The organism is Hymenobacter sp. (assembly GCF_031398885.1).
Taxonomy (GTDB): Bacteria; Bacteroidota; Bacteroidia; order Cytophagales; family Hymenobacteraceae; genus Hymenobacter.
Genome location: NZ_JANNOD010000020.1, coordinates 1 through 113,020 on the forward strand (window position 1 = coordinate 1; position 113,020 = coordinate 113,020).

Below are 113,020 nucleotides of genomic sequence, written 5' to 3' on the forward strand. Positions count from 1 at the left end.
CCTCGGCGACCTGTCGCTTGCCCCGTGGACGTTGCCGCACGAGATGGCCCGGTTGGTGTTGGCCGACAACGAAGCGGGCGAGATGCTTCGGCTGCGCTCAGCATGACGTGCTTTTATCATCGCACTTGCTTTTTCGGACAGTCTCTTAGGGGACCATTTGGAAAATAATGTACGCAAGTACGAACGTCATGTTCACTGCTCACTGCTCACTGCTCATTAAGCCAAAGGCGTCACACTTCGCTCTCCTGAATGAGCTGACGCCGGTAGCGGACCAGGATGGTTGATTTGAGAATGAAGCCGAGGTAGCGGCCGTCTTCCTCGCACACGGGCAGGGCCCAGGCACCGGTGCGGTCGAGCAGGCTCAGGGTGTGCTCCAGGTCGTCGTTGGGGCCGATGATGCCGCGGGCAGGTTTCATCAGCTCGCGCACGTGGGTGGTGGCGTAGTGGGCGTCGTCGAACAGCGCGTCGCGCACCGAGTCGAGGCTGACCACGCCCAGCAGCCGGCCCCCGGCGGCCACCACCGGAAACAAGTCGCGCGAGCTGTGCCGAAAAATCTCAACCAGCTCCCCGAGGGTGGTGCTGGGGCGCACGGCAATGAAGTCGGTTTCGAGCAGCTTGCGCGGGTCGAGCTGGGCCAGCAGGCCGCGGTCGCGGTTGGCGTACACGTCCACGCCCTTCAGCGTGAGCTTGCGGGTGTAGATGGAGTAGGGCTCGAAGTACTTGGTGATGAGGTAGGAAGAGCTGCACACCACCATCAGCGGCACGAACAAGGCGTAGCCCCCCGTGATTTCGGCGATGAGGAAGATGGCGGTGAGCGGCGCGTGAATGACGCCGGCCAGCGTGCCGGCCATGCCCAGCACCACAAAATGCACCTCGGGAATGTGGATGAGCCCGCTCAGGTTGATGATGCGGGCGAAGAAGAAGCCCGCCAGCGCCCCGCCAAACAGCGACGAGCCGAACATGCCGCCGTTGCCGCCGGCGCCCACCGTAATGCTGGTGGCCACCACTTTCAGCATGAGGCTGAACAGCACCAGCACCAGCAGCAGCCAGGGGTTGTCGTCCTGGTACACCGAGAAAATGCTGCCGTCGGTGATGTGCTCCGGGTGGCCGGTGAGCAGCAGCTGCACGGTGTTGTAGCCTTCGCCGTAGAGGGTCGGAAACAGGAAAATCAGCCCGCCCAGGAGCGTGCCGCCCACCAGCACCTTGCGCCAGTCGAGCCCCGGCCAACGCTCGAAGAACTTCTCGAACCAGTGGTAGGTCCGAATCATGTAGACCGAGAAAACGGCCGTGAACAAACCCAGCAGCACGTAAAACGGCACCGCGTTGACCGGCCAGCTGGTGGTGATGAGCACGAACGGCTGGCCGGCGTACAGGGCCTTGGAAATCACCGTGGCCGTGGCCGACGAAATGAGCAGCGGAATAAAGTACTGCGCGGGCAGCTCCAGCAAAATGGTTTCGACGGCGAACAGCACCCCCGCGATGGGCGAGTTGAAGATGGCCGCCACGCCCGCCGCCGCCCCGCAGCCCGTGAGCAGGCGCCGCCGCCGCCGCCGGTCGAGGTGCAGCACCCGGCCGGAGTTGGACCCGATGGCCGCCCCCGTGACCGAAATGGGCGCCTCGGTACCGGCCGAGCCGCCAAAAGTAACCGTGAGAAAAGCGGTAATCAGCTGCGAATAGAGCTTGGAGCGGGGCACCACGCTGCCCTCGCGGGCCGTGTTGTAGATGATGGGGCCAATGCCGCGGTTCAGTTGCCCGCCCAGAAAGTACTTGGTGACCAGCACCGTGAGCGTGATGCCGATGATGGGGTAGAGCGAGAGGGCAAACACCCGGCTGGGCTCCGAAATGCCGCCCTGCAACAGTTCCTGCCCGCGCTGCACCGACGTTTTGAGCAGGACTGCCGCCAAACCGGCCGCGGCCCCTACCAGCACGCTCAGCAGCAGCATGTACATCCGCTCGCTGACGTGGCGCGCCCGCCACATGAGCAGCGGGCGCAACAATCGGTGAACGGCGTGGTGGGGCATGGGCGCGAGCGGGGAAGTAACGCGTTTTTAGCAACGCAAAAAATGGGCCGGCAGATGCCGCCCGGCGGCGAAAGCTCGCCAGGCCCGTCAACTTACCCGTTGAACTCGCCCGGCGCGGTCGCCCGGTTGCCTATTGCTCCATGATGTCCTCGTTCCAGAGCGCGGGCTCGGCCGCGATGAACTCGGCCATCATATCGACGCACTCCTGCAGGTCGAGGTCGACCACTGCCACGCCGTGGCTTTCGAGGAAAGCCCGCGACTCGCCGAAGGTGCGCGACTCGCCCACGACGACCTTCGGGATTTTGAACTGCACGATGGTGCCGGCGCACATGTAGCACGGCATCAGGGTGGTGTAGATGACCGTGTCGCGGTAGGTGCGCTGGCGGCCGGCGTTGGTGAGGCAGTCCATTTCGCCGTGCTTGATGGCGGAGTCTTCCTGCACGCGCTTGTTGTGGCCCCGGCCCACAATCCGGCCGCCGCGGACGAGCACCGAGCCAATGGGAATGCCCCCCTGCGAGCGGCCCAGCCGGGCTTCGTCGATGGCGGCCTGCATGAATTCGTCCATAATTAGTTATCAGTTGTTGGTTGTCAGTTGTCAGATTTGTATCGGAGGTTTCTGCTCAATGTTCTTGTGAACTAACAACTGCCAACTAACAACTAACAACTGCATTCTACCGCGCGCAAATGCCCCGGTACGGGCAGTGCTCACACTTTTTGAAGTCGTCGGTTTTGCGGATGGGCTCGGCGGGGTCCAGAATGCGCAGCACAATTTTACGCACCAGCTCCTCCGAAACCTGCACGAAGTCCTGGCCTTCGCTGGTCAGAAAGCTCAGGTCCGCCGCCAGCAGGCCCTTGTCCAGGTTGCGCATCGAGACGATGGCCGTGTTTTCGGTGTCGCGTTGCTCGGTGCTGGCCAGCATGAGGCGGTAGAGCCAGAGCTGGCGGACCTTGTCGGCGCTGGAGGTGGCTTCGTAGAGCAGGCGCTCGGTGGCTTCGGCGGGGCTGAAGCGGTTGCGGTGGCCGGTCAGGTTGAGGTCGTTGGCTTCGACGAGGCCGGTTTTGTAGTCCACCACGCGCAGGCGGCCGTCGGGCAGCTGGTCCACGCGGTCGGCTTTGCCGAACAGGCGCACGGCCAGCTGCCCGGAGCCGGGCACGTCCACAAAAACCGTGGCCGCCAGGTCCTTTTCCAGGCTGAACAGGCGCAGGGGCAAGCCTTCGCTGGCCTCCAACCCTTCGAGGTAACGGACGATGAGGCGCGCCGCCACCAGGCCGTACACGTGGTTGAGGCCTTCGTCGGGGCGGGCGTGCTTCTCGGTTTCTTCCTGGCGCAGGGCCCTGCGCACTTCCTCCGGCGCCCGCGCCACCAGGGCCGGGATGTCGGCAGCGGTGATGGGGCGGGCGTCCTGCTCAAAGGGCCGCATCAGATTTTCCAACGCCTCGTGCACCACCAGGCCGAAGCTGCTGGCTTCCAGGGTTTCCTCCACGGCCTCGTTCTCGTAGAAGCGGGCCACTTTGGAGAAGTAGAAGCGGAGCGAGCAGGCCAGAAAGTCGTTGAGGCGCGAGGGCGAGATGTTGCGCTCCAGCACCCCGCGCAGGGCGGCCAGCATTTCCTCGTCTTTCTCCAGCACGAGGTCGCCAAGCTCGCCGCTGGCTTCGAATGAGGAATTAGGAATGAGGAATGAGGAATCAGCAGGCAACCCCAATTCCTCATTCCTCATTCCTAATTCTTCATTAAGGGAGGCGACGCCGACCGTCAGGTCTTCCAGCGTGAGCTGCGGGTTTTGGGGCAGCAAGTCGTTTTGCAATTGCAGCAGGAACCGGCTGCGCTCGCCGCTGCGGAGGCCCTCGGCGCCGGGCAGCACGTGCACCAGGTCCACGCGGGCCGCCCGTTGCAGCAGCCGCCAGAAGTTGTAGGCCGTGATGGCCTCGGCGTCGGCGTAAGTGGGCAGCTTGAACTCCTGCAGCACGTCGTAGGGAAACAGCGACTGCTGCTTCTTGGGCGCCGGCAGCACGCCCTCGTTGCAGCTCAGGATGATGACGTGGTCGAAGTCCAGGGCGCGGGTTTCGAGCAGGCCCATCACCTGCACGTCGGCCAGGGGCTCGCCCGAAAACGGCAGGCGGGTGCGGCCCATCTGCTCGTACAAAAACCGGCGGAACGAGCGCACCGACAGGCGCTGTTCGCGGCAGTCGAAGGCCGAGTCGAGCTGCTTTATCAGGGTGTAAAACAAGTAAAGGTACTCGGCCTCGATGCCCGACTGCTTGTCGGAGTACACCTGCTTGAGCAGGTCAATCAGCGTGTAGCAGGCGGCGATGATGTCGTCGCAGTTGTCCCAGGTCTTGAACAGGGCCTCGATGAGCGGGTGGTGGGCGCCGAGCCTGAGCAGCTCGGTGGCGGGCAGCAACACGGCGTTGAGGCGGATGATTTCGCGGCACATCTGGTCCAGAATGCCGTGGTACTGGGGCTGGTCGGCCTGCTGGTCGAGCCCCTGCTGGTAGCGGCGCAGAAAGGGGTGGCCCAGCAGCTTGCTCACGGCCAGGTGGTGGTAGCGCGGCACGCCGTAGCCCGTTTCGGCGCTGCCCTCGCGGATGCCGGTGAGGTGGACTTCGAACAGCAAGTCGACCAGGTTGAACAGCGGCGTGGCCTGGAAGCTCAGGCCCATGGTCACGTTGTAGTCGGGCACCTCGTCGGGCGGCAGGCCGTGGAGCACGGGCAGGAGCAGGGTTTCGTCGGGCAGCACAATGGCCACGGTGGCGTCGGGGTACTGGCGGCGGGCCTCGGCCAGGAGCTGGCCGGCCAGCTTGCCCTGCATGCTGGGGTTGGCCACGCCCAGGTAGCGCACGTGGCGGGGCTGGCCGCGCAGCCACTCCACGCCGCCGCCGAAGGCCTCGAGCGGCAACTGCCACCGCTCGAAGTAGCGGCGCAGGTGCTGGCCGGCGCGGTTGGGCGAGCCTTCTTCGAGGTAGAACGGGTCGGCGTCGAAGCGCACTTCGGCCCGGCCGGCGCCCAGCAGCAGGCGGATGAGCTTTTCTTCGGACCGCGACAAGTTGCCCAGGCCCACGAACACGTGGCGGGCGGGCTCCGGCGCGGCGGGGTCGGTCAGTTGCTTTTCGAGCCGCTCCACGGCGCGGCGGTAGGCCAGGCCGGGGTAGGCGAGGTGGTTGGCCAGCATGCGGCGCTGCAGCTCGCGGTACACCCGTTCGAGCTGGTCCCAGAAGCTGAACGAGTGGGCGGCAACCTGGCTCTGGGCGGGCAGCGCTTCCAGGTCCCAGCGCTCCAGGGCCTTGGCCTGGCTCAGGTACTCAAACACCTTGCGGGTGGGGGCCAGGTTCTGGTCGAGGTTGGAAAAGTCGCTCAGCAGCAGCCCGGCCCAGCCCACGAACCGGTCGAAGTCGAGGCTGAGGTCAATGTTTTTGAGGATGTCGTAGAGCAGCAGCTGCAGGGCAATGGGCTCTTCGACCTGCACGCCGGCCAGCTCCACCATGTAGTCTTCCATGGCCGCCACGCGCGGGGCCCAGAGCGGGGCGCCCGGCGGCAGGGCCAGGGCCAGCTCGTTCTTCAAGTACACCACCGCCCGGCGCGTGGGCACCACCACCACCAGGTCCGACAGCTCGTCGAGGGGCCCGGAGCCGTAGCGGTCCAGCAGCTCGCGGGCGGTGGCGGCCAGGAAGGAAACGGGCGCCGCAAGCGGCGCCCCGGCGGCGGCGGCAGGGTAAGGGGCAGGGTGGGCGGGCATCCGGGCAAAGATACCGGCCGGGGTGCGCTTGGGGCGCTACTGCAAATGTTCCTGCCAGGGCTTGGGTTCGATGTTGGCCACGAAATCGAGTAGCAGCGCCAGCACTTCGGGGCGGGTGGGGGGGCGCGGAACGAGCAGGCCCGGGGCGTCGGGGGGCACGGAGCGCAGCAGCTTGCGCAGGTCCTGGGCCTGGGCCACCCGGAAGCCCATGGTCCAGGTGGCGAAGCTGCGCTGGCGGCAAGGTCCCTCGCTGAACACCCGGCAGTCGTAGTGGCGCGGGTCGGTCTGGATGCGGCGGTACAGCCCGCGCACTTCGTCCCGCTCGCCTTCCAACACCTGCAAAAACCGGCCGTCGGGCGTGTAGAGCAAAATGCCGGTGATGCCGTGCGCCTGGTTGTAAGCCCGTGACTGGTGAAGCAGCGCGGTGAGTTCCGGCGTCGCGAAGGGCACCAGGGAGTGGCTCTGGTAAATGAGTTGATGCAGGCCCATCGCAGTAACGAAAACGTGAAACGGCCAGAGTACCCCGGCGCCGTGCCCGGCGGGCCCCGGTTTGAGGGAGCATTTACAACAGTAATGTAGCTAATAATTAACGTATGAAAATATTCAATGCCTCGGCGGTGCTCCTCGTGCCCGCCCGCCATCATGCCGCGCAAAGGGGCCGGCCGGCACCAACGGCCCGCAGGGAAGCAAGCGCCCCGGGTGGAAAACCTCGTTCGGCGTTTTCTGCGTCCTTTGTCCGTCCATTTCGGCTCACTCATATGCGCACCCGCCTACTGCTTTCCCTCGCCGCCGGCCTCCTGGCAGCCGCGGCCCAGGCCCAAACCGTGCCCGCCCCGGCCGCCGTGCCCGCCCCGCCCCCGGAGCCGCGCTGGCGCAAGTCCGGCAAAACCGGCCTCGGCCTCAACGAGTCCCTGCTCAGCAGCAACTGGCGCGGCGGGGGCGTCAACACCATCGGCTTCAACGCCCTGGCCAACCTGAAGGCCAACCGGAAAAACGGGGGAAATTCCTTCGACAACGAGGCCGACTTTCTCTTTGCCTTCTCCGAAACCAAGGGCCTGGGCTACCGCAAAGGCCAGGACCGCCTCTACCTCGACACCAAGTACGGCCGCGACATCAGCTCCGACTGGAACACGTTCGTGTCGCTGAACCTGCTCACGCAATTTGCGCCCGGCTACCAGTACGACGAGGACGCGGCCGGCAACGACCGGGCCCGGGCCGTGTCGGACTTCTTCGCTCCCGGCTTCGTCACCGCCGCCTACGGCTTCGAGTACCACCCCAACCCCACGTTTCGGGTGCGCCTGGCGCCCTTTGCCCCGCGCCTGACGGTGGTGAACCGGGCCGACCGGTTCGGGGAAGTCCTCGGCGACACGCCCTACGGCGTGCGGCCCGGCCGCAGCACCCGCTGGGAAGTGCTGGCCGCCCAAGTCCTGGCCGAGTACGACAAGAACCTCGGCCCCGGCGTCAGCCTCAAGGCCCGCTACCTGCTCTTTGCCAACTACCGCAACGTCACCGGCAAAGAAGTTGACCACCGCCTCGACGTCGGCCTCACCGCCAAAGTGGGCAAATACGTGAACGTGGCCCTCAACGGCATTGCCCTCTACGACTTCGACCAGGACGCCGGCGTGCAGTACTCCCAGGGCCTGACCATCGGGGTGGCCTACGCCTTCCAGAACTTCGTGGACGAGAAGAAGTGACACTGTCCGGCCCACTGGGTTGGGCTGTTCATAGCTCGCCCCGGTCCCAGGCGGCTATTTCGGCCGCCAGGTTTCGCCGGGCCGCCGCGTCCAGCTCGGCCCGCCCGTCGGGGGTTTGAAACAGGACCGGGGCGGCCAGCAGCTTGGCCAGTACCTGGCGCCGGCCGGGGCGGTAGAGCAGGGCCGGCACCCGGCGGTATTCACGGCGTACCTGCCGGGCGTAGGCCCAGTAGTCGGCTTCCGAGGCGCCGAGAATGCTCAGGTCGGCGTCCAGAAACGCCAGCAGGTCGGCATCGTCGGGCGGCTGGGGCCGGGTGTGGTCGGCGGTGCGCTCGATGAGGAAGGCCACCCGCTGCTGCCGGGCCGGCGCCAGGCTGGTTTCGCGCAGAAACGCCAGGGCCTGGGCGGCGCTCCGGGCTTCGTTGTCGGTGCGCAGGGCGTGGTACACCGCGTCGTGGAACCAGACGGCTAACTGCACCACCGGGGCATCGCGCAGGGGCACGGCGTCCAGGCGGCTCAGCAGGTTCTCGATGTGCCGCAGGGTGTGGTAGTGCCGCCCCGGCCCGTCGTAGGCCGCGGCCAGCTCCTGAAAAACGGCCTCGCGGCGCCCGGCATCGGCCAGCAGCGGGGCGGTGAGGGCGTGCCAGCGGGCCGCCAGGGTAGGGTGCGAGTCGGGCATGGCGCCAAGGTACGGCGGCCCGGCGGCCGAGGTCGGCGGGGGGACACTCTGCCCGCGGGGTTCCCTGGTCGTGCCGGCCGGCGCGGCACCCGTATCCTCGTCAAGTGCAATGGTTGCAGTAAAAATTGATGTTTCTGAGGCTACTGACGTTGTTTCTGGGTGTACTGGCGGTGTTTCTGAGTGTACTGGCGGTGGTGTTGCGCCCACTGGTGCTGTTTCTGAATGTACCGGCGCGGTGGCGGGAGCTACTGGCGCGGGGGCGGATTCTACGGGCGTGGGGGCGGGGGCCACCGGCGGCCGGGCGGGGGCGCCGGGCCCGCTCCCGGCCCGGCCGGCGGCTTGTGGATGCGGGATTAATTGTGGAGCTTGCCGCCCGCCCGGGTTCCCGGGCGGGGCCGCCGGACCGTCCGGGGCGCGCTAACCACCCCCTACCATGAAGCAAGTGCAAGCAACCGCCAACTACCCCATGTCGCAGGGCGACCTGCTGCTCACCTGCCACACCAAGGCCGGGTTCATGGCCCGCGACGCGGCCGCCTTCGCCACGCGCGGCGTGGGGCCGGCCCGCCTCGCAGCCTTCGAGGCCCAGACCGCCGCGGCCGCCAAGCTGCCCAGCGACGAGCAGCTCGACAACCAGAAGCAAACCCTCACTGCGGCCGCCGCCACCCAGCGCGGCGTGGTGGAAAGCGGCATGGCCACGGTGATGAGCCAGGTCGCCATCGTGCACGACGAGCGCAGCCCCGCCTACAAGGCCTTTGGCAGCGGCGGCCTCTACAACGACAGCGAAGGCGACTTCTACGTGAACATGGGCCACCTGCTGGACTGGGCCACGGCCCACGTGGCCGACTACGCGGTGCAGGGCCTCACCCCCGCCCAGCTCACCGCCCTGGCCGCCGAAAACGAGCGGTACCTCGCCGCCCTCCGGGCCCAGCGCCTGGCCGAGTCCGGCCGCAGCGCCGGCACCCAAACCCGCCAAATCGCCCTCAACGCGCTGTACGACGAGCTGAGCGCCCTCTGCGGCATCGGCCAGGGGCTGTTCAAGCAAACCGACGTGAGCAAGTACAACGACTACGTGATTGACCCCGCCCCGCGCTCGGCTGGCCCGGCAGCCCCGCCGGTGGGGTAGGGAGCGCCGGGGCCCGCAACTTTAGCAGCGAGAGAAGCGCCGGGACCTGGGGTTCCGGCGCTTTTTTTGTTGTGGTGCCATGCCGGGAGTGGGAAATGCAGACCATCGTTTCGGGGAGATGGACTAACGGTTTGGGGCTTGTCGATGTGGCGGAATTAGAAGCCCTACTCTGTCGACCAAGCACAAATGGTTATTAGAATTACTGAAATTTAATTTACCACTCAACCAGCCATTACGCCAAGCCGCTGTTAGCGGGTCGTTGTTCTTTTCAGCAATCATTTTCTTCATTTTATTTGTAATGTCCGAGTTGAATAAGCCCATTTAAGTTATCATACTCGACCCAAGTTTCCTTTATTTTTTCTTCTATTACACGAAAGAAGCAATTGAAATCCGAAGTCAGTTTTTTACCAGTTGGTGGAAAATTTATGAGTTGACCTAATTGTGTCCCAGAAAAATTTATTCTCGCAGCAACCAAATCGCCTTCTTCAATTGCAAAAATTATTATCTCTTGTAAGTCAGGAAATACTTCTAACTCTGCCTTGTGAAAATTAACTAATCCAATACTTGTTTTTACTTCTTTTGGTTCGGATGAGCTGTGTCTAATAAAATCCTCGTGAACTAATGATATAACCTTGTCCCAATTTTTTTGATTTGTAGCATTGATAAACTCGGCTACTATTTCTTTGTTGCTTTTCATTTGAGCTGTAAATAGAAAATTTGATTTTTGAAAACTCCAATTTTCATTGCTTTCAGTGGTCAAAAACTTAAGGAGTTAAATTTTTTGTGTGTGGTTGCTTCCTAAGTTAGTAGTGTCTATTTACAATGCCCGCCAACATCTGTATTACCGCTACGGCAAGGTATGACAGTAGCGTATACTCGGCTGGCGCGCGTCTGCGACGCGCTGCCGACTGGAGTGGCGTTTGCAACGCCTCCGGCGGGTGTCGTTCGCCAGCCGCATCAAAGACGCGAAACCAGTGGGCAGCGCCTCGCAGACGCCTGCCAGCCGGGGAAGCGGGAGAGATGCTTCGACCAGCTCAGCATGACCGGTATTTTTGCAAGGAGGGCATTCATGAATAGGTTCTTAGGGGAGTAGCCGGACCTACCGCAGCGCGTAAATCCGCTCAATTATCTCCACCACTTTCAGCCCTTCCAGCGCGTTGGTTGTGGCGAAGCTGCGGCGCTGCACGGTGTCCACCACGTTTTCGATGACCTGCACGTGGTTGGCGGCCGAACCCTGGAAGGGGCCGTAGTCGTTGGCGGGGTTGGTGGGGGGCAGCGTGGGCAGGGCGTAGTTTTCGAGGTGGCAGTACTCCACCTTGTCCAGGTACTGGCCGGCAATGCGCAGGCTGCCGCGCTCGGCCACCACAGTGAGGGAGCTTTCGAGGTTGCGGTCCCACACGGCGGTGCTGTAGCTGAGCGTGCCGCTGCCGCCGCGCAGCAGGTCGAAGGTCACCAGGCCGCTGTCCTCGAACTCGGTGAGGCCGGCGTGGGCGAAGTCGCGGAACCGGGCCGAAAGGTTGGTGACGTCGCCGAACACCCAGTACAGCAAATCCACGAAGTGGCTGAACTGGGTGAAGAGCGTGCCGCCGTCCAGGGTCTGGGTGCCCTTCCAGCCGCCGGGCCGGTAGTAGCGGGCGTCGCGGTTCCAGAAGCAGCTCAGCTGCACCAGGTACACCTGCCCCAGCCGGCCTTCGTCGACCACCTGCTTGAGCCAGGCGGCGGGGGGCGAGTAGCGGTTCTGCATCACCCCGAACACCAGCCGGCCGGTTTGCAAGGCCGTGTGCACGATGGTCTCGGCGTCGGCCTTGGTCAGGGCCAGGGGTTTTTCAACCACCACGTGCAGGCCGTGGCGCAGGCCCGCCACCGCTTGCGGGGCGTGCAGGCCGTTGGGCGTGGCCACGGTGAGCACGTCGGCGGCAGGGCCGTGGGCCAGGTAGTCTTCGAGGGAAAGAAAAAACGGCACGCCGGGGAACTCGGCAGTGAGGCCGGCCTGCAGGTCGGCGCGCACGTCAAGCAGGGCCACCAGCACGGCACCGGGGTGGCGCGCCACCAAAGCGGCGTGGCGGCGGCCGATGTGGCCCACGCCGCAGATGGCAAAACGGACGGGAGGGTGTTGCATGGGGTGTTGATTTCAGAAAAGATTTCGCACGGAGCCAGGGGAGGTGAAAGGAGTTGCACGGACCGACTCTTTCCTTCGTGCAACTCCTTTTACTTCCCCTGGCTCCGTGCGAAAAATAATTTCAGCCATTAGAATAGAACTGCCCCAACAACCCCGCAACGTAATCCCCTTGCTCCGCCGTCAGCAGCGGGTGCACGGGTAGCGAGAGCACCGACCGGCACAGCCGCTCGGCCACCGGGAACTGGCCCGCTCGGTACCCCAGGTAGGCATAAGCCGGCTGCGCGTGCACGGGCAGCGGGTAGTACACCATCGTGGGCACGCCGCAGCGTTGAAGGAAGTGTTGCAGGTCGTCGCGGCGGCCAGGTTCCTCCAGCGTGAGGGTGTACTGGTGGAAGACGTGGCTGCTGCGCGGGTCGCGGGCCGGCCGGCGCAGGCCGGGCATTCCGGCCAGGGCGGCGTCGTAGCGGGCGGCCACGGCCTGGCGGGCGGCGGTAGCGCCTGGCAGTTGCCGCAGCTTCACCCGCAGCAGGGCGGCCTGCAGGGTGTCGAGGCGGGAGTTGAGGCCGATGTGCTGGTGGTGGTACTTGCGGCTCTGGCCGTGGTTGGCGAGCTGGCGGAGCAGGGCGGCGCGGGCCGGGTCGCGCGTGAGCAGGGCGCCGCCGTCGCCCAGCGCACCCAGGTTTTTCGACGGGAAAAACGAAGTGGTGCCCACTTCGCCCACCGCCCCGGCAAAAGCCGTTTCCCCGCTGGCAAACCGAAACGTCGCCCCGATGGCTTGGGCGTTGTCCTCAATCAACGCCGCACCGTGCCGACCGGCAATGCTCCGCAGTGCCTCCAAATCGGCGCACTGCCCGAACAAATGCACGGCCACGATAGCGCCCGTGCGCGGCGTGAGGGCCGCCGCCACGGCCGCCGGGTCCAGATTGAAAGTGTCGGGGCGCACATCCGCCAGCACGGGGCGCAGGCCCAGCAGCGCGGCCGCTTCCAGGGTGGCCACGTAGGTAAAGGCCGGGACGATGACTTCGGCCCCCGGCGGCAGTTGCAGGCTCAGCAGGGCCAGCGTGAGGGCGTCGGTGCCGTTGGCACAGGGCACCACGTGGGCGCCGCCCAGGTACTCGCCCAGCGCCGCCGCGAACTCCGCCACCGCCGGCCCCTGAATGAACGCCGCCGCGGCCATGACCTCCCGCAGCGCTTCGTCCAGTGCCGGCTGCAGGGCGGCGTGCTCGGCCGCCAAATCAAGCAGAAGAATGGGTGCGGGCGGGGCGGGCAGAATCAAAGCAAACGACGAATGGAAGCGGCCAAAGATACTGGGCAAACTCAGGCCAGCTCCCGCAACAGCCAATGCAGCCTGAGCAGGTCGAACAACCGCAGGCGCGGCGCGGGCCCCAGCAGCTGGCGGCGCAGGGCCGGGGCCGCCGCCCCCAGGGCCACGCGGGCCGCCGGGGCCAGCCCCAGCCGGCGCAAGCGCCCGGCCGTTTGCAGCAAGCGCGAGCCATCGGCGCGCGCCGTTGCGCGGTACATCCGGGCCAGGTTGCGCACGGCCTGCGCGCTCTTGCGCAGGAAAACATGGGCGGGTTCCAGACCGGCGTGCAGCACCGGGTTGTCCAGGTGCCGAATTGGCATCCGGGCCGCGGCCAGCGCTTCGCCGAAGCGGGTGTCCTCGTGGCCGTAGCCGGTCAGGGCCTCGTCCAGCGGAAAGCGGCGGAAAACGTCGGCGCGCAGCAGCGCATTATTGATGGTAAGCTGGTGGTACGGCGCCGCTTGGCGCGCGGCGGCGGGGCGGGCTTCGCGGGCCCGGCCGTACTGCCAGCGCAGGCGCAAAGCGGGGTCCGCAGGCGGGGCAGCTTCGTAGCAGGTGCCGCCGATGAGCACGGCGGCTAGGTGGCGGGCCGCGGCGTAGCGGGCCAGGAATCGGGGGTCGGGCAGCAGGCTGTCGTTGTCCAGCAGCAGCAGCCACTCGTGTTGCGCGGCGGTTGCCAGCTGGTTGCGGATGGCAGCGCGGCCCACATTGCGCGCCAGCTCGTGGTAGCGTACGCCGGGCCGGGCCGCCAGCGGCCGGTTCAGCACCCGGAATTCTTCGCGCGAACCGTCGTCGAATAACAGTATTTCGAGTGGCCCGTCCCAATTGGGCTGCTGCGCAATTAGCGCGTCAACCAATTCGGTAACGTTCCAATTAAAAACCGGAATCAGCACCGAAAGCCCAGGCATTTTAATTAATTAAAAATTAGGAATTAAAAATTAAGAAACTTTAGTTCGCGTCGAAATTATTACAGCTATTTCCGGGCTGGCAGAAGGGTTTTTCTGAGGGGTGGCCACTGACTCTGAGGCCACCCAAACTAGCGTCGTAAAACGATGCAGTTTAGAAATAAGTAGTTATTATTTTTAATTCTTAATTTTTGACTCCATTACTACTTCGCCGAATCCAGCAGCTCGCCGTCTTTGCAGGTCAGTATGCGGTGCGGGTATTTTTCAATTAATTGGAAATTGTGCGTGGCCATGAGAATGGCGGTGCCCGAATTATTAATCTCGCCAAACAGCTGCATGATGCTGGCCGATACGTCGGGGTCGAGGTTGCCGGTGGGCTCGTCGGCAAGCAGCAGCACGGGCTCGTTGAGCATGGCCCGGGCAATGACCACGCGCTGCTGCTCGCCGCCTGAAAGACGGTGCGGCATGCGGTTGGCGGCGCCGTTGAGGCCGACCTGGCCCAGCACGTCGCTCACGCGCTGTTGCTTGCGGGCCTTGCCCTTCCAGCCCGTCGCGTTGAGCACGAACAGCAGATTTTCGGCCACGGTGCGGTCTGAAAGCAGCTGGAAATCCTGGAAGACAATGCCCAGCCGGCGCCGCAGGTACGGCACCTTGCTGGCCGGCAGCTCGGGCAGCGAAAACCCCGCCACCGTGCCCAGGCCGCTTCGCAAGGGCAGGTCGGCGTACAACGTTTTCAACAGCGACGACTTGCCGGACCCCGTGCGGCCCACGAGGTAGGCAAACGCACTTTTTTCCAGCGCGAACGACACGCCCTGCAACACCGCCTGCTGCTCCTGCATAACGGTGGCATCGCGCAGCTCGATTACGTTTTCAGTCACTGATTTTTCGGAATTAAGCGGAGTGCCCGGGTTGTGCAGTCAATTTTATCGCCGTGGGACCGTTGAAAAGCAAAATTTCAAATGACAAAACGTTGACCTTGAATGAAACGCGGCGTCGCAGCGCGTTTTATCAATGTTTGGTAAAGCCCAAGACGTCCACATAATCCGCTCGAATCCGAAAATTCGTGATTTAAAGCGCCAGAAGCTGCAATTTGCCAAACTCCAACCCGGCAATTACGGTGGCCAGCTCGGTTTCTTTGCCCTCCAGCCCGTAGCGGTGCAGGTCCTTCAGCGGCCGGTCGGCCCGGAAATAGGCGATGAGCACGAAGGCTTCGTCCCGCAACTGAATGTAGTCGGGAATTTTGGCCTTGCCTTTGACTTTGATGATGTACATTTTTGTAATTAAAAATGAAGAATTAAAAATTAAAAAAACAAGAAATTACCGAAAAGAAAAGGCGTCTTTTAATTTTTAATTCTTCATTTTTAATTACAATACTAAGCATTGACGCGTTTGTGGTCGGCCAGAAACGTGGCAAGGCCCTTGTCGGTGAGGGGGTGGTTGAGCAGCGCGGTGATGACGCCGAGCGGACAGGTGACCACGTCGGCCCCAACTTCGGCGCACTGAATCAGGTGGGGCACGTGGCGGACGGAGGCGGCCAGCACTTCGGTCGGGTAGCCGTAGTTGCTGAAAATCTGCACGATTTGCTCCACCAGCTGCAGGCCGTCGTGGCCGATGTCGTCGAGGCGGCCCACGAAGGGTGACACGTAGGTGGCGCCGGCTTTGGCGGCCAGCAGGGCCTGCCCGGCCGTGAAAATCAGGGTGCAGTTGGTTTTGATGCCCTTGTCGGAAAAATACTTGATGGCCTTGACGCCGTCCTTAATCATCGGCACCTTCACCACGATGTTAGGGTGCAGCTCGGCCAGCTCCTCGCCCTCGCGGATGATGCCGTGGTAGTCGGTGGCAATGACTTCGGCCGATACGTCGCCGTCGACCAGCTCGCAGATTTGGCGGTAGTGGGCCATCACGTTGTCGAGGCCGCGGATGCCTTCCTTGGCCATCAGCGAGGGGTTGGTGGTCACGCCGTCGAGCACGCCCAGCTCCACGGCTTCGCGGATTTCGGCTAGGTTGGCGGTGTCAATGAAAAACTTCATAAGCGGGGTCTGGGGGTCTTGGGGGCTTGGTTTTAGGGCGCCATTAGCTGGGTTCGGTCTGGGAAAACCTGGCGAAAAAACCAAGTTCCTAAGCCCCTGAGTCCCCAAGCCCCCAACAAAGAATCGGCCCCAAAGCTACTCATTCGTTCGCCAAAGCGCGAAACGGAGCAGCACCGGAGCCGACCAGAAAGGGCAAAAAAAAGCAAGCCAAAATCGCACCGCTACAACCACCTACCCTTGCTACCTTCCGGTCCTGGGGGAGTTCAGCAGGAGCTGGTCGTTCTGACTTGCCGCTGCAAAGATAAGCGAAAAAGCCTGGCAAATGACGTGTGCCGTGCCCCGAGTTCGCCTTCGCAGCTCCGGTTTTCTGGCGAAACCACACTTGGATGAGCCGCGCAAAGGGCCCGCTGGGTTTTCAAGCCCCGGTGGCTCAACTGCCAAGCTGCTTTTTCCGTGCCGGGCGAAAAAGCCCTTTCTTATTTAAGCAGGGGCCTTTCCGGTGCTGGGCTGGGCCCTACCTTTGCGCCATGGAACGACTAATCATTCTGGATTTCGGCTCGCAGTACACCCAATTGATAGCCCGGCGCATCCGCGAGCTGCACGTGTTCTGCGAGATTCACCCTTACACCCACGCCCCGACCCTCGTTTTGACCGAGGACATCCGGGGCGTCATTCTTTCCGGCTCGCCCTGCTCGGTGCGCGACGAGGACGCGCCCAACCCCGACTTGCGCCACATCCTGGGCCGGGTGCCCGTGCTGGGCGTGTGCTACGGCGCGCAGCTGCTGGCCCAGCAGGGCGGGGGCGAGGTGCTGCCCGCCACCATCCGGGAGTACGGCCGCGCCCGGCTGGCGGAGCTGAATAGCGCCTCGCCGCTGCTCCACGGCCTGCACGCCGGCTCCCAGGTCTGGATGTCGCACGGCGATACCATCCAGACCCTGCCGGTGGGCTACGACAGCATCGCCAGCACGCCGGAAGTGGCCGTGGCCGCCTTCAAAGTCGCCGGCCAGGAAACCTACGGCATTCAGTTTCATCCCGAGGTGACGCATTCTACCGAGGGCAAGCAGCTGCTGAAAAATTTCGTGGTCGACATCTGTCGTTGCACCCAAAGCTGGACGCCCGACCACTTCGTGGATTCGGCCGTGCTGGCGCTGCAAAACACCATTGGCTCGGATGACCAGGTGATTTTGGGCCTTTCCGGCGGCGTCGACAGCAGCGTGGCGGCGCTGCTGCTGCACCGCGCCGTGGGCCCGCGCCTGCACGGCATTTTCGTCGACAACGGCCTGTTGCGGCAGGACGAGTTTGCCACCGTGCTCAAAGCGTACGAAGGCCTCGGCCTGAACGTAACCGGCGTGAATGCCGCCCCCGAATTTTACGCCGCTCTGGCCGGCCTGACGGACCCGGAGGCCAAGCGCAAGGCCATTGGCCGCACCTTCATCGAGGTGTTCGACCGCGAGGCCCAGAAGGTGGAAGGCGCCCGCTGGCTGGCCCAGGGCACCATTTACCCCGACGTGATTGAGTCCGTCTCGGTGAAGGGGCCGGCCGTGACCATCAAAAGCCACCACAACGTGGGCGGCCTGCCCGAGAAGATGAACCTCAGGATTGTGGAGCCGCTGCGCATGTTGTTCAAGGACGAGGTGCGGGAAGTGGGCGCGGCGCTGGGCCTGCCCGGCGAAATCCTGAACCGCCATCCATTTCCCGGCCCCGGCCTGGGCATCCGCATCCTCGGCGACATTACCCCCGAGAAAGTGGACCTGCTGCAGCGCGCCGACGGCGTGTTCATCAACCTGCTCAAGGCGCACGGCCTCTACGAACACGTGTGGCAGGCCGGCGCCATGCTGCTGCCCGTGCAGAGCGTGGGCGTGATGGGCGACGAACGCACCTACGAGCGCGTGGTGGCCCTGCGCGCCGTGACCAGCGTGGACGGCATGACCGCCGACTGGGCCCACCTGCCCTACGACTTCCTGGCAGAAGTCAGCAATAAAATCATCAACCAGGTGCGCGGCATCAACCGCGTGGTGTACGACATTTCGAGCAAGCCGCCGGCCACGATAGAGTGGGAATAAATCACGGATTTTTCGGATTAGGAACGGATTGGTCGGATTTTGTAGGCGATTTTTGCTGGCGCTGTGGCGGGTTGATGTTGAACGGGGAGATTTAACGTAGAAATATGCTGTTGGACACGCGCCATAATGCGGTGACGAAGGAGGTTATCGGTTGTGCGATGCGCGTGCATTCGGCACTGGGGAGCGGATTCCCTGAAAATATTTACCACCGGTCGCTGGCGTTGGAACTGAGCCGCAGCGGGTTGGTTTTCGAGCAGGAAGTGCATTTGCCAGTTTTCTACCTGGATACCCAGGTAGGGGCCAGACGGGTTGATTTTTTGGTGGCCGGATGCGTGTTGGTAGAATTGAAAGCCCTCACCGAACTCACGCCACTGCAATACGCGCAAATCATCAACTACCTGAACGCCTACCGACTGGAAGTAGGTTTGCTAATCAATTTTGGGGAGGCGAGCCTACGTTTCAAGCGCTTCATCCGAAACCATGCACGCACCTAACCTAAGCATACCCAAAAAAGAAAAAGCGGCCAGAAATGCAGTCAGAAATGCAGTCAGAAATGCGGTCAGAAATGCGGTCAGAAAAGCGACCAAATGCAACACAACGCCGTCCACAAAATCCGACTAATCCGTGATTTGGCATTGCCTCCAACATTTGCCCAACGAAGGCCCCGGCCACGCGGCCGATTGGTTGGCGGCGCACGGCCACGCGCTGACCTTCACCAACTTGTTTGCGCCGAACCCGGAATTTCCGGCCACGAGTGAATTCGATGGCCTGCTGATTTTGGGCGGCGCCATGAGCGTGCACGACGAGGCCGGGTTTCCGTGGATGCGGGCGGAAAAAGCCTTTCTGCGCGAGGTGCTGCGGGCCGGCAAGGTAACGCTGGGCATTTGCCTGGGTGCGCAACTGCTGGCCGAGGCGCTGGGCGCCGAGGTTCGGCCCAACCCCGAGCCCGAAATTGGTTTCTGGACGGTGCGCTTCTCGGCCAAGGCGTTGGAGCATCCGCTGCTGCGCGGCTGGCCCGAGAAGGCCACCGTGCTGCACTGGCACCTGGACACGTTTACGGTGCCGCCGGGCGCTATTCGGGTGGGCATGTCGGCCGGGTGCGCCACGCAGGGTTTCGTGTGGGGCGACGGCATCATCGGCCTCCAATTTCACCCCGAGATGACGGTGCCAATGGTCGAGCAGCTGCTGGAGTACGAAGGGCACGAAACGGCGGAAGAGCAGGAATTTGTACAGACCGCCGAGCAGATTCGGGCCCGGCTGAAATCGATGTGGAAGGGCCGCAAGCTGCTGGAGTTGCTGCTGGCCAACTTGGTGGCCGTGCACGAAGGGGAGGAAACGAGTTAAAAGTTAAAATAGTGGTGAGTTTTAACTCGCAACTTTTAACTCAGCTTAAAACCCTTTTGGCAGCTCAATTCCTTTGATGGTTTTGTACAGGCTCAGGGCGTGCTGGTCGGTCATGCCGGCCACGAAGTCGGTGAGCAGCAGGATTTTTTCGTAGGCCGACACATCGGCCTGGCGGCCGGAGGCGCGGAACTGCTCGGGCAGCAGCAGGAGCAGCTTGCGGCTGCGGTGGCCCTGGCCGGCGTCGAACACGGCGCGCAGAAACGCGTCCAGCAGCCCGCCCAGCACCTCAAAACCGGCGGCTTCGATTTCCAGCACCGGGCGGCTGCGGTAGAGCTGGTTGATGCTCAGGCGCTGCACTTCCTGCAAGTCGGTCCAGCAGGCCAATTCCTTGATGATGGGCTGGTCGTACTCGCCGCGCAGGATGGCGGGCGCGTGCCGGGCAAACAGGCCCGCGAGCTCCGTCACCAGCTTGCCGATGAGGCGGGCCCGGACGTAGCCCAGCTCCTCGCCCCAGTCGTGCCACTGCACGCTGCCCACGCGGCCGGCCGGGTCGTTGAGCATTTTTTTTAGCAAGCCCAAACCGGCCCGCGGCTCAATCAGGCCCAGTTTCAGGCCGTCCTCAAAATCGATGATGCGGTAGCACAAGTCGTCGGCGGCTTCCACGAGGAAAGCCAGCGGGTGCCGGTGGTAGAACCCCGCGGCGGCGTCTTTCGGCAGCAGGCCCAGCTCGGCGGCCACGTGCCGAAAGCGGGCGCTTTCGCTCTGAAAGTGGCCGTATTTCTTTTCGGAGGCCCCGCCTAACCTCGCTTCCGTGGGCACAAGGCTGGGCTTCGGATATTTGGTGAAGGCGCCCAGCGTGGCGTAGGTGAGGCCCAGGCCCGCGGTGCCGGTGCTGTGCGCGGCGTAGGTGTGCGTGAGGATGCGGAACCCCGCCGCGTTGCCTTCAAAGTGCTGCAAATCGGCTACTTCGGCGGGCGTAAGGCCAGCCAGGTAGGGCGCGGCGGCGCCACTTTCAAAGTAGCTGCTGATGGCGTCCTCGCCGGAGTGGCCGAAGGGCGGGTTGCCGATGTCGTGGGCCAGGCAGGCGGCGGCCACGAGGTCGCCGCAGTCCTGGTCGAGGTTGGGCAGGAGCCGGGCCAAAGCGGCGTCGTTTTCCAGCAAATGGCGGGCGGCGAGGCGGCCCAGGGAGCGGCCCACCACGGCCGTTTCGAGCGAGTGGGTGAGGCGGGTGTGCACGAAGTCGGTTTCGGGCAGGGGCATCACCTGGGTTTTGCGCTGCAGGCGCCGGAAGGCCGAGCTGAACACCACCCGGTCGTAGTCGGCCACGAAAGCGCCGCGCACGGGGGCCGCGCTGGGCGACGGCAGCTGCTGGTCGGGAAAACGGCGCTGCGAGAGCAGGCGTGGCCAGGACATGAGGGGCATGATGTTTTCTGAGCAGGGGGTGTTGGAAAACCGTAGAAGGTGAGGGGTGAAAGGCAACATTCGGCGAGGCGTAATTTTACCTTTCACCCCTCACCTTTTGGCAAAAGAATTATTTGAGAAGACGTAACCGAAGAAGTTTAAACGTCGTGCTGAGCTTGCCGGAGCATCTCGCCGGAGCTAGTAATTCAATTGTTTAGTAATGCGGGCGAGATGCTTCGGCAAGCTCAGCATGACGTGCTGTCGACTTCCCGAACCGCCTTTTGTGTAGACAGGACGCGAGCCCGCAGCTACAACTCCGTTCATGCGGCTGCTACTGGGCTAGTTTGCGGTCCAGCAGTCGGAAAGGATTTGCCTGGTTGAGGTTGAGTACGAAGCGGATGCGGTCGGTAAAATCCCGGCGGTTGTTGGGCAAGCCGTCCGCGTACTGCGAGCCGGCCACGGGGAGGTACAGCTCCAGCAAGTCGCGAATGACCGGGACCACCAGGCCCGCGTCGTAGTACAGGCGCTGCCCAGGAGCGCCGTTCACTCGTTGGCGCTCGGCGGTGGCCCCAAAATCGGCAAACACGGCCAGCCCCGTGACGGGCAAATCGGCGCGCAGGTTCAGGGTGCTGAGCCACCGGGTGCTGGCGGCGGGCAGGTAGGCTTTGAAAGCGCCGTCGCGGTCGTCGGTCTGGTGCACCTGGGCGGTGTAGGCGCGGGAAATTTGCTGGCGGTCGAGAAAAGCCGTCTGGCGCCGGTAATCGGGACTGCCGCTCAGGCCCAGCACGAACACGTTGGAGCGCGACTGGCTCAGGAAGCGTCCGCCGAACAGGCGCGCACTCACCCGTTTCTTCAGCGCGTAAAACCGCTGGTAGGAAGCCTCGGCGCGGAGCAGGGTGGCCGTGCCGGCCAGTTGCTCGGGGCGGGGCTGCTGCTCCAGGTCCTGTAGCTCGACGTGCGCGGCCCAGCCGTGGAGGGCATTGCCGCCCCGCACATCGTACTCGGCGGCGAGGCTGTTGGTTTGGCCCCGGTCCTGGTCGTCGATGGAAGTCAGGGCCACCTTGACCTGCTGCTGGGGCCGGTCGTAGGCCGAGTGGGGCAGCGTCACGGCGATGCTGGGCTCCAGCTTGCGGTAGCGCTCGAAGCGCTGCAGGGTGAAGCCCGTGACCACCTGCCGGGTGAAGCGGGTGGGCAGCACGTTCAGGTTCACGGTGGCAATGCCGTTGAGCTCGTTGCGGTGGAAGCTGTACATCGGCATAGCCAGGTACTGCAGCTTTTTGGGCACCAGCAAGCCGTTGGAAAAGGCCGCGCCCAGCAGCAGCTTGTCCGACGTGTTGGCCCCGATGACCGGCAGCCAGGTGAGGGCCGCCCGGTCCCAGCGCTCCACGCTGGCCAGGGGCTGCACGCGCACCGGCTCCCAGCGGCGGCGGCCGCCGCCGAGCCGCAGGCGGTCGTCGCGGCGGTTGAGCTGGGGCGTGAGGTACTCGGCGTCGACCACCACGGCGGCCACGCGGTCGCGGCGGAAATTGAGCTGGCTGGTGGCGTCGTCCTCGGGGTTGCCGAAAGGGGGCGTCCAGAGCGTTTGCAGCACCTGACCCTGTGCGTCCACCGTCGAAACGGGCACCGCCCAAAGCACCGGGGAGTCGGTGCGCACCAGCACTTTCACTTCCTCCCCAACTTGCTGCGCCGCGAATACGTCGGCGTTGTACGCGCGGGTGTTGGTCAGCATTTCGCGGAAAAACCAGTCGAGCTTTTGCCCCGTGCTTTCCTCAAACGACGCTTCCAGGTCCTCGGGGTAGGGGTGTTTGAACTGCCACCGGGCGTAGTAGGCGCGCAGGGCCTGGTCGAACTTCTCCTGGCCCAGGTAGCCCGCCAGGTACCGGAGCAGGGCGCCCGTTTTGGCATAGACAATCGCCGAATAGTTGACCGACCCAAAAGCGGCCGAACCGGGGCCCTGCACCGGCTGGTCGAGCCCGCGGCTGGCCATCACCTGGTAGGGGAGCTGGTTGAGGGCGCTGCCCGGCAGGTTCTCCAGGCCGAGGGCGCGCGCGGCGGTTTTGCTGCCGTAAATATCTTGCAGCAGGCCGGCCTGGGGGTTGTTGCGGCCCTCCACCCGGAGCTGCACGTAGGTGTTCACGCCCTCGTCGAGCCACGGAAAGTCGCGCTCGTTGCTGCCCAGCACGCCGTAGAACCAGTTGTGCCCCACCTCGTGGATAATGGCCGCGGGCTGGGTCACGGTCACCATGGGGTACTCCATGCCGGAGCCGGCCGAGAGGGCGCCGTCCACGGCGGTGGCCGACGAATACGGGTACTCGCCCACCCACTGCGAGTAGTAGGTGAGGGCGTCGTTGACGTCCTGCAGACCCTTTATCCACTTCTCGGCCTCTTGGTTGGTGAACAGTACCCACGAAGTCACGGCCCGGCCCGAAGGCAGCGTCACGGTGTCTTTGAGCACGTTAAAGCGCTTGTCGGCAAACCAGGCGAAATCGTGCACCCGGTCCTGCTTGTAGCGCAGGGTTTTGGTGATAGGTTCGGAGGCCGGAAAAGCCAGGTCAGTGCCGAAATCCTTGGCCGTGGTTTTGCGGGCCGTGGCCGCGGCCAAAGCGTCCAGGCGGGCGCGCTCGTCGGGGTTTTGCAGCTCGCCGGTGGCGCCCACGGTGTAGTTGGTGGGCAGCGTGATGGTGACGTCGAATGAGCCGAACTCCGAGTAGAATTCGCCCTGGTTCAGGTAGGGCATGGGGTGCCAGCCGCGCCGGTCGTACACGGCCGGTTTGGGATACCACTGGGTAATCTGGTAGCTCTGCCCCACGTGCCCCAGGCGCGAAAACGAAGCCGGCAGCTGCACCCGAAACGGCGTGCTGATGGCGACGCTGGCCCCGGCCGCCAGCCGCTGCGGCAGCACCAGCTTGGCGATGTCCGGGTTCAGCGGGTCCGGCTCCAGCTTGGCCGCCTGGCCGTTCACCTTGAAGTCGAGCCCGTCGATGAAGCCGCGGTCGGCCGCTTTGGCGAACTGAAATTTGCGGTCGCCGTTGCGCAGCTGCTGCCGGGCAAACGCCGTGGTGTTGTCGCGGTAGGCGTTGGGCCAGAGGTGAAACCAGATGAAGGTCAGCGACGCGGGCGAGTTGTTGACGTAGGTGAGCTCCTCGCGGCCCGTGAGCTGGTGGGTTTTGTCGTCCAGCGTAACATCGATGGAACAATTGACCTCCTGCTGAAAATACACCGCGGGGGTGGGGCGGGCCGGCTTGGCCGGTTGGGCTCGGGAAAGGACGGGCAGCACGCTCAGAAAAATGAGCAGTAATCGGTTGTTCATGCGGGGGTAGAAACGTCCGCCAAGCTGACGGACGGGCGAAAGTAGCGGTTGGGCGGCCAGAGAGTGGGAATTGCCCTCGCGTTGCCCAGCGCTTCTCGCCAGGCGCTAGCCCGCTTGCTCCTCGTGCGCCCGGCCCAGCAGGCGCACGGTGCCGTAGCCGATGAGCAAAAACACGCCGAAGACCAGCGTGACGCCCCAGGTTCCGGGGAAGCTGAACGGGTGCAGCACGCGGTTCATGATGTCGAAGAACAGCGTGAGCGGGTTGGTGAGCACGTCCCAGGAGTTGAAGCGCAGGTAGCGGCCCAGGTAGATGCCGAAGCTGCTGAGCAGCAGCGCCACCGTGGCAAAGGCCCAGCCCGCGCCCGCGCCCAGGCGCACCGTCACCAGTTGCTGCATATCGGAGAGGGAAGCGTAGGCCAGCATCAGCCCGTTCCAGGCGCAGCTCAGAATCAGGGCCAGGTCGTACCAAAGCGGCACGCCGGGCCGCGCGTCGAGGTGGAACAGGTCGGTGATGAGGTAGGGCGCGTTGGGGAAAAACAAGAGCCACGCGGCCCCGGCCGGCACCAGCAGCCGGGCCCGCTGCGGGCCCCTGGCAATGCCCAGTAAGGTGCTGATGGCAAAGGGAATCAGGGCCAGAAACAGGTTCCAGGCCAGGAACAGAAACAGCAGCCGGCCCGTCATCACCACCCGCACCGCCACCAGCAGCAGGCTCAGGGCAATGGAAGCGCCCAGCACAAAAACCAGCGTGAGCCGGGTGCGGGTGAAGGACTGCGAGGAAGAAACCGCGGGCTGCATGTGAGCAAAGATATGGTCAGCAGCCCGCGGTTGGCGCCGGCCGGGCGGTGGGCATCGTCAGGGCCCACCGGGGCCCGGGGCTTCAGCGGCAGGGGGGCTAAATTCCGCCGGCCGCGTAGCGCAACTGGGCCTGGTTCTGCGCGTACTTGGCTTGCAGCTCGGCCAGCTTCTGGCGGGCGCTGAGCAGGCTGGCCTCGCGGGAGTTGATGAGGAACAGGGTGCTCTCGCCGTTATCGAAGCGGATGACCTCGCCCTCGCGCAGGCGCTGGTAGTTTTCGGTGGCCCGCTGCTGCAGGCGCAGCTGTTCGAGCAGGGCCTGCCAGTCGTTGGCGGCGGTGAGCAGGGCGTTGTTGACCTGGCGCTGGTCGTTGTCGAGCTGGAAGCCGGCGTCGCGCAGCTTGATTTGGTTGAGCTGGCGCTTGGCCCGCTCGGCGCGCAGCAGCACGGGGTAGGCCAGGCTCAGGCCCAGCTTGTAGTTGTTGGCGGAGTAGCCGCCCTGGAACGGCCGGGGGTTGCCCTCGATGGCGAAGGGCTGGCCGGGCAGCAGCAGGTTGTAGTCCACGTTGAGCTTGGGCAGCAGCTTGTTGAGCAGCAGGCGGTTTTCCAGGCCCAGCTGCACCTGCTTCACGCGGGTTTTCAGCAGGTCGGGGTGCTGCTGCTGGGCCTGCGCGGCCAGGGCGGCCAGCGAGTCGGGCCGGAGCGGGCGCCAGGCCAGGGCCGGCGGCAGGGGCTGGGGCCGGGCACCCGGCGGCAGCTCGCGGGGGCGGCCGTCGGCGCCCCAGAGGTAGCTGGAGGTCACCAGGGTGGCGTTTTGCCATTCCACGCGGGCGGCCACGCGCTGGCTCTGGCGGTTCTGCAGCTCCGCCTGGGCTTCCACCGAGTCGATGGCGGCCAGGTCGCCGGCCAGTACCCGCTGGCGGGTGGCCGCGAAGCGCACGGCGGCCACCTCCTCGTTGGTTGCGAGCAGGCGCAGGCGCTCGGTGGCCAAGGCCCAGGCCCAGTAGTCCTTGCTGGCGCTCAGCAGCAGCTTGTTGCGCACGGCCCGGCGCTCGGCCTCGGCCAGGCCGGTCAGGGCCTGGGCCACGCGCAGGGCGATGCGGCGCTCGTCGATGAGCAGGCCCTGGGCCAGGGGCACGCTCAGGCCCACGTAGCTCAGCCCCCCGGTGGCCGTGAACTCCTGCGGGTTGATGTAAGGCCCGGTGCCGCGGTCCCAGCCGGCCTTCACGTCCACCCCGAACCAGGTGGGCACGCGCAGGTAGGTTTCCCAGTCGTGGTAGTACTCCGAGCCCTTGAGCTGCTTGCCGGAGTACTTGCCGTTGAGGTTGGGGTCGAAGGCGCCCCGGGCCTGGCGGATGTCTTGCTGCGCCCGTTCCGGGTTCAGGGCCGCTTGGCGGGCCACCGGGTGAAACTCGCCCACCAGCGCCAGAAACTCGTTGTGGCGCAGGGCCACCGAGTCCGTGGCCGGGATCGTTTGGGCGCGGGCCGGCAATTGAATTAAAAGTGAAAAATTAAAAATTAAAAATGCCCAGTACCAGCGCCTTGAACTGCCCACTTTTAATTTTTCACTTTTCATTTTTAATTGCTCGCCGCCGTTATTCTTCGCCACCATAGCCGTCGGTTTTTGCCACTTTTGCCCCCTTGCCTCCCTCTGGCTGGCCGGCGGGGTAGGCCGTGACGTCGCCCACGTAGTTGGGCGGGAAGCCGTTGATTTGCCGCCACAGCTCGTACCACACCGGCACGTCGTCGAGCAGGGCCCAGCCGTACACGCCGGAGCCCACGCGCAGCGGGGCGGGCCAGACCTCGGTGCCGGGTTCCTGCGTCACCAGAATGCGGTACTGGCCCTGCGAGTCGATGTTGTCAATCACCTGCACCACGCCCCCAAAGGTGCCAAAGCTGCTGCCCGGCCAGCCCGAAAACACCAGCGCCGGCCAGCCGTCGAACTGCAGCCGCACCCGGCGGCCCACCCGCAGCAGCGGAATGTCCATGGGTTTCACGTAGAGCTCGGCGGCCAGGCGCGGGTTGGCGGGCATGAGCGTCACCAGGTCCTCGCCTTCTTTCACGATTTCGCCTTCGCCCTCCTTGAGCGCGCGCACCACGTAGCCGGTCTGGGGCGCGGTGATGAAGTAGAAGCCCGCCCGGATGCGCAGGTTGGCCAGCTCGTTGCGCATCTTCGAAATCTGCCCCTCGGTGTCGAACTGGTAGCCGGTGGCCGAGCGCCGGTCGCTCTCGCTCTTGGCCAGCTTGTCGGCGTACTCGGCGTCGAGGGAAAGCAGCTCGATGCGGGCGCTGAGCGAGTCCTGGCGGGAAGCGGCCAGCTTGTTGCGCACGGCCTGCAGCTTGGCGGCGCTTTCCTGAAACTTCAGGCGGCGCTGCTCCAGCTCGGTCAGGCTTTTGAGGCCCTGCTTGTAGAGAAACTCCTGGCGCTCCTGCTGGCTGGTGGCAATGGCAAAGTCGGCCTGCGCGGCCACCAGCTCGGCGCGGTCGGAGCGCACCTTGAGGTCGGCCTGGCGCACCTTGTTGCGGGCCTTGGCCAGGCTGGCGCCGAGGCCCAGGCGCAGGGCGTCCTGCTGCGAGCCCAGGGCGCGGGTTTTGGCGGTGTTCTCGCGCAGCCCGGCCACCTTGGCTTCCAATTGCTCGCTGGTGCGGGCCAGCAGCTCGGGGTCGAAATACTTCTCCTTGATTTCAACGATTTCCGCCAGGGTGTCGCCCTTGCGCACAAGCTGGCCTTCGCGCACCCGCCAGGTCTTGAGGCGCCCGCCAATGGTGCTCGGCACGGTCTGGGGGCGGTCCTGAGGCCGGAGCGTGGTGAGCTTGCCAGTGGAGCGGATGTTCTGCGTCCAGGGCAGAAATCCGGCGAGCAGCACCAGTAGGCCCAGGCCGGCCGCCCAGTGGGCCAGCGTCCGGCCCGCCTGGGGCGTGCGCACCCGCGCGAAGGCCGTGAAGCGTTTGGCGTCGGGATGGGTTTCGGGGTTGGGATGTTCGGCGAAAGGCATTTTTAGCGTTGCTTGTAGTTTATAGCCGGGTAGGAATGGCATATGTTGCCCCAAACGCCGCGCCGCCCCCGGCGCGTTTCGTCCAGCGCCCGGCTCCGCGCTTCTCTCTGGAGCACAGCGTGATAATCATAACGACCCGGTGCATTAATCATTCGTTTCAGTTCCGAGCAGGGTGCGCAGCAGGGGGGTGTCCCGCAGGTCAACGAGCGCGCCTTCGGCCACCAACCGGCCCTCTTGCAGCACCGCCACGCGGGGCAATAGGTCCAGCAACTCGGGCTGGGTAGTGGCCAGAATAACGGTCCAGGGCAGGTCGGGGGCCAGCAGGCGCCGCAGCACCCGCACCCGCTCGGCCAGAGCCGCCGCCGGCAGCAGGGCATCCAGCAGCAGCAGGCGGGGCCGGCCCACCACGGCGCGGGCCAGCAGCAGCTTCTGCGTGGCCCCCGAGCTGAGCGTGTAGCCCGGCCCCACGCGGGTTTGCAGGCCCTCGGGCCGCGCGTATACGTCGTCGCTGAGGCCCACCAGGCCCGCGGCCCACACCGCATCGGCCGCCGTGAGGTGGGGTTGGTTGAGGGTAATGTTCTCGAGCACGGTGCCCGAAAACAGGTGCTGGTGGGCCAGGCTGTCGCCCACGGCCGCTGCCAGCGCGTCGGGGCTGAGGTCGGGCAAGGACAGGCCGGCGTAGGCCACCTGCCCAGTGTAGCCGCCGAGCAGACCAGCCATCAGGCGCAACAGGGTGGTTTTGCCCGAGCCGTCGGTCCCCAACAGGGCCAGGTGGTCGCCGGCGGCCAGCCCGAACGAGACGCCATCGAGTACGTCGCGCGTGGCGTGCGGGTAGCGGTAGGTCAGCTCCCGCACGTCCACAGCCAGGCCGGGCGCGGGGGCGGGCACGGCCGGCAGGGCCGCTTTGCCGGCGGCGGGCGCCACCGATTCGAGGTCCAGCACGTGGCCGATTTTGTCGAGGGCCGTCAGCGCGTCGTACACCACGTCAATCTTAAGGATGAGCTTTTCGACCGCCCCAATGGTGAGGATGATGACGATTTCGGCGGCCACAAACTGGCCGATGTTAATCTGCTTGTCAATCAACAGCCAGCACCCGATGCCCAGCAGCGAGGCCGTCACCAGCGTCTTGAACACCACAAACCCCCACGACTGGGTCACCAGCACCCGGAAGTGGGAGTCGCGGGCGCTGAGGTGGCCGTTGAGCAGGTCGTCGGTGCGGGACAGGGCCAGGCCCTGACGGGCCGGCAGCTGAAAGCTGCCCACCGTGCGGGCCACGTCTTCGAGCCAGGCCACCACCCGGTACTTGTACTGGCTTTCGGCGATGCTCGTGCGCAGGCCCCTGGGCCCCGTTACCGCAATCAGGGCGTAGAGCAGCGCCAGCAGCAGCAGCCCGAACGCGATGAAAATGGGGTGGTAGAACGAGAGCAGCAGCAGGCCGAAGATGATTTGGAGCCCCGCCGCCGAAAACTCGATGAGCATGGTGGCCAGGCCTTTTTGCAGGGTGGGCACGTCGAGCAGGCGGTTCATCAGCTCGGGCAGGTACTCGCCCTCCAGGGCTTCGGCGCGCACCCGGGGCAGGCGCACGGCAAAGTCCAGGGCCACCCGCGCCATCAGCCGCTGCTGAATGTATTCGACCAGGTGCAGTTGCATGATTTGCAGGCCGCCGACCAGGGCCGTGCCCAGCACGATGAGCCCGATGAGCACCACCAGCGAGGTGCTGACGGCCCCGCTGCTCACAAAACCAATCACCGACTGGACGCCCAGCGGCAGGCTCAGGCTGATGACGCCGGCCAGGGTGGCGTACACGTAGAGGTAAGTAATGTCGCGCCGCTCGGCGGCCAGCAGCCGGAACAGCCGCTGGACGGGCGATAGCGAAGAAGAGTCGGACATAAACAGTGAGGAAAGATTGAAATGCGGCGCGCCGGTTGCAAGCGGGCGGGCCGCCGCGGGGTTGCGACTGGTTGGAATTTAGCCCGGGGCCACTGCCCCCGGCCCGGCGGCGGGCGCCAGGGCCGAGAAGGCCAGGTGTTCGAGGAAGGCGCGCACGTCGCCCCCGGCGTCGGCGAGGGAGGGCAGGTGCTGCGCAAAAAAGTACTGGCTGCGCGCCGACTCCAGCAGGGTGCTCACCAGGGCGTGGGAGTGGGCGTAGGCAGGGTTAATGGCCTGCACCACGGCCACCAGGTCAGCCACCAGGCGCTTGTATTCCCGGAACAGGCCCACGCGGTTGTCGGCGTCTACGTCCTTGGTCAGGTAGGCCTTGCTGGCTTCGGCCACCACCACCCGGTACAGGGCGGCCTCGTCGAAGTCAGGCGTGGCCGGGTCGTCGGCGCTGGCCTGGCACACGGTGGCCAGCGCGTGGTGCAGGCGCTGGCGCGGGTCGGCCACGTTGTGCATCGCAAAGCTGACCCGGAAACGCAGCCAGGCCCAGTGCCAGCTCACCAGGTAGGACAGCAGGCGGTGCTTGTTCTCGAAGTAGCGGTAGAGCGAGGCCTCGGTGGAGCCCAGGGCCAGGGCCAGCTTCTTGAACGTGAAGGCCTCGAACCCGATTTCGTCGAGGAGCTGCACGCTGGCGGCCAGCACGCGGCGGCCCAGGGCGGTGGCCTGCGGGTCGCGCAGGTACAGGTGTTCGTTGAGGTCGGGACGGAGCGTGGGCAGCATGGGCGTAGCAATGAGCGCGCTGCAAAGATAGTGAGCGTTGCCTTTGATAATAGCAATGCTATCAAAAATAAAAGTAGCTGCCTGATTTCGGCTTGCCTCCTGTTTACGCCAGCGCATCCCGGCGTACTTTTGCGCTGCTTATTCCGCACCCGCCAATGCCCCACGTTTACCTTAGCCGGCTCCGCTGCTTGTGCTGGCTGCTGGCGCTGCCGCTGGCCGCTGCTGCTCAAACGGCCGGCCCCCGGTCCGTTGGGCAAAAGTCCGCCGGTGCCCCCGTTCGGCCCGCCGCCCTGCCCGCCCGCCCCGATGCCGCCACGCGCTACCGCGCCGGCAAGGCCCAGCTCGACCAGGGAAACTACGCCGCCGCCCTCCAGCAGCTGGAGCCCCTGGCCCAGCCCCCCGCCCGCTTCGCCCGCGCCGCCGACGCCGCCTACCTCAGCGCCGTGGCGGCCGCCCGCCTCCGGCAGTGGCCCGAAGCCGAGCAGCTGCTCAACCTGCTCCGCACCGAGTACCCGGCTTACCCCAACCTGCCCGACGCCTTGCTGCTCCAGGGCCAGGTGTCGTTTGAGCAGCAGGACTTCGACACCGCCCTCAAGGCCCTGGCCCTGCTGCCCCCCGCCCGGCTCGCGCCCGAGCGCGAAGCCTTGAAGGCTAATTACTTGCCCCGCCTGAGCGACCGCGGCGCGTGGCAGCGCCTGCTCCGGCGCTACCCCGACGACGCCGCGCTGGGCCGGGCCTACGCCGAGCGCCTCGTGTTCGGCGGGGCCTACACCGACGCCGACCGGCCCCAGCTCGATGAACTCATCGCCAAGTTTGGCCTCGACCGCGCCCGCTACGCCCCGCGCCCCCGCGCCGCCAAAAAAAGCAGCTACAACGTGGCCGTGCTGCTGCCGTTCGAGCTCAACGACCCGAGCTGGCAGACGCAGCGCAAAAACCAGTTTGTTACCGACCTGTACGCCGGCCTGCGCCTGGCCCAGGACAGCCTGCAGCGGGCCGGCCGCGCCCTGCAGTTGTTTGCCTACGACACCGGCGGCGACACCCTGATGCTGAAGCAGGTGCTGGCCCAGCCCGAGCTGGCGGGCATGGACTTGCTCATTGGCCCCATCTACAAGTCCAGCGCCAAGCTGCTGGGCCGCTACGCCCGCGAGCACCAGATTGTGTGCGTCAACCCGCTCTCGCAGGACGGCGACCTGGTGCTCGACAACCCCTGGCACTACCTGTTCGGGCCCAGTGCGGCCACCCAAGGGCGGGTGGCCGCGCAGTTTGCGCTGAACACCTTCGGGCCCGGTCGCCCCGGGGTCATTCTGCACGAGGACAGCAAGGACGACGCCGACTTTGCCACTGCCTACAAAACCGCCTACGAGGCCCAGGGCGGCAAAATCAGCCTGGTGCGGCGCTTCGACCCCGACGTTGAAGAAAGCCTGAACGCCGCCTTTGCCGGGCTCGACCTGCCGAATACCAGTCACCTCGTGGTGGCTTCCGACAACCGCCGCCCGGGTCCGCCGGTCCTGGGCTTGCTGCAACGGCAGCCGGCTGCCACCCGCCCGGCCCTGCTCTGCCCCGGCTCGTGGCTCGAAAACCCGCGCCTGGACATTTCCCAGCTCACTGACCCCGGCGTGTTCTTCGTGCAGCCCAAGTACTACGACGAATCCGGGCCGGGCTACCGCCGGTTCCGTCAGCTCTACGTGCAGCGCCAGCGCCTGCCCCCGTCGATGTACGCCAACCAAGGGTTCGAAATGCTGTTGTACTTCGGGGCGGCGCTCTTTCAGTACGGCCCGGCTTTCCAGGCCAGCCTGGCCAGCGCGGGCCCGGTGCCGGGCGCCGTTTTTGAGGGCCAGAGCTACGCCGGCGGCGCCCACGATAACCAGGTCGTGCCCATCGTCAAGCTCAACAACCTGGAGCTGCAGGTGCTGCGCTAGGGCGGTTCCCGGCCCCTGGTGCAGCGTTGCATTGAAGTCAAAAGTTGAGAGTTAAAAGTTAAAATATCACTCGTAAGAATTCTAACTCTCGACTTTTGAAGCTAAGCTAATTAATGCTTCAAAAATGGCGGTTGCCTCAGTGCCGACCCCCGAATTTCACTGATTTGAATGGGAACGTCATGTTTAGCTGACGTTCGTGATGCCCGATTATACACGCCGAATTTTTTCATGCTTAACCTCGCTACTTCCACCGCCCTGTTTGACCGCGCCAAAACCCTCATTCCGGGCGGTGTCAATTCGCCGGTGCGTGCTTTCCGTTCGGTGGGCGGCTCGCCGGTGTTCATGCACAGCGCCCAGGGCGCCTGGCTCACCGACGTCGACGGCAACCGCTACGTGGACTTCATCAACTCCTGGGGCCCGATGATACTGGGCCACGCCCCGCAGCTCGTGCTCGACGCGGTGGCCCAGGCCTTGCCCCACTCGCTGAGCTTCGGGGCGCCCACCCACCGCGAGGTCGAAATGGCCGAGCTGATTCGGACCATGGTGCCCAGCATCGAAAAAGTGCGGTTGGTGAATTCGGGCACCGAGGCCTGCATGTCGGCCGTGCGGGTGGCCCGCGGCTACACCGGCCGCGCCAAAATCATCAAGTTTGAGGGCTGCTACCACGGCCACGGCGACGCTTTTCTGATTGCGGCCGGCAGCGGCGCCCTCACCGCCGGCGAGCCCGACTCGGCCGGGGTGACGCGCGGCGTGGCCCAGGATACGCTCACCGCGCCCTACAATAATCTGCCCGCCGTGGAGGCCCTCATCGCCGCCAATCCCGACCAGATTGCGGCCCTCATCCTGGAGCCGGTGGTGGGCAACATGGGCCTGGTGGTGCCCGCCGTGGGTTTTCTGCAAAGCCTGCGCGACCTGTGCACCGCGCACGGCATCGTCCTGATTTTTGACGAGGTGATGACCGGCTTCCGCCTCGCGCCCGGCGGGGCCCAGGAGCTGTTCGGCATCACCCCCGACCTCACCACGCTGGGTAAAATCATCGGCGGCGGCCTGCCCGTGGGGGCCTACGGCGGCCGCGAAGACATCATGAACTGCGTGGCCCCGGCCGGCAAGGTGTACCAGGCCGGCACGCTCTCCGGCAACCCCATGGCCACGGCCGCCGGCATGGCCCAGCTCCGCTACCTGCACGAGCACCCCGAGCTGTACCCGGCCCTCGACGCCAGCAGCGCCCGCCTCGCCGATGGCACCCGCGAAATTGCCGCCGAGCTCGGCCTCAACTACACCGTAAACCGCGTGGGCTCCATGTTCAGCCTGTTTTTCACCAGCGCGCCGGTGCACAACCTGGAAGATGCCAAGCAGTGCGACACGGCCGCGTTCGGCCGCTACTTTCACGCCATGCTCAACCGCGGCATCTACCTGGCGCCTTCGCAGTTCGAGGCCCTGTTCGTATCCACGGCCATCACCGACGAGCTGGTAGAAATGTACCTGCGGGCCTGCCGCGAGTCGTTGGTGGAAGCCCACAGCGCAACGTCTCGCGAAGTCGAAAGGAAAGTTTCGCGAAGGTAACGGCGGGGGACAACAACGGGGAATAGGGTCTTTGCGAAACTTATTTTTCGACTTCGCGCAGCCCTGCACTATACCTTTGCCCGATGTTCAAATTGTTTTTTGCGGTGCTGTTGCTACTGGCGCCCTTGGCCCACGCCGAAACGCCCGCCCAGGCCAACAAGCGGCTCTTCGACAAGACCATCGACGAGCTTAACTTCCGCACCATGGAAACGGTGTACGACAAGTCGTTCACCCGGGGCAAGTTTCCGCTCACGCTGCGTACCGCCGCGGCCCGCCGGGAGTTTGACGGCTTTGGAACTAACGAGGCCCTAAAGCAGCTGTTTCAGAACTACAACGGCATCGCGGAGCGGTACAAAAACCGCTACGGCAACGGCCCGGTTACCCTCACCGAGTTTCAAAAACAGCTGAGTTCGGTGCTGTTGGACAAGAACTTTGAGTTCTTCATCCGCAACTTGCCGCGCGACGAGCGGGTGGCCCTCATTCGGGCCGAGCAGCGCCTCATCCAGCAAGCCACGGCCCAGTTCAACGACTCCGGCGCGCCCGAAGACGTGGCCGCCGTGCCCCCCGCCGATGCCGACGCCCAGCCCGAAGCGCCCGTGACCGCGCCCCTCACGACCATCGACGAGGCCGCGCCCGCGGCTGCTGACGACGAGCAGCCCGTGGTTTCCGCGCCCGTTGCGGCTCCCGGCGCCGCCCCGCGCCGCGACTGGTTCGACTACCTCACGTTTTTTCTGAGTGTGTCCAGCTTCCTGCTGCTGCTCTACATCGCGGGTGCGGTGCTGCCCAACCTCAGCCGCCGCGTAAACAACCTGGCCGGCGAGCCCGAGCCCGACCCGGAGCCGCGCAGCCTCGCCAGCCGCTTGCGCCCCACCCGCTCGCCGGGCCTGCGCGAGGACCGCTACGAAGAGGACGAAGACGACAACGAGCCCGCCCGCCCGAGCCGGCGCGACGACGACTAGGGCGGCAGCCAGCCTGCGCAGACCAGATAGCAGCACCCAACAGCCAGCCGTACCAATGATATTAACCGACCAGCAAATCCTCGCGGAAATCGAGAAAGGCACCATCGTCATCGAGCCCTACGACCGGAGCTGCCTGGGCACCAATTCCTACGACGTGCATCTCGGGCAATACCTGGCCACCTACCGCGACCAAGTGCTGGATTCGCGCAAGCACAACGAAATCGATACGTTTGAAATCCCGGAATCCGAGGGCTTCGTGCTGCAGCCCGGGCAGCTCTACCTCGGCGTGACGCAGGAGTACACCGAGACGCACGCCACCGTGCCGTTTCTCGAAGGCAAGAGCAGCGTGGGCCGGTTGGGCATCGATATTCACGCCACGGCGGGCAAGGGCGACGTGGGGTTTTGCAATCATTGGACCCTGGAAATCAGCGTATCGATGCCCGTGCGGGTGTACCGCCACATGCCCATCGGCCAGCTGATTTATTTCGCCGTGCAGGGCGACGTGGCCACGCGCTACAATCACAAGCAAAGCGCGAAGTACAACGACCGCACCGACCGACCGGTCGAGTCCATGATGTGGAAAAACAAATGGTAGCGCATTCAGAAGCGGTTATTTGCGGCCGCTGATTCCGAACCAGCGGGACGTTTTTTCCGTTTAAACAGGCAGCCGCGCCGCTTCCCACTGGCCCGGTCCTTGCGTACGTGTGCTACCAAACCCTACGACGATGACGATGAAAACCGCTTTTGCTTCCCTGGCCCTCGCGCTATTGGCCGGCGCCGCCTCGGCCCAGCAAGTTTCCACCGCCTCCACCGTGCAGGTGCGGGACAAAACCCAATCCAGTCCCCGCCTCAACCCCGTCGAAGCCCGCGCCGACCGCCTGAGCAACCAAATGGTGCGCGACCTGCGCCTCAACAACTACCAAGCTACCAAGCTGCGCGCCATCAACGCCGACAAAATCGCCAAAATGGCGGCCATCGAGCGCAAAAATGCTGGCAACCCCCAGTTGATTGACCAGGAGTGCAACGGCGTGTGCAAGGAGCGCGACCAGGAGCTGCAGGCCGTGCTCAGCAACGACCAGTACAGCAGCTACTTTGGCTCACGCGCCAATTACTACAAGTTCGACAAGGATTTTGCCAGTCAGTCGGCTAGTATTTTACTCACCAACTCCGTCCAGAATCCTTCGCCCGCGCGCGCCAACGACGCCACGATTTCGCCCACCAAGCCGAAGCCCGCCAACCGACCAGCCGGTAACCTCGGCCGCAACGCCCGCTAGCCCGCTTCCGGCGGTACCAAAACAAAAAAAGCCCATGCACGGCGCGATGGGCTTTTTTTGTTTTCGCGGGCGTTAGCCGTTTTGCTCCTGCCGGTCCAGGTAATCGGATAGTTCCTTGCAGAGCGCCCGCATCTTGGCGGCCATCTCCTTGTCGTTGGTAGCCGTCACGATGTTCTCGGCCATCGAGCCAATGTTGTCCACGCAGAAGCGCTTCATCTCGTCAATGGGCATGTCTTTGGTCCAGAGGTCAATTTTCATGGTGCCCGCCTGCTCCCGGTCCCACAGCGCAACGTTGATGGCTTTGGCAAAATGAATATCGGGCCCCGCATCGGTAGCCGTCCAGCTGATTGCCTCGGGCACCTTGTTGTCATCAAGGGCAATGCTGAAGCGGATTTCTGATTTCTTCATATCACAGATGATGCGGATGGTGCAGGTGCCGCAGATGCAAACAATTAAAAATAACTACGTTTAATCGCGGATGATGCGAATGATGCAGATGCGGACGATTAAAGACGTCAGGGCTCACCAGTTCACGTATGCAATCGCCTGCATCTGCACCATCTGCATCATCCGCGATTAAACGTAGTTGTTCAGCATCACCGGCATCACCAGCATCAGGATGCTCTCGTTGTCGTCGGCGAGCGTGGGCATGAGCAGGCCGGCGCGGTTGGGCGTGCTCAGCTCCAGGGTAATTTCCTCGGAGTCGATGTTCGAGAGCATTTCGAGCAGAAAGCGGGCGTTGAAGCCGATTTCCATATCCTCGCCGTCGTACTGGCAGGTGAGGGTCTCCTTGGCTTCGTTGCTAAAGTCCAGGTCCTCGGCGCTCACCACCAGCTCGGAGCCGGCCAGGCGCAGGCGCACCTGGTGGGTGGTTTTGTTGGAGTAGATACTGATGCGGCGCACCGAATTCAGCAGCTCGGCGCGGTTGATGATGAGCTTGTTGGGGTTGCTCACCGGAATCACGTTTTCGTAGTCCGGGTAGCGCTCGTCAATCAGGCGGCACACGAGGCGCATCTGGTTGAAGCTGAAGAAGGCGTTGCTCTGGTTGAACTCCATCTTCACCGGCGTGGCCTCGGCGGGCAGCGTGCCCTTGAGCAGGTTGAAGGCTTTGCGCGGGATGATGAGGTTGGCGGTCTGGCCGGCGCCCACGTCCTGGCGGCGGTAGCGCAGCAGGCGGTGCCCGTCGGTGGCCACAAACGTCACCTGCGCGTCGGCCAGTTGCACCAGGATGCCGGTCATGGCCGGGCGCAGCTCGTCGGTGCTCACCGCGAAAATGGTTTTGTTGATGGCCCGCGCCAGCGACGACGACGGCATCTCAATGGGCGAGGAGCCCTTCACCACCGGCACGCGGGGGAAGTCGGCGGCGTTCTCGCCGGCCAGCTTGTAGCGCCCGTTGGCCGAGCTGATTTCGATGGTGTAGGTTTCCTCGTCCAGCGTGAAGGTCACGGGCTGGTCGGGCAGGTTCTTCAGCGTGTCGAGCAAGATGCGGGCGGGCGCGGCAATGCGGCCGGTGTCGCGAGCCTCCACGGGCAGCTCGGTTATCATGCTCGTCTCCAGGTCTGAAGCCGTGATGGTGAGCTTCCCGGCCTCAATCTCAAAGAGAAAGTTCTCCAGAATGGGCACCACGGGGTTGTTCGTAACCACGCCGTTGATGCTTTGCAGCTGCTTGAGCAGGGCAGAAGAAGAGACGATGAATTTCATGAGAAAGGCCTGGGCTTTGGGTGAGGGAGGGCAAAGATACGCGGCGGGGTTGGGCTTTGGAAGGGGGGAGCAACAGCAACTTTAGTCCCGGATGATTTGTAGATTTGATAGAGCTTCCTACTGAGTTGTAGAGTGCAACGACAGTCCTCGTCAAGCCGCAACCCCTAAGTATGATGAATAAGGAAATCTTGTTTACCGCCGCCGACCAATTGCCCGACAATTTTGAATTGGACGAACTGATTGACTGTTTGCTGTTGATTCAAAAAATTGAAAAGGGACGCGAGCAAAGCCGCAATAATCAAACGCATTCCCAGGAAGAAGTAAAGCAACTGGTGAAAACGTGGTTCAAGTAAGGTGGACGAGCGGGGCGCCGGAAGAATTGGCCCAAGTTCGGGATTACGCCCGGCAGCTTTCTCCTAAATACGCTGAGCAATTGATTGAGCGGCTTATTGAGCGCACGGACGCGTTGGTGAATTTTATTCGCTTGGGTCGCATCGTGCCCGAATACGGTGACGCTGCCGTGCGCGAATTACTGGATGGCCGTTACCGCATTATGTACGAAATAGTCAGCGAAGAACGAGTTGATATTATTCATATCCACTCAACTGCTAAGCCGTTGCCAGACCGTGAATAGTCATTGCGTTTCTCGAATGGTACCTCTCCACAAATTATTGCCGGCGTCAGCGTAGCGGACTTGGTTATCAGAAGTTGGCCGAGAGCTAACCACCCCGGATAAAGCGGATAAATAAGCACGGTCATGCTCTAGCTTTAACTATTTAATTTCTTGCTCACGACACTTGATTAAATAATAAGTTAGCCCAGCGACAAGAACAGCCGATGTGGCCGAAACTGATGCGGCAACAAGGCGGTACTTCCATTCGTACATGTGCCGATGGGGATGTTATTCTGCTGCAAACCCCGCATACCGCCGCTTGCGCCGCCACGCCCGCACGGCCCCAAACAGGCCCAGCAGTGCCAGCGGCGCCCCCAGGTTCAGCAGCTGCCAGCGGCGGCGCTGCTCGGCCAGCTTCACTTTGTCGAGGGGGCGGAGGGTGATTTGCTTGCCGCGCACGGCGATGAGGCCGGTTTCGTCGAGCAGGTAGTCGGTGGCGTTCAGGACCAGCTCGCGGTTGGCAAATTCGGTGTTGGCGAGGCGGTCGAAGCCCAGGCGGAAGGGGTTGCCGGTTTTGGGGTCTATTTCGGAGCGGATGAAGTCGCCGTCGGCCAGCACCAGGACTTTGCTGGGCTTGGCATTGGCCGGCTTTTTGGGCTGGAATTGCAGGGTGCCGGGCCGGGCGCGGTTGGCAAAAAGCGAGGTGAACTGGCCTTCGAGCAGGTAGCCCACCGGCTGAAAGCCTCTTTGGTAGAGCTTGGGGTTGGGCTCCAGGCGGGCGTCGTTGAAGTTGATGGGCACCGGGGCGGGCAGCACGCGGGTGTAGCGCGAGGTGCTGAGCAGCGCGGTTTTGCGGATGCCGCGGGCTTTCACCGTGTCGAGGTTGCCGGCGAACTTGAGGTAGACCGCGTCGAGGTTGCGGGTGATGGGATGCGGGCTGAATTTGTTGATGAGCGGATAAAGCTGCCAGGGCATGGGCTCGATTTTGGGCTTGTTGCCGTCCAGGCCGGTTACGAGCGGGATTTGGCCGCTATTGAGGTCGAGGAGCAGGTTCTGGTTCAGGCGCAGGCCGTACTTGAAGAACAGGTCGTCGAGGTTCAGATTATAGGGCGTGGCCAGCGCGGCGCCGTTGCGGCTCACGCTGTCGAGGTCCACGCGCAGGGCATCGACGAAGAACAGGGCCCGGCCGCCCCGGGTAATGAATTGGTCGAGCTTGAACTTGTCGTCCTCCGAATACGGCGTTTTGGGCTGGGCCACCACGATGGCATCGAGCGCGCTCAGGTCCTTCACCTTGCTCAGCGTCACGCGGAACACGTCGTACTGCTGCTGCCAGGTGCCGAGCATGTCGCCGGCCTGCACGTTGGTCAACTCGCCGTGGCCTTCCACCACGCCGATGCGCTTGCGCAGGGCCGGCACCAGCGTGCGGATGGTGCTGGCCAGCTCGTATTCCAGGCCCTCGATGCTTTGGTTGAGGCGCACGTCGGCCGGGGCGGCCTGGTTGCCGCGCAGCAGCAGCACGGGCTTGTCCACGGCGCCCACGCTCACCACGGCGTAGGGAAAGATGATTTTTTCGACGCGCTTGCCGTTTTCGGTGGCGCCGAGGTTGGTGGGTTTCAGGCCTTTTTTAAACAGCGTGGTATAAAAAGCGTTGCGCGCTGCCTCGGTGCTGGCCGCGCTGGGGTCGATGAAAATGTAGTTCAAATTAGCGCCGCCGTAGACCTGGAACTCGGTCAGCGTTTCGCGCACGCCTTGTTCCAGCCGGCGGAACGCGGGCGGGAAGTCGCCGGTGAGGTACACGGTGATGGTGACCGGCTGCTTCAGGCCCCGGAGCAGCGCTTTGGTGGCCGGCGACATCGTGTAGCGTTTTTCCTCGGTCAAGTCAAGCCGGAAGAAGAAGCGCTGCGCAATGAAATTAAACAACAGAAGGCCGCCCAATACGGCGGCGAAAAGCAGCAAGTCGCGTTGCTTGCGCGAAGCTGGAACCGGGGCCGGTATCGCCGAATTTGTCAACGTATTCTCCATTACCAATTCCGGCTCCGTAGTACCAGCCGGGTAGCTTGCAGGGCCACCGCAACCACGCTGAAAAAATAAACCAAGTCGCGCGAGTCAACCAAGCCCTTGCTGAGGTCGCGGTAATGCGCCGCAATGCCCAATTGGCTCACGTAATAAGCCGAACTGCCTTCCAGCACCGAGGCCAGCGAATCGAACCCGGAGTAAATCAAAAAGCACCCCACCACGGCCGCCAGAAACGCAATAATCTGGTCGCGCGTGACGGCCGATGCCAGTACGCCAATGGCTGCGAATACGGCCGCTAACAACGCTAAGCCCAAATAGGAGCCGACCGTTGCAGCCGAATCAATATTGCCTTCTGGGCTGCCCAGTTTATACACCGAAAAATAGTAGAGCAGCGTGGGAATTAGGGCCAGTAACGCCAGTAAAAAACACGCCAAATATTTACCGCCAATTATCTGCCCATCGGTGAGCGGGCGGGTGAGCAGTAATTCAATCGTGCCCGCCTTTTTCTCCTCCGCGAACGTGCGCATGGTGATGGCCGGAATCAGAAACAGGAATATCCAGGGCGCCAGCGAAAACAGCGTTTGCAGGTCGGCGTAGCCGTAATCCAGTACGCTGCTGTCGGGAAAAACCCAGACGAATAGGCCGGTGGCAATTAGAAAAACTCCCAGCACCACGTAGGCGACGGGGGAGTTTAGGAAGGCGTTGAATTCTTTTTGAAGGATGGTGAGCATAAGGCGTGAAAGCCGGGAATTTGAACGTCATGCTGAGCTTGCCGAAGCATCTCGCTTGCACCGTTGAACGATTGAATTGCTAGCCTGAGCGAGATGCTTCAGCAAGCTCAGCATGACGTTCCTTATTAGTTCTTGTACTTGTTCGGTTCTATTTCGTCAGCTCTCCAAATACCTCCTCCAGGCTCTGCTGCTCCTGCCGCAGCCCGAGCAGAATCCAGCCTTCCTGCCCGGCCAGGCGCGACACGGCGGCGCGCACGTCGGTGCCGGGCGCGGTGCGCAGCAGTACCGCCCCGTCGGGCGCGGCCTCCACGTGGCGCACGCCGGGCAGCTGGGCGAGCTTGGTCGTATCGACGGTGCCTTCAAATTCGGCGCGAACCGTGGTTTCGCCGGCGGCGCGGGCGGCCAGCTCGGCCACGGGGCTGTCGGCCACCAGCTTGCCGCGGCTGATGATGAGCACGCGGGAGCACAGGGCCGTGACTTCGGGCAGAATGTGGGTGCTGAAAATGACGGTTTTGTCCTCGCTCACTTCGCGGATGAGCTGGCGGATTTCTAAAATCTGGTTGGGGTCGAGGCCGGTGGTGGGCTCGTCTAATATCAGCACGTCGGGGTCGTGGATGAGGGCCTGGGCCAGGCCCACGCGCTGCCGGTAACCCTTGCTGAGGGCTCCGATTTGCTTGTTCTGCTCGCGGCTCAGGCCCACGCGGCGCACCAGCTCGGCCACGCGGGCGCGCAAGCCGGCCCCGCGCAGCCCGTGCACCGACCCGATGAATTCGAGGTACTCGTGCACGTACATGTCGAGGTAGAGCGGGTTGTGCTCGGGCAGGTAGCCCACGTGCCGGCGCACGGCCAGGCTCTCGGTCAGCACGTCGTGCCCGGCCACGCGCACGGTGCCGGCGGTGGGCGGCAGGTAGCCGGTGGCAATTTTCATTGTAGTGCTCTTGCCCGCTCCGTTGGGCCCCAGGAAGCCCACGATTTCGCCCTTGCCCGCCGTGAAGCTGATGTTGTCCACGGCGTTTTGGGTGCCGTAGGTTTTGGTCAGGTGTTCAATTTCTACCATCGGTTAGTTGTCGGTTGTTCGTTGTCAGTTGTCAGGTCGTTAGCAAGCCCCACTAGGAAACTAACAAATGACAATTAACAACGAGCAACTATTTTTTAGGCTGCAACGGCCGCATTTCCACGTCCACGATGTGAAAGTTGGCGGGCGTTTCCAGTGAATAGATGATGGCGCTGGCAATGTCCTCGGGGCGCATCATCGAGTCGTTGGTGGTGGTGCCGGGAATGTCGTCGAAGAAATTGGTTTGCGTCGAGCCGGGGTACAGACACGTGACTTTGATGCCGTCGTTGCGCACTTCCTTGAACAAGGACTGCGAAAAGCCGCGCACGGCAAATTTGGTGGCGCAGTAGCCGGCCATGTTTTCGATGCCGGTGAGGCCCGCGATGCTGGCAATGTTCACGATGTGGCCCAACTGCTGGCGCTTCATCTGGGGTAGTACGGCGCGGGCGCAGTAGAACGTGCCGTGCACGTTGGTGTCGAACATCCGCCGCCAGTCGTCGGTGCTGAACCCGGCCACGGGGCCGGCGATGCCGAGGCCGGCGTTGTTTACCAGCACGTGGATTTCGGCCCCCAGCTCGCGCTGCGTGTTGGTGTAGGCTTCGGCCACAGCGTACTCGTCGCGCACGTCGCACTCGAAGAACTGAAACCGGTCGTGCCCCAGACCAGGAGGGGCGCTGCGGCCCCAGCCGGCCACGGCGGCGCCCCGGGCGAGCAGGGCTTCCACGGTGGCGCGCCCAATTCCTCGGCTCGCGCCGGTGACGATGGCAACTTTGCCGGTGAGGTCCATTTATCTTTGAAAAAAATTAAGCTGCCAGTTATCCGTTGCTCGTTGGCCGTGGCTAGCCCAGTGTTTACCGCAAACACCGGCCTGCCCACCGCCCACGAGCAACGGATAACCCATTCACTTGTGATTTACGATTAACGAGGCAAATGCGCGATACGAGTTTGCGGCCGCAAGGTAGCGGCAGGGGGTGGTTTGGGCGCGCGGCGCGCGGGTTGGGCCGCGCCGGACTGGGCCTGGTGCTGGCTGGGGGCCTGAGCACCTGCGGCCCCGGCCACGGCGGCGACTGCCTCAAAAGCACCGGCGCCATTGTCACCCAGCGCCGCGACGTGGACGCCGGCCTGGCCACGGTGACGGCCTACGACAACGTGGACCTGCGCCTGGTGCAAGACGCGCAGACCTACGCCGAGGTACGGGCCGGCAAAAACATCATCGACAACATCACCCTGACCCGCAACGGCGACGCCCTAGACATTGCCAACACCAGCACCTGCAACTGGGCCCGCAGCTACGACGCGCCCTGCGAGGTAACCCTGCACCTGCCCCGTATCGGCAACGTGTTCCTGCGCGGGCAGGGCAACGGCAGCACCGTGGGCCAGTTCGAGCAGGATACGCTGTTTTTTCACTTGGTGGGGGCCGGCGACTACGACCTCGACCTGAAGGCCCGCTACCTGAACGTGGACCAGTACGAACTGGGCGACATGACCCTGCGGGGCTCGGCCGAAGAAATGGCATTCACCCTCGGCGGCACGGGCCGGCTGTTCGCCCAGGCCCTGGACCTGCGCCGCTGCTACTTCACCATGACGCGCGGCAGCAACGGCAACGCCCGGGTACGCGCCACCGACATTGTGGGCGGCATCGTGGCGGGTACCGGCACGCTCTACTACGGCGGCCCGCCCGCCACCACCGACATTTGGGTGACCGGCAAGGGCGGCCAGCAGGCGGAGTAAATTGGCCCGGCTATCCCAAGTCCCCCAGCTGCGGCCGAATGAGTAATTCCTCCACCACGGCGTGGGGCGAGAGCGAGTAGGCGCCGAACACCGCCTCGGCCACGTCTTCGGCCCGCACGAACCGTTCGGCGGGCAGGTCCACGCCGGCCCAGCTGGCGGTGAGCACCGGGCCCGGCAGCACGGCCGTTACGCGCACGCCGCTCGGCTTAAGCTCCTCGCGCAGGTTGCGGGTGAAGCCCAGCAGGGCGTGCTTGGCAATGCCGTAGGAGCCGCCGTTGGGGTAGGCCGTGACGCTGGCCGTGGAGCAGATGGTGAAAATGTGACCGCGCCCGCGGGCGATGAAGTCCGGTAGCAGGGGCAGGGTCACGTCGTAGGCGCTGAGCAGGTTCACGGCCAGCATTTGGCGCAGCTGCGAGCCGTCGGCCGGCTCGTCCTGCAGGCGGCCGGGCGTGAAAGCGCCGGCGTTGTTGACCAGCACTTCCACGGGCGGGCCCAGGGCCAGCACGAAAGCCGCGAAGCGGGCACAGTCCTCGGGCTGACTGAGGTCGGCGGGCAGGGTGTGGAGCACGGCGCCGGGAACTTCGGCCGCCAGGGCGGTTGTGAGGGCGGCCAGGTCGGCGGCCGAGCGGGCGCAGGTGGCCACCGGGTGGCCCGCCCGCAGGAAGCGCGCCACTACGGCGCGGCCAATACCTTTGCTGCCGCCGGTGACGACAATTAATTTTTCGTTCGTTTGCACTGTCGTTGCGTGATTTTACGTATGGTTGCGGGTTGCCGAAATAGTTGGCAGCGGCCGGCCCGGCGCTCAAAATTCGGTTTTATTCCCTAACCATTCCCCATGCTCAAAACTTTCGGCACGTTCGTCCTTTTCCTGCGCGGCATGGTCACGCGCACCGAGCGGCTCAGCGTCCTCTGGACCCGCACCATCGACGAGGCCATTCTCATCGGCGTCGACTCCATCGTCATCGTCTCCATCGTGTCGGCCTTCATCGGGGCCGTGACCTGCGTGCAAATTGCCTATAACCTCACCAACCCGCTCATTCCGCAGTCCACCATCGGCTACATGGTGCGCGAGATGACCATCCTGGAGCTGGCCCCCACCATCACCAGCATCGTGCTGGCGGGCAAGGTGGGCAGCAGCATTGCCGGCGGCCTGGGCACCATGCGCATCACGGAGCAAGTATCGGCTTTGGAGGTGATGGGCATCAATTCTACCTCTTACCTCGTGCTGCCGCGCATCGTGGCGGCCATTCTTATGTTCCCGCTGCTGGTTATCCTGGCCATGGTGCTCTCCATTCTGGGCGGCTATCTGGCCGGCACGCTCACCGGCGTCATGACCTCGCAGGACTACATCGAGGGCGTGCGGCTCGACTTTATCCCTTACAACATCGTGTTCGCCCTCATCAAGTCCGTGGTGTTCGCCTTTCTGGTGGCGGGCATTGCCGCCTTCAAGGGCTACAACACTACCGGCGGGGCCTTGGAAGTGGGCGCGGCCAGCACCGGCGCCGTCACCAACTCCATCATTGCCATCCTCATCGCCGACTTCGCCCTGGCGGCGCTGCTGCTTTAATTTAGTTGTCAGTTGCTGGTTGTCAGTTGTTAGGCAGTGCCTGATGTGCTGGGAGCCCAAAGCGTGCAACTGACAACGAGCAACCAACAACTGACAACTACCATGATTGAAGTATCCAACATTGAAAAAGCCTTCGACGGCACGCCCGTCCTCAAGGGCATTTCGTGCGTGTTCGAAACCGGCAAGTGCAACCTGCTGCTCGGCGGCTCGGGCACGGGCAAGAGCGTGCTGTTGCAGTGCATCGTGGGGCTGATGAAGCCCGACATCGGCTCCATCACCTTCGACGGCACGGTGTACACGAACAGCAAGATTGACATTCGGCAGGAAATCCGCCGCAAAATCGGGATGCTGTTCCAGGGTTCGGCGCTGTTCGACTCGATGACCGTGGCCCAGAACGTGGAGTTTCCGCTCCAGATGTTGACGCCCGAAATGAGCCCCGCCGAGCGGCGCGACCGGGTGGAGTTTTGCCTCAAGCGCGTGGGCCTGGAAAACGCGGGCAACAAGATGCCGGCCGAGATTTCGGGCGGCATGAAAAAGCGCGTGGGCATTGCCCGCGCCATTGCCCCGCAGTGTACCTACCTGTTCTGCGACGAACCTAACTCCGGCCTCGACCCCGCCACCAGCATCAAAATCGACGGGCTGATTCAGGAAATCACCCACGAATACGGCATCACCACGGTCGTGGTGACCCACGACATGAACTCGGTGATTGAGATTGGCGAGCACATCATCTTCCTGCACAAGGGCCAGAAGCTGTGGGACGGCACCAAGGACCAAATCCTGGACACGACCGTGCCCGAGCTGCGCGATTTCATCTTCAGCAGCAGCCTAGTGCGGGCCGCCAAGAAAGTAGAAGACGAAACCGAAGGCGGCCTGGCTTCCATCACCGAAGAAATGGGCGGCGGCATTTAGCTTATCCAACTAGGCAATTGATGCTAAATAGGGCGTCATGCGAAGCATCTCGCTCGCATCGTTCAACGATTGAGGATACTGCTCCACGCGAGATGCTTCGCTTCGCATGACGCCCTAGTGGTATAGGCCCTAAATCCGGGGTTCGTTGCCTATTTTCGTTGCGGCCAACCCCCTCCGTCGCTCCGCCCGTGCACCGCATTCTGGCTTACTTTCTCACCGCGTTGCTGCTGTTCCAAACCCTGGGGCAGGAGCTACTGGTGGTGCAGTACGAGCTGAACAAGGAGCGCATCACGGCGCTGTTCTGCGTGAACAAGGCCCGGCCGCAGCTGCGCTGCAACGGCCAGTGCCACCTGGCCCAGCAACTGCGCAAAATAGAGGGCGAGGGAGCCAACAAAAAAGCGCCGGTGTCCAAGATGGGCAAAATGAAGTTTGAGGTGCTGCCGGCGTCGGCCCGCCCGGCCTTCCGGGCGCCCCGGCACTGGCCCTCGGCGGCGTGGCCCTACGCCGCCCGGCCCGCGGCGCGCTACGTCGACGCGCCGGCGCCCGGCGTGTTCCGGCCGCCCCTGTTAGCTGCTTGATGATGGCGCCTGCTTTTCGCTCCCGGCGATAGGCAGGCGCTTTGGGGTTGGCCGTCTTCGCGGCCGACCCCGGCCCGTGCGTTGACGCACGTGGCTAAATCCTCAGTTTAGCAGCTTTCAACTTATTTCCTCATGTTTTATTCTCGCTTTGCGGCCGTGGCCGCCACTTTGGCCCTGGCCGTTATTTCTGGATGCAGCAAAGACTCGGACCCTCAGGGCCCCGAATTGGGCGTTTTTTCGGTTGAAATGGACCACTTGGTGGGCACCCGCGACCTGAACCTCGACACCGATACGTACACCACGACGGCCGGCGACAACTTCAAGGTCAGCACCTTCAAGTACTATGTCTCCAACGTGCAACTCAGGAAGGCCGACAACAGCGCGTACAGCGTACCGGACAGCTACTTTTTGATTGACCAGGCCAAGCCCGGGAGCAAAACGCTGAGCTTTGCGGACGTGCCGGCCGGCGACTACACCGGCATCAGCTTCGTGGTGGGCGTGGACAGCGCCCGCACCAAGGCCGGTGCCTACACCGGCGTGCTCGACGCCAGCAACGGCATGTGGTGGGACTGGAGCCAGGAGTTTATCAACGTCAAGCTCGAAGGTACCTCCCCGCAGTCGCCGCGCGGCGGGCTGGTGTTCCACATCGCCGGCTTCAAGGGCGCCAACGGCGCTAACAACACCATTCGCACGGTGTCGCTGCCCTTTCCGGCCAGCACGAAGCTGCTGGTTCGCAAGGACCACACGCCCGAAATGCACGTGCACGTAAACGTGCTGGGCATGTTCGAAGGCCCCAACCCGGTGCGATTTGCCACGGTCAATAACACCATGGGCGGGGCGCCGTCGGTGCGGGTGGCCGATAACATTGCCGCGGGCATGTTTGCCGTGGACCACATCCACGCCAACTGAACGGGCCGCCCGGCGGGGGACACTCCGCCGGGCTCCTTTTTATCTCTGCGCCATGAGAATTTTTTCTCGGCTCCTGCTTGGCGGCTTGCTGCTGACCGGCCCCGCGGCCCGCGCCTGCGACATTTGCGGGTGCTTCATGGGCATCACGCCCTACGACAACCAGAGCGGCGCGGCGCTGATGCACCGCTACCGCATCTTCAACGGCTACCGGGCCCTGGGCCAGCGCCCGCAGTTCCGGCCCGCTGGCGCCCGCGTGGCCTTTCCCAGTGCCCTCAATTCCGACAACGGCTACGGCCACGACCACCAGGGCGACGCCACCGACTTCGAAGCCTTCCGGGTGCTGGAGCTGCGCGGCAAGTACTTCCTGTCGCGCCGCGTCGAGCTGAATGCCTTCGTGCCGTACGTGCTGAACACCTCGCAAATCAATGGCCGGCAGCTCAACGTTGCGGGCCTGGGCGACGTGACGGTGTTTGGTGGCTTCCACCTCATCCGGGCCATCGAGACGGCCGGGGTGCAGAGCCGGCTCATCGTGGGCGGGGGCGTCAAGCTGCCCACCGGCGACTACCGGCGCCAGAATCCGGCCGGCCGGCGCTACGCCCTGCTCAACCAGGCGGGCACTGGCACCACCGACGGCTTCGTGTACGCCAACTACATCGGCTCATACCGCGCCCTGGGGCTGAGCGTGAACAGCAGCTACCGGCTGTCGGGCGAGAACCAATTGCGCAACAGCCTGGCCCCGGCCACCGCCACGTTCGGCAGCCTGTTCTACCGCGTGGCGCTGGGCCCCAACTGGCAGTTGTACCCGTCGGCGCAGTTCTTCTACGAAAAAACCGACGGCGAAATGCTGGACGGGGAATTGACCGGCGAGCACGCCATGAACAACGCCCTGCTCGGCCCGGGCTTGGACCTATACTACAAAAATATGTCGTTGACCACCAGCCTGCAGCTGCCGGTGTACACCGCCACCACCGACCACCCGGCCAGCGCCGGCCGGCTGGTGGTGGCCCTGGGCTACAGCTTCAAGCAAACCAAGTACCTTTTACATCCCAAGTCATGAACCGAACCCAACCCCAATCCGCCCGTGGTGGACTTTTGGCCGGGCTCGCCCACGGTTCGGTGCGGGCAGCCGTGGGCGCGGCGGCCCGGCGCGGGCGCCGGCTGGTGGGGCTCGGCGCGGCCGTCTTGCTGCTGGGTGCCTGCGAATCCGGCCCCGAGGCGCCCAAGCCGGCGTCGGACAGCTTCCCGGCGCCGACGCCCTACGCGCTGGTGCTGCCGCCGCAGTTTCCGGTGCCGCCCGCCCCGCCCGCCGACAACCCGCTGACCGTGGAAGGCGTGGCCCTGGGCCGGCACTTGTTCTACGAAAAAGCCCTGTCGGTTGACAATAGCAAGTCCTGCGGCTCGTGCCACCAGCAGAGCAAGGCCTTCACCGACGGCCTGGCCCGGGCCGAGGGCGTGCGCGGCGGCCGGCACCCGCGCAGCGCCATGCCGTTGCAAAACCTGCTATGGGAGCCCCGGCTGAACTGGGACGGCTCCGGCACCAGCTTGGAGCAGCAGGCCCGCGCGCCAATCGAAAACGCCGTGGAGCTGCACCAGCCGCTGGCCGTTGGCGTGACGCGCCTGCAGCAGTTGGCCAAGTATCCGCCCTTGTTCGGCCAGGCGTTTGGTACCAGCGCCATCACCGAGGAGCGGGTGCTCCAGGCCCTGGCCCAGTTCGAGCGGACGCTGATTTCGAGCAACTCCCGTTTCGACCAGTACCGGCGCGGCAACCCCACCTTGCTTTCAAACGATGAGGTGCGCGGCTTGCAGTTGTTCAGCATCCATCCCAACGGGCGACTGCGCGGCGGCAACTGCGGCGACTGCCACGGCGGCGAGCTGCAAACCGACCACAACTTCCGCAACAACGGCCTGGCCGGCCCGACCACCGACCTGGGCCTGGGCAGCCAAACCGGCCGACCCACCGACAACGGCAAGTTTCGGGTGCCGTCGCTGCGCAACATTGCCCTCACGGCGCCCTACATGCACGACGGCCGCCTGGCCACGCTCGAAGACGTATTGGACCACTACAACGAGCACGTGCAGTTCAACAGCCCCAACCTGGACCCGCTGCTGCTCAACACCACCAACGACCCCCGCCAGCAAAGCGCCAACCTGGAGCTGACTGCCCAAGAGAAAACGCAGATTGTTGCCTTCCTGCGCACCCTGACGGACTCTACTTTTGTCAATGACGCGCGTTTTGCGGAGCCCAGGTAGTCGGAATCTCCCGGTTGCTACCAGGCTTGTGAAAAGTAAATGAGTTGTTAGTTGCCCGTTGTTAGTTGTCAGCCATTTGTCTATAAATAACGCTAACAACTGACAACGGGCAGCTGACAACTGATAATTCACTAATGCTTTAGCAGCAGCTTGAGGTGCGCCAAGTGGTGCTGGCCGTGCCAGGCGTACATGGCCAGAGCTTGGTCCAGGGTGAAGTCGCGCTCCAGGTTGGGGTGGTAGAAGGCGCGGCCCCACTGCGCCTCGGTGAGGTGGTGCAGCAGCGTGACCCAACGCGAATGCAGGGCCTCTAGCAACGTGAGCGACACCGTGATGAGCGTGGCGGCCACGTCGGGCAGCTCGGCCCAGGCTTGCTCGTCGTAGGGGCGCACGGTGGGCCGCTCCTCGGTCAGGGCCAGCCGGAAGCGAAAGTAGCAGTTCATGTGGGAGTCGGCCACGTGGTGGATGACTTGCCGGCCGGTCCAGCCGCCGGGCCGGTAGGGGCGTTCCAGGCCCTCGCCGCCCACGGCCCGGGCCGCGGCCATAAGCTGGGCGGGCAGCTCGGCAAGCTGCTGAATCAGCGCCGTGCGCTCGGCGGCGCTCAGGGCCTGGTCAGGCAGTTGCGCGGGGCCGATGGGGTAGCGGAGGTCCATACGCTGCGCTTAATGAGGAATGAAGAATGAGGAATGAGGAATTGGGGTCGTATGTGCGCGGTGAGCTTGCAACCGGGTGCAAAGAAAATGAGGAACCGGAAGCAAACCTCCAATTCCTCATTTCTCATTCTTCATTCCTCATTAAGCGCAGCGTCACCCGTTGCGCTTGTTGAGCTCGTCGCGGATTTTGGCGGCTTTTTCGTAGTCTTCTTTTTCGAGGGCCTGGGCCAGCATTTTGGTCAGCTCATCCAGCGATACCTGGCCGCTGGGGTCGCGCGGCTCGGGCTGCGGGCGGGCCGCGCGGGGCGAGTCAGAATCTTCGTCCTCGTCGTCTTCCTCGTCCTCTTCGCCCTCGCCTTCGCCCTCGTCGAGGTCCGAGAGGATGATGCCGGCTTCGCTCAGCACGCTTTCCACGGTGAAGATGGGCACGCCGAAGCGCAGGCCGATGGCAATTGCGTCGGAGGGCCGGGCGTCGATGTCAAACGTAGTGGCGCCGTCGGAACACACGATGCGCGAATAGAACACGCCTTCCTTCAAATCCGAAATCACCACTTCCAGAATCACCACGTGCACGTGCTCGGCAAAGGACTTGAACAGGTCGTGGGTGAGCGGGCGGTTGGGGCTGATTTTCTCGATTTGAATGGCAATGCTTTGCGCTTCGAACATGCCGATGATGATGGGCAGACGGCGGTTGCCGCCCTTTTCGCCCAAAATCAGGGCAAAGGAGCCGGACTGCGACTGGCTGGACGAAAGGCCCAGGATTTCAAGCTGGATTTTTTTCAAGGGACGAGGGGACTGGGGGTCTGGGGGCTTGAGAAAGGAGGGGCGGCAGGCCCGGCCGAAGCCAGAAGAAGGGATGTACGTGCAAATAAAGAAAAGTCCTCGTATCTGCCGTGAAAACCCGCTGCGGATTGTGGGAATGCCAAAAAAAGATTGGGGACCCAAGCGCCGGCTTCCTTGCGGAAGCCGGCGGCCCAAGTCCCCAAACGGGCACACCACGGCTTAACCGAGGGCCTTGACAGCGGCGGTCAGCTTGGGCAGGACGTCAAAAACGTCGCCCACGATGCCGTAGTCGGCGGCTTTGAAAAACGGGGCTTCGGCGTCTTTGTTGATGACCACAATCACCTTGCTGCTGTTCACGCCGGCCAGATGCTGGATGGCGCCCGAAATGCCGCAGGCAATGTACAGGTTCGGCGACACCGTGATGCCGGTCTGGCCCACGTGCTCGTGGTGGGGGCGCCAGTCCACGTCCGACACCGGCTTGGAGCAGGCCGTGGCCGCGCCCAGGGCCTTGGCCAGGTCCTCAATCAGGTTCCAGTTTTCGGGGCCTTTCATGCCCCGCCCGCCCGAAACCACCAGGGAGGCTTCCGGCAGCAGCACGCCGCCGGTTTGCTCCTGCATCACCACTTGGGTGGGGGCGTCGGCAAAGTCGGCGTCGGTCAGCTGGGCCGAGAAGCTGACCACTTCGGCCGTTTTGCCGGCGTCGTGCTTCGCTTCGGTGGAATTTTTCTTCACGGCAATGATTTTGCGGTCGCCGCTCAGCACCACGTCCGAAAACGCCTTGCCCGAAAACGCCCCGCGCTTCACCACAAATTGCTCGCCGTCGATGCGGGGCAGCTCCACCACGTTAGTGGCTAAGCTGGCCTTGAGCCGCACCGACAGGCGCGAGCCCACGGCCGCGCCGATGTTGGAGTTGGCCAGGATGATGATTTTGGCCTGCTCCTGCTCGGCGGCGGCGGCAATGAGCTTGGTATAGGCGTTGTTCACGAAGTCCTGCAGCCGCGGCTCGGTATCGTGCAGCACCTTGGTGATGCCCTGCTCGCCCAGGGTGGCGAGGTTGGCCGCCGAGGCTTCGCCCACGGCCATGGCAGTGGCGGTGGTGCCCAGCAGGGCGGCCACCTGGGCCCCGTACGAGGCCACTTCGAGCGACGACTTTTTGACTTCGCCGTCGGCGCATTCAACTACAACTAGTACACTCATAAAAGAGAATTAAAAATTAAAAATTAAGAATTAAAAATCTGACCTTGGAGCGGATGCAGACTCAATTTTTAATTTTTAATTATGAATTTTTAATTAAATAACCTTCGCTTCGTTGCGCAGCAGCTTGATGAGCTCGCCGGCGTTTTCGGCGTCAATGAGCTTGACGCCTTGCTTCTTGGGGGGTAGCGCAAACTCGGCCACCGTGGTGCGGGCGGGCTCGCCCACGGCGGGCACCACTTTCAGGGGCTTGGTGCGGGCCGTCATGATGCCGCGCATGTTCGGAATGCGGGGCTCGCACATCGGCTGCTGGCAGGAGGCCACGAAGGGCGTATTCACGGTCACGATTTCCTTGCCGCCCTCAATTTCGCGTTCCAGGGTGGCGGTATTGCCGCTCAAATCCAGCTTCATGGCCGGGGCCACGGTCGGGATGCCGAGCATTTCGCCCACCATGCCGTGCACCTGAAAGCCGTTGTAGTCGATGCTTTCCTTGCCCATCAGAATCACGTCGTAGGCGCCTTCCTTGGCCACGGCCGCAATCTGCTCGGCCACGAAGTACGCGTCCTGGGGCGCGGCATTCACGCGGATGGCGTCGTCGGCCCCAATGGCCAGGGCCTTGCGGATGTTGGGCTCGGTGTCGGCCTCGCCCACGTTGAGCACGGTGACCGTGCCGCTGCCGGCGGCCTCCTTCAATTCGATGGCGCGGGTGAGGGCGTATTCGTCCCAGGGATTAATCACGAACTGCACCCCGGCCTTGTTAAACTCCTTGTTGTCGGGCGTAAAGGTGATTTTGGTGGTCGTGTCGGGCACGTTACTGATGCAAACGAGAAATTTCATGCAAGCGGGCTGAAACCAGAGGAGGGAGATGGCAAGCGGAAAAACCGCAATTTTGGCGCAAAGATAACCTGAAACCGCCCGCGAATGAACACCCCGCTCACCCGCCTGCAGCAACTGCTGGCCTTTTACGAAGACGACCCGACCGATGCCTTCACCATCTACGCGTTGGCCACCGAATACCGGGCCCAGGAACCCGAGCGCGCCTGGGAATTCTACCAAAAGCTGCTGGCCGAGCACCCCGACTACGTGGGCACGTACTACCACGCCGGCAAGCTGCTGGAGCAGTTCGGTAAGAAGGACCAAGCCGAAAAGGTTTACCGCACCGGCCTGCAAGTGGCCCGGCGAACCGGCCAGCAGCACGCCGCCAGCGAGCTACTCCAGGCCCTGAACAGCTGCCTTGGTCTCGACTACGAGGACGAATGAGGCGCCGGTGGGTTGCCGGAAAAAGCCCGTCCTCGCGGAGTGTGAACAGCGCCAGCGCCCGGCCCTGGCCACAAGGCGGGGCGCCCTTGCCGGCGCGGGCCGCGGGGCCAGAGTCCACCGCGTGCAGGCTCCCAAGTTGGGACTGGGATGGGAACGGAAAACGTTGGAACTGGCAAAGTTTCCGTTGGGCCGGAAAACAGCCATGTCTAACGTAATGATAATAATACGGTTTTCGGATGTGCTTATTTCACTGCCACTAAGCCGGCTGCTTCCGCCAGGCGCGCAATGAGTCACCAATTTATCTATATGTTAAGTTTACTCGATACCATTAAATCAACTTTCTCCCCCGAACTAATTAATCATGTGGCGGGGCGTTTGGGTGAACGCAAGCAGGGCATCAGCCAAGCCTTGAACGGGGCAATGCCGGTTTTACTTGGGAGCATGGCCCGGCAAGTTCGGACGGGCGATGCACTGTTCTGCCATCAATTCCCGATTGAGGCAGCCCATCCTTTCAATGGCAGCTATTCTACGCTCACGGGCATGCTGGGAATGTTGGGCGGCGGCTACGCGGCTGGTAGCGCCCTGCAGCGCGGCGAGGCCTTGCTGGTAAGCCTATTTGGCACGGGCAGCGCCGCGCTGGCCGGCGCCATCAGCTGTTACGCCCGCATTAAACTGGCGTCGGCCAAAGTGGTACTGCAACTGCTGGCCGCTGTGCTGCCCGCCCTGGTGGGGCAGTATGCGGCCCGCCATCGCCTGCGGACCAAGGGCCTTGCGGCGGTACTGAGCAGGCAAAAGATGCAGGCCCGGTGGGACCTGCTGCCCGCCGAATTGCGCGGGCTTACCGGCGTGGCGGGGCCGGGCGGTTTCGCCGCATCGGCCGCGCTGGTCGCCGCGCCGTTGCGCGCGGCCACCGCAATTCGGCGCCGGGCAGCCCGGATGGTCGGCGCCCGCTGGTACCGCATGATGACGACTTTCGCCAGCTTCGTGCTGCTGGGTTTCTGCGCATGAAACCGGCTGGGCAACGAGGCCGGGCCGGCTTCCTGAAACGCGGTAGCTCTGCCAACGAGCAACTCAGTGGTCAGTTTCCGGCACTTCGTGCTTGCACTTGCAGCTTCTCTTTCCTAAGAAGCTGTTTGAGTTATTTTTTGGTGGCATGAGAACGGTGTAGAGACGCATCCTGGCGTCTCGTCGTGCGCGCAGTTCGGCCAATTGCGTTCAACGACGAGACGCCAGGATGCGTCTCTACATCAACCAGCGGCTAATTCAAACAGCTTCTAAAGCAGCAGCCGGCGCCGTAACTGCCGTACCAGCTCGGTGGCCTCGGGCGAGGCGCGGGTTAGCAGAACCCCCGCGGTGTACAGCGCCGTGAGCACGCCGCCGCGCAGCAGCAGGGTGGCCCAGGCATTGCCGGTTTCGGGCAGGAGCCCGGCGGCGGTGCCCGCCACTGCCGCCACCGCTAATATGCGCGCAATGCGCCCATCAAACGGCTGCAGGCCGTAGGTGCGCCACACGAACCAAGTGCGGGCCGCGTTGATGCTGACCAGGGCCGCGCAGTAGGCCAGGGCCGCGCCGGCCAGCCCGAAGCGCGGAATCAGGAGCCAGTTGAGCACCACCACAGCCGCCGCGAGCGAGGCGTTGAAGACTAAATCGAAGCGGTAGCGCGGCGACGTGGCCACGATGGTGCCGTTGACGCCCGTGATGCCGTCGACCAGCCGGCCGGCCAGCAGCAGCAGCACGGCCGTGGAGCCCGCCGCAAACTCGGGCCGGTGCACTAAGTCATAGATGAAGTTCAGGTTGAGGCCGATGCCCAGGGCCAGGTAGCAGCCGAGCAAGGTGTTGACGCGGGTGCTGCGCCGGTAGAAGTCCGCCATCTTGGCCATGTCGCCCGCCTTCCAGTACTCGGCGATGAGCGGTAGCGCCGTCTTGTACAGCGCCCGGAAAGGCAGGACCAGCGCCGTGCTGATGTTGGTGGCAATGAGGTAGATGCCGGCCGCCGACAGGCTGAGCTGGGTGCTCACCATCAGGCTGTCGAAGCTCAGCAGCACCGTGCCCGAAATGTTGCTCAGCAGCACGAACCCGCCGAAGCCCAGCATCTCCCGCAGCGGCTTGATACGCAGGGCCGCCCGTGTGGGCCGCAGGTGCAGCTCGCCGATGGCGGCCAAGTAGCCGGCCAGCAGCAGCGCCACCACCGCGTAGGCCCCCGCGTAGGCCAGCACGAAACCGTGGAAGCTAAGGTAGCCCTGGTTGTAGGCTACGGCGGCCCCCACCAGCATAAGGCGCAGCAGAATTTCTTGGGCAAAGGAGGAGAACGAGGTGTGGAACAGCGCGCGCAAATAAGCGTCTTGCAGCGAGCCCAGCATTATGCAGCCCGCCAGCCCGATGGTTACTAGGTAGTGTGGGGCCAGCAAGGCCGCGTCGCCCGCGGCGTAGTAGCGCAGCACCAGCGGCTTGCCGGCCCCCATGATCAGCGCCACCACGGCGAAGCCCAGCAGGGGCGGCCCGAGCAGCAGCGGAAAAAACCCCGCATGGTTGCGCCCCTGGTTCCGAAAGAAGGGAAAGTAGCGCATCCCCGCGTTGGCAAAGCCGAACGCCGCCACCTGCGCCCCAATGGTGGCCAGCGGCACCAGCACGGCCGTCAGCCCAATCTGGGCCGGCGAGAGCAGCCGCGGTAGCACCAGGATGGTGTTGGCGAAGCCGATGGCCAGGCCCACGTAGGAAATCAGGGTGTTGCGGATGCCCTGGCGCTGAACGATGCCCAAAAGGTGCGTGCTGAAATTATTCGCAAAGGTGCCGGACAATTTGGGTTCCGGTGAGAAATGCGGCCCCGCGCTGCCGCAGCTCGCGCATCAGCTCGTCAAATTGCCGCGGGCCGGTGGCTTCGTTGGCCGGGTCGAAATTTGCGTTGTGCCACAGCACCGTGGCCACGCCGCCGAACCGCGCAATTTCGGCCAGCACGGGGCGAAGCGCCGGCATTATTTCTTCGGGCCGCAGCCGCAGGTAGCTGGGGTGATGAAGGGTCACGTCCATCACGTTCAGCGGAATTTCCAGGAATGAATGCGCCCGGCCGCGCGGGAAATCAAACGGAAAAAAAGGCTGGCAGTACGAGTTACGAAACCCAAAATGCTCGGCAAAGCCCAGCGTTGAATCGTAGGTGACGCCGGCCAGGGCCAGGGTTTCGGGGGTGCGGGTCGGCTCCCAGCAGAGGTAGTGAAACCGGTTGCCGGCCGGGCCCAGCGGCTGGAGTCGCTTCCGCTCTTCCCGCAGGCGGCCGGGGTTTTCGGCGGTGCCGTAGCTGCCGTGGCCGGCAATTTCGGCGCCGGTGGCCGCCAGCGTGGCGAGCCGGTTCAGGAAAGCCGGCGCGTCGGCGGTGTAGTCGGCATTGGCCGGGCCATAGGGGGCCGGTCGGTTATCGGCCAGAATAAAAAAAGTGGACGGGGCGCCGAAGCGGGCGGTTTCGGCCTGCACGTGCTCCAGGTTGTTCCAGGGAGCGGGCTGGCTGCGGACCCTGGCTACCAGCAGCGTTGCGGCGCGGGTCAGGCGGCCGCGCCGCAGCGCGTGGCGCACCGCCGTGGCCCAGCCTCCGTGCAGGTTGTCGATGTCGTGGGTGATGAAGGCGGCAAACGGCTGCCCCGCCCAGCGCCGGGGCCGCAGCGGCCGGCCGGTGACGTGCTCCACCGCCGTTTTCAGCACGTCGAAATAGTGGTTCACCACGGGCAGGGCCACAAACCCGTACTGCCGCTGCACGCTGGCCGCGTAGGGAAAGCGCCCATGCTGGTCGCGCGCCTCCGAGAAATACTCCTGCCAGCCGCTGAGCAGGTAAAAGGACGCGGCGATGACATCGGCGTTGATGGTGGCCTGATCCTCACGTAGCTCCAGCAAAGCGGCTTTGGGGTGCGCGTCGAAAAAGAAGGGCACCGATTGGCCGCCCCATTCCCGGAAATTGGGGGCTGGTGGGTAGGGTGCAGGTCGGTCGAAAAAACCACCGGCGCCGTTTGTCACGGTAATGGCGGGCTGAGCGGCCGGGTAGCCAATTGTCACGGCGGGCACCTGCTCATAGGCCAGCCGGAAATGCCGCAGCACGTACGCCAGCCGCGCTTCGGGCGTGACCGGCGCAACGACCGGGGCGGGCAACGCGGGGCGGGGCGGGGCGGGGGCCATGGGTCCAAAAGTACAGTTGCCGTTCGACTGCTCTACTGCGCGTGCGTGCTTCCCGGCACGGCGCCCAGCCACTCGTTGAGCAAGGCCAGGGTGCGGGGCTGGCTGCGGCCCTCGTCGGGCGTGCCCAGGGTGGCGTTGTAGTAGGCCGCGCGGCGGTAGAGGTCGGCCGGCTTGAACTGGGCGTAGCCGCCCAACGCCGCGGCCAGCGCCGGCAGGGTATTAGCCCGCGCCACCAGGCCCTGGGCGACGTAGCCGTAGTAGTCGTCGGTGAGGAGGTTGGTGCCGAAGCGGAAGTAGACGCTGGCCACGTTCAGCAGCGTGGCTTCGAGGTGGGTGGAGGTGTCGGCGGCCACCAGCGCATCCTGCCGCAGCAGGAAATCGAAGACGTTCTCGGTCCGGGCATCCGACCAGTGCAGGGCGGGCAGCAACTGCCGCAACGGCCCGAAGTCGCGCCGGTCGACGGGGTGCGGGCGCAGGGTGAACGCCAGTCTGGGCAACTCGCGCATCAGGTAGGCCAGGGCTTCGGCGAGGGCCGGCAGCGGGTCGTGGAGGTTGCAGGCCAGGCCCACGCGGCGCACGGCCGGGGCGGTGTTGCGGCGGGCCAGGTAGGCGTCGGCCTTGGGCATGCCCACCAGCGCCACGCGGCCGCGCACGGGGCCGCACTGGCGGTATTTATCCAGCGCGTCCTGGCCTTCGAGCAGGCTCAGCTCGAAGCCCAGCGGCGGGAAGTTGGTGCTCACGCTGGCGTGCTGCACGTAGGCCGTGGGCACGCCCTCGGCGCGGCAGGCCAGCAGCAGCGAGCGGGTGTCGTCGTTGTGGTCGTTGGAAAACACCACGGCGCGCGGCCGGTAGCGGCGCAGGGCCCGGCGGTACACCTCGTAGTAGCCGATGGCGTAGAAGATGAAATCAAAAAACCGCCACGCCCGGCCGCCCTCGGTGCGCAGCAGGCCCCCAAAAGCAGCGGGAAATTGCCAGTAATAGAGCAGTTTGCGGCGCAGCGAGAGCCGGTTCACCACGCCGCCGTACCGGCCTATGTTTTTGGCCTGACCCGCCACCAGCACGGCATCGGGCCGGGCCTGCCGGATGAAGGCCAGCGCGTCGTAGTTGTTGGCACTCACCACGTAGAGCCACACTTTGCCATGCAGGTCGTCCGGGTTTTTTAGGGGCCGAAACAGGTTGCCGACCAGCCGCAGGCCGGCGTAGCCCAGCACCCGCGCCAGTCGCTTCAGCGGGTTGGCGGGCGAAATATTGGCCAGCGCCGCCGGGGGCAGCGCCGCAAACAGCGCCGTGAAGCGCAGCTGCAGAATGTCGCGCAGCCGGGGAATGAGCGGCAAAGACGGACCCGGCACTACAGCGCTGCCCACGTCAGGGGGGTGCCCGGCTGGAGGTCGCGCGCGGCGCGGCGGCCCAGCACCTCGTCCCAGTGCCGCGGCCAGAGGCCGTCGCCGGGGCGAATAATTTTCAGGTTGTCGGCCGTAAATTCTTCGCCGGCGGCAATGGGCCGGGCCACGTAAATGCTGCGCTTGTAGCGCCGGCTGTTCTCCTCGCCGGCCTGGATGCCGAGCTGCACCGTGCCCAGGGCCTGGTGCGCCCGCTCGGTCTCTTCCACCAGCAGTTGAAGCTCGTGCGGCTCCAGGGAAAAGGCCGCGTCCACGCCGCCCTCGGCGCGGCTCAGGGTGAAGTGCTTCTCGATGACGCAGGCGCCCAGGGCCACGGCGCCCACGGCGGCGCCCACGCCCATGGTGTGGTCGCTCAGGCCGACGGGGCAACCGAACGTTTCGGCCAGCACCGGAATGGTCCGCAGGTTGGTGTTGGCCGGCGAGGCGGGGTAGGTGCTGGTGCACTTGAGCAGTACCAGCTCGCGGCAGCCGGCCGCGCGCAGCACCCGCACGGCGTCGTCGATTTCGGCCAGGGTGGCGGCGCCGGTGCTCACAATCACGGGCTTGCCGGTGGCGGCCACCTTGCGCAGCAGCGGCCAGTGGGCGTTTTCGAAGGAGGCAATCTTGTAGGCCGGCACGTCCAGCGCCTCCAGAAAGTCCACCGCCGTCTCGTCAAACGGCGAGCTGAAGGCCAGCAAGCCGAGCTGCCGGGCCCGGGCAAACAGCTCGGCGTGCCACTCCCAGGGCGTGTGAGCCGCCTGGTAAAGCTTATACAGATTCTGCCCTTCCCACAGCGAGTGCCCTTCTTCCGCAATGGCGAAGCCGGTGTCCATCGAAATGGTGTCGGCGGTGTAGGTCTGGAGCTTGAGGGCATCGACGCCCGCCGCGGCGGCGGCCTCCACGAGCGCCAAGGCCCGGGCCAGGCTCTGGTTGTGGTTGCCCGACATCTCGGCGATGATAAACGGCTTGTGCGCGGGCCCAACCAGGCGGCCCCCGATGGTAATCTCAGTCATGGGGTAGGAGCAAGGCGACAAAGGTAACCGCCGGGGCAGTGCGCGCCGCCGCTCAATGGCCCGCGGCGGGCGGCAGCAGCACGCGGGCCTCGCCGGTGAGCACGAGGGTGCCGTGCTGGTTGTGGCAGTCGGTGCGGAGCGTGGCCTGCCGGCGGGCGGTTTCGACCGCGGTCACGGTCACGGTCGCGGTGATGACGTCGTTCCGAAAAACCGGCTTCAGAAAATGGAAGTTCTGGCTGAGGTAGATGGTGCCGGGGCCGGGCAGTCGGGTGCCTATTACGGCACTAACCAGGGCCCCGTACAGCAGGCCGTGGGAGATGCGCTGCCCGAAGCGGGAACGCGCCGCGTATTCTTCATCGAGGTGCAGCGGGTTGGAGTCGAGCGAAAGCTCGGCGAACTGCCGCACGTCGGCATCGGTGATGGTTTTGCGCAGGGAGGCGGTGTCGCCGAGGGCCAGGGGCATGGAAGTGAAAAAAGCTGGGCGCGGCAACCGCAAACCGAGGGCTGATTGGGGCAAGTCAGGGGCGCAGAAACCGGGCCTTGAGCGGCTCCCGCAGCTGCTGCCATTCCCGCTGCAGCAAGGCCAGGCCCACCACGTCCCGAAAGCTTCCGTTTTTGTAGACGTGCTGGCGGAAGTAGGATTCGCGCCGGAAGCCGAACTTCTCGTGCATGGCAATGACCTTGTCGTTGCTCACAAAAACTTCGCACAGCAGCTTGTTGAGCTTGCGCACCTCGAACACGTATTCCAGCACCGCCAGTTCGACTTTGGCCCCTAGGCCGCTGCCCCGCAGGTTTTCATCGCCCAGGTAAAAGGCCCAGTAGCAGGAGCGGGCTGCGGGGTTGATGGCGTACAAATTGGCCACCCCCACGGGCCGGTTCTGGTGCGCAATCAGCCAGTATTCCTTGCTGGCGTCGGCGCTAATCCGCGTAAACCACGCCCGTTGTTGCTCCTCCGAAACCGGGGTGTCGGTGTACATGTACTGGGCCACGGCCTCGGAGTTGCGCCAGGTGCGGACCAGCTCCAGGTCGGCGGCAGTGAGGGGGCGCAGCAGGTCAAGGTCGGTTTGCACAGCAGAAAATAAGCAACGGGGTGGGGGATAAAAACAGTCGAGGGACCATTTGGCCGGTGGGCCGCCTTGCTGCCCCGCCGCCGGCCAAGATTGAGCTAAACCACCGGTCCATGAGCGGCAGCATAGTCGGCGGCCAGCTGGCCGTGCAGCAGGGAGTCGGCGAAGATACCGGACGTTAAACGCACGTGCTGGCGCAGGCGCCCTTCAAACCGGAAACCCGCTTCTTCCATAATGGCCACGTGCGCCGGCCGGATGTCGTAGGTTTCCGTGACCAGCCGACGGAGCCGCAGGTCTTCAAACGCCACCCGGCCCAGCAGCCGCAAATAGGTCAGAAAGTCGGCCCGGTAGGTAGCGGCTTCGGCGGCCCGGGCCGGGTCAGCGAGAAAGGAAACCTCGGCCCGCCGGTCCGGCCAGGAAATATGGACGAGGCCGCCGTAGGCCACCAGTTCGCCGTGGTGCAACAGCGAAAACAGCAGCTGGTCGGGGTGTTCCTGCGCAAACAAGGGCAGCACTACCCGCTGAAAATAAGCGTCCTGCTGCGCGGCCGTGAGCGGCTCTGCCTGGCGCAACACCTCCAGCTGCGCGTTGCGCCAAGCCCGGATAGGCTCCCGGTCGTCGTAGCGAATCGGAACGAGCTGGTAGGAGTGGTGGTGGTCGGTCAGACCCAAATAAGAGTGGGTGGGCAAGCGGGTAGGGTTCATGAAATATGAGTCGAATGAGCCCGGCGACGGTGGGAAACCGAAACTTGGCAGCGCTTTGCAAACAAAATATTACGCCAACCGGGTGCCAAATTACGCTTTGCTGCGGGTCGCTTCGTTGGAACCGTTGCCGGCTTGGCCGGGGGCCGGCAGATGGTGGAAATTCGGGTCGGTTGGCTGCCAGCCAGTGCCTACTGTTTATCTCCTTAACCGTGAAGGGCAAGGAGTTCAGGAACAGGAACGCAATGCTTAATCGTTGAAGAGCAAGGTCTTGCGTCGACATTAGAAAGCCTCGCACCGAATAGTGGAGCTTTCTTTACTTTTGCGATTCTCCTCTTGACTACGGCCGCATGACCATTAACGAATTCGCTTCCACTCAAGCCATTGCTTACGAAAACGGGTTTTAACTTACCAGCGATATTACGCGGTTAGCCAAAGCGTTGGCTCACTTTGAGCTATATCGGATGATAACCGGTCTACCCGGCCAAGTGGTGGAGTGCGGTGTCTTCAAAGCTACGTCGCTGGTGCGCTGGGCTACGTTTCGGGAACTGGTGGAGAGCCCGTTTTCGCGGCGCCTCATCGGGTTCGATATTTTTGGCTCCTTTCCATGCCACGATGACGCAGCGGACAACGATTTTGCGGCCCGTCACGAGGCCGTGGCAGGCGAGGTTCTGAGCATGAAGCAAGTACAGGCGGTCTTGACCCACAAAGGCATTCGTAACGTGGAACTGGTGCCGGGCGACGTCATTGAAACCATTCCCGCCTACGTGGCCGCCCACCCGGAGCTGCGCATTTGCCCTGCTGCACATCGACGTGGATGTGTACAAGCCCAGCAAAGTGGCCCTGGATGCGCCCTACGACTTGGTGGTGCCCGGCGGCCTGCTGGTATTTGCCGATTACGGCACGGTGGCCGGAGAAACCCGCGCCGTAGACGAGCTGTTACAGGCCCACGGCTTCACGCTCCAGAAACTGCCGTATACCCACACCCCGAGTTTTATCTGCAAACCCGCGGCGGTCCGCCCCATCCCATGAAAAGCTACCAGAAGCACCTCGAATCCACGCTGGCCGCCGGCGAGACGGTGAGCCTGATGCGCCGCCCGGTTTTCCGCTCCTCGGCCATTTTTCCCGTCCTCCACTCCGCCCACTATTCCAGTCGGGTGCTGTTCATGGGCTACTGGCTGCTCAAGCGCCACATTCCTGAGGTGCAGATGCTGGTGACGCTGCGCGGGCCGGCCGGCACCCTGCTGCTGCGCAAAAGCCTGCTCGTGACCGAGCCCAAAGCCTTCGCGCTGCGCGTGGGCACTTTGCTGGCCGAAACACCGCTGGGCGATACGGGCGGTGATTTCACCGGTTCGCTGGAGCTGGAAATATTTGCTACCCGCGACCTGGTGTACCCTTACCCGGCGTTCGTGCTCAACTACTTCGGCGATGAGTTCATGGCCAGCGTGCACACCACCGGCCGGGTGTACAACGACATCGAGGACCTGCAGGAAAACGAGGACAAAATCGTCCCGGAATGCGGTTTTGATATTTTGTCGGGAGAAGCCTATTCGCCGTTTTTTGCCTTTGTGAACGGCGTGTACGCCTACGAGTCACAAACCATTGGTTGGACCATCGTGGATGAGCACGACCACGCCACCACGGGCGAGTTCACGCTTGCCGACGTGAAGCCTTATGCGGCTTATTTTATTCAGCTCCGCGACCACATTGACCTCGACGCCATTCTGCACGGCGAGAAGGGCACGATTAAGATTCACCACAATTTTCGGGGGTTTTTTCCGCGCTTCGTGGCCGGTAACTTCGACCGCCGGCGCCACGCCTTGAGCATTACCCACACCTACTACGACAGCTCCGCCGTGAGCGACCCGGGCGCGTACTGGGAGAACAGTGATGAGCGGTTTCACGACAGCGCCGTGTTCGTGCCGCTGTTTCTGGAGGAAGGGCAGTACACCCACCTGGTGTTTTACCCGATTTCTTCGCCGTCCGCCTTCGGCATTGACCTGGAATTTTACGATGCCGTCGGCCGGCGGGTCGGGGTCGTGCCCAACTGGCGCCACCTGCAAACAACCCCCGAACACTTCTTCACGCTCGACTTCAACCAGATAGTGCAGCAGCACTTCACGCCGGAGCAGGCCCGGCAGCTGCGCGGCGCGAACATTGTCAAGCATTGGCCCGAGCGGAAGCGAATTCCCACCCGGCTCAAGTTTGGGCTCAACGTGGGGCGCGCGGGCCGGGCCATCGATTTGCCCACCAACGTCTGCTTCAACTCGCAACTGGCCAACGCCAAGATGCTGACGAAGCCCGGCACGTTCAAATGGAGCCCCATCCTGGACGGCGAGCACTCGGTGGTCGTCGTCCTGAACGGCGCTTCCCTGAAAGAATACGCGACCCCGGCCCACCTCCAGCTGACTTTTTACCGCGAAGCCGACAGCCAGACGCTGACCCGCCAGGCCCAGCTGCCGCCGTTCGGGCAGTTGCGGCTGGACATCCCAACGGATGCGGAACTGCGGGATTTTCTGCAAAAGGAGCCCGGCTGGGTCACCATCCAGGCCGACAACCCGTTCGTCACTTCCTGGTACTTCGATTTTAACGGGAGTGGAGCTGTGGGTGGCGACCACGCGTTCTAATCTCGTTGCGTTGGTGGAGTACGGCACCACCAGAAAAAGAATCAGCGGGTCGGGGGTAGTATCTCGAACGGAGCTGTCAGCTAGCACCCGGCCGCGAGCGGCCGTCGATGCGCCGCACTTCATCGGGCGGGGCTAACGGGCCGGTAAGTTTTTTCGGGAGTGGGGGCCGGGGCGTCAGTCGGGCAAACTCAGCCAAGGTTGGGTCAGGGCCTGGTTTTGTGGAAGCTAACTCGTTGAAGCGCAAGTTGTCGGGCGGGGTCATGAGGTTTTTTGCTCAACGTGCGCGTTCAGGGCCATTATCTCGGGGTGAGCTTCGAGCAAAGCCAGCAGGTCGGCCACGCCGAGGTCGGCGGCGCGGTGCTGCTCAATCAGCGCCCGCAGCACCTGGTAGTCCTCTGTCGTGTCGAGGGTGATGCGGAAGCGGCTAAAGTCGCCGCCGGACCATGCCTCGTTGCGGTGCACCACGCGGCCGGCCGTGGCGGGGTTGGTTCTCAGGTAAGGCGTCACGTGCTCCCGCTCGTAGGGCAGCGAAGCGTTGGCGTGCGCCTCGGCCAGCATTTGCACGGAGAAAACCTCAAAGTCCAGCCCCCGCGGTAAGGTGCGAATAAAGGTATTGGAGCGGTAGGCCAACGGGTTGCCCTCCGCCAGATAGCGCCTTACGGCGGCCCCAATCAGGGGACCGTCCACCAGCGGGCAGTCGGAGGTCACGCGCACGACGACGTCGAGGCCGAAGCGCTGGGCCGTTTCGTAATAACGGCCCAGCACGTCGGTTTCACTGCCGCGGTGGCACGGCAGGTGGTGCGTAGCGGCGTAGGCGGCCAGCACGTCGTCGGCTGGCTCGGTGGTGGTGGCCAGCAGCACGGGCAGGCCGCTTTGCCGCAGCCGGGCCACGTGGTAGTCGAGCAGCGGCCGGCCGGCGGCGGGCAGCAGCACCTTGGCCGGCAGCCGGGTGCTGCCCATGCGCACCTGCGAAACGATGCCGACCCGTTGCACTAGGCCGGGACTTTTTCGAGCAGGTACATCACGTCCTGGTTGCCGCGCTCGGCCTCCAACACGTAGGAGTAGAGCCGCTGCTTCACGAGGCGCAGCTCGGGAAAGTGGTCGAGGAAAAGCTGGGCAAAATTGCTTTTCCAGGCAAAGCCTTCGTTGCCGCGGTAGTGAATGGGCGTGGTTTCGGGGGCGTAGTATTCGTAGCCCATGATGTAGCGGCTGGAGCAGCGCACCATCTCGGCCATCATGCGCGGCAGGTCGTCGGGGGCGATGTGAATCAGCACGCCGTTGGTGCACACCAGGTCGAAAAAGCCGTCTTTGAAGGGCAGGTCCAGGCCGCTGCCTTGCATGACGTTCACGCCGCGCACGAACTCGCGGGCTTTCTCCACGGCGTAAGCCTGGATTTCGATGCCGTAGAGGTTGGTGAAGCCCGCCGCTTGCAGGCCCATCAGTTGCATGCCGGTGTTGCAGCCCACTTCCAAAATGCGGGCTTCGCGCGCGAGGTCGCCGATAAATTCTTCGTTCATCTCCAGCTTCGAGTGGCCCCAGGTGCTGCGGTAGAACTCGTTCCACTCGTCCAGGTGACGCGAGTTGCGGTCAGTGTATTCGCGGCCAAAGTTGCCGGCCCAAAAGTTTTCCTGTTTGGTAAGCTGCATGTTTGCGGGGTAAAGGGTGATGATTAGTTGATGGTTAACAGTCAGTTGGCGGAAACGAACTCCCTGATGCACGCCACTACGTAGTCCTGTTCTTCGTCCGTGAGCGTGGGAAACAGCGGGATGCTCAGGCAGCGCCCGTAGTAGGCTTCCACCAGCGGAAAGTCGCCGGCCCGCCAGCCCAGGCCCTCGTAGTAGGGCATGCGGTGGACCGGAATGTAGTGGACCTGCGCAAAAATCTGCCGGGTTTTCAGGAAGTCGTATAGCCCTTTGCGGTTGGCTACTTCAATGACGTAGAGGTGGTAGGCGTGGCCGGGGCGGCCGGGGGCCAGCACCGTCACGCCGGGCACGGTGGCAAAGGCCGCGTCGTAGCGGGCGGCCAGGGCGCGGCGGCGGGCCAGGCCCTCGTCGGCGCGGGCGAGCTGGCTCAGGCCGAGGGCGCAGTTCAGGTCCGGCAGGCGGTAGTTGTAGCCCAGCTCCTGCATTTCCATGTACCAGCCGCCGTCCGCCGCGCGCACCAGCTCGGCCGGGTCGCGGGTGATGCCGTGGGTACGCAGGCGCAGCAGGCGGCGGTAAAGCCGCTCGTCGTTGGTGGTAATCATGCCGCCCTCGCCGGTGGCAATGTGCTTCACGGGGTGGAAGCTGAAGATGGCCAGGTCGGCGAACGCGCCGTTGCCGCACGGCTGCTCGCGGCCTTCGGAATCGACAAAAAAGCCGCCCGGCGCGTGGCAGGAATCCTCGATTATCCAGAGGTCAAACTCGTTGGCCAGGTGGCGGGCGGCTTCCAGGTTCACGGCCAGGCCGGCAAAATCCACGGGTATCAAGCCGGTGAAATGCCCTTTGGGGTGCGCCTCCAGCAGCGCCCGCACCCGCGCCAAATCCAGCAGGCCGGTGGCCGGGTCAATGTCGGCGAAGTGCACTTCGCCGCCGCAGTAGCGCACGCAGTTGGCCGAGGCCGCAAAGGTGAGCGGGGAGGTGATGACGCGCTGGCCGGGCCGCACGTCCAGGGCCAGGGCGCACAGGTGCAGGGCGGCCGTGCCATTGCTCACGGCCACCGCGTAGCGGGCCCCCACGTAGGCGGCAAACTGCCGCTCGAACTCGCCCACGGCGGGCCCCTGGGTCAGGAAGTCGGCCTGCAGGCTGGCCGCAACGGCGGCCACGTCGGCGTCGGTAATCTGCTGGCGGCCGTAGGGCAGGGGCCGGGTGGGGTGGAAAGCTGCGTTCGACATCGGGCCACTGCTCATTTAAGCCTCAAACCCGGCATCGACGTGCAGCCGGATTTCGGTTCGAATCTGCTCCGCGTCGAGCCATTCTTCGTTATTAGCCGAGTCGTACTGGAAGCCCAGCGGCACGCGCCGGCCGTTGAAATGCGCCACGAATTTCTCAATGTTCCAGATGGGCATCGAAGGCAGGATGACGTAATAGCGGTCCAGCTCGACGGTGCTCAGGGCGTCGGTTTCGGTTATCATGGCCTCGTGCAGCTTCTCGCCGGGGCGGATGCCCACGATGCGGTGCTCGCAGTCCGGCCCGATGGCGCGGGCCACTTCCGTGATTTTGTAGCTCGGGATTTTGGGCACGAAAATCTCGCCGCCCCAGGCATGCTCCAAAGCATACAACACTAAATCCACGCCTTCTTCCAGCGAGATGTTGAAGCGCGTCATGTCGGGGTGGGTGATGGGCAGCACGCCGGTGTGGCGCTGCTGCAAAAAGAACGGCACCACCGAGCCGCGCGAGCCAATCACGTTGCCGTAACGCACCACCGAGAAGCGCAGGTCGCGGGCGCCCTTCATGTTATTAGCGGCCACGAAGAGCTTGTCGGAACAGAGCTTGGTGGCCCCGTACAGGTTGATGGGCGCGGCGGCCTTGTCGGTGCTCAGGGCCACCACGTCCTTCACGCCCGAATCGAGGGCGGCGTTGATGACGTTTTCAGCCCCGAAAATGTTGGTTTTGATGCACTCCATCGGGTTGTACTCGGCGGCGGGCACCTGCTTGAGGGCGGCGGCGTGAACCACGATGTCGATGCCCTCGCAGGCGCGGTGCAGGCGCTGCGGGTCGCGCACGTCGCCGAGGAAGTAGCGAATGGCCGGGTACTTGGCCGGGCTAAACTCCTGGCTCATTTCGTACTGCTTCAGCTCGTCGCGCGAGAACACCACCAGGCGCTTCACCTGCGGAAACTTATCGAACACGGTGCGAACGAACTGCTTGCCGAACGAGCCGGTGCCGCCCGTAACGAGGATGGATTTGTGGTTGAGGTCGAGAGCCATGAAAGGAAATAAGCCGAAACAGGACCACAAAAGTAGTTCAGGCCGGCTTGGTTGGGCCGGGGCCGATGGGCCGCCCTCCCAAAGGCGGGGCGGAGCTGGTTACTGCCAGAGTGGCGCGCTTTTGCCGGCGGCTAACTATTTGCCTCTCACCCGTCTCACTCTCTTATCTTCTGCTTTTATTCTCATGGATTCTTATTCGCAAATTGTGATTGCGGCCGTGGCCGCAGCCAAACATTCCGTCGTGAAGATTGACGTTTGGAAAAAGAACAAGCAGCAAAAACCAGCTCCCGCCGGGTCGGGCTCCGGCTTTTTGTTTGCCACCGACGGCTACGTGTTCACCAACAGCCACGTCGTGCACGGGGCCGACGACCTGCGCCTGACGTTTGCCGACGGCACCGAGTACCCGGCCGCGCTGGTCGGCGAAGACCCGGACTCCGACCTGGCCCTGCTGCACACACCGGCCACGGGGCACCCGGCGGCCCGGCTCGGCGACTCGGCGGCCCTGCAAATCGGCCAGCTTGTCATTGCCATCGGCAACCCCTACGGCTTCCAGCACACCGTCACGAGCGGGGTGGTGAGCGCGCTGGGCCGCACCCTGCGCACCGAGACGGGGCGGCTCATCGACAACGTCATCCAGACCGACGCGGCCCTGAACCCCGGCAACAGCGGCGGCCCGCTCGTCGACGCCGAGGGGCAGGTGCTGGGCGTCAACACGGCCACGATTCGGGGCGCGCAGGGGCTGTGCTTTGCCATCGGCATCAACACGGCCACCACCGTTCTGCCCGCCTTGCTGAGCGAAGGCCGGGTGCGGCGCGGCTACCTGGGGCTGATGACCCAGCAGGTTGATTTGCACCCGCGGGTGGTGAACTTTCACCAGCTCCCGGCCCGCACGGCCCTCTTCGTGGTGAGCGTCGAGTCCGGCTCGCCGGCCGAAGCTGCCGGCCTGCGCGCGGGCGATTTCGTCGTGGCCTTCGCCGACCAGCCCGTGGCCAGCTCCGACGACCTGTTCCGGCTGCTCACCCGCGAGAAAATCGGGGCCTTCCAGTACCTGACCGTCCTGCGCGGCCAGCAGAAACTGGACCTGCGCATCACGCCCGTCGAGAGCGGCGCGGGCCCGGCGCGGGCTCGGCCGGTGGCGGCGTAGGGGTTTTGTTTTTGGGATGCGTGAGTGGAGTGGAATAAAAAGAACTCCGTTCGTCCGCATCCGCCGCTGGCGCCCGACCTTTGGCCGGCGGAGCCTCTGCCGCGTTGCGCATGCTGTTTAATTCTCTACACTTTCTGGTGTTCTTCCCGGTGGTGGTCGGGCTGTATTTCGGCTTGGCGCCGCGGTGGCGCGGGTGGTTGCTGCTGCTGGCCAGCTACTACTTCTACATGAGCTGGCGGGCGGCGTACGCCCTGCTGCTGCTGGCCACTACGCTGCTGGATTACTACAGCGGCTACCGCATGGGCCAGCTGCCCACCAAGCAGGCGCGCCGGCCCTGGCTCTACCTGAGCCTGGCCAGCAACCTGGGCACCTTGTTCGTGTTCAAGTACTTCAACTTTTTTCGGGATGCGGCCCTACAGCTGGCCGAGGCGCTGCACCTGCCGCACGGAACCGGCCCGGCGCTGGGTCTGCTGTTGCCGGTGGGGGTGTCATTTTACACGTTTCAGTCGGTGGGCTACATCGTCGACGTGTACCAGGGGCGGCTGGCTGCGGAGCGGAATTTTGGGCGGTTTGCGCTGTTCGTGGCCTTCTTTCCGCAGCTGGTGGCCGGGCCCATCGAGCGGGGCGGGCACATGCTGCCGCAGTTCCGGCGAACCCACGAGTTCGATTACGCCCGGGTGGTGAGCGGGTTGCGCCTCATGGCCTGGGGCCTGTTCAAGAAAGTAGTGGTGGCCGACCGCCTGGCCCTGCTCGTCAACCCGGTGTTCAATAACCCGCGCCAGCACCCCGAAGGCCCGCTGCTGGTGCTGGCCACGCTGGCGTTCACCTTCCAGATTTACGGCGACTTCTCGGGCTACACCGACCTGGCCCGCGGCGCGGCCCGGGTGCTGGGCTTCGAGTTCAACCTCAACTTCCGGCAGCCATACCAGGCGGCGTCGGTGGCCGAATTCTGGCGGCGCTGGCACATTTCGCTGTCGAGCTGGTTCCGTGACTACGTCTACATTCCGCTGGGCGGCAGCCGGGTGGGGCCGGGCCGGGCCTATGGTAATTTGCTGGCGGTGTTTCTCCTCAGCGGCCTGTGGCACGGCGCCAACTGGACGTTTCTGGTCTGGGGCGGCTTGCACGGGCTGTACCTGGTCGTCGGCACCGGGGCCCGGCCGCTGCGGGAGCGGCTGGCGCAGCGCACGGGCTTGGCCGGGCACCCGCGGCTGCGGCGCGGGCTGGGCGTGGCGGCAACGTTCGGGCTGGTGGCCTACGCCTGGATATTCTTCCGCGCCAATTCCTTGGCCGATGCCGTGTTCATCAGCCGGCACTTGCCCAGCGGCTGGGCCGGCCTGAATGGCCGCGCGTTGACCACTTTGCTGCTGGAGTTTTCCCAGCACTACCGCCCCGAGCTGGCCGTGGCCGCGCTCGGCACGGGCCTGATGCTGGCGGTGGAATACTTGGGGCGCCGCCGCAGCCCGCAGGCCTGGGTGGCGGCGCAGCCGTTCGCCGTGCGCTGGGCCGGGTACGCGGGGCTCACCCTGCTCATCCTGTACCTGGGCGTGTTCAACAGCACCTCCTTTATCTATTTTCAATTTTGATGGGCCTCTTTGCCTCCGCGGGCTTCCGGCTGCTGGCGCGGCTGCTGCTGCTGGCCGGCTTGGCTGCGGCGGGCGCGCTGGCGCTGGGGCCGGTGGTGCTCGGGGGGCAGGTCGATGCGTTCTACGGCCGGTTCACCAGCCCGCTGGCCGGCTCGTTGATTGTGGGCACGTCGCGGGCGGCACAGGGTATTCGACCCGCGGTTTTGAGGGCCCAGCTCGGTCCGCAATACGAGGGCCCGCTGCTCAACTACGCCTTCACGCTCACGCACTCGCCCTACGGCCCGGCCTATCTGCGCAGCATCCGGCGCAAGTTGCGGCCGGGGGTGAAAAACGGCCTGTTCATCGTGGCCGTCGACCCGTGGTCGCTCTCGCTCACCGGCCCGGAAGGCCAGTACCCGGAGGATAATTCCTTCATCGGCCAGCTCAGCGAGGTCAGCCAGCGCCCCAACCTGGCCTACCTCGCCCGCTACCAGACCAAGCCGCTCTACCGCCTGCTGCTCGACTACGCCACCGCCACCGAGCGCCTCCACCCCGACGGATGGCTCGATGTGCGCATCGGCACGGACAGCGCCCAAGTGCGGGCCCGCACTGCCCGCAAGCTGCTCGACTACCGCCGCCTGGCCGCCACTCAGCACCTTTCCGCGGGCCGCTTGCAGGCGCTGCGGGCCACCATTGCGCTGCTTAAGCAGCACGGTCGCGTGTGCGTGGTGCGCCTGCCGGTGGGTCCGGCACTGCTGCAACTCGAGCAGAACTACCAGCCCGGTTTCGACCCGCTGATGCGCCAGGTTGCGGCTGCCCTGGCCGTGCCGTACTTCGACTACAGCGCCCGGCCTTACGCCACCACCGATGGCAACCACATGCAGCGCGCCGCCAGTGCGGCGTTCAGTCAGCGCCTGGCCAAAGACCTTCGCCGCTGAGGTATTTGTTCGCCCCCGGGTAGGCTACAGCTCGATGATTTCCGCCAGCTCCCCCGCCAGGGCCCGGCGGGAATACCGCCGGTGGCTCAGGGCTGGCAGGTCCAGGTTGGGGTTGAGGCGCCACTGGGCCACCAGGGCTTCCAGCGTTTCCAGCATCAGGGCGTAGTCTTCGTAGGGCAGGGCCTGGCCGGCGCCGCCTTCCTGCAACAGGTGGTCCGCGTCGGACCCGGCCGGGCCGACGCACAGGATGGGCTTGTTGGCGGCCAGGTACTCGAATACCTTGCCGGGCAGGATGCCGAAGTTGCGCGGTACGTCGGGAATGGCCATGAGCAGCGCCGAGGCGCTCAGCAGGTGGTCGACTGATTCGTGGTGCGGCACGAAGTCGATGAACTCCGTGGCCGCCGCCAGCCCCGCCCGCGCAATCTGGGCGCGCAACTCGGCCGACACCTGCCCCACGAAGCGCAGGCGCAAGGGCACGTCGGGGTGGCGGGCGGCGCATGTGGCCACGGCCTCCAGCAGTCGCTCAATGTGGTACAGCTCGGTGATAGTGCCGGTGTGGGTGATGCGCAGGCAGTCGGTGGGCGGCTGCGTGGGGCGCTGAAAATCCGACTCGTCGTAGCCGTTGGGCAGCACGTGGAACTTGGCGGCGGGGAGCGCTGGCAGCTTGGCCAGGAACAGGCGCTTGGTTTCGGGGGAGGTCACCAGCACGGCGTCGGCCTGGGTCAGCACGCGGCGCTCGTAGCGCGCGTCGAGCCAGGCGGCCGGGGGCGTGTGGTGCAGGTCGTTGTAGTAGTAGATATCCGTCCAGGGGTCGCGCAGGTCGGCCAGCCAGCGCAGGCCGTGGCGCTTCTTCAGTTCCAGGCCGATGAGCTGGGTGGAATGCGGCGGCGAGGACGTGAGCACGGCGTCGAACGTTTCGCCGGCGGCCAGCAGCTGCTCCACAGCGGCCAGGGCGTGGCGGTTCCAGCCCCGGCGCGGGTCCGGGATGAACAGGTTGCCGCGCACAAAGCGCAGGGCCTTTTGCACCAGCCCCGGCTTGCCCTCGTTGGCAAAGCCGCCGTAGGGCACGGCCCGGCCGGTGAGCTTTTTGTAGGATTCGAAAGGCTCGGAGGTTTTGGTGCGGATGACGCGCACGCCGGCCGGCACCTCGGCCAGCAGGCTCTCATCCCGCACCGGGTAGGTGGCCTGCGCCGGGTCGACGGTGATGACCGTGGGCTCCACGCCAAATGCGCCCAGGTGCTTGACGAACTTCAGGCAGCGCTGCACGCCCGCCCCGCCCGAAGGCGGCCAGTAGTAGGTGATGACGAGCAAACGCAGCGGGCGGTTTTCGGGCACTTTGAAGGAGACAGAAATACTCGGTGAAGGTAGGGCCTTTGTCGGATTTTGGCCTTTTTTGGGTAGTTTTACGTCTCATTGCAGATTACCCAAACCCGCGCGCGATGGCCGATAATAATTCTGAGATACTGGCGCTGCTGGCCGAAAGCCTGCGCGCCGCCGACCGTGACCGGGAAGAAAACATGCGGCGTTTCGCGCAGTTGACCGAAACCATGGTCAACGGCTTTTTGCGCCTGGAAGACCGGCTCGGCGCGCGCATCGACAACGTAGCCACCAGCGTCGACCACCTAACCGGGCGCGTTGACCATCTGACCGGGCGTGTCGACCACCTGACCGGACGCGTGGACCACCTGACCGAGCGCGTCGACTACCTGACCGGAGAAGTCAGCGAACTCAAAACCGACATGCGCGAAGTCAAAGGCGACGTCCGCGAAATCAAGGTGCAAGCCCAGGAAACCAACCGTCGCCTCGCCAATACCTTCGAGCAGGTGGGGCAGTTGACCGAGCAAACCAAGGCTTCTGACCTGCGTTTGAGCCACGTCGAAGAAGCCCAAGCCCGGCAGCCCACCAACGCCGAATTGGATGCCCGCTTGCGGGCCGTAGAGGAACAGATGCGCAGCGCCTCGTAGCCCCAGCACATTAGCACACCATCTAATTAGCACATCAATAAAGTGTTCGATAACCTCTCCACCAAGCTCGACCGGGCCATTAAGACCCTCAAAGGCCAGGGCAGCATCTCCGAAATCAACGTCGCGGCCACCATCAAGGAAATTCGGCGGGCGCTGGTCGATGCCGACGTGAACTACAAGGTAGCCAAGGACGTCACCGACCGGATTAAGGACGCCGCCATGGGCCGCGACGTGCTCACGGCCGTGTCGCCGGGCCAGCTCATGGTCAAAATCGTGTACGACGAGCTGACCGAGCTCATGGGCGGCGAAAAGCAGGACATCACCATTAAGGGCGACCCGGCCGTGGTGCTGCTCTCGGGCCTGCAGGGCTCGGGCAAAACCACGTTTGCCGGCAAGCTGGCCAGCTTCATCAAGCGGCAAAACCGCACGGTGCTGCTGGTGGCCTGCGACGTGTACCGGCCCGCGGCCATCGACCAGCTCAAGGTGCTGGGCGAGCAAATCGGCGTGGAAGTGTACTCCGAAGTCGAGAACAAAAACCCGGTCGACATCTCGCGCAATGCCGTCGAGTACGCCAAGAAAAACAACAAGAAGGTCGTCATCATCGACACCGCCGGCCGCCTGGCCGTGGACGAGCAGATGATGCGCGAGATTGAGGCCGTGAAGGCGGCCATCAACCCGAGCGAGACGCTGTTCGTGGTGGACGCCATGACCGGCCAGGACGCGGTGAACACCGCTAAGACCTTCAACGACCGGCTGAATTTCGACGGCGTGGTGCTCACCAAGCTCGACGGCGACTCGCGCGGCGGGGCGGCCCTGAGCATCCGGGCGGTAGTAGAAAAGCCCATCAAGTTCATCTCGACCGGCGAGAAGATGGACGCGCTGGACCTGTTCTACCCCGACCGCATGGCCCAGCGCATCCTGGGCATGGGCGACGTGATTTCGCTGGTGGAGCGCGCCCAGCAGCAGTTCGACGAGGACGAGGCCAAGCGCATCAACGCCAAAATCCGCAAGAATCAGTTCAACTTCGACGACTTCCTCTCGCAGTTGGAGCAAATCAAGAAGATGGGCAACATCAAGGATTTGATGGGCATGATTCCGGGCATGAGCAAGGCCATGAAGGACGTGGACATCGACGACGACGCCTTCAAGCCCGTCGAGGCCATTATCAAAAGCATGACCCGGCAGGAGCGGGCCAACCCCGACCTGCTCAACGGCTCGCGCAAGCGTCGCCTGGCTAAGGGCTCGGGTACCGACATCCAGCAGGTGAACGCGCTGATGAAGCAGTTCGAGGACATGCGCAAGATGATGCGCACCATGAACAAGATGAGCCAGACCAAGGGCGGCCTGGCCCAGATGCAGAAGATGATGGGCGGCATGGGCAAGGGCGGCCCCGGCGGCCTGATGCGCTAAGCCCACCGCGCGGCCGAGCAATGCACCGAAAGGGCCCAGACGTGAGTCTGGGCCCTTTCGGCTTTACGGCGCAGGAGCTGAGGGGATGGCCAGTTCCTTGCCTGACGGGGCTTGAAGGGATGGTTGCTGTGACAAGATTTGGGTAAATACCTGTCTTCCCGGCGTCGGCTCAAACCTTTTCGCAACATCCAAGTCATAACGGTGCCGGCAACGTCAAATACTTCCTTTGCGAGGCAACGACCAGAGGAAATTGGCCGAGTTGGCCAAGGCAAGCGAACTGCGAGCAACTGCGCTGACGGCTCATCCGCAGGTTTTTCACACATTTTCACCATTTCACCCCCAACCCCCATGCTCAAAAAGCTACTCCGCCCGCTAGCAGCAGCCCTGCTGCTGGCCGCGCCCCTGGTTGCCTCGGCCGACCATCTGCGTCCGCACCTGCTGCTTTCGGCCCGCCTTAGTGGCGACCAAGAAGTTCCGGCGGTCACCACCACGGCCCAGGGCGTGGCCGGCTTCACGCTCAACGAAACCCGCGATACCCTGTTTGTGCAAGCGGCTTTCAACGGCCTGAGTGGGGCCATCACCGGCGCCCACCTGCACGAGGGCGCCGTGGGCGCCACCGGGCCCGTCATCATCAACCTGGTGCCCATCGTGCGCGGCAACCGTCTCTCGGGCTTCGTCACGGGCACCGACCTCACTCCCGCCCGGCGGGCCAAAATACTGCTCGGGCAGTACTACGTCAACATCCACACCGCCGCCAACCCGAACGGGGAAATCCGGGGCCAGGTGCGGCTGGAGTCGGACAACGCCATCGTGGCCAGCCTCACCGGGGACCAGCAGAACCCGGCCGTGACCACCCCCGCCACCGGCCTGGGCATCTTCACCCTGAGCCAAAACCAAGAGAAGCTGAAGTTTCGGGTGGCCTTCGCGGGGCTGAGCAGCGCCCTGACCATGGCCCACTTCCACACCGGAGCCGTGGGGGCGAACGGTAGCGTGGTTGTGAACCTGCTGCCGTTTCGCTCGGGCAACGTCATCGAGGGCGAAATCACGCCAACAACGGGCCTGACGCCGGCTTTCCTCACGTCCCTGGCTCAGGGCCAGATTTACATCAACATCCACACGGCGAACAACCCCGGCGGCGAAATTCGGGGCCAGCTCTTTGGGGACAATGCGCGTTACTTGGCCCACGACGCGCGCCTCGACGGCAGCCAGATGGTGCCCGCCACGACGGCCACCGGCAAAGGAGTCGCCGTTGGTCGCCTCACGGCCACGCTCGACACGGCGTTCGTTTTCGTAGCTTATTCCGACCTGAGCGGCCCGCCCACCAGCTTATCGGTGTACGCTTCGCCCGCGGGCCAGGCCAACACGGCCGCGACGCTGGTGGGAAGCCTGCCCGTCACCGCGCCCACCAGTAACATCGTCGGCGTTCAGCTTACGGGCCTCAGTGCCGCCGGGGTCAATTTTTTCCTGCGCGGCGACATCAACGTGGTCATTAATACGGCCGCCAACCCCAACGGGGAAATCCGGGGGCAGGTGCTGCGCCTGGCCCGCGAAGGGTACACCATCTCGCTCAACGGCGCCCAGGAGCGGCCCAACCCGGTGACCACCCCCGGCTACGGCGCGGGCGTGGTCAGCATCGACCGCGACCAGAGCAACGCCCACTTCATGGCCGTGTGGGGCGGGCTGAGCGGCCCGGTCACCGTCGGCCACTTTCACACCGGGCGGGCCTCGGAGTCGGGCGGCGTGGTATTTGACCTGATGCCGTATTTTTCGCCTTCGGCCAACCCCGTGGCGGCCTACGGCTTCTGGAAGAACGACGCCACGCCGCAGCCATTCGACCTGCGCCGCTCCCGGCAGTTCCAGCGCGACAGCATCTACATGAACATCCACACGGCGGCCAACTCCAGCGGCGAAATCCGGGGCCAGGTGTACCGCGGCGCCCGCAACCTGCAGCGCGTGCTGGCCACCCAGCCCGCCGCCCTGGTGGCCGAAACTTTTGGCACCGCTCCCAATCCCTTCACGTCGGCCCTGACCCTGTCGTTCGACGCGCGGACGAGCGGCACGGGCCGGCTGCGCATCACCGACGTGCTGGGCCGCGCCGTGGCCACGCGGACGGTGGCCGTGCGCACCGGTGCCAACGCCCTGCCCGTGGAGCTGCCCGGCGCGGCGCCCGGCATCTACCTGCTCACGCTGGAACTGGGCGAAACCCAGCTGGTCACGCGCATCGCCAAAGAGTAAAAATCAGCGGCTGGTACAGGAATTAGGGTAGAAGTTTTTCGACACAAAGAACTTGTACTGAATACGATTTAAAAAACTCATTCGTCACGGAATCTTTTGGTGCAATTCTTGTTGACGCCTACGTGAAAGAATAGTTTTTAAGGTGTTTTGGTATGGAAAGAGGCGTTCCTTTGGGGCGCCTCTTTTTTTGCGTTTATGGGGGGCAGGAATTGTAAGGGTTGCCCGGGCAAAGCGTCAAGCTTCCCGAAAGGCCAAGCCGGGCACGCCGTGTACATTGCGTCGGCATCGAAGCCCCACCGCTGTTTATGAAGCAACTCGTTGAAAAGCATCCTTTGGCCATCCGCTGGTTTCACTGGGTGAACTTCCCCGTTCTCAGCCTCATGATTTGGAGCGGGATGTGGATTTACTGGGCCAACGACGTGTACCGGCTGGGCTGGGGCGACACGACTCTGTTCAAGTTCTTTCCCACCTCCTTTTACAAGGCCTTCCACGTCGACCACAAGCTGGCCCAGGGCATGGCCTGGCACTTTGTGCTGATGTGGGTATTTTTCCTCAACGGCCTGCTGTACGTGGGCTTCACCATCTTCTCGGGCGAATGGCGCTACCTGCTGCCCACCCGGCACTCCTTTAAAGAAGCCATTCAGGTGACGCTGCACGACCTGGGCCTGCGCAAGGGGCCGCTGCCGGTGCGCAAGTTCAACGGCGCCCAGCAAATTGCCTACACCAGCGTGGTGCTGATGGGCGCGGGCTCGGTGCTGACCGGCCTGGCCATTTACAAGCCCACGCAGTTTGGCTGGCTCACCGGCCTGCTGGGCGGCTACGAGTTTGCCCGCATCATCCATTTCGCGCTCACCATCGGCTACGTGCTGTTTTTTATCGTGCACATTTCCCAGGTGGTGCGGGCCGGCTGGAACAATTTCCGGGCGATGGTGGCCGGCTTCGAAATTGAAGAAGTGGACCCCGCCACCCACAAAGTGACGGCCGGCCCCACCTCGCTGCCCGCGGCCGATGCTTCGCTTTCCTCCAAATAACTTTCCGTGTCCGGTATGACTGACCAACCCGCTGCCCCGGTTCCGGCCGAAGCGCCCCGCGCGCCCCTGCAACCCGAAGCGGCCGTGCTGGCCGAAGCCCAGCGCCGCTCGCGCCGGGCCTTCATTGGCCTGGGCCTGGCCGGGCTGGCCGGTCTGGGCGGCTGGGGCTGGTTGCTGGCGCGGCCCGACGACGCGGGCATTCCGCGCCCCCTGCGCCAGGTGCTGGACGTTAACAGCCGCCTCACCAGCGCCTACTACCGCGAAACCCGCCTGGCCCCCGAGTTTGCCCGCAGCCGCGCCAAGACGCCGCGCGAAAACGGCAAGGTTGGACTGGGGACCCCGCTGGACCCGGCCACTTGGCGCCTGCGCGTGCAGGGCTACGGCGCGGGCCCCGTTCGGGAGTTCACCTTGGCCGATATTCAGGCCCTGCCCAAAGTAGAAATGACGACCGAGCTCAAGTGCATCGAAGGCTGGAGCACGGTGGTGAGCTGGGGCGGGGCGCGCTTCTCGGATTTTCTGGCGCGCTACCCGCTGGCCACCCGCCCCGGCCGCGCCGCCGACCCGCGCAACCCGCCCGCCGACCTGGCGCCCTACGTGGGCATGCGCACGCCCGACGACGCGTATTACGTGGGCCTCGACATGGCCAGCGCCCTGCACCCGCAGACGTTGCTGTGCTACGAAATGAACGGCCAGCCCCTCACGGCCGGCCACGGCGCGCCGCTGCGCCTCGTTACCCCGCTCAAGTACGGCATCAAGCATCTCAAGCGCATCGGCACCATTGCTTTCGCCGATACCCGCCCCAAAGACTACTGGGCCGAGCTGGGCTACGACTGGGACGCGGGACATTGAATTAATGAAGAATGAGGAATGAGGAATGAAGAATTCTCCGGCGACAATTCCTCATTCCTCATTCCTCATTCCTCATTAAGCGCAGCGTTATCGAGCGCAGCGTTATCAGTGTATTACCCGCAGTTCGTAGCGCTCCGGGGCACCGGTGGTGGCGGGTACGTGCCAGGCGCCCACGCGGCTGGGGCCGTAGCCCAGGTTTACTTTCACCCATTCGTCGCGGGTGGGCAGCAGGGCAAGAATCTCCTGCTCCAGACGAGCCAGTTCGCGGCGCTGGTCCGCCGAATTCTGGCCCTGTTCGGTGGCTTTGCGCAGGGCTTTTTCGGTTTCCAGGTAGGCTTTTACTTTTTCTTCCAGCGGAATCAGGGCCGGGTCGAGGTAGTCGAGATTGGAAGCCATAAGCAGGGGTGAAAAGCGGGGAGCTGCAACCAAAACGGCCACGGCTCCGCAAAGATGCGGGCGGCGGGTGTTGTTACTCAGGCGGCCGGGCGGGGCGCGCCGGCAGACGGGCGGTTGCGCTGGCACTTCTCGCCGCAGTATTTCACCTCGTCCCAGTTGGCCCGCCACTTTTTGCGGTACTCGAAAGGACGGCCGCAGGTGACGCAGATTTTGGTGGGCAGCTGGCCTTTGCGAAGTTTTTGGGGGAGCATGGCGGTGGCGAATAAGGAAGCTGCTACGCAAACGCCCGGCCCCGCCGCGAAGTTTTGGGTACTTTTCGGCCCCGAAGGGGTTAGGAAGCGGGGCCGGTGCCGCGCGCTGCCGGCTTTTTTGCCCCACCCGCCCTGCGCCCCGTTCATGACCACCACCTCCGCCCCCGACATCCTGGGCCACGCCCTGCTGGCCTACCACCGCGGCGACGCCGCCGCGGCCCTCACCGTGCACTGCAACGTGGCCGACGACGAGCCGCTGCCCGCCGCTTATTTTTTCCGCACCTTGCTGCAGATGCCCGATTTGGAGCGCCTGGCCCTCGACGAAAGCCGGGGCCGGGTCCTGGACCTGGGCGCCGGCGCCGGCTGCCACGCCCTGGAGCTGCAAAGCCGCGGCTTCGCGGTGAAGGCCGTGGACGTGTCGGCCGGGGCGGCGCAGGTGATGACCGAGCGCGGCGTGCGCACCGTGGCCCGCCACGACCTGTTTGCCCCGCTGCCGCCCACCGAGCTGCCCTACGACACCGTTCTGCTGCTGATGAACGGGCTGGGCCTGACGGGTACCCTGGGCGGCCTCGACCGGTTTTTGGCCCACGCCCGCACCCTGCTGGCGCCCGGCGGCCAGATTCTGGCCACGTCTTCGGACGTGCGCTACCTCTACGAAGACGAAGAAGGCGCCCTCGTGTTCAATCTGAACGGCCCGTACTACGGCGAAGTAGAGTACTCGCTCAGCTACGAGGGCCGCACCGGCGCAGCCTTTCCGTGGCTGTTCGTCGACGCGGCCCTGCTCACGGATGCGGCGGAAGCGGCGGGCTACACCGCCGATTTCCTGGGCGAGGACGAGGACGAGCAGTACCTGGTGCGATTACAAATCAGTTAACTACTCCCTGTCAACGGCTAGCTGTTAACTGCTCATTGTTAACTATTTATGGACGTCACTTACCGCACCCGCTGGGCCGACATGGACCCCAACGGCCACATGCGCCACTCGGCCTACGCCGACTACGCCGCCGACCAGCGCGTGGCGCTGCTCGCCAGTTGGGGCTACGGCGTGGCCCGATTTGCCCAGCTGCGCCTGGGGCCCATTCTGTTTCGGGAAGAAACCAAATTCCTGAAGGAGGTGAGCATCGGCGAAGAAATCCGCGTCGATGGCCGCCTGGCGAGTGTCAGCCCCGATGGTTCGCGCTGGACCATTGTGCACACTCTTTACAAAGCCGATGGCCGGGTCGCCGCCACGGTAACCGTGGACGGGGCCTGGCTCGACCTCGACCGCCGCAAGCTCACCGTTCCCCCGCCCGAGCTGGCGGCCCGATTGGCCACCGTGCCGCCCTACCAGGCCGGCCCGCGCTGAGCTACGCCCGCGCCGCCACGAAAGCCGCCGGCCGCAGGGCCTTGGTGATGCGGCCGAGCTGCTGCTGGTGGTGCAACAGGTGGTCGAGCAAAAACTCCATCACCTGAAAAATGGTGATGCGGCCCGAGCGCGGGTGCGGAAAAATGGCCCGGTTCAGCAGCCGGCCCGGAAATTCGTTGAGCAGCCGCTCCAACTGCCGCCGCGACGCGGCCCAGGTGGCGCGCAGCTCGGGCAGCGACGGCAAGTTGCCGGCCTCGGTGAGGGTGGCCACCCCGCGCGGCGCTTTGTACTTGAAGCCGGGCAGGCGCAGCAGCACGCGCACGAACCGGGCCCGCAAGCGGGTGTACAGGTCCACGGCGGGTAGTTTCTCATCGCTCACTACTTTTTTCTGCACGTACTGAATGATGTTGCCCTCGATAAACAGCAGGTGATGCACCACCTGCGTGGCCGACCAGTGGCCGGCGGCGGGCGCCGTAGCGCTGTCGGTTCCCAGGGCTTCGGCTGCGGCCAGCAGGCGCTCAGTGGCCCGTTCCAGCTGTTCAAATTTGAGGTGCAGGCGATGGTTCATGCGGGTGGGATTGAGGTAAGAAGAGCCAATGGCGCAGCGCCGGCCAAAAGGTACGGTGACAATCCGGTTGGGTTGGCGGCCGGCCGCTGGCCCCCGGCTGGCGGTATTTGGTGAACCTGAGCAGGCGGCTTCCCGCGGCCGGGCCCTAGCTTTGCCCGGCATGCCCGATGTTTCCACCGTTCTGCGCACCGCCTGGCCTGCCCATTGGCGGGTGCTGACTGCCCTGGCGCTGTACGTGGCCTACCTACCGCTGAGCGGCTACCTGCCCGGCCAGTTTCAATTCGACGCGGCCGAATACTGGGAGCTTTCCCTCAAATTCACGCCGCAGGGAAAGTTTTCGCTGCTGGGCTACGACGAGGCGTTGCGGGGCTACCTGGGGCCGCTGCTGGTGCTGCCGGCGCGGCTGCTGTGCCACTTCACGGGCTGGTCGATGCTCACGGGCGCCCGAATACTTGGCGCGGGTTGGGCGGCGCTGCTCTTCGGGCTGGCCCTGCCGCAATTGTGGACCCGGGTGGCCGGCCGGTCGCTGACCGGGGCCCGTTGGCTGGCCGTGCTGGTGCTGGGGTTTATTTTTTGGCGGGACTATTTCAACTTTACCCTCAGCGACCTGCCGGCGCTCACCCTGCTGCTGCTTGGCCTGGCCGCGCTGGGCCGGCCGGGCTGGGCCTGGGCCGGCGCGGCGGGGCTGCTGCTGGCGGCGGCGGTCAACATCCGGCCCATTTACCTGGCCAGCGCGCCGGGGTGGCTGTGGCTGCTGGCGGGCAATTTCGCTGGCGCACCGAGGCCCGGTCGCCACTCAGGGCTGCGGGCGTTGGCACTAGCCGCGGGCCTGGCGCTCGTGCTGCTGCCGCAAGTGCTCATCAACCAGCGGCATTTCCACCGCGCTACGCCCCTCGTGCTGGCCGGCCTGCCGGGCGCCCGCCCGCTCTACCTGAAGCAGCTTTCCTGGGGCACCGCCTACCAACGCTACGAGTCGAGCCTGATTCCTGAAATTCCCCGCTCCCTGGTATTTGCTGACCCCGCCGGCCAGCGGGCCCTGGCCGCCGAGCCGGGCGGCCGCTTTGCCAGCTACGGTCAGTTCCTGCGGTTTGCGGCCCGCCACCCGCTCGCCGTAGCGGCGCGCTGCCTGCGGCACTTGTTCAACGGCCTGGACATTCGGTTTCCCACCCCGTACCCGCGCCACCTGCGCCCGCCGGGCCAGCCGTTGCTGCGGCTGCTGAACTATGCGCTTCTGGGCCTGGGCACGTGGCTGGGGCTGGCGGCCTGGGGGCTTCGTGGCCGTCCCGTCGTGGGCAAGCCGCTGCCCGCCCGCCAGGCCCGGGCGGTGCTGCTGGCCCTGAGCTTGCCGTGCGTACTGGCGCTGCCCACCCTGATGGAATGCCGGTTTCTGCTGCCGCTGCACCTGCTGGTGCTCACTGGCGTGGCGGGAAGCTGGGAGCCGGCCGCGTGGTGGCGGGGACTGGGGCGCTCCCGTGGCCGGCTGGCCGTACTGGTCGTTGCCTTGGGGTGGCTCTGGGGCTGCTGGCAACTCTCAGAATCGACGGCCCGCCAACTCCGGCCGCCCAGCGAGGCTCCGCAGAATTAGCCTTGCTGCTTTGTGCTGGGGCATAAAAAAGCCCCGGCAACCAGCGTCGCTCGGGGCTTTTTGCTGAACAACAACGCTAAATCTTGCTGTACGTCACTTCTTTCACGGCCTGAATCACGCGGGCCACGTTGGGCAGCGAGGCCTCGATGAGGGTGGGGGCGTAGGGCAGGGGCACGTCGGCGCAGTTGATGCGGATGACGGGGGCGTCGAGGAAGTCGAAGGCGCGGCGCTGCACGATGTAGGCCAGCTCGCCCGAGATGCTGGCCAGGGGCCAGGCTTCTTCGATGACGACCATACGGTTGGTCTTTTTCACCGAGCTCACCAGCGTGTCGTAATCAATCGGGCGCACCGAGCGCAGGTCGATGACCTCGGCCTCGATGCCGTCCTTGGCCAGCTCGTCGGCGGCGGCGTAGGCAATTTTCATCATTTTGCCGAAGCTCACCAGCGTTACGTGCTTGCCGGGGCGCACCACGTTGGCCTTGCCGATTTCGAGCAGGTATTCTTCCTCGGGCACGTCGCCCTTGTCACCGTACATCAGCTCCGACTCCATGAAGATGACCGGGTCGGGGTCGCGGATGGCGGTTTTGAGCAGGCCCTTGGCGTCGTAGGGGTTGCTGGGCACCACCACTTTCAGGCCCGGCGTGTTGGCAAACCAGTTCTCAAAGTTCTGCGAGTGCTGGCTGCTGAGCATCCCGGCGTTGCCGGTGGGGCCACGGAACACGATGGGGCAGGAGTACTGCCCGCCCGACATGGAGTACATCTTGGCCGCCGAGTTAATCACCTGGTCGATGGCGACGAGCGAGAAGTTGAAGGTCATGAATTCGATGACCGGAATCAGCCCATTAACCGCCGCGCCCACGCCGATGCCGGCGAAACCCAGCTCGGCAATCGGGGTGTCAATCACCCGCTCGGGCCCGAACTCGTCGAGCATGCCCTGGCTCACTTTGTAGGCGCCGTTGTATTCGGCCACTTCTTCGCCCATGAGGAACACCCGCGGGTCGCGGCGCATTTCCTCGGACAGGGCCTCGCGCAAGGCCTCCCGGAATTGTATTTGACGCATGGTTTTCGTTAGGTAAACTGCGGTTTTGAGCCGTTTGGCAAAGCTACGATGGGCCGGGCGGACGGGCAACGCTCAGCGCAGGGCCTCCCGGAACACTTTGCCCTGGGCGTACTCTTGGAACTCCAGGTCCTCTACGGCGCGCTGGGCGTAGCGGCGGTCGAGCGCCACGGCCTGCTTCAGGAAGGTGCCCACAGCGGCCTCGTTCTGCTGGCGGGCCGCCACCACGGCCATGCCGTAAACCGGGGCGGCGGCCGTCGGGCGTAGGGCCTGGGCGGCGCGGTACTGCTCCAGGGCGGGTTCGTAGCCTTCGCGGCCCACCAGAATCAGGGCCCGATTGAGCGCGTTTTGGTAGGAAGGCCCGGCGTATTGCAGGCTGCGCAGGGCCTCGTCGGGCTGGCCCACTTCGATTTCCAGGGCGGCGCGGTCCGAGAAGATTTTGCGCAGCAGGGGGGCCGCGCCGCCCAGCTTGATGGCGTAGTCGTAGTTCTGCAGGGCTTCGAGGCGGTCGCCAGCGCGGTGGTAGGCGGTGGCGGCGTGGTAGAAGAACTCGGCCGTGGGGTTGCGGTGGGCGGCCAGGGTGAAGTTGACGGCGGCCCGGCGCAGGTAGGCCCGGCGGATTTTGTCGGTGGGCTCCTTTTCGGCGCGTTGCAGCAGCACCACGCCCAGGTTGTGGAAGGCTTCCCAGCTGGCGGTGTTGGCGGCCGCGGTTTCGTAGATGCGCTGCTTCTCGGCCAGCAGCGGCGTAAGGGCGGCGGAGTAGCGCAGCTCCTCGGGCGTGAGGGCGTCGGCCTCAAGCTGCTTGGCCACAATCTTTTTCGCCAGCAGGTACACCTCCGAATCGTAGCGCTTGGGCGCGGTGTAGGTCACGGCCACGGTGCCGAAGCGCAGCACCGGGTAGATGTACTGCTCCAGGTAGTCGAAGTACGTGAGGCGGTGCAGGGCCTTTTCCTTCTCTTCGAACGTACCCCGGGTGTCGTTGATGATGCTGACGACGGAGTCAATCTGGTCGGCTTTCAGGGCCGAAGTCGTGACCTTGCTCAGGAAGGTGTCCCAGCGCCGGGTGTAGGCCAGGGTGTCGAAGCGGATGTTCTCGGTTTTGTTCAGGTAGGAATAATTCTTCACCCGCTGCTTGTAGTAGTAGAGCAGCATGCGCACGCGCTTGCTGGCCAGCAGGCGGTTGTGGGCGTCGGTCGAGTCGGGCGAGTGGCCGGCGATGATGAGCACCTGCTTGGTCTGCTGGTTGGCGTCGATGAGGTCTTCCAAGGCCTGCACGTTGGTGCCCAGGTAGCCGCGGATGAACCATTGGCCCTCGTCAAAAAAGAAGGGCAGCACGCGGGTGCCGCTCATGGTGTTGCTGGCCTGCTCGGGCAAGAGGGCAAGCACGGTGTCTTCGCGGGTGACGAGGCGGGCCGGGTCGGTGATGCCGCGGGCCACGCGCACGTCGGCGGGGGCGCGCAGCACGCGGCCGTTCTTTTTCACCTCCCGTACCTGGGCGCGGGCCAGCAGCTCGCCGGGGTTGCGGCTGGGGGTGTTGGGCAGGCTGAATTTCTGGGTGGCCTTGAGTTGACCCTTGTTTTCGTCGTCGTACACGTAGTTGCCCACCGTGAAGGCAATGCGGCCGAGGGTGTCTTCGCGCAGGCCGTGCTCGTAGCGGTAGCGCAGCAGCAGCTCGTAGGCCACGCCTTTGCGCAGGTGCAGGGCCGGCACGCGGGCCACCACTTCGAAGGGCACGGCCTCGCCGGAGGCCGTCAGGGGCGCGGGCCGGGCCACCACGGTGCGCCCGGTTTCGGCCTGCTTGAGGACCCGCGGCAGGGCGCAGGCCGAAAGCAGGAGGGTGGCTGCCAGCAGCCCGTGGGCCACTGGCCGCAAAAAGTTTATCATCAAAACGCGCAACGCAGGAAAACAAAAAACAACCGTACCAACGTAAGGACAACCAAATTAGTCGGACCCGGGCCCGTAAAATTACGCGCTCAAGCTTGCCTCAGCGTCATGCAAGCCTTATCTTAGCCCAGAGAATCTGTCTATTGTCAGCTGCTACCGCCTATGAAACGCTTCACCGACTACCTCGAAACGCAGTCTTTCGGCTTGTGCTCGGCCCTGGCCCAGAAGTGGGGGTTCAGCACCCGCAGCGTCCGGCTTTCGTTCGTTTACGCGTCGTTTTTCACGTTCGGCTCGCCCATTGTGCTCTACTTCGCCGGCGCTTTTTGGATGAACGTGCGCCGGGCCATGCGCCAGCAGCGCAGCACCGTGTGGGATTTGTAGGGCGGTAGCCCAACCATTGCCACCAACAGCACCATGAGCGGCACCGTTGTTACCACCGCGGAAGCTCTGGCCATCCACACCATGGTCATGCTGGGCTTCCGCTACCTGTATAGCAGGCGGATACCGGCGGCATTCGACCGAATAATGGGTTCCGTCACACCCCCGGACCTGGCAGCGTATCTGAGGTTTGCCCCCAAGGCATTGGTTGCGTTCGTACTGCTGCCCTCTTTAGTGGCGGCACCTCTGTGCCTGGCTTTGCTGAGCGACTGGAGCTACGGTGGTCAGCAACTGGTGCTGCTGCCCCACTGGCTGCACCTAATGAGCGACAAGAGAATGCTGGGCTTTGTTCGGGCCACGTTGCCGTTATAACTGTTTCTACGGGTTCAGCTCGCTGAATTTCCGCTTGCCGCGCCCGAAGTAAGCCCACACCACGCTGCCTGCGTACACGCCGGGCCGCTCGGCCGCCCGCAGTCGGGGCCGGGCGGCCCGGCGCTGCGTGCGCCAGTAGCCCAACTTCCCATAAAAGCTGAAGTGCGCCCGCAGCACCGCCCAGAAATTATCGCCCTGGCCCGCGGCCAAAAACCGCAGGGCCGCCGCGCCGTCGAGCACCAGGCGCAGCAGCAGGGGGCCGTAGAGCTCGCCGGGGGCCGCGTTTTTGTAGAGCAGGACCAGGCCGTTGCGGAAGTTGAGGTAGGTTTTGCGGGGGTTGGTTTTGGGCAGGGCGCCGCCGCCGTGGTACCAGACCTCGTGCCCGGCGTTTTGCAGGCGCCAGCAGAGGTCAATTTCCTCCATGTGGGCGAAAAAGGCCGGCTCGAAGCCGCCCAATTCCCGCCAGGCCGCCCGGCGCACGAGCAGGCAGGCCCCGCTGGCCCAAGCCACGGGGGCGAGAGCTAAACCAGTATTGTCGAGGCCTTCAACTGCTCGTTGCGCTAGCGCTGCGGCGGGCTGGTGCGCGAGTCCCTGACCCTGTACCCGGTCCGCATTAGAACAGTTATCAGCAACTGTAGTCGAAATATCAGCCGAGATTAGGTCACCGCTTAAACCTCACCCATTGCCCCGGTGTTGCTCCCTTAACCTCCTCCATTAACGCACTTGGCAAAGGTTTGGCCCACTCCCAATCCGGGGCCAGCCATAACCCATAACCCCAGGCAAGTCTGAGTCGCTCCGTGTCGGCAGGGCCTCCGACTTGCGTGAACTGGCTGAGGAGGTGAAGCAATCCGAAATATTTGCCAGCAGCGGTAGAGCGTCGGGTCCCGGGTTTTAAAAACGCACTGGGCGTTGCCAGCCAGCCCATGCCGGCGGCCCCGACGAGGCATCCCTGCTGACAAAAAAGCAATGGCAAAAGCCTGGGTCAAGAACAAACAGGTACGGTGAATAGCAGTATTTGACCTGTTACATTTTTGCGCATTTATAACAACTTTGATAGCCTCTTACTTGAAAGCCAGTTGAGCTTATGCTAAAAAACAGTATTTCTTGGTTCCAAACAGGCTCCTTAAGCCTCGAGGGTGGCGCACGGAAACTTAATCTCAAACCATTTCAAATGTCCTTCCTGCACTCAACCCCAATTATGAAGAAAAACCTACTGCTGAGTTTGTTGCTGATGGTCATTGGCAGTTCGCCGGCGTGGGCCCAGGGCCGCAGAGTGAGCGGCACCGTGGGCACGACGGAGGGGGCCGGGGGCTTCCCGGGGGCCACGGTGCTGGTGAAGGGCACCACCGCTGCTACCGCGACGGATGCCAACGGAGCATATAGCTTGGAGGTCCCGACTGCGGGAACCACGCTGGTCTTTACGGCGGTGGGCATGCAGACCATTGAGGAAGCCATCGGGGAGCGCACGACGATTGACGTGCGGTTCAGAGCCGATGTTAAGCAACTGAACGAAGTCGTTGTTACCGCGCTGGGTACGAAAACACTGCGCGACCGGTTTGCCTCGTCCGTGACGACGCTGGACGGCGCAGCGGTGGCGAAAAGCGGCGAAACGAGCCTGCTGACCGGCCTGAGCGGCAAGGCGTCGGGGGTGCTGGTGACCCGCAACGGCGGCGACCCCGGCGCGGGGGCCTACATCCAGATTCGGGGGCAGAACACCATCAACGGCAACATCCAGCCCCTGTTCATCGTGGACGGCGTGCCGGTGAGCAACGCCAGCGACAACCTCGGCACGGCCACGCCCAGCGGCAACGGCATCGTGCAGCAGTCGCGCATCAACGATATCAACCCCGAGGACATCGAGCGCATGGAGGTGCTGAAAGGGGCTTCGGCGGCGGCGCTCTGGGGCACCCGGGCCGCCAACGGCGTGGTTATCATCACCACGAAAAAAGGCCAGGACTCCAAGGGCAAGGTCAACATCAGCGTGAAATCGACGGTTTCGTTCGACCGGGTGAACAAGATGCCCGCCCTGCAGCGCGCCTACGGGCAGGGCTCGGGCGGCTTGTACCAGCAGGGCAACCGCAACAGCTTCGGCGACCGCATTGCGGACCGGACGGGGGGGCCGGACACGTACATCACCAGCCCCGCCGCGCCGGGCTACCAGGGCGTGCTCACGTTCGCGGACGGCACCAGCCGCTACGCCATCGCGCCGGGTACGGCGGCCAACCCGCACGGGGGCAAAAACGCCCGCGACACCTATAATCACACCGACGACGTGTTCCAGACGGGGTATTTCACCGACAACAGCGTCAACGTCAGCGGCGGCAACGAGCGGTCGAATTTCCTGGTCAGCTACGCCAACCTGAACCAGGAGGGCGTCATCAAGGCCTTCAGCGACTACCAGCGCAACACCGCCCGGGTGAACATGGCCAGCCAGTTTACCGACTGGTTCCGGGCGGCGGCGAACGTGGGCTACACCAAAACGGGCTCGTCGCGCATTCAGGAGGGCGACAACGTGGACGGGGTGATGCTGAGCAGCCTGCGCACCCCGGCCGACTACGACAATGCCGCTTACGCGGGCACGTTCACCAACCCCGCCGGGCAGGTGTTCACCAACGCGCACGCGTCGTACCGGAACCCGCTGGGACGGGATTTGAGCACGATTTACTCCAACCCCGTCTGGAACATCAACAACAACCGCAACACCAGCGACGTGGACCGGCTCATCGGCAGCCTGCAGCTGGACGTGACCCCGGCGGCCTGGCTGAGCATTACGGGCCGCACGGGCGTCGATAATTTTACCGACAACCGCCTGGAGCGCTTCGGCCGCACGTCGGGCAACTTCCAGAACGGGTTCCTGTCGAAGAACTGGATTGCGGAAAAGCAGTTCAACGCCGACGCCTTCGCCACCGCCACCAAAACCCTGAGCCCCCGCTTTGGCGGGTCGCTGCTGTTGGGCGTGAACTACAACAGCCGGCGGCGCGCCACCCTGTCGAGCGCTATCAGCAACCTGATTGTGCCGACGGCGCCCGATATTCTGACCAACGCACTCAACTCCAACCTGTCGGCCAGCAACCTCAATTCCCTCGTGCGGACCTACGCGTACTACGCCCAGGCCGAGGTGCAGGCCTACGACATGCTGTTTCTGACGCTGACCGGCCGGAGCGAGAGCGCCTCGACCTTCGGGGCCCAAACCAACAGCAGCTTCTTCTTCCCCTCGGCGGCCCTGGGCTGGCAGTTCAGCAAATTGGGCGGCCTGGAGACCAATTCGGTCCTGAGCTTCGGCAAGCTCCGCCTGACCTGGGGGCAGGTGGGCATTCAGCCCCAGCCCTACCAGAACTTTACGACTTTCGGCCCGGCCGTCTACGCCGACATGTTCACGCGGGGCCTGACGGCGGCCAGCCCGCTTTACGGCGGGGGCTACGTGCGCGGCACCGCGGCCGGCAACGAATTCCTGCGCCCCGAGCGCAAAACGGAGTCGGAAGTGGGCGTGGACCTGCGCTTCCTACGCAACCGCGTCAGCTTCTCGGCCACGGCCTACCGCAACCGCACGAAGGACGTCATCCTGTCGCTGAGCGTGCCGAACGAAACCGGCTACACCATCCGCAACAGCAACGCGGCGGAGCTGACCAACAAAGGGCTGGAGCTAGACGCCGGGGCCGACGTTATCCGGCGGGGCGATTTCAGCTGGAACCTGACGAGCAACTTCTCGCTGAACCGCAACGAAGTGGTGTCGCTGGCCGGGGCTTCGGTGTACATCCTGCCCGACAGCTACATGCAGAATTCGTCGCTGATTCCGGGGCAGCCGTTCGGCATCTTTTACTCGACCGATTTCCTAAAGGACGACGCGGGCCAGTACATCCTGGACGCGAACGGGTTTCCGCAGGGCGGCATCAGCAACGAAATCATCGGCAACCCCAACCCGAAGTGGCGGGGCGGCCTGGGCAGCACCTTCGCCTACAAAGGTCTCTCGCTCTACGTGTTGTTTGATAGGGTGGCCGGCAACGATTTCTTCAACGGCACCCGGGGCTCCCTCTACGCCTTTGGCACGCACGGCGACCAGGGCAGCACGGTAGTGGCCCCGGCGGGCGGGCTGAAGGACGTGAGCGGCGCCCTGATTCCGGCCGGCACGGCCTTCCAGGGGCAAATCAAGGACTTTGGGGCGGGGCCGGTGGCCATCAACCAGGCGTGGTGGCAGGGCCGGGGCTCGGCGTCCAACTCAGCCTCCTACAAGCAGTTTGTAGAAGACGGCAGCGTGTCGCGGCTGCGCGAGGCCACCCTGACCTACCGCTTGGGCGGGCCGGGCTTTCGGCAGTTCACGCACCTCTCGAACGTTGATTTCAGCATGACCGGGCGCAACCTGGTGCTGTGGACCAAGTACACCGGCACCGACCCGGAAGTGAACATCACGGGCGCGGGCCTGGCGCGCGGGCAGGACTGGTTCACCAACCCGAACACGAAGTCGCTGCTGTTTTCCGTGCGCGTCACCTACTAAGCCGACGGCTCAACCGCCTCATCGAAGCAGAATCATGAAAAAAGTATTTTCCCAGAAAGTCATCGCCGCCCTGCTGGCGGTCAACCTGCTGACCGGCTGCCAGGGGCTGTTTCAGGAGCCCGACATCCAGAACAACCCCAACGTGGTGACGGACGTGGACGTGACCACGCTGCTGGCCGGCACGCTGCTGGGCGTGTCGTTCCTGCACGAGGACACCGACGTGCGCATCGCCTCGCTGTGGGCGGGCGAGCTGAACGGGCTGTCGCGCGCGCACCAGGGCTACGCCCAGTACATCGTCTCGTCGCAGAGCTTCTTCTGGAGTCCGCTCTACCCGGTGGCCAGCCAGGCCCGGCTGATGCAGACCAAGGCCGACGCGGTGGGCGACCAGTGGACCAAGGGCGTGGGCCAGGTCCTGGAGGCGTTGGTCATTGCCAAGGCCACGGCCCTCTACGGCGACGTGCCCTACCGCCAGGCCTTCAACGACGCGGCGTTCCCCACGCCGGTGTTCGACCAGCAGGCCGAGGTGTACGCGGCCCTGCAAACCACCCTCGACAACGCCATCACCAACCTTTCGGCCCCGACGGGGCTGGCGTTTGCTTCGCAGGATTTCATTTACCGGGGCGACGTGGCAAAGTGGAAAGCGGCGGCCAACACCCTCAAGGCCCGCCTCTACCTGCACACCGGCGACTACCCCCGCGCCGTGGCCAGCGCCGCGGCGGGCATTGCCGGCCCGGCGGGCGACGCGCTGGTGCCGCACGGCACGGCCCAGGGCGTCGACATCAATCAGAACTACGACTTCTTCCGGGTGAGCCGGGCCGGCGACACGGGGTTCGACGGCGCGTACCTGCCCCGCTTGATGCAGTCCCGCATCGGCTCGGCCAACACCAAAACCGACGAAACCGCCCTCTACAACCACTACCTCAAGGTCGGCATCACGGCCACGGGCAGCCTCGACCCTAACACTACCGACGGAGCCTTCACCGCCAACGCGCCCCATCCCATCCTCACGTACTACGAGAATCAGCTGATTCTTGCCGAAGCACAGGCCCGCCTGAACGTGCCCGCTGCCGCCCTCACGGCGCTGAATGCCGTGCGGGCCGGCCTGGCCACCGGCTACGTCAATGGCAAAACCATCGCGGCCCCGGGCCGGCGGTACGACGCGTACGCGCTGACTGATTTCAGCCCCACCGGGCTGGCCAACCCCACCGGACTGGCGACGGTGCAAACCGCTTTGCTCTACGAAATCATCAGCCAGCGCTACATCTGCTTCCTGATGCAATACGAAGCCTTCAACGATTATCGACGTCTGGCCAAGGCCACACCCGTGGTGCAGCTGCCCATTCCGCTCTACGCCGGCACGCAGAAGCCGCAGCGGTTCATTTATCCGCAGAACGAGGTGAACACCAACCCGAACGTGCCCCAGCCCCTGCCGAACCAATTCGCGGGCGTGCCCCTCTTCTAACCAGGTGCAGCGCCTGTTCGACGGGTTGGCACCACTGCCAGCGGCACGAGCCGAAGAGCCGTGAAGAAGGGTACAAAACTTAACGCAAGCGGCTCACCAGCCAGCGGCACACCAGCAACCTAACGCGCATCTAATGAATCAGACCAGCAACCACGGCAGCTTTCCTTCGCTTGCGGAGAACGGGTTTTGGAGGTATTTCAACTTCATCGCGCTGTATTTTGCCGAAGGGCTGAACATGGGGATGCTGTTCGTGGGCCTGCCGGCCTGGATGGCCATGAAGGGCAAAACCCCGGGCGAAATCGGGGGCTTTGCCTTTGCCTGCGCCTTGCCGTGGACGTTTAAGTTCGTTGTGGCCCCGCTCATGGACCGCTACACCTACCTGCCCATGGGGCGCAAAAGGCCCTGGGTGCTGTTCGGGCAAATCGGGCTGGTGGCCAGCCTCGTGGCCATGGCCTACGTGCCGGACCCGCTGAACAACCTGCAGTTGTTCATGGCGGCCGCTTTCGGGGTGTCGGCGTTCGGGGCCATTCAGGACGCCGCCACCGACGGGATGGCGGTCGACGTCATCCCCGAAGACGAGCAGGCGCGGGCCAACGGGTTCATGGGCGGCGCCCGGATGATTGGCAGCTCATTAGCCCTCGCCCTGGGCAGCTGGATGCTGAGTACCTACAGCTTCACGGCGGCCATGCTGGCGGTGGCGGCCATGATTGGCTTCATGACGCTGGTGCCCATCTGGCTAAGGGAACAGCCGGGCGAAAAAATAGCCCCCTGGACGGTGGGAACCACCTCGCCGGCCGCCAAAAAGCTCCAGGCCACCAACTGGCTCGCTATCCTGCAGTCCCTGCTCAATGTTTTTCGCCTGAAAAACTCTCTGATAATCTCCCTGCTGCTATTTATCACGATGGGGGCCTACAATTACTTTGAAACGCTGCTGCCCCTTTTCGCCGTTAAAATTTCCGGCTGGACCAACGTTTTCTATGGGCAGGCCTTTGCCACGGCGGACCTGATTGGCGGCATCGGGGGCATGCTCATCGGCGGCTACCTGATTGAGAGATTCGGGAAGAAACGCATGATTAGCGTCTATTTTGCTCTTATTATTCTGATGGTCATCGCGCTGAGCGTGTTGAAAATATACTGGAGCAACACCCCCTTTATTTACGGATTCATCATCGGGTACCGCTGGCTCAATGCCTTCGCAAAAATTGGCGTTTACGCCATTGCCATGCAGTGCAGCTCCAAGAAAATTTCCGCCAGCCACTTCACTTTCTACATGACGATTGGGGCGTTTGGCTCTATGGTCGGCGCCACGCTGATAGGCCCCATCAAGGATAATTTCAGTTGGGAAATAACCTTCTTCTCGTTTGTTGGAATGATTGCCCTGGCGTGGCTTACGATGCATTTTTTAAACATCGACAAGCAGATAGAGCAGCTTGCCGAGTTAGAAGATAAGGAGTCAGAAAAGCAGGTGGCGCAGCTCGTCCGATAAAACCCCTTACTACCCTAGCAACCTGGCCCCGGAACTGCTGGCCCGCCGCCGCAAGCCGTCTGTGCTTGGCCGAACCCGGGCGCATGGCCATCGTCATATTGCAGGACGGGGGCGTGCGGTTTGCATAGGACTCGGACGGCAAGGCAGTTTTTTGGGAGCAACCAATCCTGTAGGGCACAACAGGTGGCGGGCGCCTGCAAACGGCTGAAGGCCGCACCTTTTACTCAGCCACCAATCTCGCTAATCTTTCCTGAGGGCCTGCATCATAGCCCCAGTTCGGAAAATTTCCGCTTGCCCTGCCCGAAGTAGGCCCACACCACGCTGCCCGCGTACACGCCGGGCCGCTCGGCCACCCGCAGCCGGGGCCGGGCGGCCCGGCGCTGCGTGCGCCAGTAGCCCAACTTCCCATAAAAACTGAAGTGCGCCCGCAGCACCGCCCAGAAATTATCGCCCTGGCCCGCGGCCAAAAATCGCAGGCCCGCCACGCCGTCCAGCACCAGCCGTTGGAGCAGGGGGCCGTAGAGCTCGCCGGGGGCCGCGTTTTTGTAGAGCAGGGCCAGGCCGTTGCGGAAGTTGAGGTAGGTTTTGCGGGGGTTGGTTTTGGGCAGGGCGCCGCCGCCGACGTGGCGCACGGCGCCGCCGCCGTGGTACCAGACCTCGTGCCCGGCGTTTTGCAGGCGCCAGCAGAGGTCAATTTCCTCCATGTGGGCAAAAAAGGCCGGCTCGAAGCCGCCCAGGGCCTGCCAGGCCGCCCGGCGCACGAGCAGGCAGGCCCCGCTGGCCCAGGCCACGGGGCGCGGGTCGTCGTACTGGCCGTGGTCCTTTTCCAAGGTGTCGAACAAGCGGCCGCGGCAGAAGGGGTAGGCCAGCCGGTCGAGGTAGCCGCCGCCGGCCCCGGCGTACTCAAAATACGTGGGGTCGGCGTGGGCCAGGATTTTGGGCTGCACGGCGGCGATGCGCGGGTTGCCTTCCAGGAGCGCGCGCAGGGGGCGCAGCCAGCCCGGCGTCACTTCCACGTCGGAGTTCAGCAGCACGTAAAAGTCGCTGTCGACCTGCGCCAGGGCCTGGTTGTAGCCCTCGCAAAAACCCAGGTTGCGGTCGAGCAGAAGCAGCTCCACCGTGGGGAAGTCGCGGGCGAGCAGCTCCACCGAGTTATCGGTCGAGGCGTTGTCGGCCACCACCACGCGGGCGCCGTCGGCGTGGGCCAGCACGCCGGGCAGGAAGCGGGCCAGGAACCCCGCCCCGTTCCAGTTCAGCACCACAATGGCCACGGTGGACGCTTCGCTTAGTGAAGAATGAGGAATTAGGAATGAAGAATTTACGCTTGAGGCTTTCTTTTCCACGTCGCCCCCTAATTCCTCATTTCTCATTCTTAATTCTTCATTGAGCGAAGCGTTCAGCTTAGGCGCCAAAGCCGCTCAGGTCGAGGCCGGGGACGTTGGGCATCAGGCCGCTGGTTTTGCGCTGCAGCTCCAGGCGGGCCAGCTCGCCGGCTTCGTCCAGGGCCTTGTTCACGGCGGCCACCACGAGGTCGGCCAGCATGTCGCGGTCCTGCGGCGTGAGCAGGCTTTCGTCGATTTCGAGCTTGAGGATTTTGCGGTGGCCGTTGGCCGTGGCGCGTACTAGGCCGCCGCCGGCTTCGCCCGTGGCGCTGATGTGCTGAATTTCTTGCTGGGCCTGCTGCATCTTGTCTTGCAGCTCTTTCACTTTGCCCATCATGCCGTTGAGGTCGAATGCCATGGTCTTTGTCAGTTTAACAGGTAACAATTATCAGTGAGCAGAACACGGGAAGGCTCGAAAAGTGCGAGCCGTCGGCCCCGGCAGATGCCGAAAGTGAGCCGGCGGTTGGTTCCGGGCCGCTATTTTATTTCAGAATCGTGACCGAGCCGGTGGCGGTGAACGGCTGGCCGTCTTCGTCCGTCTGCTGAAACCGCCACGCGTAGGTGCCCAGCACGGGCGCGCGGCCCCGGATGCGGCCGTCCCAGGTGTCGGTGCGCTGCGTGCCGCGAAATACTTCCTGCCCGTTGCGGTCCACCACCACGAAAGTGTATTTCTGCAAATACTTTCCCTTCACTTCCAGCACGTCGTTCAGGCCGTCGCCGTTGGGCGTGAAGGCCGTGGGAATGTTGAGAAAAAGCCGCCGCGTGACGGTGGCCAGGTTGGAGTAGCTGAACGTGCCCGCGGGCAGGCCGGCCCCGCTTATTTGCAGGCGGTAGCGCAGCACCTGCTGGTCGGGCGGCGGGGTCAGGTCGGTGTAGCTGCCGCCATTCACGGCCGCCGTGCTCAGCACGCGGCCATCGGCGGCCAGGCGCTGGAGGGCGTATACCGCCGGGGTGGCGGGGTCGGGGCCCACGAAGGCGCTCCAGGTCAGGGCCGCGGCGGTGCCGTCGGGGTTGTCGGCGCGGGCCGTGAGCAGGGCGGGGCAGGTGCTGGCGCTTTCGGGCGCCGCGTTGCCGCACACGTCGGTGAGGCGCAGCGAGTAGCAGGGCGGGTTGGCCCGCAGCTCGGCCAGGGCCGCAGAGTCGCGCTGGGCGCGGGCCGTCGCGGCTACGTTCCCGAAATCAGCCGCCGGGCGGCCGCCGGCGGCGCGCCGGTAGCGCAGGGTGCTACCCGGGGCGAGGGGCGCGGCCAGCAGGGGCGTCAGCTCCACTACGTTATTCAGGTTGAAGCTGGCCAGCAGCTGGGGCTGGCGCGGGGGCAGGGCCGACTCCGTCCGGACGGCTACTTCGTTGGATGCGGCCGCGCCGCCGCCCGGCTGGGTGGCCGTCACGCGGTAGGCGTAGGTGGTGCCGCACTGCACGTTGGCATCTTCCAGCAAGGGCGGGGTGCCCGTGAAGGTGGTGAGCGGGATACCGTTGCGGGTAACGGCATAGGTAGTGCCGGGCCCGGCGCTGGTGGTCAGGGCCAGTTGGTTGCGGTTTTGGGTGGAGCTGCCGGTCAGGCTCAGGGTGCAGATGGTGGCCGAGGTGGCCGGGCTGCCCCCGCACGCGTCGGTGCGCAGCAGGCGGTAGCAGCCCGCCGGGGCACTGGGCAGGGCCACGCTGCTGCTGCCGGCCGGTACCGGGGCCACGTCGCGGAAGGCCCCGGCGGTTTCGAGCTGCAGCACGTAGCGGTAGCCGGCCGGCAGCTGGCCCACGGCCAGGGTGGCCGCGCCGCCGGGCAGCGCCCCTTGCAAGGTGAGGCTGGTAAACAGCGGCGTCTGCGGCGGCGCCAGCGCGGGCAGGGGTTGGCTGGCGCTGGCCGTGCAGAGGGCCGTGGCGGCATAGCTGCCCGTGACGGTGACCGTGGCGCCCGCCGGCACCGGCAGCACGGTGCCCGGGGTGCGGGTCACGGGGAAGGTCGCCGGGTTGCCGCTCACCTGCGCCGAGTAGCTGTCGTAGGTGGCGTCGGTCACGGTGACCAGGGCGCCGCCGCCGGGGCAGGGCAGCAGGGTGAAAGACGGGGGCGGCGTGGCGTATACCCGGAAGGTGCGGATGTAGTACTTGGCCACGTTGCCCTCGTTGGCCAGCTCCGACACCGTCACCGTGCCGACGTCGGCCGGCTGCGGGGTGTAGACGTAGGGCGTGGCGGCGGGAGACAGGAAAGGCGGCTTGCACCGCGGGGTCGAGGCGGTGAAGGTGGTGCCCACCCCGGGCAGGACGCCGTAAAAAACCAGGTCGTCGTCGATGGTCCGGCTGGGGCAGGGGGCAAACCGCACCCCGCGCCCCACGCAAAAAGCACTGACCGGCTGGCCAGTGGCTGCGTCAAACGCATCGAAAGTGCAGCCCCCCATCGGGTTGGGCAACTCGCAGGACTGCCCCCGCGCGACGCCGGCCGCGAGCAGCAGGGCAAAGAAGAAAAAGCAGCGGGTCACCAGCTTCATAGGGAGCACTCGTAACGTGGGCCGGGGCGAGATAGGGCCCCCCACGCGGAAAACGTCGGCCCAAGCCCCCACCGAAACCCCTCGGCCTCGGCTGACCGCCGCGCACGGCAGGGCCGCCAGCCCCGAATGGCCCGTCGGGGCCGTCCTGCCGAACGAAGGTTCGGGTGGGCTTATTGCCAGTCAAACTTACGGACGAAGGCGGCGGCGCGGTGCAGGTCGGGGTAGAGCACCCGGTCCTGGCCCACGAATTTCACTTCCTGCTGAAAAGCGGCCACCACCCGCTCCAGCGCCGCCGAGGTGCGGGCCGGCCGGCGAAAGGCCAGGGCCTGCACGGCCGTCAGCAGCTCGATGCCCAGCACTTGCTCCACGTTTTCGACCACCCGGCGGGCCTTGGTGGCGGCATTGGCGCCCATGCTCACGTGGTCTTCCTGGCCGTTGCTGCTCACGATGCTGTCCACCGATGCCGGCGTGCAGAGCTGCTTGTTCTGGCTCACGATGCCGGCGGCGGTGTACTGGGGAATCATCAGGCCGGAGTTCAGGCCCGGCTCGGCCACCAGGTACTGGGGCAGGCCGCGCTGGCCCGACACCAGCTGGTAGGTGCGGCGCTCCGAGATGCCGCCCAGCTCGGCCACGGCCACGGCCAGGTGGTCGAGGGCCAGGGCCAGGGGCTGGCCGTGGAAGTTGCCGCCGCTCAGTATCAGGTCCTCGTCGGGGAAGATATTGGGGTTGTCGGTCACCGAGTTGCACTCGGTTTCGACCACCTGGGCCACGTAGGCCAGGGCGTCGCGGCTGGCGCCGTGCACCTGCGGCTGGCAGCGGAAGGAGTACGGGTCCTGCACGGCCGTCCGGGGCTCGGTTTGCAGCTCGGAGCCGGCCAGCAGCCCGCGCAGCCGCCGGGCCACCAGCCCCTGCCCGGCGTGGGGCCGGATGCGGTGCAGGCTTTCGTGGAACGGGTCGGCGCCGCCCCCGAATGCTTCGGTGGACAGCGCCCCGACGACGTCGGCCGCGGCGGCCAGGCGCTGGGCGCGCAGCACCCCGTCCACGGCGTAGGCCAGCATGAACTGGGTGCCGTTGAGCAAAGCCAGGCCTTCCTTGGCTTCCAGGACGAGGGGCGCCCAGCTGAACAGGCTCAGGGCGTCGGCCGCGCGCAGGCGGTAGCCCTGGTAGTTCACTTCGCCCAGGCCCAGCAGCGGCAGGCACAGGTGCGCGAGCGGGGCCAGGTCGCCGCTCGCGCCCAGCGAGCCCTGCTCGTACACCACGGGCAGCAGCTCGCGGTTGTACATGGCCACCAGGCGCTCGGCGGTGGCGGTTTGCACGCCGCTGTGGCCGTAGCTCAGGCTTTGGGCTTTGAGCAGCAGCATGAGGCGGACGAGGTTTTGGGGCACTTCGGGGCCGGTGCCGCAGGCGTGCGACATCACCAGGTTGACTTGCAACTGGGCCCGGGCTTCGGGCGGAATGCTCACGTTGTGCAGCGAGCCAAAGCCGGTGTTGATGCCGTAAATCGGGGCGTCGGCCCGGGCCAGGCGGCGGTGCAGGTAGGCGTGGCAGGCGGCGATGCGCTGGCGGGCATCGTCGCCGAGCGCGACGGGCCGGCCGTCGGCCAGCAGGGTGGCCAGCGCCGCCAGGGTGAGCGGCTGCGCGGGCGAAAGGAGGTGGGTGGGCATTGCGGGCGGGGCGGGGTGGCCGCAAAAATAGCCGCATTCTCACGGGCCGCGGGCGAGGCCTTGCCGCCGGCCGGTCCATCGACCAACGGCCGGCGGCCGTCGATGAGCGGCCCGCCGCGTCGTTAATCGACGGGCGCCGGCCGTCTAACCGCGTCGGTTTGCTCCCGGCCGATTAAGCGGGCGGCGGCCGGTCAGGACGGGTAGTTTCGGGCTGTTCCACCACGCAAGGCCCCCCGCCGGGCGGCCTTGCGCTCACCCTTTTTTCGCCCGCCAGCCCATCCAGCCCATGCTCACACTGCCTGCCCCCTCCAAACTCGCCGTGGCTGCCCGCCTGCTGGGCTGCGGCCTGACCCTGGCCGCCGCGGCCTGCTCCAACAAGAACGCCGCCGATGCGCCGGCCGACCCGTCGGCCCCGGCCGCCACGTACCGGGCCGACGTGGCCCTGTCCTGGCTCAACCTGCAACTGAAGCTGGTGCGCACCACGCCGGCGGGGCCGGTCAACATTTTCGGGCGGCCGTTTGGCTACACCGGCATCGCGGGCTACGAAGCCGTGGTGCCCGGCATCCGCAACGCCGCCTCGCTGGCGGGGCAGCTCAACGGCCTCGGTGGCCTGCCCGTGGCCGACCGCACCCTGGCCTACAACTGGGCCCTGAGCGCCAACGCGGCCCTGGCGGGCATCAGCCGCGGCCTGTTTGCCAATACTTCGGCGGCCAACAAAACGACCATCGACTCGCTGGAAGCGGCCAACGCCGCGGCGTTTCAGGCCGGGGCGGGGGCCGAGGTGCAGGCCCGCTCCGCCGATTTTGGCAAGCAGGTGGCCGCGGCGGTGTTCAACTGGTCGAAAACCGACGGCTTCGACAACGCCACCGCCTACGCCTTGCTCGTCGGGCCGGGCCTGTGGGCGCCCACGGCCCCGGCCTTCGCGCCGGCCGGCTTTCCCAACTGGGGCAGCAACCGCACCCTGGTGGCCGGCAGCGGCGCCGGCGCCGACCCCGGCCCGCCGCTGGCCTACTCGGCCGCGCCCGGCTCGCCCTTCGCCCGCATGGCCCAGGAAGTGTACGACGTGGCGCAGACCCTCAGCGCCGAGCAGCGCGCCATTGCCCTGTTCTGGAACGACATGCCCAACGGCCGCAACTTCACCCCGCCCGGCCACTGGCTGTCCATCCTCGGGCAGGTGCTGGCCAAGGAGCAGCCGCCACTCGACCGGGCCCTGATGGCCTACGCCAAGCTGGGCATCAGCATGAGCGACGCCGGCATCAGCTGCTTCAAAACCAAGTACACGTACAACGTGCTGCGGCCCATCAGCTACATCCGCGGCGAGCTGGGACACCCGGCCTGGCTTTCGCTCATTCCCGCGCCCAACTTCCCCGACTACAGCGCCACCCACGCCACGATTTCGGGCGCGGCGGCCGAGGCCCTCACCAGTGTGTTCGGGGCCAACTACGCCTTCACCGACCAGAACTACGCGCAGTTTGGCCTGGGCACCCGCTCGTACGCTTCCTTCGAGCAGGCGGGCACCGAGGCCGGCCTCTCGCGCCTGTACGGCGGCATTCACTACCGGGCTTCCTGCGAAAAGGGCGGGGCGCAAGGCCGGAAAGTGGCTCAAAACATCGCCGAGAAACTCTCGCTGCGCTGAGAACGAGCTGTTTGAATGGTCCCGAAGACGCCCTGTTTGGCGTCTTCGGGACCGCGCCGTTCGTGGTTCGTTCAGCGACGCAACGCAACGCAACCTGTTACGTCACGTCGCTGCTCTGGCCGTCGCCCGACAAACTCATTCAACTTCCTTGGCTTTGTTACCGACCAGCGTGGTGGAGTTTTCTCTCCCGCCTTACCGAGTCCGCTTCGGCCGGCCCTACCCCAGCACTTCGTCGACCCGCTGCCGAAACAGGCGGCCGATGGGCAGCTCCTGGTTCGTGAGCTCGATGTGGCGGGCGCTGTAGGTGCGGATTTTATCCAGGGCCACGATGAACGAGCGGTGGATGCGCAGGAAGTTGCTTTCCGACAGCTTTTCCTCCATGCCGTTGATGGTCTGCTTCACCACCAGCGGCGGCCCGGCGGCGGTGTGAATCTTGACGTAGTCCTTCAGGCCTTCAACGTAGAGGATGTCGCGCAGCACCACTTTCACCATCTTCCGGTCGATGCGGAAATACAGAAAGGCGTCGGGGTTGGCCGCGTGGGCGGCTTCGGGCAGCGGGGGAGGGCCCTCCGCTTTGCCGGCCTTGGCCACGGCTTTCAGAAACCGCTCCAGCGACACGGGCTTGAGCAGGTAGTCCACCGCGTCCAGTTCGAAGCCCTCGTAGGCGTACTCGCGGTAGGCGGTGGTGAAGATGACCTGCGGCGGGTGGCGCAGGCTGCGCAGGAAATCGGTGCCGAGCATCTTGGGCATCTTGATGTCCAGAAACATCAAATCCACGGGCTGCTGCTGCAGGATGCCGAAGGCCTGCAGGGCGTTGTCGCAGGTGCCCACCAGCTCCAGGTGGGCTACTTCCCGCACGTAGGATGCGAGCACTTCCAGGGCCGGGGGTTCATCATCAACCAGTAGGCATTGCAGTTTCATGGCGGGCTCAAGGTGGGTTTCTCGTTGCTGGTTGCTGGTTCGACGCGGGCTGCCGCGCGGCGGGCGACGGGGCTTCGGGGGCGGGCTGAGCGGCGGGCAGCGCCGCCGGGGCGAGCTGCAAGTGCAGCGCAATGAGGAAAGTGTCGGGCTCCGACACGATTTTCAGCTCGTGTCGGCCGGGGTAGAGGCGGGCCAGCCGCTGCCGGATGCTGCGCAGGCCCGGGCCCTCGCGCAACCCGTGTTCCGCGCCGGCTTGGCTGTTAATGACTTTGAAGATAACCGAATTTTTTTTCGCCACTAAGTCGAGGCTCACCCACGGGCATTCCAGCCCCGGCCCGGTGCCGTGCCGGAACGCGTTTTCCAGAAACGGCAGCAGCAGCAGCGGGGGAATGCGGTGGGCGTCGAGGGCGCCGCTGACGCTGAGCGCCACGTCCACCCGGGCGCCGAGCCGCAACTTTTCCAGGGCCACGTAGCACCGCATCATCTCGGCCTCGTCGGCCAGGGGCACCGTGTCGAGCGGGCTTTCGTAGAGCAGGTAGCGCAGCAGCGCCGACAGGTGCAGCACCGCCGCGGGCGACTCCGGGGCCTTGCGCGCCGTGAGCCCGTGCAGGGTGCGCAGGGTGTTGAATAGAAAGGTGGGCTGGAGCTGGGCCTTGAGCAGTTGCAGTTCGGTGCGCAGTTGGCGTTGCAGCAGCGCCTGCTGGAGCTGCCGCTGCGCGTACCAGCCGTTCATCACCTTCACGGCCACGGCGGCGCCGGCCGTGGCCATGAGCACAAACCAGGTGTAGCTCAGCATCAGGTATTCGTCCCAGCTAAACGCCTGGCGCGGCGGGATGCCGAACAAGCCGGGCTGCACCACGAAGTCGAAAAAGGCCCGCGTCAGGCCCGTCACCACCACCGTGAACCCGACCCAGCCGGCCAGCAGCGCCAGCGTCAGCAGCAACTGCTGCCGCCGCAGCAGCCGGGGCAGCAGCCCGTAGAGCAGCGGGTAGATGGTGAGCAGCGCGGCCGGCAGTTGGTTAAAAAATAGCCCTGAGATGTAGAGCTTCGTTCCAATGGCGAAGTGGGCGGGCAGCTGGATTAAAAAATTAAGCCCCAGCACCACGACCCAAAACAGCGCGTGCTGTACCACCCGGCTTTCCAGCCAAGGGTTGAGGTGAGTTTGCAGCGACGGATGCACGGGCGGGTTCACGGCCGGAACGCGGGAAGGGGCGACTGGAAACGGGCGGGCTCCGCGGCGCGGTCGGCCGCTGGCCGCGCCTGGGGTACGGGTGCGGCCTCGGCGGCCGGCGCGTCGGGCAGTTGGAGCGTGAGCCGGACCCGGAAGGTGTCGTCGCGGGCCTCCACTTCCAGCGTATGCCGCTGCGGGTAGAGCAGCGCCAGGCGCTGGCGCACGTTGCGCAGGCCAATGCCCGCGACGGGCGGCGGGGCGGCCTCGTCCGCGCCCGCAGCGTTTTTGGTGTTCTCGATGACGCAGCTGAACGTGGAGCCGGCCACGGCCAGCCCGATGCGGATGTGCGCCTGCCCCAATTGCTCGGCTGAGCCGTGCTTGAACGCGTTTTCGACCAGCGGCAGCAGCAGCAGCGGCGCGATGCGGCCCGTGGCCGGAATGTTGTCGGCCGCAAACTCCAGGCGCAGTCGCGGCCCGTAGCGCAGCTGCTCCAGGGCAATGTAGTCGCGGAGCAGGGCCACTTCCTCGGGCAGCGTGACCAGCGGCGCGGTGCCCTGCTCCACCACGAAGCGCAGCAGCCTGCTCAGCCGCTCGACCACCCCCGGCGCCTCGTCGGCCTGCCGCAGGGTAAGGGCGTAGAGGTTGTTGAGGGTGTTGAAGAGGAAGTGCGGGTGAATCTGGGCCTTGAGCAGTTGCAGCTCGGCCTGGTAGTTCTGCTGGGTGAGCTGCAAGTTGACCAGTTCTTTCTGCCGCCACTGCCGGTACACCTTCAGGCAGGCCGCCGCGCCGGCCACCAGCAGCAGCGGCGTGTGGGCGCCGGTGGCAAACACGACGTGGCCGTCGGGAAACGGAGAAAACTCGTTCCGGTGCAGCGGCACGAGCACCCAGTACCGGAAGGCAAACGTGAGGGCCAGGCTGCCGGCGAACCAGCCGGCCAGCCGCGCCAGAAAGGACCCGCGGCGCCCGTCCCGCCAGAGCAGCGGCAGCACCCCGTAAAGCAGTGCGTAAGTGGCCAGCATGAACGGCACCGAGACCAGCAGCACCGCGTCGCGCAGGGCCCGCCACGGGTAGGTCGTCGATTGCAACACGCGGAGAAACAGCAGCACCATCAGGGCCACGCAGACCAGCCAGAACAGCCCGTGGCGCAGCCACCACCGCTCGTCGATTGCCTGAAGAAGCCGGGCCAACCCCCGGTTGTGTGCCTGTGCCATGTCGATGTCCGCCAGTAAGCGCAGGTAAATATATCGACCTGCGCGCCGGTAATCCGCTAGAAATCCGCTTTATAGACCAACTGTCGCCCAGCGTCGACCAACGACCAAACCGGCGGTTGGTCGACGCTCCCGGTCCGTATTGGCGACCCGCCCCGGCGCCGGGCGAATAAGCAAGCGGTGGCTTTTTCAATCGGGCATCTTTGGGCACATCAGCGGCTAAGCGGGGCCTCTCGCGGGCCCGGCCGCCGCGCCAAAACCGTCCACATTTTAACTCCCCACACCCATGAAACGCGTCGCCTACTTACTCTGGTTGCTGCCGCTCGGTGCCTGCGAAAACAAAAAAGACGTTGCGCCCCAGGTCCCCACCGATTTTGCCACCCCCGCCGATGCCAAGGCATTTTTCTACGACCTCGACGCGCAGCAGATGCGGGCCATGGTTGGCCGGGACTCGGCGTTTTTTGCCCGGCACTACGCCACCACCTACTACAACTGCACGCCCTACGGCGAACTGAACGACAAGGCCACCGAAATTCAGACCTTGTTGCGCGGGCCCTGGGTGACGGTGGAGGCCATTGCCCCGCAGTTCGACGTGTTTGCCCACTCCGGCGACCAGGCCTTGCTGACGAATACCAAGCGCATCAAAATCCGAACCCCGGCCGGGGAGTCCTTCATCTACGTGCGCCGCACCATCGGCTTTCAAAAAATCGACGGGCGGTGGCAGGGCATTTCCGGCCAGGGCACCCTGGTCCAAACCCGCTACGTGGGCCAGTAGGCCGTTGTTTTTCAACCTCGAATGGCCTGGTTTTCTGCCTCAAATCTTCGCTTTCTGTCGTTTTTCCTAATCCCTAAAACCATGAAAACTGCTTTTGTCTTCCGTCTGAGCGCCGTGCTCCTGCTCCTGCTCCTCGCTCCTCTCGCGCACGCCCAGACGACGCCCGCCGCCGCGCCCAACCCAGCCCTGGGCTACTGGAACGTCGAAACCAACCTCACCACCCGCGACCATAGCATCGTGCGCTTCTACAACGCCCACGACCAGCTCGTGTACGAAGAGCGCCTCGCCACCTGCCTCGACCTGGCCCGCCGCGGCCACCGCACCCGGCGCACCAGCCGCCAGCTCACGGCGGCCCTGCAGCGGGTGCTGCGCGACCCCGCCGCGGCCCGGTCCACCACGCTGCTGGCCCAGCAGTTTAGCCCGGACCGTCGCGTGCAGCGGGTGTACGCCGTGCGCTGAAGCGGCAAGCACCCAACCCAGCGTGCCAGAAGCGCACACAAAGCTAATTTTTAAATAACAATTGTATATTTAAAAATTAGGTATTTTATGTCTTAAATTGTGGCCGGTTGTGGCCGGCGGGCGGTTTTGGCCGCCCGCCTGGTTGCGAGCCGGAAGAGGATGACACTGTCGTATTCCGGCGGCCGAACCAACCCGTTCCGGCCGCATTGGCTGAAGCTAAGCGCTGACGGCCCACCTGTGCAACTTCTTAAGCCTCGCCAGTCCATGTTCGGTTGACCGGCCGTGGACCAGGGCTCCTGTTCTCACCTTTTTCTTTCCTCCTATGCCGTTTTTCTTACTGATGATTCGACCCTGGCGCCGCTGGCTGCTGGGGGCCGCTACCTTATTCGGCGGCGCCGGCGCGCACGCGCAAACCCCCGCCAGTCCGCCGCGCCCGAGTGCCGAGCAAACCGGTAACTTCCGCTGCGCCTTCGACAGTGTGCAGCAAGCGGCCTTCGCCCGCCAGCCCGGTGCCAAAGCCGCGTACGAGCAGTTTCTGGCCCGGGCCGCCCGCGGCGCCGCGCAAGAAGCCGCCCGCGGCCCGCAGGGCGCAGCCCCCGATGTGACCATTCCCGTGGTCGTGCATATTGTCTTCTCTAGCGGATTCGGCATCAGCGATGCGCAAGTGGCGGATGCGCTGCGAATAGCGAATGAGGACTTGAGCAAAACCAACGCCGACACGGCGGCCATCGTCCCGGCGTTTCAGTCGCGCGTGGCCAATGTGGGCTTCCGCTTCCGGCTGGCGCAGAAAGACCCCAGCGGCGACTGCACCACGGGCATCACCCGCACGTATTCGGCACTTGCGTCCATAGCTTATGGGGAGCTGATAAAATCGGAAGTCAATTGGGACCCGGACCGTTACCTCAACATCTGGGTGGTTGAGCCCAGTCTTTCTCCTGGTAGAGCGGGCTACGCTTTTTTGCCCTGCACGGGCGGGAGCCGAGACGGCATCGTGATTGACAATCGGCATTTCGGCTCCATTGGTACGGCCATCAACAGCAACTTCGCCGCGCGGGCGCTCACCCACGAAATCGGGCACTACTTCGGCCTGCGTCATACCTGGGGACCGACCAACACACCCGGCGAGGCCGGCAACTGCGGCATCGACGACGGCATTGCCGACACGCCCAACACGACCGGCACGAGTGGCTGCAACTTGGCCTTCGCGCCCTGCACCGACCCGCAGACCAGCCAGCCTATCCTGGCCAATGTGCAGAATTACATGGACTATACCTCCTGTACCAACATGTTTACCAACGGCCAGCGGGCCGTGATGCGCGCCTCCTTGGCGCTAAGCTGCCGCAGCACCCTCTCATCGGCGGCCAACTTGGTGGCTACGGGTACCAACGACGGCTATCAGCCGCCGGCCGCCGGATGCCCGCCGGTGCTAAGGATAGTAACCGACCGCCGCCGGGTGTGTCCCAACGGGCCAGTCTTCCTGTCTTCGTACGGCAGCACCGCGGCCCTGAACGACGTGAACGCGCAGCGCCAATGGTTATTTCCGGGCGGGGTGCCGGCCTCCAGCCCTCTGCGCACCCCAACGGTAGTCTACGCCACGCCAGGTATCTACAACGTGACGCTCACCGTAACCCCGGTCGGGGGCGGGACGCCCGTCAGCCGTACGGAGTCGAGCTGGGTATTGGTGGGTGGCCCCGGCACGGGACCGAGCGGGCCGCTAACGGAGTCATTCGAAAACCCGGCCTTTCCCCGCAGCTTTGGACCCCTGGATTTGCGCAATTGGGATTCGGACACAATAGCTCGTTCTTCGGGCGCGCGCTGGCGGCGCGTGAGTGGCGGCGGCCTGGTGGCGGCCAACGGCACCGCCTGCCTGTCGATGTCCAACGGGGCGGCTAGTTCGCTCAACCCCAACCGGGCCAGCATTACCTCGCCGGCTTTTGACCTGAGCGGGTTTCAGGGGCGGCCCGTGGAGCTGAGGTTTCGCACGGCCTGGGCCGTCGACCCGTTGGTGGTTAACAGCGCAAGCCGAGATGAATTGCTGGTGCAATACGGCACAGACTGCGAACTTCAGAGTAACACGGGCGGGCGCAACTATTTGAACGGGGAACTCATCGCCGCGGGGCAGGCCGCTCAGACGGGCTTCGTGCCCACCTCGGCCCAGCAGTGGACCACGCTGGCTCTCCCCCTCGACCCGCGGTACATCGGCCCGAGCACGTGGGTGAGGTTTGTCGCGCGAAGCAACGGCGGCAACCCGTTCTACCTCGACGACGTGCGCATCGTGGACGCCGCCACGCCCACGGCCACGTCGGCGGCCGAGTTGGCCCGCCGGGGCATCGGCGTGTATCCCAACCCGCTCACGGCCGAAACCGCCGTGCACTTCACCCTGACCGCCGCCGAGCGGGCCGCCGTCCGCCTCACCGACATGCTCGGCCGCGAAGTGGCCAGCAGCCCCGCCAAAAGCTACGGCCCTGGCCCCCAGGCCATCCGCCTACCCGGGGCTGCTGGGCGGGCGCTGCCGGCGGGGGTGTACGTGGTGCACCTCACGCTGGGCCAGCAAGTCTTTACCACGAGGGTGCTGGTGCCCCAATAATTGCTTCCCCCGGCCCCGGCAGCACCAGCGGGACGCCCTTGGCATTGGCGTGCTTGAGCTGCTTTTGGAGCTTGTTCGCGTCCGGGTACAGCTCGTTGGGGATGCCGGCAGCTGGCCGGCCCTGACCGCCGCCGCCGCGTCTGCGCCGTGCCCTGCGGCGCCCTGGCGCGTCCACCGGTCCAGGCGGCCTGCGCAAGTTGGCGTCACCTCAGCGGCCGCAAGTGTCAGCGGTGGAGCCAAGGGCGGGAAGGGTTTGTCGTAATAGTAAAATTTATATGTTCAATAAAAGGTCTGCTTGCCTCTGTGTTTAAAAACCGATTTGAACAGACGGTCATGCGGGGCCTTCTGCGCACGACGCTTTCTTTTCTTCACTGCCCTATCTGGGTAGGCTATGACACGTCTCCTTTCCCCCTTTTTTCCGTTATGAAAACCGCTCACTCCTCATTTCCCACTGTGGGCCAGGGCCCGCATTTGCTGGGGCTGCTCTGGCTGCTGGCCGCGCTGCTGCTGCTGCCCGCCGGCCCGGCGCACGCGCAGTTTCCGGCCACCGCTTCCCAAACCTTGTTCGCGTGCAACGCCCCCGGCAATCAGTTCGGCGTGCAGGCCTTCGCCGACGGGACGGGCGGCGCTTACTCGGTCTGGATTGACAAGCGCGCCGGCAACAACGCCGGCCCCGGCACCGCCCTATACGCCCAGCACCTGACCGCGGCCGGTGTCCCGCTGCTGGCGGCCAACGGCCAGCGCCTGTTTCAAACGGCCGGCAAGGATATTTTTGGGGTGAAGGCCGTGCCCTGGCAGAGCGGGATGCTGGTGGCCTGGGTGCAGGGCGGCTTTGGCATCGGCGGCGACACCGTGCGCTGCCAGTACTACGACGCGACCGGCGCGCCGCAATGGGCCCAGCCCACGGTGGTAGCCGCCAGGACAGTGGCGGCCGGCGTCATCTACGTGTCGCCCGATGCCCTGAATGTCCTTCCCACCGACTCCGGCGCCACCATTACCCATGCCCTGGCGGTGGGCGGCGGGGGCGACCGGCTGACGTTCAACCGGGTGAGCTTTGCTGGCAAGCGCCGCTACGCCAACAACCAATTTCAGCTTGCGCTGCCCTTTTCCAGCTACTACGTCACCACCTCCGACGGCGGCAACGGCTTTTACGTGGTGGGCGGCAGCGGCGGGTTGGGCAGCGCCCTCTACGCGCAGCACTACGATTTGTTCGGCACGGCCTGGGCCACGGGCGTTGACCTGACCGCCACCGGCGCCAAGGGGCGCGGCAACAGCCTGTGGCGGGTGGCGCGCGACCCGGCCAACAACCTCTACGCCGTGTGGGGCTCCGACTCGGGCGACGTCTTCGCCGTCAAGGTCACGCCCGCCGGGGCGCTGGGCTGGGCCGCGCCGGGCTACCGCACGCTCTCCACCAATCCCTCCCGGCAAAGTTCTCCCGACGCCATCTGGCACAACAACGCCCTGTGGGTGATTTGGGACGACGACCTGACCCCGGCCAGCTTCCTGAGCCAGTACCTGCAAAAAGTCGATGCCGCGGGCGCCCTGGCCTGGCCCGCCACCGGGGTGCTGGTCAACAGCCTGCCCGGCGTCTACACTTACCCCAAGCTGGCTCCGTCGGACAACGGGGCCGTGATGGCGTTCTACTCCACCGCCTACGGCGAGGGCTTCCGGGCCCAGAAAATTCGCCCCGACGCCTCCCTGGCCTTTGCCGTCAACGGCGTGCCGCTGCACAACGTGGTGGTTGACCAGCCCTACGTGCTCGACTACGTGCCCGTGGCCCAGCCCAACGGCTCGGTGCAGGTGTTCTGGGCCTCGTCCGGCGCCGCCGCTACCGGCCAGGACATTTGCGCCGGCCGGGTGCAAAGCACCGGCACCCTGCTCGGCACGGCCGAGCGCGCCGCCGTCGCCCTGGGCTTCGAGGTGTACCCCAACCCGGCCACGGCCGAGCTGCGCCTGCGCCTTCCCGCTGGGCCCGCGCCCACGGGCCTGCGCCTGTTCGACGCGCAGGGCCGGCAGGTGCGGGCCTTTGCCGGCGCCGCGGCCGCGCTGCCGTTGTGGGGGCTGCCGGCGGGCCTTTACGTGCTGCGGGCCACGCTGGCGGGGCGCGAAGTCAGCCGCCGCGTGGTAGTGGTCGGCGAATAGCCGGCGGCCCTTTCGCTAGCCAATTGGTGGAAGGCTCCGGCCCGGCTCCCAATTGAATTGCACAACCATTCTGAACCATCACCGCCCAACCCCCCGCCACTATGCAGCAGCCCCGTTTTCCTTTTGCGCCGCTTCCCCCGGACCGCGCGTCCCGCCATTCCCGCCGAGTGAGCCAGCATCTGCGGTTGCACGGGCTGCTTTGGCTGCTGCCGCTGGCCGGCCTGCGTGCCCAAACCACTTCGCTTTACACCCAGGTGGCGGCCGGCGAAAGCCACTCGCTGGCCCTGCGCGCCGACGGCACCCTGTGGGCCTGGGGCGCCAACAACTACAGCCAGCTTGGCAACGGCAACACCACAGGCCGCAGCTTGCCGGCGCCGGTGGCCGCGCCCGTAGCCGCCGCGCCCGGCACCCGCTGGACCAGCATCGCGTCGCGGTCGAGCCACGCGCTGGCTGGGCGCTCCGACGGTACTTTGTGGGCCTGGGGCTACAACGACTACGGGAACCTGGGCGACGGCACGCTCACCACCCGGGTGAGCCCGGTGCTGGTGCCGGTGCCCGCCGGGGCCGCCGTCGGCACCACCTGGGGGCAGGTCGCGACTAATTACCACACCCTGGCCCTGCGCTCCGACGGCACGCTTTGGGCCTGGGGCCTCAACAACGTGGGACAGCTCGGCGATGCCTCCACCGCCGCCCGGCTGGCGGCCGTGGCCGTGCCCACCCCGGCGGCGGCGGCGGCCGGCACCACCTGGACCAAAGTTGATGTCGGCCGCGACCACTCGCTGGCCCTGCGCTCGGACGGTACGCTCTGGGCCTGGGGTGGCAACGCCTACGGGCAGCTCGCCAACGGCACCCCCGCCGGCCTCGCCACGCCCCGGGCCGTGGTGACACCCGCCGGCGCGGCCGCCGGCACCACCTGGACCGACTTCGCGGCGGGCTACTATTTCTCCCTGGGCCTGCGCTCGGACGGCACGCTCTGGGCCTGGGGCTACAACCCCTACGGCCAGCTCGGCGACGCCTCCACCACCAGCAGCCTCGTGCCGGTGGCCGTCGTGACGCCCGGTACCGTGGGCGCGGGCACCCGCTGGACCCGGGTGGCCGCTGGCAACGACCACGCCCTGGCCCTGCGCTCGGACGGCTCGCTCTGGGCCTGGGGCTACAACAACTACGACCAGCTCGGCATCCAGCTCAGCAACGGCGGGACCCCCCCCAGCAGCTCGACGCCGGTGCGCGAAACCACCAACGGGACCTGGAGCGCGGTTGCGGGCGGCTATTACACCACCCTCGCCCTGCAGGCGGCCACTACTCTCGTCTACGGCACCGGCTACAACCGGTCGGGGCAGCTCGGCACCGGCAACATCACCAATTCGCCGGTGTTCGTGGCCAGCGCGGCGCCGCTGCTGGCCACCCGGCCGGCCCGGGTCCCGCTGGTCGGCGTGCACCCCAACCCGGCCCGCGCCCAGTGCCGGCTGCCGGCGCTGCCGCCGGGCTCCACCGTCCGGCT

100 protein-coding genes and 1 other RNA gene (1 of these 101 cut by a window edge) are annotated in these 113,020 nt (G+C 64.8%); 45 read left to right on the plus strand and 56 right to left on the minus strand.

What is annotated here, in order from left to right; translation table 11 throughout:
• Positions 1 to 230 precede the first annotated feature (230 nt).
• The 4 genes from RMO51_RS02175 to RMO51_RS02190 all read right to left on the minus strand — a co-directional run bounded on the left by RMO51_RS02175 (position 231) and on the right by RMO51_RS02190 (position 6,244).
• Positions 231 to 2,021, minus strand: a complete 1,791-nt coding sequence (locus RMO51_RS02175; protein WP_310391581.1) for a chloride channel protein — start codon at positions 2,019 to 2,021, stop codon at positions 231 to 233.
• Positions 2,022 to 2,151: 130 nt separating this feature from the next.
• A complete protein-coding gene (locus RMO51_RS02180) occupies positions 2,152 to 2,586 on the minus strand; it encodes a nucleoside deaminase (RefSeq protein WP_310391583.1) in 435 nt (144 codons plus the stop codon).
• 106 nt (positions 2,587 to 2,692) lie between these two features.
• Positions 2,693 to 5,755, minus strand: coding sequence for a PD-(D/E)XK nuclease family protein (locus RMO51_RS02185; RefSeq protein WP_310391585.1), 3,063 nt, complete (start codon positions 5,753 to 5,755; stop codon positions 2,693 to 2,695).
• A 36-nt stretch (positions 5,756 to 5,791) separates the two neighbouring features.
• Positions 5,792 to 6,244: a BLUF domain-containing protein gene (locus tag RMO51_RS02190; protein WP_310391587.1), complete on the minus strand. Its 453-nt coding sequence runs from the start codon at positions 6,242 to 6,244 to the stop codon at positions 5,792 to 5,794.
• 269 nt (positions 6,245 to 6,513) lie between these two features.
• On the opposite strand from RMO51_RS02190, the gene RMO51_RS02195 reads away from it, so the two are divergent.
• Positions 6,514 to 7,449: a DUF3078 domain-containing protein gene (locus tag RMO51_RS02195; RefSeq protein WP_310391589.1), complete on the plus strand. Its 936-nt coding sequence runs from the start codon at positions 6,514 to 6,516 to the stop codon at positions 7,447 to 7,449.
• Between the two features lie 28 nt (positions 7,450 to 7,477).
• On the opposite strand, the gene RMO51_RS02200 is transcribed toward RMO51_RS02195, so the two are convergent.
• On the minus strand, positions 7,478 to 8,128 hold the full coding sequence (locus tag RMO51_RS02200; protein WP_310391591.1) for a hypothetical protein: 651 nt from the start codon (positions 8,126 to 8,128) through the stop codon (positions 7,478 to 7,480).
• 433 nt (positions 8,129 to 8,561) lie between these two features.
• Between RMO51_RS02200 and RMO51_RS02205 the strand changes: the two genes are divergently transcribed.
• On the plus strand, positions 8,562 to 9,251 hold the full coding sequence (locus RMO51_RS02205; protein ID WP_310391593.1) for a hypothetical protein: 690 nt from the start codon (positions 8,562 to 8,564) through the stop codon (positions 9,249 to 9,251).
• 289 nt (positions 9,252 to 9,540) lie between these two features.
• On the opposite strand, the gene RMO51_RS02210 is transcribed toward RMO51_RS02205, so the two are convergent.
• The 8 genes from RMO51_RS02210 to ffs form a co-directional block, all read right to left on the minus strand.
• Positions 9,541 to 10,011 (minus strand): ester cyclase, encoded by a 471-nt coding sequence (locus tag RMO51_RS02210; RefSeq protein ID WP_310391595.1) that lies wholly within the window; start codon positions 10,009 to 10,011, stop codon positions 9,541 to 9,543.
• A gap of 339 nt (positions 10,012 to 10,350) precedes the next feature.
• Complete coding sequence (locus RMO51_RS02215; RefSeq protein ID WP_310391597.1) at positions 10,351 to 11,370, minus strand: Gfo/Idh/MocA family oxidoreductase; 1,020 nt, start codon at positions 11,368 to 11,370, stop codon at positions 10,351 to 10,353.
• Between the two features lie 121 nt (positions 11,371 to 11,491).
• Complete coding sequence (locus RMO51_RS02220) at positions 11,492 to 12,685, minus strand: DegT/DnrJ/EryC1/StrS family aminotransferase (RefSeq protein ID WP_310391599.1); 1,194 nt, start codon at positions 12,683 to 12,685, stop codon at positions 11,492 to 11,494.
• Positions 12,686 to 12,687: 2 nt separating this feature from the next.
• Positions 12,688 to 13,578, minus strand: a complete 891-nt coding sequence (locus tag RMO51_RS02225; protein WP_310391600.1) for a glycosyltransferase — start codon at positions 13,576 to 13,578, stop codon at positions 12,688 to 12,690.
• Positions 13,579 to 13,778: 200 nt separating this feature from the next.
• A complete protein-coding gene (locus tag RMO51_RS02230) occupies positions 13,779 to 14,414 on the minus strand; it encodes an ATP-binding cassette domain-containing protein (RefSeq protein ID WP_310391792.1) in 636 nt (211 codons plus the stop codon).
• Between the two features lie 229 nt (positions 14,415 to 14,643).
• Positions 14,644 to 14,847 (minus strand): fructose-6-phosphate aldolase, encoded by a 204-nt coding sequence (locus RMO51_RS02235; protein WP_310391601.1) that lies wholly within the window; start codon positions 14,845 to 14,847, stop codon positions 14,644 to 14,646.
• A 101-nt stretch (positions 14,848 to 14,948) separates the two neighbouring features.
• Positions 14,949 to 15,605 (minus strand): fructose-6-phosphate aldolase, encoded by a 657-nt coding sequence (gene fsa, locus RMO51_RS02240; protein WP_310391603.1) that lies wholly within the window; start codon positions 15,603 to 15,605, stop codon positions 14,949 to 14,951.
• Positions 15,606 to 15,801: 196 nt separating this feature from the next.
• An RNA gene (ffs, locus tag RMO51_RS02245) (signal recognition particle sRNA small type) lies at positions 15,802 to 15,899 on the minus strand.
• A gap of 233 nt (positions 15,900 to 16,132) precedes the next feature.
• Between ffs and guaA the strand changes: the two genes are divergently transcribed.
• The 3 genes from guaA (at position 16,133) to RMO51_RS02260 (ending at position 19,012) form a co-directional block, all read left to right on the plus strand.
• Positions 16,133 to 17,668, plus strand: coding sequence for a glutamine-hydrolyzing GMP synthase (gene guaA / locus RMO51_RS02250; RefSeq protein ID WP_310391605.1), 1,536 nt, complete (start codon positions 16,133 to 16,135; stop codon positions 17,666 to 17,668).
• 104 nt (positions 17,669 to 17,772) lie between these two features.
• Positions 17,773 to 18,162, plus strand: a complete 390-nt coding sequence (locus tag RMO51_RS02255; RefSeq protein WP_310391607.1) for a GxxExxY protein — start codon at positions 17,773 to 17,775, stop codon at positions 18,160 to 18,162.
• Between the two features lie 154 nt (positions 18,163 to 18,316).
• Entirely contained in the window at positions 18,317 to 19,012 is a 696-nt protein-coding gene (locus tag RMO51_RS02260) for a type 1 glutamine amidotransferase (protein ID WP_310391608.1), read from the plus strand.
• A gap of 45 nt (positions 19,013 to 19,057) precedes the next feature.
• Here the strand turns inward: RMO51_RS02260 and dgt are convergent, their stop codons facing one another.
• The 7 genes from dgt to RMO51_RS02295 form a co-directional block, all read right to left on the minus strand.
• On the minus strand, positions 19,058 to 20,425 hold the full coding sequence (gene dgt, locus RMO51_RS02265) for a dGTP triphosphohydrolase (protein ID WP_310391610.1): 1,368 nt from the start codon (positions 20,423 to 20,425) through the stop codon (positions 19,058 to 19,060).
• Between the two features lie 319 nt (positions 20,426 to 20,744).
• Positions 20,745 to 23,723: a M1 family metallopeptidase gene (locus RMO51_RS02270; RefSeq protein ID WP_310391612.1), complete on the minus strand. Its 2,979-nt coding sequence runs from the start codon at positions 23,721 to 23,723 to the stop codon at positions 20,745 to 20,747.
• Positions 23,724 to 23,828: 105 nt separating this feature from the next.
• The gene (locus tag RMO51_RS02275; RefSeq protein ID WP_310391614.1) at positions 23,829 to 24,518 is read right to left on the minus strand and encodes a DUF1361 domain-containing protein; all 690 of its coding nucleotides are present in this window, start codon (positions 24,516 to 24,518) and stop codon (positions 23,829 to 23,831) included.
• 97 nt (positions 24,519 to 24,615) lie between these two features.
• On the minus strand, positions 24,616 to 26,007 hold the full coding sequence (locus RMO51_RS02280) for a TolC family protein (RefSeq protein ID WP_310391615.1): 1,392 nt from the start codon (positions 26,005 to 26,007) through the stop codon (positions 24,616 to 24,618).
• Between the two features lie 103 nt (positions 26,008 to 26,110).
• Positions 26,111 to 27,511, minus strand: a complete 1,401-nt coding sequence (locus RMO51_RS02285; RefSeq protein WP_310391616.1) for an HlyD family efflux transporter periplasmic adaptor subunit — start codon at positions 27,509 to 27,511, stop codon at positions 26,111 to 26,113.
• Between the two features lie 144 nt (positions 27,512 to 27,655).
• Complete coding sequence (locus RMO51_RS02290; protein WP_310391618.1) at positions 27,656 to 29,401, minus strand: ATP-binding cassette domain-containing protein; 1,746 nt, start codon at positions 29,399 to 29,401, stop codon at positions 27,656 to 27,658.
• Positions 29,402 to 29,479: 78 nt separating this feature from the next.
• Complete coding sequence (locus tag RMO51_RS02295) at positions 29,480 to 30,169, minus strand: TetR/AcrR family transcriptional regulator (protein WP_310391619.1); 690 nt, start codon at positions 30,167 to 30,169, stop codon at positions 29,480 to 29,482.
• A gap of 155 nt (positions 30,170 to 30,324) precedes the next feature.
• Between RMO51_RS02295 and RMO51_RS02300 the strand changes: the two genes are divergently transcribed.
• From RMO51_RS02300 to RMO51_RS02320, 5 genes are all read left to right on the plus strand, one after another.
• A complete protein-coding gene (locus tag RMO51_RS02300; protein WP_310391620.1) occupies positions 30,325 to 32,088 on the plus strand; it encodes an ABC transporter substrate-binding protein in 1,764 nt (587 codons plus the stop codon).
• 228 nt (positions 32,089 to 32,316) lie between these two features.
• Positions 32,317 to 33,651 (plus strand): glutamate-1-semialdehyde 2,1-aminomutase, encoded by a 1,335-nt coding sequence (hemL, locus tag RMO51_RS02305; protein WP_310391621.1) that lies wholly within the window; start codon positions 32,317 to 32,319, stop codon positions 33,649 to 33,651.
• A gap of 83 nt (positions 33,652 to 33,734) precedes the next feature.
• The gene (locus tag RMO51_RS02310) at positions 33,735 to 34,610 is read left to right on the plus strand and encodes a hypothetical protein (RefSeq protein WP_310391622.1); all 876 of its coding nucleotides are present in this window, start codon (positions 33,735 to 33,737) and stop codon (positions 34,608 to 34,610) included.
• Positions 34,611 to 34,665: 55 nt separating this feature from the next.
• Entirely contained in the window at positions 34,666 to 35,205 is a 540-nt protein-coding gene (gene dcd / locus RMO51_RS02315) for a dCTP deaminase (RefSeq protein WP_310391624.1), read from the plus strand.
• A gap of 136 nt (positions 35,206 to 35,341) precedes the next feature.
• Positions 35,342 to 35,884, plus strand: a complete 543-nt coding sequence (locus tag RMO51_RS02320) for a hypothetical protein (protein WP_310391625.1) — start codon at positions 35,342 to 35,344, stop codon at positions 35,882 to 35,884.
• Between the two features lie 72 nt (positions 35,885 to 35,956).
• On the opposite strand, the gene gldC is transcribed toward RMO51_RS02320, so the two are convergent.
• Complete coding sequence (gene gldC, locus RMO51_RS02325) at positions 35,957 to 36,292, minus strand: gliding motility protein GldC (protein ID WP_310391627.1); 336 nt, start codon at positions 36,290 to 36,292, stop codon at positions 35,957 to 35,959.
• 168 nt (positions 36,293 to 36,460) lie between these two features.
• Positions 36,461 to 37,585, minus strand: a complete 1,125-nt coding sequence (gene dnaN / locus RMO51_RS02330; RefSeq protein WP_310391629.1) for a DNA polymerase III subunit beta — start codon at positions 37,583 to 37,585, stop codon at positions 36,461 to 36,463.
• Positions 37,586 to 37,758: 173 nt separating this feature from the next.
• Between dnaN and RMO51_RS02335 the strand changes: the two genes are divergently transcribed.
• Together RMO51_RS02335 and RMO51_RS02340 are read left to right on the plus strand one after the other, a co-directional pair.
• Positions 37,759 to 37,938 (plus strand): hypothetical protein, encoded by a 180-nt coding sequence (locus RMO51_RS02335; protein WP_310391631.1) that lies wholly within the window; start codon positions 37,759 to 37,761, stop codon positions 37,936 to 37,938.
• On the plus strand, positions 37,926 to 38,219 hold the full coding sequence (locus tag RMO51_RS02340) for a type II toxin-antitoxin system RelE/ParE family toxin (protein ID WP_310391633.1): 294 nt from the start codon (positions 37,926 to 37,928) through the stop codon (positions 38,217 to 38,219). The genes RMO51_RS02335 and RMO51_RS02340 overlap by 13 nt, the downstream gene beginning before the upstream one ends.
• Before the next feature lie 267 nt (positions 38,220 to 38,486).
• Here RMO51_RS02340 and gldG read toward each other — a convergent pair whose 3' ends face one another.
• The 4 genes from gldG to RMO51_RS02360 all read right to left on the minus strand — a co-directional run bounded on the left by gldG (position 38,487) and on the right by RMO51_RS02360 (position 42,786).
• Positions 38,487 to 40,220, minus strand: a complete 1,734-nt coding sequence (gene gldG / locus RMO51_RS02345; protein WP_310391635.1) for a gliding motility-associated ABC transporter substrate-binding protein GldG — start codon at positions 40,218 to 40,220, stop codon at positions 38,487 to 38,489.
• Positions 40,220 to 40,945: a gliding motility-associated ABC transporter permease subunit GldF gene (gene gldF, locus RMO51_RS02350; protein ID WP_310391636.1), complete on the minus strand. Its 726-nt coding sequence runs from the start codon at positions 40,943 to 40,945 to the stop codon at positions 40,220 to 40,222. Before gldF ends, gldG begins: the two co-directional genes overlap by 1 nt.
• Before the next feature lie 148 nt (positions 40,946 to 41,093).
• Positions 41,094 to 42,002 (minus strand): gliding motility-associated ABC transporter ATP-binding subunit GldA, encoded by a 909-nt coding sequence (gldA, locus tag RMO51_RS02355; RefSeq protein ID WP_310391637.1) that lies wholly within the window; start codon positions 42,000 to 42,002, stop codon positions 41,094 to 41,096.
• 88 nt (positions 42,003 to 42,090) lie between these two features.
• Positions 42,091 to 42,786: an SDR family NAD(P)-dependent oxidoreductase gene (locus RMO51_RS02360; protein WP_310391639.1), complete on the minus strand. Its 696-nt coding sequence runs from the start codon at positions 42,784 to 42,786 to the stop codon at positions 42,091 to 42,093.
• A gap of 143 nt (positions 42,787 to 42,929) precedes the next feature.
• On the opposite strand from RMO51_RS02360, the gene RMO51_RS02365 reads away from it, so the two are divergent.
• Positions 42,930 to 43,730 carry a GIN domain-containing protein gene (locus RMO51_RS02365; protein WP_310391641.1) on the plus strand — a complete coding sequence of 267 codons (801 nt, stop codon included), beginning with the start codon at positions 42,930 to 42,932 and terminating at the stop codon, positions 43,728 to 43,730.
• Positions 43,731 to 43,740: 10 nt separating this feature from the next.
• Here RMO51_RS02365 and RMO51_RS02370 read toward each other — a convergent pair whose 3' ends face one another.
• A complete protein-coding gene (locus RMO51_RS02370) occupies positions 43,741 to 44,466 on the minus strand; it encodes an SDR family oxidoreductase (RefSeq protein ID WP_310391642.1) in 726 nt (241 codons plus the stop codon).
• Positions 44,467 to 44,565: 99 nt separating this feature from the next.
• Between RMO51_RS02370 and RMO51_RS02375 the strand changes: the two genes are divergently transcribed.
• From RMO51_RS02375 to RMO51_RS02400, 6 genes are all read left to right on the plus strand, one after another.
• Positions 44,566 to 45,297 (plus strand): ABC transporter permease, encoded by a 732-nt coding sequence (locus RMO51_RS02375; protein ID WP_310391645.1) that lies wholly within the window; start codon positions 44,566 to 44,568, stop codon positions 45,295 to 45,297.
• 102 nt (positions 45,298 to 45,399) lie between these two features.
• Positions 45,400 to 46,209 (plus strand): ATP-binding cassette domain-containing protein, encoded by an 810-nt coding sequence (locus RMO51_RS02380; protein ID WP_310391647.1) that lies wholly within the window; start codon positions 45,400 to 45,402, stop codon positions 46,207 to 46,209.
• A gap of 188 nt (positions 46,210 to 46,397) precedes the next feature.
• Positions 46,398 to 46,787, plus strand: a complete 390-nt coding sequence (locus tag RMO51_RS02385; RefSeq protein WP_310391648.1) for a hypothetical protein — start codon at positions 46,398 to 46,400, stop codon at positions 46,785 to 46,787.
• Between the two features lie 132 nt (positions 46,788 to 46,919).
• Positions 46,920 to 47,696 carry an MbnP family protein gene (locus RMO51_RS02390; RefSeq protein WP_310391649.1) on the plus strand — a complete coding sequence of 259 codons (777 nt, stop codon included), beginning with the start codon at positions 46,920 to 46,922 and terminating at the stop codon, positions 47,694 to 47,696.
• A gap of 52 nt (positions 47,697 to 47,748) precedes the next feature.
• A complete protein-coding gene (locus tag RMO51_RS02395) occupies positions 47,749 to 48,753 on the plus strand; it encodes a hypothetical protein (RefSeq protein ID WP_310391650.1) in 1,005 nt (334 codons plus the stop codon).
• Positions 48,750 to 49,946: a cytochrome c peroxidase gene (locus RMO51_RS02400; protein ID WP_310391652.1), complete on the plus strand. Its 1,197-nt coding sequence runs from the start codon at positions 48,750 to 48,752 to the stop codon at positions 49,944 to 49,946. Before RMO51_RS02395 ends, RMO51_RS02400 begins: the two co-directional genes overlap by 4 nt.
• Positions 49,947 to 50,077: 131 nt before the next feature.
• Here RMO51_RS02400 and RMO51_RS02405 read toward each other — a convergent pair whose 3' ends face one another.
• The 4 genes from RMO51_RS02405 to RMO51_RS02420 all read right to left on the minus strand — a co-directional run bounded on the left by RMO51_RS02405 (position 50,078) and on the right by RMO51_RS02420 (position 53,410).
• The gene (locus tag RMO51_RS02405; protein WP_310391654.1) at positions 50,078 to 50,596 is read right to left on the minus strand and encodes a YfiT family bacillithiol transferase; all 519 of its coding nucleotides are present in this window, start codon (positions 50,594 to 50,596) and stop codon (positions 50,078 to 50,080) included.
• Positions 50,597 to 50,749: 153 nt separating this feature from the next.
• Positions 50,750 to 51,379, minus strand: a complete 630-nt coding sequence (locus RMO51_RS02410; protein ID WP_310391655.1) for a bifunctional nuclease family protein — start codon at positions 51,377 to 51,379, stop codon at positions 50,750 to 50,752.
• A gap of 219 nt (positions 51,380 to 51,598) precedes the next feature.
• Positions 51,599 to 52,576, minus strand: a complete 978-nt coding sequence (locus RMO51_RS02415) for an electron transfer flavoprotein subunit alpha/FixB family protein (protein ID WP_310391656.1) — start codon at positions 52,574 to 52,576, stop codon at positions 51,599 to 51,601.
• A gap of 93 nt (positions 52,577 to 52,669) precedes the next feature.
• Positions 52,670 to 53,410 (minus strand): electron transfer flavoprotein subunit beta/FixA family protein, encoded by a 741-nt coding sequence (locus RMO51_RS02420; RefSeq protein WP_310391658.1) that lies wholly within the window; start codon positions 53,408 to 53,410, stop codon positions 52,670 to 52,672.
• An 84-nt stretch (positions 53,411 to 53,494) separates the two neighbouring features.
• On the opposite strand from RMO51_RS02420, the gene RMO51_RS02425 reads away from it, so the two are divergent.
• Together RMO51_RS02425 and RMO51_RS02430 are read left to right on the plus strand one after the other, a co-directional pair.
• The gene (locus RMO51_RS02425) at positions 53,495 to 53,833 is read left to right on the plus strand and encodes a tetratricopeptide repeat protein (protein WP_310391661.1); all 339 of its coding nucleotides are present in this window, start codon (positions 53,495 to 53,497) and stop codon (positions 53,831 to 53,833) included.
• Between the two features lie 285 nt (positions 53,834 to 54,118).
• Complete coding sequence (locus tag RMO51_RS02430; protein WP_310391662.1) at positions 54,119 to 54,841, plus strand: DUF937 domain-containing protein; 723 nt, start codon at positions 54,119 to 54,121, stop codon at positions 54,839 to 54,841.
• Positions 54,842 to 55,107: 266 nt separating this feature from the next.
• Here RMO51_RS02430 and RMO51_RS02435 read toward each other — a convergent pair whose 3' ends face one another.
• The 7 genes from RMO51_RS02435 to RMO51_RS02465 all read right to left on the minus strand — a co-directional run bounded on the left by RMO51_RS02435 (position 55,108) and on the right by RMO51_RS02465 (position 62,154).
• Positions 55,108 to 56,631 carry a lipopolysaccharide biosynthesis protein gene (locus RMO51_RS02435; RefSeq protein WP_310391664.1) on the minus strand — a complete coding sequence of 508 codons (1,524 nt, stop codon included), beginning with the start codon at positions 56,629 to 56,631 and terminating at the stop codon, positions 55,108 to 55,110.
• On the minus strand, positions 56,609 to 57,991 hold the full coding sequence (locus tag RMO51_RS02440) for a DUF7033 domain-containing protein (protein ID WP_310391665.1): 1,383 nt from the start codon (positions 57,989 to 57,991) through the stop codon (positions 56,609 to 56,611). Before RMO51_RS02440 ends, RMO51_RS02435 begins: the two co-directional genes overlap by 23 nt.
• A gap of 32 nt (positions 57,992 to 58,023) precedes the next feature.
• Entirely contained in the window at positions 58,024 to 59,325 is a 1,302-nt protein-coding gene (locus RMO51_RS02445) for a hypothetical protein (protein WP_310391667.1), read from the minus strand.
• A gap of 14 nt (positions 59,326 to 59,339) precedes the next feature.
• On the minus strand, positions 59,340 to 60,383 hold the full coding sequence (gene pseI, locus RMO51_RS02450) for a pseudaminic acid synthase (protein ID WP_310391669.1): 1,044 nt from the start codon (positions 60,381 to 60,383) through the stop codon (positions 59,340 to 59,342).
• A 52-nt stretch (positions 60,384 to 60,435) separates the two neighbouring features.
• Positions 60,436 to 60,846, minus strand: coding sequence for a MaoC family dehydratase (locus RMO51_RS02455; RefSeq protein ID WP_310391670.1), 411 nt, complete (start codon positions 60,844 to 60,846; stop codon positions 60,436 to 60,438).
• Between the two features lie 55 nt (positions 60,847 to 60,901).
• On the minus strand, positions 60,902 to 61,453 hold the full coding sequence (gene pseH / locus RMO51_RS02460) for a UDP-4-amino-4,6-dideoxy-N-acetyl-beta-L-altrosamine N-acetyltransferase (protein ID WP_310391671.1): 552 nt from the start codon (positions 61,451 to 61,453) through the stop codon (positions 60,902 to 60,904).
• Between the two features lie 95 nt (positions 61,454 to 61,548).
• A complete protein-coding gene (locus RMO51_RS02465) occupies positions 61,549 to 62,154 on the minus strand; it encodes a GNAT family protein (RefSeq protein ID WP_310391672.1) in 606 nt (201 codons plus the stop codon).
• A 744-nt stretch (positions 62,155 to 62,898) separates the two neighbouring features.
• Here RMO51_RS02465 and RMO51_RS02470 point away from each other — a divergent pair.
• On the plus strand, positions 62,899 to 63,183 hold the full coding sequence (locus RMO51_RS02470; RefSeq protein ID WP_310391674.1) for a TylF/MycF/NovP-related O-methyltransferase: 285 nt from the start codon (positions 62,899 to 62,901) through the stop codon (positions 63,181 to 63,183).
• Entirely contained in the window at positions 63,180 to 64,778 is a 1,599-nt protein-coding gene (locus RMO51_RS02475) for a hypothetical protein (RefSeq protein WP_310391676.1), read from the plus strand. Before RMO51_RS02470 ends, RMO51_RS02475 begins: the two co-directional genes overlap by 4 nt.
• A gap of 258 nt (positions 64,779 to 65,036) precedes the next feature.
• On the opposite strand, the gene RMO51_RS02480 is transcribed toward RMO51_RS02475, so the two are convergent.
• From RMO51_RS02480 to pseB, 4 genes are read right to left on the minus strand one after another with little or no spacing between them, the layout of a single operon-like run.
• Positions 65,037 to 65,771: a glycosyltransferase family protein gene (locus tag RMO51_RS02480; protein WP_310391679.1), complete on the minus strand. Its 735-nt coding sequence runs from the start codon at positions 65,769 to 65,771 to the stop codon at positions 65,037 to 65,039.
• Entirely contained in the window at positions 65,771 to 66,424 is a 654-nt protein-coding gene (locus tag RMO51_RS02485; protein WP_310391680.1) for a pseudaminic acid biosynthesis-associated methylase, read from the minus strand. The genes RMO51_RS02480 and RMO51_RS02485 overlap by 1 nt, the downstream gene beginning before the upstream one ends.
• Before the next feature lie 41 nt (positions 66,425 to 66,465).
• The gene (pseC, locus tag RMO51_RS02490; protein ID WP_310391683.1) at positions 66,466 to 67,650 is read right to left on the minus strand and encodes a UDP-4-amino-4,6-dideoxy-N-acetyl-beta-L-altrosamine transaminase; all 1,185 of its coding nucleotides are present in this window, start codon (positions 67,648 to 67,650) and stop codon (positions 66,466 to 66,468) included.
• A 15-nt stretch (positions 67,651 to 67,665) separates the two neighbouring features.
• Positions 67,666 to 68,685 (minus strand): UDP-N-acetylglucosamine 4,6-dehydratase (inverting), encoded by a 1,020-nt coding sequence (gene pseB / locus RMO51_RS02495; RefSeq protein WP_310391685.1) that lies wholly within the window; start codon positions 68,683 to 68,685, stop codon positions 67,666 to 67,668.
• Positions 68,686 to 68,869: 184 nt separating this feature from the next.
• Between pseB and RMO51_RS02500 the strand changes: the two genes are divergently transcribed.
• The 3 genes from RMO51_RS02500 (at position 68,870) to RMO51_RS02510 (ending at position 72,329) form a co-directional block, all read left to right on the plus strand.
• Complete coding sequence (locus tag RMO51_RS02500) at positions 68,870 to 69,829, plus strand: trypsin-like peptidase domain-containing protein (RefSeq protein ID WP_310391687.1); 960 nt, start codon at positions 68,870 to 68,872, stop codon at positions 69,827 to 69,829.
• A gap of 110 nt (positions 69,830 to 69,939) precedes the next feature.
• The gene (locus tag RMO51_RS02505; RefSeq protein WP_310391689.1) at positions 69,940 to 71,412 is read left to right on the plus strand and encodes an MBOAT family O-acyltransferase; all 1,473 of its coding nucleotides are present in this window, start codon (positions 69,940 to 69,942) and stop codon (positions 71,410 to 71,412) included.
• Positions 71,412 to 72,329, plus strand: coding sequence for a hypothetical protein (locus tag RMO51_RS02510; RefSeq protein ID WP_310391690.1), 918 nt, complete (start codon positions 71,412 to 71,414; stop codon positions 72,327 to 72,329). The genes RMO51_RS02505 and RMO51_RS02510 overlap by 1 nt, the downstream gene beginning before the upstream one ends.
• 24 nt (positions 72,330 to 72,353) lie before the next feature.
• On the opposite strand, the gene RMO51_RS02515 is transcribed toward RMO51_RS02510, so the two are convergent.
• Positions 72,354 to 73,664, minus strand: coding sequence for a glycosyltransferase family 4 protein (locus RMO51_RS02515; protein WP_310391692.1), 1,311 nt, complete (start codon positions 73,662 to 73,664; stop codon positions 72,354 to 72,356).
• A 104-nt stretch (positions 73,665 to 73,768) separates the two neighbouring features.
• Between RMO51_RS02515 and RMO51_RS02520 the strand changes: the two genes are divergently transcribed.
• From RMO51_RS02520 to RMO51_RS02540, 5 genes are all read left to right on the plus strand, one after another.
• Positions 73,769 to 74,293, plus strand: coding sequence for a hypothetical protein (locus RMO51_RS02520; RefSeq protein ID WP_310391694.1), 525 nt, complete (start codon positions 73,769 to 73,771; stop codon positions 74,291 to 74,293).
• Between the two features lie 42 nt (positions 74,294 to 74,335).
• On the plus strand, positions 74,336 to 75,703 hold the full coding sequence (gene ffh, locus RMO51_RS02525) for a signal recognition particle protein (RefSeq protein ID WP_310391696.1): 1,368 nt from the start codon (positions 74,336 to 74,338) through the stop codon (positions 75,701 to 75,703).
• A gap of 348 nt (positions 75,704 to 76,051) precedes the next feature.
• Positions 76,052 to 77,938, plus strand: a complete 1,887-nt coding sequence (locus tag RMO51_RS02530; protein WP_310391697.1) for a CHRD domain-containing protein — start codon at positions 76,052 to 76,054, stop codon at positions 77,936 to 77,938.
• Between the two features lie 305 nt (positions 77,939 to 78,243).
• Positions 78,244 to 78,969 (plus strand): cytochrome b/b6 domain-containing protein, encoded by a 726-nt coding sequence (locus tag RMO51_RS02535; RefSeq protein WP_310391699.1) that lies wholly within the window; start codon positions 78,244 to 78,246, stop codon positions 78,967 to 78,969.
• A 15-nt stretch (positions 78,970 to 78,984) separates the two neighbouring features.
• On the plus strand, positions 78,985 to 79,818 hold the full coding sequence (locus tag RMO51_RS02540; protein ID WP_310391700.1) for a molybdopterin-dependent oxidoreductase: 834 nt from the start codon (positions 78,985 to 78,987) through the stop codon (positions 79,816 to 79,818).
• Between the two features lie 105 nt (positions 79,819 to 79,923).
• Here RMO51_RS02540 and RMO51_RS02545 read toward each other — a convergent pair whose 3' ends face one another.
• Together RMO51_RS02545 and RMO51_RS02550 are read right to left on the minus strand one after the other, a co-directional pair.
• Complete coding sequence (locus tag RMO51_RS02545; protein WP_310391701.1) at positions 79,924 to 80,214, minus strand: hypothetical protein; 291 nt, start codon at positions 80,212 to 80,214, stop codon at positions 79,924 to 79,926.
• A gap of 77 nt (positions 80,215 to 80,291) precedes the next feature.
• Positions 80,292 to 80,465 (minus strand): DUF2256 domain-containing protein, encoded by a 174-nt coding sequence (locus RMO51_RS02550; protein ID WP_310391703.1) that lies wholly within the window; start codon positions 80,463 to 80,465, stop codon positions 80,292 to 80,294.
• Positions 80,466 to 80,610: 145 nt separating this feature from the next.
• Between RMO51_RS02550 and RMO51_RS02555 the strand changes: the two genes are divergently transcribed.
• Together RMO51_RS02555 and RMO51_RS02560 are read left to right on the plus strand one after the other, a co-directional pair.
• Positions 80,611 to 81,339 (plus strand): class I SAM-dependent methyltransferase, encoded by a 729-nt coding sequence (locus tag RMO51_RS02555; RefSeq protein ID WP_310391705.1) that lies wholly within the window; start codon positions 80,611 to 80,613, stop codon positions 81,337 to 81,339.
• A 48-nt stretch (positions 81,340 to 81,387) separates the two neighbouring features.
• Positions 81,388 to 81,810, plus strand: a complete 423-nt coding sequence (locus tag RMO51_RS02560; protein ID WP_310391707.1) for a thioesterase family protein — start codon at positions 81,388 to 81,390, stop codon at positions 81,808 to 81,810.
• Between the two features lies 1 nt (position 81,811).
• On the opposite strand, the gene RMO51_RS02565 is transcribed toward RMO51_RS02560, so the two are convergent.
• The gene (locus RMO51_RS02565) at positions 81,812 to 82,378 is read right to left on the minus strand and encodes a DinB family protein (protein ID WP_310391709.1); all 567 of its coding nucleotides are present in this window, start codon (positions 82,376 to 82,378) and stop codon (positions 81,812 to 81,814) included.
• Positions 82,379 to 82,538: 160 nt separating this feature from the next.
• Between RMO51_RS02565 and RMO51_RS02570 the strand changes: the two genes are divergently transcribed.
• Positions 82,539 to 83,963, plus strand: coding sequence for a hypothetical protein (locus tag RMO51_RS02570; RefSeq protein ID WP_310391711.1), 1,425 nt, complete (start codon positions 82,539 to 82,541; stop codon positions 83,961 to 83,963).
• Between the two features lie 76 nt (positions 83,964 to 84,039).
• Here RMO51_RS02570 and RMO51_RS02575 read toward each other — a convergent pair whose 3' ends face one another.
• Together RMO51_RS02575 and RMO51_RS02580 are read right to left on the minus strand one after the other, a co-directional pair.
• Entirely contained in the window at positions 84,040 to 85,092 is a 1,053-nt protein-coding gene (locus tag RMO51_RS02575) for a pyruvate dehydrogenase complex E1 component subunit beta (RefSeq protein WP_310391712.1), read from the minus strand.
• A 3-nt stretch (positions 85,093 to 85,095) separates the two neighbouring features.
• Entirely contained in the window at positions 85,096 to 86,904 is a 1,809-nt protein-coding gene (locus RMO51_RS02580) for a tetratricopeptide repeat protein (protein ID WP_310391714.1), read from the minus strand.
• Positions 86,905 to 87,066: 162 nt separating this feature from the next.
• Between RMO51_RS02580 and RMO51_RS02585 the strand changes: the two genes are divergently transcribed.
• Together RMO51_RS02585 and RMO51_RS02590 are read left to right on the plus strand one after the other, a co-directional pair.
• Positions 87,067 to 87,285 (plus strand): PspC domain-containing protein, encoded by a 219-nt coding sequence (locus tag RMO51_RS02585; protein ID WP_046242767.1) that lies wholly within the window; start codon positions 87,067 to 87,069, stop codon positions 87,283 to 87,285.
• A gap of 33 nt (positions 87,286 to 87,318) precedes the next feature.
• Positions 87,319 to 87,654: a hypothetical protein gene (locus RMO51_RS02590; protein ID WP_310391717.1), complete on the plus strand. Its 336-nt coding sequence runs from the start codon at positions 87,319 to 87,321 to the stop codon at positions 87,652 to 87,654.
• 6 nt (positions 87,655 to 87,660) lie between these two features.
• On the opposite strand, the gene RMO51_RS02595 is transcribed toward RMO51_RS02590, so the two are convergent.
• Positions 87,661 to 88,164, minus strand: a complete 504-nt coding sequence (locus RMO51_RS02595; protein WP_310391720.1) for a hypothetical protein — start codon at positions 88,162 to 88,164, stop codon at positions 87,661 to 87,663.
• A 688-nt stretch (positions 88,165 to 88,852) separates the two neighbouring features.
• Here RMO51_RS02595 and RMO51_RS02600 point away from each other — a divergent pair.
• The 3 genes from RMO51_RS02600 to RMO51_RS02610 all read left to right on the plus strand — a co-directional run bounded on the left by RMO51_RS02600 (position 88,853) and on the right by RMO51_RS02610 (position 95,094).
• On the plus strand, positions 88,853 to 92,146 hold the full coding sequence (locus RMO51_RS02600; RefSeq protein WP_310391722.1) for a SusC/RagA family TonB-linked outer membrane protein: 3,294 nt from the start codon (positions 88,853 to 88,855) through the stop codon (positions 92,144 to 92,146).
• Positions 92,147 to 92,180: 34 nt separating this feature from the next.
• Positions 92,181 to 93,608 carry a SusD/RagB family nutrient-binding outer membrane lipoprotein gene (locus tag RMO51_RS02605; protein WP_310391724.1) on the plus strand — a complete coding sequence of 476 codons (1,428 nt, stop codon included), beginning with the start codon at positions 92,181 to 92,183 and terminating at the stop codon, positions 93,606 to 93,608.
• Between the two features lie 133 nt (positions 93,609 to 93,741).
• Positions 93,742 to 95,094 (plus strand): MFS transporter, encoded by a 1,353-nt coding sequence (locus tag RMO51_RS02610; RefSeq protein ID WP_310391725.1) that lies wholly within the window; start codon positions 93,742 to 93,744, stop codon positions 95,092 to 95,094.
• A gap of 263 nt (positions 95,095 to 95,357) precedes the next feature.
• Here RMO51_RS02610 and RMO51_RS02615 read toward each other — a convergent pair whose 3' ends face one another.
• From RMO51_RS02615 to hutH, 4 genes are all read right to left on the minus strand, one after another.
• Positions 95,358 to 96,464, minus strand: coding sequence for a glycosyltransferase family 2 protein (locus RMO51_RS02615; RefSeq protein WP_310391727.1), 1,107 nt, complete (start codon positions 96,462 to 96,464; stop codon positions 95,358 to 95,360).
• A gap of 31 nt (positions 96,465 to 96,495) precedes the next feature.
• Positions 96,496 to 96,834, minus strand: coding sequence for a YbaB/EbfC family nucleoid-associated protein (locus RMO51_RS02620; RefSeq protein ID WP_310391729.1), 339 nt, complete (start codon positions 96,832 to 96,834; stop codon positions 96,496 to 96,498).
• A 124-nt stretch (positions 96,835 to 96,958) separates the two neighbouring features.
• The gene (locus RMO51_RS02625; RefSeq protein WP_310391730.1) at positions 96,959 to 98,956 is read right to left on the minus strand and encodes a gliding motility-associated C-terminal domain-containing protein; all 1,998 of its coding nucleotides are present in this window, start codon (positions 98,954 to 98,956) and stop codon (positions 96,959 to 96,961) included.
• A gap of 170 nt (positions 98,957 to 99,126) precedes the next feature.
• A complete protein-coding gene (hutH, locus tag RMO51_RS02630; RefSeq protein WP_310391731.1) occupies positions 99,127 to 100,620 on the minus strand; it encodes a histidine ammonia-lyase in 1,494 nt (497 codons plus the stop codon).
• Positions 100,621 to 100,906: 286 nt separating this feature from the next.
• Between hutH and RMO51_RS02635 the strand changes: the two genes are divergently transcribed.
• Complete coding sequence (locus RMO51_RS02635; protein WP_310391733.1) at positions 100,907 to 102,256, plus strand: vanadium-dependent haloperoxidase; 1,350 nt, start codon at positions 100,907 to 100,909, stop codon at positions 102,254 to 102,256.
• Between the two features lie 216 nt (positions 102,257 to 102,472).
• Here RMO51_RS02635 and RMO51_RS02640 read toward each other — a convergent pair whose 3' ends face one another.
• Genes RMO51_RS02640 through RMO51_RS02650 form a run of 3 tightly spaced genes read right to left on the minus strand, consistent with a single transcriptional unit; the run spans position 102,473 to position 105,559 of the window.
• Positions 102,473 to 103,177 carry a LytTR family DNA-binding domain-containing protein gene (locus tag RMO51_RS02640; protein ID WP_310391735.1) on the minus strand — a complete coding sequence of 235 codons (705 nt, stop codon included), beginning with the start codon at positions 103,175 to 103,177 and terminating at the stop codon, positions 102,473 to 102,475.
• Positions 103,178 to 103,184: 7 nt separating this feature from the next.
• A complete protein-coding gene (locus RMO51_RS02645) occupies positions 103,185 to 104,369 on the minus strand; it encodes a sensor histidine kinase (protein WP_310391737.1) in 1,185 nt (394 codons plus the stop codon).
• Positions 104,366 to 105,559, minus strand: a complete 1,194-nt coding sequence (locus RMO51_RS02650; RefSeq protein WP_310391739.1) for a histidine kinase — start codon at positions 105,557 to 105,559, stop codon at positions 104,366 to 104,368. The genes RMO51_RS02645 and RMO51_RS02650 overlap by 4 nt, the downstream gene beginning before the upstream one ends.
• Before the next feature lie 283 nt (positions 105,560 to 105,842).
• Between RMO51_RS02650 and RMO51_RS02655 the strand changes: the two genes are divergently transcribed.
• The 5 genes from RMO51_RS02655 to RMO51_RS02675 all read left to right on the plus strand — a co-directional run.
• A complete protein-coding gene (locus RMO51_RS02655; protein ID WP_310391741.1) occupies positions 105,843 to 106,331 on the plus strand; it encodes a nuclear transport factor 2 family protein in 489 nt (162 codons plus the stop codon).
• An 81-nt stretch (positions 106,332 to 106,412) separates the two neighbouring features.
• Entirely contained in the window at positions 106,413 to 106,790 is a 378-nt protein-coding gene (locus RMO51_RS02660; RefSeq protein ID WP_310391743.1) for a hypothetical protein, read from the plus strand.
• A gap of 322 nt (positions 106,791 to 107,112) precedes the next feature.
• The gene (locus RMO51_RS02665) at positions 107,113 to 109,377 is read left to right on the plus strand and encodes a M43 family zinc metalloprotease (protein ID WP_310391747.1); all 2,265 of its coding nucleotides are present in this window, start codon (positions 107,113 to 107,115) and stop codon (positions 109,375 to 109,377) included.
• A gap of 423 nt (positions 109,378 to 109,800) precedes the next feature.
• Positions 109,801 to 111,519 carry a T9SS type A sorting domain-containing protein gene (locus RMO51_RS02670; protein ID WP_310391748.1) on the plus strand — a complete coding sequence of 573 codons (1,719 nt, stop codon included), beginning with the start codon at positions 109,801 to 109,803 and terminating at the stop codon, positions 111,517 to 111,519.
• A 167-nt stretch (positions 111,520 to 111,686) separates the two neighbouring features.
• On the plus strand, positions 111,687 to 113,020 hold the 5' portion of the coding sequence (locus RMO51_RS02675) for a hypothetical protein (RefSeq protein WP_310391749.1). 142 nt of this gene lie beyond the right edge of the window; only the first 1,334 of its 1,476 coding nucleotides appear in the window; it begins with the start codon at positions 111,687 to 111,689; its stop codon lies beyond the right edge, outside the window.

Bases quoted from the DNA above. Each gene is read 5' to 3' on its own strand.
- RMO51_RS02565 (WP_310391709.1), bottom strand. From the start codon at position 82,378: ATGAACCATCGCCTGCACCTCAAATTTGAACAGCTGGAACGGGCCACT.
- RMO51_RS02310 (WP_310391622.1), top strand. From the start codon at position 33,735: ATGTTCAAATTGTTTTTTGCGGTGCTGTTGCTACTGGCGCCCTTGGCC.
- RMO51_RS02605 (WP_310391724.1), top strand. From the start codon at position 92,181: ATGAAAAAAGTATTTTCCCAGAAAGTCATCGCCGCCCTGCTGGCGGTC.
- RMO51_RS02195 (WP_310391589.1), top strand. From the start codon at position 6,514: ATGCGCACCCGCCTACTGCTTTCCCTCGCCGCCGGCCTCCTGGCAGCC.
- RMO51_RS02550 (WP_310391703.1), bottom strand. From the start codon at position 80,465: ATGCTCCCCCAAAAACTTCGCAAAGGCCAGCTGCCCACCAAAATCTGC.
- RMO51_RS02650 (WP_310391739.1), bottom strand. From the start codon at position 105,559: ATGGCACAGGCACACAACCGGGGGTTGGCCCGGCTTCTTCAGGCAATC.
- RMO51_RS02640 (WP_310391735.1), bottom strand. From the start codon at position 103,177: ATGAAACTGCAATGCCTACTGGTTGATGATGAACCCCCGGCCCTGGAA.
- RMO51_RS02295 (WP_310391619.1), bottom strand. From the start codon at position 30,169: ATGCTGCCCACGCTCCGTCCCGACCTCAACGAACACCTGTACCTGCGC.
- RMO51_RS02390 (WP_310391649.1), top strand. From the start codon at position 46,920: ATGTTTTATTCTCGCTTTGCGGCCGTGGCCGCCACTTTGGCCCTGGCC.
- RMO51_RS02615 (WP_310391727.1), bottom strand. From the start codon at position 96,464: ATGAGAAATGAGGAATTAGGGGGCGACGTGGAAAAGAAAGCCTCAAGC.
- RMO51_RS02365 (WP_310391641.1), top strand. From the start codon at position 42,930: ATGCGCGATACGAGTTTGCGGCCGCAAGGTAGCGGCAGGGGGTGGTTT.
- RMO51_RS02375 (WP_310391645.1), top strand. From the start codon at position 44,566: ATGCTCAAAACTTTCGGCACGTTCGTCCTTTTCCTGCGCGGCATGGTC.
- RMO51_RS02285 (WP_310391616.1), bottom strand. From the start codon at position 27,511: ATGCCTTTCGCCGAACATCCCAACCCCGAAACCCATCCCGACGCCAAA.
- RMO51_RS02530 (WP_310391697.1), top strand. From the start codon at position 76,052: ATGCTCAAAAAGCTACTCCGCCCGCTAGCAGCAGCCCTGCTGCTGGCC.
- RMO51_RS02580 (WP_310391714.1), bottom strand. From the start codon at position 86,904: ATGATAAACTTTTTGCGGCCAGTGGCCCACGGGCTGCTGGCAGCCACC.
- RMO51_RS02600 (WP_310391722.1), top strand. From the start codon at position 88,853: ATGAAGAAAAACCTACTGCTGAGTTTGTTGCTGATGGTCATTGGCAGT.
- dcd (WP_310391624.1), top strand. From the start codon at position 34,666: ATGATATTAACCGACCAGCAAATCCTCGCGGAAATCGAGAAAGGCACC.
- RMO51_RS02570 (WP_310391711.1), top strand. From the start codon at position 82,539: ATGCCCGATGTTTCCACCGTTCTGCGCACCGCCTGGCCTGCCCATTGG.
- RMO51_RS02620 (WP_310391729.1), bottom strand. From the start codon at position 96,834: ATGGCATTCGACCTCAACGGCATGATGGGCAAAGTGAAAGAGCTGCAA.
- RMO51_RS02425 (WP_310391661.1), top strand. From the start codon at position 53,495: ATGAACACCCCGCTCACCCGCCTGCAGCAACTGCTGGCCTTTTACGAA.
- RMO51_RS02380 (WP_310391647.1), top strand. From the start codon at position 45,400: ATGATTGAAGTATCCAACATTGAAAAAGCCTTCGACGGCACGCCCGTC.
- RMO51_RS02300 (WP_310391620.1), top strand. From the start codon at position 30,325: ATGCCCCACGTTTACCTTAGCCGGCTCCGCTGCTTGTGCTGGCTGCTG.
- RMO51_RS02360 (WP_310391639.1), bottom strand. From the start codon at position 42,786: ATGGACCTCACCGGCAAAGTTGCCATCGTCACCGGCGCGAGCCGAGGA.
- RMO51_RS02610 (WP_310391725.1), top strand. From the start codon at position 93,742: ATGAATCAGACCAGCAACCACGGCAGCTTTCCTTCGCTTGCGGAGAAC.
- RMO51_RS02190 (WP_310391587.1), bottom strand. From the start codon at position 6,244: ATGGGCCTGCATCAACTCATTTACCAGAGCCACTCCCTGGTGCCCTTC.
- RMO51_RS02420 (WP_310391658.1), bottom strand. From the start codon at position 53,410: ATGAAATTTCTCGTTTGCATCAGTAACGTGCCCGACACGACCACCAAA.
- RMO51_RS02395 (WP_310391650.1), top strand. From the start codon at position 47,749: ATGAGAATTTTTTCTCGGCTCCTGCTTGGCGGCTTGCTGCTGACCGGC.
- RMO51_RS02505 (WP_310391689.1), top strand. From the start codon at position 69,940: ATGCTGTTTAATTCTCTACACTTTCTGGTGTTCTTCCCGGTGGTGGTC.
- RMO51_RS02475 (WP_310391676.1), top strand. From the start codon at position 63,180: ATGAAAAGCTACCAGAAGCACCTCGAATCCACGCTGGCCGCCGGCGAG.
- RMO51_RS02205 (WP_310391593.1), top strand. From the start codon at position 8,562: ATGAAGCAAGTGCAAGCAACCGCCAACTACCCCATGTCGCAGGGCGAC.
- RMO51_RS02290 (WP_310391618.1), bottom strand. From the start codon at position 29,401: ATGTCCGACTCTTCTTCGCTATCGCCCGTCCAGCGGCTGTTCCGGCTG.
- RMO51_RS02270 (WP_310391612.1), bottom strand. From the start codon at position 23,723: ATGAACAACCGATTACTGCTCATTTTTCTGAGCGTGCTGCCCGTCCTT.
- RMO51_RS02275 (WP_310391614.1), bottom strand. From the start codon at position 24,518: ATGCAGCCCGCGGTTTCTTCCTCGCAGTCCTTCACCCGCACCCGGCTC.
- hemL (WP_310391621.1), top strand. From the start codon at position 32,317: ATGCTTAACCTCGCTACTTCCACCGCCCTGTTTGACCGCGCCAAAACC.
- gldF (WP_310391636.1), bottom strand. From the start codon at position 40,945: ATGCTCACCATCCTTCAAAAAGAATTCAACGCCTTCCTAAACTCCCCC.
- RMO51_RS02465 (WP_310391672.1), bottom strand. From the start codon at position 62,154: ATGAACCCTACCCGCTTGCCCACCCACTCTTATTTGGGTCTGACCGAC.
- RMO51_RS02320 (WP_310391625.1), top strand. From the start codon at position 35,342: ATGAAAACCGCTTTTGCTTCCCTGGCCCTCGCGCTATTGGCCGGCGCC.
- RMO51_RS02665 (WP_310391747.1), top strand. From the start codon at position 107,113: ATGCCGTTTTTCTTACTGATGATTCGACCCTGGCGCCGCTGGCTGCTG.
- dgt (WP_310391610.1), bottom strand. From the start codon at position 20,425: ATGTCCTGGCCACGCCTGCTCTCGCAGCGCCGTTTTCCCGACCAGCAG.
- RMO51_RS02405 (WP_310391654.1), bottom strand. From the start codon at position 50,596: ATGGACCTCCGCTACCCCATCGGCCCCGCGCAACTGCCTGACCAGGCC.
- RMO51_RS02225 (WP_310391600.1), bottom strand. From the start codon at position 13,578: ATGCCTGGGCTTTCGGTGCTGATTCCGGTTTTTAATTGGAACGTTACC.
- gldG (WP_310391635.1), bottom strand. From the start codon at position 40,220: ATGGAGAATACGTTGACAAATTCGGCGATACCGGCCCCGGTTCCAGCT.
- RMO51_RS02185 (WP_310391585.1), bottom strand. From the start codon at position 5,755: ATGCCCGCCCACCCTGCCCCTTACCCTGCCGCCGCCGCCGGGGCGCCG.
- RMO51_RS02485 (WP_310391680.1), bottom strand. From the start codon at position 66,424: ATGCAGCTTACCAAACAGGAAAACTTTTGGGCCGGCAACTTTGGCCGC.
- RMO51_RS02540 (WP_310391700.1), top strand. From the start codon at position 78,985: ATGACTGACCAACCCGCTGCCCCGGTTCCGGCCGAAGCGCCCCGCGCG.
- RMO51_RS02230 (WP_310391792.1), bottom strand. From the start codon at position 14,414: ATGCAGGAGCAGCAGGCGGTGTTGCAGGGCGTGTCGTTCGCGCTGGAA.
- RMO51_RS02535 (WP_310391699.1), top strand. From the start codon at position 78,244: ATGAAGCAACTCGTTGAAAAGCATCCTTTGGCCATCCGCTGGTTTCAC.
- gldC (WP_310391627.1), bottom strand. From the start codon at position 36,292: ATGAAGAAATCAGAAATCCGCTTCAGCATTGCCCTTGATGACAACAAG.
- RMO51_RS02335 (WP_310391631.1), top strand. From the start codon at position 37,759: ATGAATAAGGAAATCTTGTTTACCGCCGCCGACCAATTGCCCGACAAT.
- RMO51_RS02500 (WP_310391687.1), top strand. From the start codon at position 68,870: ATGGATTCTTATTCGCAAATTGTGATTGCGGCCGTGGCCGCAGCCAAA.
- RMO51_RS02585 (WP_046242767.1), top strand. From the start codon at position 87,067: ATGAAACGCTTCACCGACTACCTCGAAACGCAGTCTTTCGGCTTGTGC.
- RMO51_RS02180 (WP_310391583.1), bottom strand. From the start codon at position 2,586: ATGGACGAATTCATGCAGGCCGCCATCGACGAAGCCCGGCTGGGCCGC.
- guaA (WP_310391605.1), top strand. From the start codon at position 16,133: ATGGAACGACTAATCATTCTGGATTTCGGCTCGCAGTACACCCAATTG.
- fsa (WP_310391603.1), bottom strand. From the start codon at position 15,605: ATGAAGTTTTTCATTGACACCGCCAACCTAGCCGAAATCCGCGAAGCC.
- RMO51_RS02400 (WP_310391652.1), top strand. From the start codon at position 48,750: ATGAACCGAACCCAACCCCAATCCGCCCGTGGTGGACTTTTGGCCGGG.
- RMO51_RS02545 (WP_310391701.1), bottom strand. From the start codon at position 80,214: ATGGCTTCCAATCTCGACTACCTCGACCCGGCCCTGATTCCGCTGGAA.
- gldA (WP_310391637.1), bottom strand. From the start codon at position 42,002: ATGGTAGAAATTGAACACCTGACCAAAACCTACGGCACCCAAAACGCC.
- pseB (WP_310391685.1), bottom strand. From the start codon at position 68,685: ATGGCTCTCGACCTCAACCACAAATCCATCCTCGTTACGGGCGGCACC.
- RMO51_RS02555 (WP_310391705.1), top strand. From the start codon at position 80,611: ATGACCACCACCTCCGCCCCCGACATCCTGGGCCACGCCCTGCTGGCC.
- RMO51_RS02440 (WP_310391665.1), bottom strand. From the start codon at position 57,991: ATGGCCCCCGCCCCGCCCCGCCCCGCGTTGCCCGCCCCGGTCGTTGCG.
- RMO51_RS02510 (WP_310391690.1), top strand. From the start codon at position 71,412: ATGGGCCTCTTTGCCTCCGCGGGCTTCCGGCTGCTGGCGCGGCTGCTG.
- RMO51_RS02635 (WP_310391733.1), top strand. From the start codon at position 100,907: ATGCTCACACTGCCTGCCCCCTCCAAACTCGCCGTGGCTGCCCGCCTG.
- RMO51_RS02560 (WP_310391707.1), top strand. From the start codon at position 81,388: ATGGACGTCACTTACCGCACCCGCTGGGCCGACATGGACCCCAACGGC.
- pseC (WP_310391683.1), bottom strand. From the start codon at position 67,650: ATGTCGAACGCAGCTTTCCACCCCACCCGGCCCCTGCCCTACGGCCGC.
- RMO51_RS02255 (WP_310391607.1), top strand. From the start codon at position 17,773: ATGCTGTTGGACACGCGCCATAATGCGGTGACGAAGGAGGTTATCGGT.
- RMO51_RS02200 (WP_310391591.1), bottom strand. From the start codon at position 8,128: ATGCCCGACTCGCACCCTACCCTGGCGGCCCGCTGGCACGCCCTCACC.
- RMO51_RS02625 (WP_310391730.1), bottom strand. From the start codon at position 98,956: ATGAAGCTGGTGACCCGCTGCTTTTTCTTCTTTGCCCTGCTGCTCGCG.
- RMO51_RS02415 (WP_310391656.1), bottom strand. From the start codon at position 52,576: ATGAGTGTACTAGTTGTAGTTGAATGCGCCGACGGCGAAGTCAAAAAG.
- RMO51_RS02670 (WP_310391748.1), top strand. From the start codon at position 109,801: ATGAAAACCGCTCACTCCTCATTTCCCACTGTGGGCCAGGGCCCGCAT.
- dnaN (WP_310391629.1), bottom strand. From the start codon at position 37,585: ATGAAATTCATCGTCTCTTCTTCTGCCCTGCTCAAGCAGCTGCAAAGC.
- RMO51_RS02590 (WP_310391717.1), top strand. From the start codon at position 87,319: ATGAGCGGCACCGTTGTTACCACCGCGGAAGCTCTGGCCATCCACACC.
- RMO51_RS02455 (WP_310391670.1), bottom strand. From the start codon at position 60,846: ATGCCCCTGGCCCTCGGCGACACCGCCTCCCTGCGCAAAACCATCACC.
- RMO51_RS02235 (WP_310391601.1), bottom strand. From the start codon at position 14,847: ATGTACATCATCAAAGTCAAAGGCAAGGCCAAAATTCCCGACTACATT.
- hutH (WP_310391731.1), bottom strand. From the start codon at position 100,620: ATGCCCACCCACCTCCTTTCGCCCGCGCAGCCGCTCACCCTGGCGGCG.
- RMO51_RS02430 (WP_310391662.1), top strand. From the start codon at position 54,119: ATGAGTCACCAATTTATCTATATGTTAAGTTTACTCGATACCATTAAA.
- RMO51_RS02215 (WP_310391597.1), bottom strand. From the start codon at position 11,370: ATGCAACACCCTCCCGTCCGTTTTGCCATCTGCGGCGTGGGCCACATC.
- RMO51_RS02660 (WP_310391743.1), top strand. From the start codon at position 106,413: ATGAAAACTGCTTTTGTCTTCCGTCTGAGCGCCGTGCTCCTGCTCCTG.
- RMO51_RS02520 (WP_310391694.1), top strand. From the start codon at position 73,769: ATGGCCGATAATAATTCTGAGATACTGGCGCTGCTGGCCGAAAGCCTG.
- RMO51_RS02175 (WP_310391581.1), bottom strand. From the start codon at position 2,021: ATGCCCCACCACGCCGTTCACCGATTGTTGCGCCCGCTGCTCATGTGG.
- RMO51_RS02655 (WP_310391741.1), top strand. From the start codon at position 105,843: ATGAAACGCGTCGCCTACTTACTCTGGTTGCTGCCGCTCGGTGCCTGC.
- pseI (WP_310391669.1), bottom strand. From the start codon at position 60,383: ATGACTGAGATTACCATCGGGGGCCGCCTGGTTGGGCCCGCGCACAAG.